The sequence below is a fragment of the Micromonospora sp. NPDC005237 genome (assembly GCF_040607775.1).
In the GTDB taxonomy this organism is placed as follows: Bacteria; Actinomycetota; Actinomycetes; order Mycobacteriales; family Micromonosporaceae; genus Micromonospora.
The window spans coordinates 1-109,576 of record NZ_JBEXHJ010000001.1 but is presented as its reverse complement, the minus strand read 5'-3'; the positions used below and the strand labels follow the sequence as shown (position 1 = coordinate 109,576).

The 109,576-nt window shown below is 72.2% G+C and carries 115 protein-coding genes, 3 tRNA genes and 3 pseudogenes (1 of these 121 cut by a window edge); 55 read left to right on the top strand and 66 right to left on the bottom strand.

The features are described from left to right. On the bottom strand, nt 1-918 hold the 5' portion of the coding sequence (locus tag ABZT87_RS00605; RefSeq protein WP_354860507.1) for a hemolysin family protein. It extends 123 nt beyond the left edge of the window; the window shows 918 of its 1,041 coding nt (coding positions 1-918); the start codon lies at nt 916-918; its stop codon lies off the left edge, out of view. 191 nt (nt 919-1,109) lie between these two features. Between ABZT87_RS00605 and galE the strand changes: the two genes are divergently transcribed. Together galE and galK are read left to right on the top strand one after the other, a co-directional pair. Further along, nucleotides 1,110-2,093: a UDP-glucose 4-epimerase GalE gene (galE, locus tag ABZT87_RS00600; protein WP_355132716.1), complete on the top strand. Its 984-nt coding sequence runs from the start codon at nt 1,110-1,112 to the stop codon at nt 2,091-2,093. Next, complete coding sequence (galK, locus tag ABZT87_RS00595) at nt 2,090-3,259, top strand: galactokinase (protein WP_355132714.1); 1,170 nt, start codon at nt 2,090-2,092, stop codon at nt 3,257-3,259. Before galE ends, galK begins: the two co-directional genes overlap by 4 nt. A gap of 265 nt (nt 3,260-3,524) precedes the next feature. Here the strand turns inward: galK and ABZT87_RS00590 are convergent, their stop codons facing one another. The 8 genes from ABZT87_RS00590 to ABZT87_RS00555 all read right to left on the bottom strand — a co-directional run bounded on the left by ABZT87_RS00590 (nt 3,525) and on the right by ABZT87_RS00555 (nt 11,229). Beyond that, entirely contained in the window at nt 3,525-4,841 is a 1,317-nt protein-coding gene (locus tag ABZT87_RS00590; RefSeq protein ID WP_354860511.1) for a GTP-binding protein, read from the bottom strand. Next, complete coding sequence (gene cysD / locus ABZT87_RS00585) at nt 4,841-5,752, bottom strand: sulfate adenylyltransferase subunit CysD (protein WP_354860512.1); 912 nt, start codon at nt 5,750-5,752, stop codon at nt 4,841-4,843. The genes ABZT87_RS00590 and cysD overlap by 1 nt, the downstream gene beginning before the upstream one ends. 65 nt (nt 5,753-5,817) lie before the next feature. Continuing rightward, the gene (locus ABZT87_RS00580) at nt 5,818-6,648 is read right to left on the bottom strand and encodes an inositol monophosphatase family protein (RefSeq protein ID WP_355132712.1); all 831 of its coding nucleotides are present in this window, start codon (nt 6,646-6,648) and stop codon (nt 5,818-5,820) included. 135 nt (nt 6,649-6,783) lie between these two features. After that, nucleotides 6,784-7,374 carry an aminoacyl-tRNA hydrolase gene (gene pth / locus ABZT87_RS00575; protein WP_355132710.1) on the bottom strand — a complete coding sequence of 197 codons (591 nt, stop codon included), beginning with the start codon at nt 7,372-7,374 and terminating at the stop codon, nt 6,784-6,786. A gap of 90 nt (nt 7,375-7,464) precedes the next feature. Further along, nucleotides 7,465-8,163 (bottom strand): 50S ribosomal protein L25/general stress protein Ctc, encoded by a 699-nt coding sequence (locus tag ABZT87_RS00570; protein ID WP_355068440.1) that lies wholly within the window; start codon nt 8,161-8,163, stop codon nt 7,465-7,467. A 313-nt stretch (nt 8,164-8,476) separates the two neighbouring features. Next, entirely contained in the window at nt 8,477-9,457 is a 981-nt protein-coding gene (locus ABZT87_RS00565) for a ribose-phosphate diphosphokinase (protein ID WP_030329105.1), read from the bottom strand. A gap of 57 nt (nt 9,458-9,514) precedes the next feature. Further along, nucleotides 9,515-11,047, bottom strand: a complete 1,533-nt coding sequence (glmU, locus tag ABZT87_RS00560; protein WP_355132708.1) for a bifunctional UDP-N-acetylglucosamine diphosphorylase/glucosamine-1-phosphate N-acetyltransferase GlmU — start codon at nt 11,045-11,047, stop codon at nt 9,515-9,517. Between the two features lie 110 nt (nt 11,048-11,157). Next, a tRNA-Gln gene (locus tag ABZT87_RS00555) sits at nt 11,158-11,229 on the bottom strand. A gap of 330 nt (nt 11,230-11,559) precedes the next feature. Between ABZT87_RS00555 and ABZT87_RS00550 the strand changes: the two genes are divergently transcribed. Both ABZT87_RS00550 and ABZT87_RS00545 read left to right on the top strand, forming a co-directional pair. Further along, on the top strand, nt 11,560-12,525 hold the full coding sequence (locus ABZT87_RS00550) for an acyl-CoA desaturase (RefSeq protein ID WP_355068444.1): 966 nt from the start codon (nt 11,560-11,562) through the stop codon (nt 12,523-12,525). A 222-nt stretch (nt 12,526-12,747) separates the two neighbouring features. Further along, nucleotides 12,748-13,434, top strand: a complete 687-nt coding sequence (locus ABZT87_RS00545; RefSeq protein ID WP_355132706.1) for a TetR/AcrR family transcriptional regulator — start codon at nt 12,748-12,750, stop codon at nt 13,432-13,434. Nucleotides 13,435-13,438: 4 nt separating this feature from the next. Here ABZT87_RS00545 and ABZT87_RS00540 read toward each other — a convergent pair whose 3' ends face one another. The 6 genes from ABZT87_RS00540 to ABZT87_RS00515 all read right to left on the bottom strand — a co-directional run bounded on the left by ABZT87_RS00540 (nt 13,439) and on the right by ABZT87_RS00515 (nt 19,442). After that, complete coding sequence (locus ABZT87_RS00540; RefSeq protein ID WP_354860522.1) at nt 13,439-13,915, bottom strand: DUF4383 domain-containing protein; 477 nt, start codon at nt 13,913-13,915, stop codon at nt 13,439-13,441. Nucleotides 13,916-14,115: 200 nt separating this feature from the next. Beyond that, nucleotides 14,116-14,571 (bottom strand): DUF4383 domain-containing protein, encoded by a 456-nt coding sequence (locus tag ABZT87_RS00535; RefSeq protein ID WP_355132704.1) that lies wholly within the window; start codon nt 14,569-14,571, stop codon nt 14,116-14,118. 95 nt (nt 14,572-14,666) lie between these two features. Then, nucleotides 14,667-16,472: an ABC-F family ATP-binding cassette domain-containing protein gene (locus ABZT87_RS00530; protein WP_355066752.1), complete on the bottom strand. Its 1,806-nt coding sequence runs from the start codon at nt 16,470-16,472 to the stop codon at nt 14,667-14,669. A 117-nt stretch (nt 16,473-16,589) separates the two neighbouring features. Then, nucleotides 16,590-17,540, bottom strand: coding sequence for a 4-(cytidine 5'-diphospho)-2-C-methyl-D-erythritol kinase (locus ABZT87_RS00525; RefSeq protein WP_355132702.1), 951 nt, complete (start codon nt 17,538-17,540; stop codon nt 16,590-16,592). An 86-nt stretch (nt 17,541-17,626) separates the two neighbouring features. Beyond that, complete coding sequence (gene rsmA / locus ABZT87_RS00520; protein WP_354861861.1) at nt 17,627-18,496, bottom strand: 16S rRNA (adenine(1518)-N(6)/adenine(1519)-N(6))-dimethyltransferase RsmA; 870 nt, start codon at nt 18,494-18,496, stop codon at nt 17,627-17,629. A 46-nt stretch (nt 18,497-18,542) separates the two neighbouring features. After that, nucleotides 18,543-19,442: a TatD family hydrolase gene (locus tag ABZT87_RS00515; RefSeq protein ID WP_354861859.1), complete on the bottom strand. Its 900-nt coding sequence runs from the start codon at nt 19,440-19,442 to the stop codon at nt 18,543-18,545. A 146-nt stretch (nt 19,443-19,588) separates the two neighbouring features. Here ABZT87_RS00515 and ABZT87_RS00510 point away from each other — a divergent pair, with 146 nt between their 5' ends. Continuing rightward, nucleotides 19,589-20,836: a hypothetical protein gene (locus ABZT87_RS00510; RefSeq protein ID WP_355132700.1), complete on the top strand. Its 1,248-nt coding sequence runs from the start codon at nt 19,589-19,591 to the stop codon at nt 20,834-20,836. A 46-nt stretch (nt 20,837-20,882) separates the two neighbouring features. Here the strand turns inward: ABZT87_RS00510 and metG are convergent, their stop codons facing one another. Next, nucleotides 20,883-22,685 (bottom strand): methionine--tRNA ligase, encoded by a 1,803-nt coding sequence (gene metG, locus ABZT87_RS00505; protein ID WP_354861856.1) that lies wholly within the window; start codon nt 22,683-22,685, stop codon nt 20,883-20,885. A gap of 158 nt (nt 22,686-22,843) precedes the next feature. On the opposite strand from metG, the gene ABZT87_RS00500 reads away from it, so the two are divergent. Beyond that, nucleotides 22,844-23,959: a hypothetical protein gene (locus tag ABZT87_RS00500; protein WP_355132698.1), complete on the top strand. Its 1,116-nt coding sequence runs from the start codon at nt 22,844-22,846 to the stop codon at nt 23,957-23,959. 13 nt (nt 23,960-23,972) lie between these two features. Here the strand turns inward: ABZT87_RS00500 and rsmI are convergent, their stop codons facing one another. Next, nucleotides 23,973-24,821: a 16S rRNA (cytidine(1402)-2'-O)-methyltransferase gene (gene rsmI, locus ABZT87_RS00495; RefSeq protein ID WP_354861853.1), complete on the bottom strand. Its 849-nt coding sequence runs from the start codon at nt 24,819-24,821 to the stop codon at nt 23,973-23,975. A 246-nt stretch (nt 24,822-25,067) separates the two neighbouring features. Between rsmI and ABZT87_RS00490 the strand changes: the two genes are divergently transcribed. From ABZT87_RS00490 to ABZT87_RS00475, 4 genes are all read left to right on the top strand, one after another. Then, nucleotides 25,068-26,615, top strand: coding sequence for a phospholipid carrier-dependent glycosyltransferase (locus ABZT87_RS00490; RefSeq protein WP_355133648.1), 1,548 nt, complete (start codon nt 25,068-25,070; stop codon nt 26,613-26,615). Between the two features lie 346 nt (nt 26,616-26,961). After that, complete coding sequence (locus ABZT87_RS00485; RefSeq protein WP_355132696.1) at nt 26,962-27,363, top strand: MmcQ/YjbR family DNA-binding protein; 402 nt, start codon at nt 26,962-26,964, stop codon at nt 27,361-27,363. 87 nt (nt 27,364-27,450) lie between these two features. Further along, nucleotides 27,451-28,746 carry a VWA domain-containing protein gene (locus ABZT87_RS00480; RefSeq protein WP_355132694.1) on the top strand — a complete coding sequence of 432 codons (1,296 nt, stop codon included), beginning with the start codon at nt 27,451-27,453 and terminating at the stop codon, nt 28,744-28,746. After that, nucleotides 28,746-29,528, top strand: a complete 783-nt coding sequence (locus ABZT87_RS00475) for a peptidase (RefSeq protein ID WP_355132692.1) — start codon at nt 28,746-28,748, stop codon at nt 29,526-29,528. Before ABZT87_RS00480 ends, ABZT87_RS00475 begins: the two co-directional genes overlap by 1 nt. Nucleotides 29,529-29,582: 54 nt before the next feature. Here ABZT87_RS00475 and ABZT87_RS00470 read toward each other — a convergent pair whose 3' ends face one another. Continuing rightward, a complete protein-coding gene (locus ABZT87_RS00470; protein ID WP_354863273.1) occupies nt 29,583-29,852 on the bottom strand; it encodes a hypothetical protein in 270 nt (89 codons plus the stop codon). Nucleotides 29,853-30,037: 185 nt separating this feature from the next. On the opposite strand from ABZT87_RS00470, the gene ABZT87_RS00465 reads away from it, so the two are divergent. Next, nucleotides 30,038-30,694: a 4'-phosphopantetheinyl transferase superfamily protein gene (locus ABZT87_RS00465; protein WP_355132690.1), complete on the top strand. Its 657-nt coding sequence runs from the start codon at nt 30,038-30,040 to the stop codon at nt 30,692-30,694. Between the two features lie 141 nt (nt 30,695-30,835). Next, the gene (locus ABZT87_RS00460; protein WP_355132688.1) at nt 30,836-31,741 is read left to right on the top strand and encodes a hypothetical protein; all 906 of its coding nucleotides are present in this window, start codon (nt 30,836-30,838) and stop codon (nt 31,739-31,741) included. A gap of 56 nt (nt 31,742-31,797) precedes the next feature. On the opposite strand, the gene ABZT87_RS00455 is transcribed toward ABZT87_RS00460, so the two are convergent. Next, nucleotides 31,798-32,808: a hypothetical protein gene (locus tag ABZT87_RS00455; RefSeq protein ID WP_355132686.1), complete on the bottom strand. Its 1,011-nt coding sequence runs from the start codon at nt 32,806-32,808 to the stop codon at nt 31,798-31,800. Between the two features lie 183 nt (nt 32,809-32,991). On the opposite strand from ABZT87_RS00455, the gene ABZT87_RS00450 reads away from it, so the two are divergent. Next, nucleotides 32,992-33,690 (top strand): hypothetical protein, encoded by a 699-nt coding sequence (locus ABZT87_RS00450; protein WP_355132684.1) that lies wholly within the window; start codon nt 32,992-32,994, stop codon nt 33,688-33,690. A gap of 83 nt (nt 33,691-33,773) precedes the next feature. Here ABZT87_RS00450 and ABZT87_RS00445 read toward each other — a convergent pair. From ABZT87_RS00445 to ABZT87_RS00420, 6 genes are all read right to left on the bottom strand, one after another. Beyond that, a tRNA-Ala gene (locus ABZT87_RS00445) sits at nt 33,774-33,847 on the bottom strand. A gap of 361 nt (nt 33,848-34,208) precedes the next feature. Beyond that, nucleotides 34,209-34,988 (bottom strand): hypothetical protein, encoded by a 780-nt coding sequence (locus ABZT87_RS00440; RefSeq protein WP_355132682.1) that lies wholly within the window; start codon nt 34,986-34,988, stop codon nt 34,209-34,211. 177 nt (nt 34,989-35,165) lie between these two features. Then, entirely contained in the window at nt 35,166-35,816 is a 651-nt protein-coding gene (locus ABZT87_RS00435; RefSeq protein WP_234584369.1) for a GNAT family protein, read from the bottom strand. Nucleotides 35,817-35,895: 79 nt separating this feature from the next. After that, nucleotides 35,896-37,209: a gephyrin-like molybdotransferase Glp gene (gene glp, locus ABZT87_RS00430; RefSeq protein WP_139582488.1), complete on the bottom strand. Its 1,314-nt coding sequence runs from the start codon at nt 37,207-37,209 to the stop codon at nt 35,896-35,898. Beyond that, entirely contained in the window at nt 37,206-38,168 is a 963-nt protein-coding gene (locus tag ABZT87_RS00425; protein ID WP_354855901.1) for a UTP--glucose-1-phosphate uridylyltransferase, read from the bottom strand. The genes glp and ABZT87_RS00425 overlap by 4 nt, the downstream gene beginning before the upstream one ends. Nucleotides 38,169-38,177: 9 nt before the next feature. Beyond that, nucleotides 38,178-40,544, bottom strand: a complete 2,367-nt coding sequence (locus ABZT87_RS00420) for a diguanylate cyclase (RefSeq protein ID WP_355132680.1) — start codon at nt 40,542-40,544, stop codon at nt 38,178-38,180. 85 nt (nt 40,545-40,629) lie between these two features. Between ABZT87_RS00420 and ABZT87_RS00415 the strand changes: the two genes are divergently transcribed. Both ABZT87_RS00415 and ABZT87_RS00410 read left to right on the top strand, forming a co-directional pair. Further along, nucleotides 40,630-41,307, top strand: coding sequence for a 5-formyltetrahydrofolate cyclo-ligase (locus tag ABZT87_RS00415; protein WP_355132678.1), 678 nt, complete (start codon nt 40,630-40,632; stop codon nt 41,305-41,307). 27 nt (nt 41,308-41,334) lie between these two features. Next, nucleotides 41,335-41,511 (top strand): annotated as a pseudogene (locus tag ABZT87_RS00410) (FmdB family zinc ribbon protein); the annotation flags it as partial. 14 nt (nt 41,512-41,525) lie between these two features. Here ABZT87_RS00410 and ABZT87_RS00405 read toward each other — a convergent pair. Further along, nucleotides 41,526-41,753, bottom strand: a complete 228-nt coding sequence (locus tag ABZT87_RS00405; RefSeq protein ID WP_355133706.1) for a hypothetical protein — start codon at nt 41,751-41,753, stop codon at nt 41,526-41,528. Nucleotides 41,754-42,397: 644 nt separating this feature from the next. After that, a complete protein-coding gene (locus tag ABZT87_RS00400) occupies nt 42,398-42,580 on the bottom strand; it encodes a hypothetical protein (RefSeq protein ID WP_354855904.1) in 183 nt (60 codons plus the stop codon). A gap of 95 nt (nt 42,581-42,675) precedes the next feature. Here ABZT87_RS00400 and ABZT87_RS00395 point away from each other — a divergent pair, with 95 nt between their 5' ends. Then, the gene (locus ABZT87_RS00395) at nt 42,676-43,005 is read left to right on the top strand and encodes a hypothetical protein (RefSeq protein ID WP_355066739.1); all 330 of its coding nucleotides are present in this window, start codon (nt 42,676-42,678) and stop codon (nt 43,003-43,005) included. A 33-nt stretch (nt 43,006-43,038) separates the two neighbouring features. Here ABZT87_RS00395 and ABZT87_RS00390 read toward each other — a convergent pair whose 3' ends face one another. Continuing rightward, nucleotides 43,039-43,521, bottom strand: a complete 483-nt coding sequence (locus tag ABZT87_RS00390; RefSeq protein ID WP_355133646.1) for a DUF2231 domain-containing protein — start codon at nt 43,519-43,521, stop codon at nt 43,039-43,041. Between the two features lie 203 nt (nt 43,522-43,724). Between ABZT87_RS00390 and ABZT87_RS00385 the strand changes: the two genes are divergently transcribed. After that, on the top strand, nt 43,725-44,153 hold the full coding sequence (locus ABZT87_RS00385; protein ID WP_354855906.1) for a Fur family transcriptional regulator: 429 nt from the start codon (nt 43,725-43,727) through the stop codon (nt 44,151-44,153). Between the two features lie 51 nt (nt 44,154-44,204). Further along, nucleotides 44,205-45,068 carry an oxygenase MpaB family protein gene (locus tag ABZT87_RS00380; protein WP_355132676.1) on the top strand — a complete coding sequence of 288 codons (864 nt, stop codon included), beginning with the start codon at nt 44,205-44,207 and terminating at the stop codon, nt 45,066-45,068. Between the two features lie 70 nt (nt 45,069-45,138). Here the strand turns inward: ABZT87_RS00380 and ABZT87_RS00375 are convergent, their stop codons facing one another. From ABZT87_RS00375 to ABZT87_RS00325, 11 genes are all read right to left on the bottom strand, one after another. Further along, nucleotides 45,139-45,966 carry a PD-(D/E)XK nuclease family protein gene (locus tag ABZT87_RS00375; protein WP_354855971.1) on the bottom strand — a complete coding sequence of 276 codons (828 nt, stop codon included), beginning with the start codon at nt 45,964-45,966 and terminating at the stop codon, nt 45,139-45,141. Nucleotides 45,967-46,103: 137 nt separating this feature from the next. Then, nucleotides 46,104-46,718 carry a MarC family protein gene (locus ABZT87_RS00370; protein WP_354855908.1) on the bottom strand — a complete coding sequence of 205 codons (615 nt, stop codon included), beginning with the start codon at nt 46,716-46,718 and terminating at the stop codon, nt 46,104-46,106. A 41-nt stretch (nt 46,719-46,759) separates the two neighbouring features. Further along, a complete protein-coding gene (locus ABZT87_RS00365) occupies nt 46,760-47,632 on the bottom strand; it encodes a PHP domain-containing protein (RefSeq protein ID WP_355132674.1) in 873 nt (290 codons plus the stop codon). A gap of 242 nt (nt 47,633-47,874) precedes the next feature. Continuing rightward, nucleotides 47,875-49,077 (bottom strand): hypothetical protein, encoded by a 1,203-nt coding sequence (locus tag ABZT87_RS00360; protein ID WP_355132672.1) that lies wholly within the window; start codon nt 49,075-49,077, stop codon nt 47,875-47,877. A gap of 56 nt (nt 49,078-49,133) precedes the next feature. Beyond that, complete coding sequence (locus ABZT87_RS00355) at nt 49,134-50,015, bottom strand: SigE family RNA polymerase sigma factor (protein ID WP_355132670.1); 882 nt, start codon at nt 50,013-50,015, stop codon at nt 49,134-49,136. A 103-nt stretch (nt 50,016-50,118) separates the two neighbouring features. Continuing rightward, a complete protein-coding gene (locus ABZT87_RS00350; RefSeq protein ID WP_354855912.1) occupies nt 50,119-50,994 on the bottom strand; it encodes a PH domain-containing protein in 876 nt (291 codons plus the stop codon). Between the two features lie 6 nt (nt 50,995-51,000). Continuing rightward, the gene (locus ABZT87_RS00345; protein WP_007455302.1) at nt 51,001-51,159 is read right to left on the bottom strand and encodes a hypothetical protein; all 159 of its coding nucleotides are present in this window, start codon (nt 51,157-51,159) and stop codon (nt 51,001-51,003) included. Nucleotides 51,160-51,275: 116 nt separating this feature from the next. After that, nucleotides 51,276-51,986: a DUF6758 family protein gene (locus ABZT87_RS00340; protein ID WP_354855913.1), complete on the bottom strand. Its 711-nt coding sequence runs from the start codon at nt 51,984-51,986 to the stop codon at nt 51,276-51,278. A gap of 49 nt (nt 51,987-52,035) precedes the next feature. After that, nucleotides 52,036-52,659, bottom strand: a complete 624-nt coding sequence (locus tag ABZT87_RS00335; protein ID WP_355132668.1) for an RNA methyltransferase — start codon at nt 52,657-52,659, stop codon at nt 52,036-52,038. Between the two features lie 53 nt (nt 52,660-52,712). Beyond that, nucleotides 52,713-53,237 carry a hypothetical protein gene (locus ABZT87_RS00330; RefSeq protein ID WP_355132666.1) on the bottom strand — a complete coding sequence of 175 codons (525 nt, stop codon included), beginning with the start codon at nt 53,235-53,237 and terminating at the stop codon, nt 52,713-52,715. A gap of 104 nt (nt 53,238-53,341) precedes the next feature. Beyond that, entirely contained in the window at nt 53,342-53,857 is a 516-nt protein-coding gene (locus ABZT87_RS00325; protein WP_354855915.1) for a MaoC family dehydratase, read from the bottom strand. Nucleotides 53,858-54,405: 548 nt separating this feature from the next. Between ABZT87_RS00325 and trxA the strand changes: the two genes are divergently transcribed. The 3 genes from trxA (at nt 54,406) to ABZT87_RS00310 (ending at nt 56,330) form a co-directional block, all read left to right on the top strand. Continuing rightward, nucleotides 54,406-54,768 (top strand): thioredoxin, encoded by a 363-nt coding sequence (gene trxA, locus ABZT87_RS00320; protein ID WP_030329190.1) that lies wholly within the window; start codon nt 54,406-54,408, stop codon nt 54,766-54,768. A 153-nt stretch (nt 54,769-54,921) separates the two neighbouring features. Continuing rightward, nucleotides 54,922-55,362, top strand: a complete 441-nt coding sequence (locus ABZT87_RS00315; RefSeq protein ID WP_354855916.1) for a hypothetical protein — start codon at nt 54,922-54,924, stop codon at nt 55,360-55,362. Then, the gene (locus tag ABZT87_RS00310) at nt 55,359-56,330 is read left to right on the top strand and encodes an MFS transporter permease (RefSeq protein ID WP_355132664.1); all 972 of its coding nucleotides are present in this window, start codon (nt 55,359-55,361) and stop codon (nt 56,328-56,330) included. Before ABZT87_RS00315 ends, ABZT87_RS00310 begins: the two co-directional genes overlap by 4 nt. Here ABZT87_RS00310 and ABZT87_RS00305 read toward each other — a convergent pair. Beyond that, nucleotides 56,294-56,713 carry a DUF393 domain-containing protein gene (locus ABZT87_RS00305; RefSeq protein ID WP_355132662.1) on the bottom strand — a complete coding sequence of 140 codons (420 nt, stop codon included), beginning with the start codon at nt 56,711-56,713 and terminating at the stop codon, nt 56,294-56,296. The two genes, ABZT87_RS00310 and ABZT87_RS00305, sit on opposite strands and share 37 nt — an antisense overlap. 92 nt (nt 56,714-56,805) lie before the next feature. Between ABZT87_RS00305 and ABZT87_RS00300 the strand changes: the two genes are divergently transcribed. After that, on the top strand, nt 56,806-58,872 hold the full coding sequence (locus tag ABZT87_RS00300; protein WP_355132660.1) for an intein-containing Rv2578c family radical SAM protein: 2,067 nt from the start codon (nt 56,806-56,808) through the stop codon (nt 58,870-58,872). A gap of 26 nt (nt 58,873-58,898) precedes the next feature. Continuing rightward, complete coding sequence (locus tag ABZT87_RS00295) at nt 58,899-59,306, top strand: CoA-binding protein (protein WP_355066732.1); 408 nt, start codon at nt 58,899-58,901, stop codon at nt 59,304-59,306. 107 nt (nt 59,307-59,413) lie between these two features. Here the strand turns inward: ABZT87_RS00295 and ABZT87_RS00290 are convergent, their stop codons facing one another. After that, complete coding sequence (locus ABZT87_RS00290; protein WP_355132658.1) at nt 59,414-59,704, bottom strand: hypothetical protein; 291 nt, start codon at nt 59,702-59,704, stop codon at nt 59,414-59,416. Between ABZT87_RS00290 and ABZT87_RS00285 the strand changes: the two genes are divergently transcribed. Then, on the top strand, nt 59,703-60,443 hold the full coding sequence (locus ABZT87_RS00285) for a hypothetical protein (protein WP_355132656.1): 741 nt from the start codon (nt 59,703-59,705) through the stop codon (nt 60,441-60,443). The genes ABZT87_RS00290 and ABZT87_RS00285 overlap by 2 nt on opposite strands. Here the strand turns inward: ABZT87_RS00285 and ABZT87_RS00280 are convergent. Next, nucleotides 60,424-61,620 (bottom strand): acyl-CoA dehydrogenase family protein, encoded by a 1,197-nt coding sequence (locus ABZT87_RS00280; protein WP_354855922.1) that lies wholly within the window; start codon nt 61,618-61,620, stop codon nt 60,424-60,426. The two genes, ABZT87_RS00285 and ABZT87_RS00280, sit on opposite strands and share 20 nt — an antisense overlap. Before the next feature lie 176 nt (nt 61,621-61,796). On the opposite strand from ABZT87_RS00280, the gene ABZT87_RS00275 reads away from it, so the two are divergent. After that, nucleotides 61,797-62,333: a DUF4190 domain-containing protein gene (locus tag ABZT87_RS00275; protein WP_355066730.1), complete on the top strand. Its 537-nt coding sequence runs from the start codon at nt 61,797-61,799 to the stop codon at nt 62,331-62,333. A gap of 12 nt (nt 62,334-62,345) precedes the next feature. Here the strand turns inward: ABZT87_RS00275 and ABZT87_RS00270 are convergent, their stop codons facing one another. After that, a complete protein-coding gene (locus tag ABZT87_RS00270; protein WP_354855924.1) occupies nt 62,346-63,251 on the bottom strand; it encodes an SDR family NAD(P)-dependent oxidoreductase in 906 nt (301 codons plus the stop codon). A gap of 117 nt (nt 63,252-63,368) precedes the next feature. Here ABZT87_RS00270 and ABZT87_RS00265 point away from each other — a divergent pair, with 117 nt between their 5' ends. Further along, nucleotides 63,369-63,866, top strand: a complete 498-nt coding sequence (locus ABZT87_RS00265) for a DUF4190 domain-containing protein (protein ID WP_354855925.1) — start codon at nt 63,369-63,371, stop codon at nt 63,864-63,866. A gap of 76 nt (nt 63,867-63,942) precedes the next feature. Here ABZT87_RS00265 and ABZT87_RS00260 read toward each other — a convergent pair whose 3' ends face one another. Beyond that, on the bottom strand, nt 63,943-64,899 hold the full coding sequence (locus ABZT87_RS00260; RefSeq protein WP_354855926.1) for a CoA ester lyase: 957 nt from the start codon (nt 64,897-64,899) through the stop codon (nt 63,943-63,945). Nucleotides 64,900-65,026: 127 nt separating this feature from the next. Here ABZT87_RS00260 and ABZT87_RS00255 point away from each other — a divergent pair, with 127 nt between their 5' ends. Further along, the gene (locus ABZT87_RS00255; protein ID WP_355132654.1) at nt 65,027-65,851 is read left to right on the top strand and encodes an SDR family NAD(P)-dependent oxidoreductase; all 825 of its coding nucleotides are present in this window, start codon (nt 65,027-65,029) and stop codon (nt 65,849-65,851) included. 9 nt (nt 65,852-65,860) lie between these two features. Continuing rightward, entirely contained in the window at nt 65,861-66,136 is a 276-nt protein-coding gene (locus ABZT87_RS00250) for a hypothetical protein (protein ID WP_354855927.1), read from the top strand. Here the strand turns inward: ABZT87_RS00250 and ABZT87_RS00245 are convergent. The 3 genes from ABZT87_RS00245 to ABZT87_RS00235 form a co-directional block, all read right to left on the bottom strand. Then, nucleotides 66,114-67,505: a hypothetical protein gene (locus ABZT87_RS00245; RefSeq protein WP_355132652.1), complete on the bottom strand. Its 1,392-nt coding sequence runs from the start codon at nt 67,503-67,505 to the stop codon at nt 66,114-66,116. The two genes, ABZT87_RS00250 and ABZT87_RS00245, sit on opposite strands and share 23 nt — an antisense overlap. After that, a complete protein-coding gene (locus ABZT87_RS00240) occupies nt 67,502-68,026 on the bottom strand; it encodes a SigE family RNA polymerase sigma factor (protein WP_355132650.1) in 525 nt (174 codons plus the stop codon). The genes ABZT87_RS00245 and ABZT87_RS00240 overlap by 4 nt, the downstream gene beginning before the upstream one ends. A gap of 97 nt (nt 68,027-68,123) precedes the next feature. Continuing rightward, nucleotides 68,124-69,068: a DMT family transporter gene (locus ABZT87_RS00235; RefSeq protein ID WP_355132648.1), complete on the bottom strand. Its 945-nt coding sequence runs from the start codon at nt 69,066-69,068 to the stop codon at nt 68,124-68,126. Between the two features lie 106 nt (nt 69,069-69,174). Here ABZT87_RS00235 and ABZT87_RS00230 point away from each other — a divergent pair, with 106 nt between their 5' ends. Continuing rightward, the gene (locus ABZT87_RS00230; RefSeq protein WP_355132646.1) at nt 69,175-69,900 is read left to right on the top strand and encodes an HAD-IA family hydrolase; all 726 of its coding nucleotides are present in this window, start codon (nt 69,175-69,177) and stop codon (nt 69,898-69,900) included. 15 nt (nt 69,901-69,915) lie between these two features. On the opposite strand, the gene ABZT87_RS00225 is transcribed toward ABZT87_RS00230, so the two are convergent. Beyond that, nucleotides 69,916-70,446: a hypothetical protein gene (locus tag ABZT87_RS00225; RefSeq protein WP_355132644.1), complete on the bottom strand. Its 531-nt coding sequence runs from the start codon at nt 70,444-70,446 to the stop codon at nt 69,916-69,918. A 12-nt stretch (nt 70,447-70,458) separates the two neighbouring features. Continuing rightward, the gene (locus ABZT87_RS00220; RefSeq protein ID WP_355132642.1) at nt 70,459-71,334 is read right to left on the bottom strand and encodes a PhzF family phenazine biosynthesis protein; all 876 of its coding nucleotides are present in this window, start codon (nt 71,332-71,334) and stop codon (nt 70,459-70,461) included. Between the two features lie 33 nt (nt 71,335-71,367). Here ABZT87_RS00220 and ABZT87_RS00215 point away from each other — a divergent pair, with 33 nt between their 5' ends. From ABZT87_RS00215 to ABZT87_RS00205, 3 genes are all read left to right on the top strand, one after another. Next, entirely contained in the window at nt 71,368-72,654 is a 1,287-nt protein-coding gene (locus tag ABZT87_RS00215) for a CBS domain-containing protein (RefSeq protein ID WP_355132641.1), read from the top strand. Next, entirely contained in the window at nt 72,647-73,273 is a 627-nt protein-coding gene (locus ABZT87_RS00210) for a DUF1003 domain-containing protein (RefSeq protein WP_234584336.1), read from the top strand. The genes ABZT87_RS00215 and ABZT87_RS00210 overlap by 8 nt, the downstream gene beginning before the upstream one ends. Before the next feature lie 87 nt (nt 73,274-73,360). Further along, nucleotides 73,361-74,509, top strand: coding sequence for an Mrp/NBP35 family ATP-binding protein (locus ABZT87_RS00205; protein ID WP_355132640.1), 1,149 nt, complete (start codon nt 73,361-73,363; stop codon nt 74,507-74,509). Nucleotides 74,510-74,579: 70 nt separating this feature from the next. Here the strand turns inward: ABZT87_RS00205 and ABZT87_RS00200 are convergent, their stop codons facing one another. Both ABZT87_RS00200 and ABZT87_RS00195 read right to left on the bottom strand, forming a co-directional pair. Further along, a complete protein-coding gene (locus ABZT87_RS00200; RefSeq protein ID WP_354855954.1) occupies nt 74,580-75,002 on the bottom strand; it encodes a preprotein translocase subunit TatB in 423 nt (140 codons plus the stop codon). A 76-nt stretch (nt 75,003-75,078) separates the two neighbouring features. After that, nucleotides 75,079-76,425 carry a trypsin-like peptidase domain-containing protein gene (locus tag ABZT87_RS00195; RefSeq protein WP_355133644.1) on the bottom strand — a complete coding sequence of 449 codons (1,347 nt, stop codon included), beginning with the start codon at nt 76,423-76,425 and terminating at the stop codon, nt 75,079-75,081. Nucleotides 76,426-76,706: 281 nt separating this feature from the next. On the opposite strand from ABZT87_RS00195, the gene ABZT87_RS00190 reads away from it, so the two are divergent. Next, nucleotides 76,707-77,294, top strand: coding sequence for an O-methyltransferase (locus ABZT87_RS00190; protein WP_354855955.1), 588 nt, complete (start codon nt 76,707-76,709; stop codon nt 77,292-77,294). A 3-nt stretch (nt 77,295-77,297) separates the two neighbouring features. On the opposite strand, the gene ABZT87_RS00185 is transcribed toward ABZT87_RS00190, so the two are convergent. Both ABZT87_RS00185 and ABZT87_RS00180 read right to left on the bottom strand, forming a co-directional pair. Beyond that, entirely contained in the window at nt 77,298-78,785 is a 1,488-nt protein-coding gene (locus ABZT87_RS00185; protein ID WP_355132638.1) for a leucyl aminopeptidase family protein, read from the bottom strand. Nucleotides 78,786-78,933: 148 nt separating this feature from the next. Beyond that, nucleotides 78,934-79,101: a DUF3117 domain-containing protein gene (locus tag ABZT87_RS00180; protein WP_007455245.1), complete on the bottom strand. Its 168-nt coding sequence runs from the start codon at nt 79,099-79,101 to the stop codon at nt 78,934-78,936. Nucleotides 79,102-79,291: 190 nt separating this feature from the next. On the opposite strand from ABZT87_RS00180, the gene ABZT87_RS00175 reads away from it, so the two are divergent. From ABZT87_RS00175 to ABZT87_RS00160, 4 genes are read left to right on the top strand one after another with little or no spacing between them, the layout of a single operon-like run. Further along, complete coding sequence (locus ABZT87_RS00175; protein WP_007455243.1) at nt 79,292-80,110, top strand: PaaX family transcriptional regulator C-terminal domain-containing protein; 819 nt, start codon at nt 79,292-79,294, stop codon at nt 80,108-80,110. Nucleotides 80,111-80,114: 4 nt separating this feature from the next. After that, nucleotides 80,115-80,906, top strand: a complete 792-nt coding sequence (locus tag ABZT87_RS00170; RefSeq protein ID WP_354855957.1) for an enoyl-CoA hydratase-related protein — start codon at nt 80,115-80,117, stop codon at nt 80,904-80,906. A gap of 59 nt (nt 80,907-80,965) precedes the next feature. Then, nucleotides 80,966-82,264, top strand: coding sequence for a DUF1800 domain-containing protein (locus tag ABZT87_RS00165; protein WP_355132636.1), 1,299 nt, complete (start codon nt 80,966-80,968; stop codon nt 82,262-82,264). Between the two features lie 16 nt (nt 82,265-82,280). After that, nucleotides 82,281-83,522 carry a DUF1501 domain-containing protein gene (locus tag ABZT87_RS00160; protein ID WP_355132633.1) on the top strand — a complete coding sequence of 414 codons (1,242 nt, stop codon included), beginning with the start codon at nt 82,281-82,283 and terminating at the stop codon, nt 83,520-83,522. On the opposite strand, the gene ABZT87_RS00155 is transcribed toward ABZT87_RS00160, so the two are convergent. Both ABZT87_RS00155 and ABZT87_RS00150 read right to left on the bottom strand, forming a co-directional pair. Beyond that, complete coding sequence (locus ABZT87_RS00155) at nt 83,519-84,142, bottom strand: hypothetical protein (RefSeq protein WP_355132631.1); 624 nt, start codon at nt 84,140-84,142, stop codon at nt 83,519-83,521. The genes ABZT87_RS00160 and ABZT87_RS00155 overlap by 4 nt on opposite strands. 25 nt (nt 84,143-84,167) lie before the next feature. Further along, nucleotides 84,168-84,737: a DNA-3-methyladenine glycosylase I gene (locus ABZT87_RS00150; RefSeq protein WP_355132629.1), complete on the bottom strand. Its 570-nt coding sequence runs from the start codon at nt 84,735-84,737 to the stop codon at nt 84,168-84,170. 138 nt (nt 84,738-84,875) lie between these two features. Here ABZT87_RS00150 and ABZT87_RS00145 point away from each other — a divergent pair, with 138 nt between their 5' ends. Next, nucleotides 84,876-85,769: a sterol desaturase family protein gene (locus tag ABZT87_RS00145; RefSeq protein ID WP_355132627.1), complete on the top strand. Its 894-nt coding sequence runs from the start codon at nt 84,876-84,878 to the stop codon at nt 85,767-85,769. Here ABZT87_RS00145 and ABZT87_RS00140 read toward each other — a convergent pair. After that, a complete protein-coding gene (locus ABZT87_RS00140) occupies nt 85,714-86,211 on the bottom strand; it encodes an SRPBCC family protein (RefSeq protein WP_354855963.1) in 498 nt (165 codons plus the stop codon). The two genes, ABZT87_RS00145 and ABZT87_RS00140, sit on opposite strands and share 56 nt — an antisense overlap. Continuing rightward, the gene (locus ABZT87_RS00135; protein WP_355132625.1) at nt 86,208-86,918 is read right to left on the bottom strand and encodes a DivIVA domain-containing protein; all 711 of its coding nucleotides are present in this window, start codon (nt 86,916-86,918) and stop codon (nt 86,208-86,210) included. Before ABZT87_RS00135 ends, ABZT87_RS00140 begins: the two co-directional genes overlap by 4 nt. A gap of 151 nt (nt 86,919-87,069) precedes the next feature. On the opposite strand from ABZT87_RS00135, the gene folP reads away from it, so the two are divergent. Further along, a complete protein-coding gene (gene folP / locus ABZT87_RS00130; protein ID WP_355132623.1) occupies nt 87,070-87,939 on the top strand; it encodes a dihydropteroate synthase in 870 nt (289 codons plus the stop codon). 70 nt (nt 87,940-88,009) lie between these two features. Here folP and ndhC read toward each other — a convergent pair whose 3' ends face one another. After that, nucleotides 88,010-88,387: an NADH-quinone oxidoreductase subunit A gene (gene ndhC, locus ABZT87_RS00125; RefSeq protein WP_354855966.1), complete on the bottom strand. Its 378-nt coding sequence runs from the start codon at nt 88,385-88,387 to the stop codon at nt 88,010-88,012. 127 nt (nt 88,388-88,514) lie between these two features. On the opposite strand from ndhC, the gene ABZT87_RS00120 reads away from it, so the two are divergent. The 3 genes from ABZT87_RS00120 (at nt 88,515) to ABZT87_RS00110 (ending at nt 93,157) form a co-directional block, all read left to right on the top strand. After that, on the top strand, nt 88,515-89,969 hold the full coding sequence (locus tag ABZT87_RS00120; RefSeq protein WP_355132621.1) for a hypothetical protein: 1,455 nt from the start codon (nt 88,515-88,517) through the stop codon (nt 89,967-89,969). A gap of 313 nt (nt 89,970-90,282) precedes the next feature. Then, nucleotides 90,283-92,130 carry a 2-oxoacid:acceptor oxidoreductase subunit alpha gene (locus tag ABZT87_RS00115; RefSeq protein ID WP_355066715.1) on the top strand — a complete coding sequence of 616 codons (1,848 nt, stop codon included), beginning with the start codon at nt 90,283-90,285 and terminating at the stop codon, nt 92,128-92,130. Beyond that, nucleotides 92,123-93,157, top strand: coding sequence for a 2-oxoacid:ferredoxin oxidoreductase subunit beta (locus ABZT87_RS00110; RefSeq protein WP_354855969.1), 1,035 nt, complete (start codon nt 92,123-92,125; stop codon nt 93,155-93,157). Before ABZT87_RS00115 ends, ABZT87_RS00110 begins: the two co-directional genes overlap by 8 nt. A 71-nt stretch (nt 93,158-93,228) precedes the next feature. On the opposite strand, the gene ABZT87_RS00105 is transcribed toward ABZT87_RS00110, so the two are convergent. After that, on the bottom strand, nt 93,229-93,873 hold the full coding sequence (locus tag ABZT87_RS00105) for an NAD(P)H-dependent oxidoreductase (protein WP_354859580.1): 645 nt from the start codon (nt 93,871-93,873) through the stop codon (nt 93,229-93,231). Between the two features lie 82 nt (nt 93,874-93,955). On the opposite strand from ABZT87_RS00105, the gene ABZT87_RS00100 reads away from it, so the two are divergent. Then, a complete protein-coding gene (locus ABZT87_RS00100; protein WP_355132619.1) occupies nt 93,956-94,435 on the top strand; it encodes a MarR family winged helix-turn-helix transcriptional regulator in 480 nt (159 codons plus the stop codon). A 10-nt stretch (nt 94,436-94,445) separates the two neighbouring features. On the opposite strand, the gene ABZT87_RS00095 is transcribed toward ABZT87_RS00100, so the two are convergent. After that, nucleotides 94,446-95,459 carry a potassium channel family protein gene (locus tag ABZT87_RS00095; RefSeq protein ID WP_354859575.1) on the bottom strand — a complete coding sequence of 338 codons (1,014 nt, stop codon included), beginning with the start codon at nt 95,457-95,459 and terminating at the stop codon, nt 94,446-94,448. A 261-nt stretch (nt 95,460-95,720) separates the two neighbouring features. On the opposite strand from ABZT87_RS00095, the gene ABZT87_RS00090 reads away from it, so the two are divergent. The 5 genes from ABZT87_RS00090 to ABZT87_RS00070 all read left to right on the top strand — a co-directional run bounded on the left by ABZT87_RS00090 (nt 95,721) and on the right by ABZT87_RS00070 (nt 98,840). Then, a complete protein-coding gene (locus ABZT87_RS00090) occupies nt 95,721-96,224 on the top strand; it encodes a sigma-70 family RNA polymerase sigma factor (protein ID WP_354859572.1) in 504 nt (167 codons plus the stop codon). Continuing rightward, entirely contained in the window at nt 96,203-96,790 is a 588-nt protein-coding gene (locus ABZT87_RS00085) for a helix-turn-helix transcriptional regulator (protein ID WP_354859569.1), read from the top strand. Before ABZT87_RS00090 ends, ABZT87_RS00085 begins: the two co-directional genes overlap by 22 nt. 136 nt (nt 96,791-96,926) lie before the next feature. After that, complete coding sequence (locus ABZT87_RS00080; protein WP_354859568.1) at nt 96,927-97,526, top strand: ATP-dependent Clp protease proteolytic subunit; 600 nt, start codon at nt 96,927-96,929, stop codon at nt 97,524-97,526. A gap of 55 nt (nt 97,527-97,581) precedes the next feature. Then, complete coding sequence (locus ABZT87_RS00075; protein ID WP_355066712.1) at nt 97,582-98,352, top strand: hypothetical protein; 771 nt, start codon at nt 97,582-97,584, stop codon at nt 98,350-98,352. 137 nt (nt 98,353-98,489) lie between these two features. Further along, complete coding sequence (locus ABZT87_RS00070) at nt 98,490-98,840, top strand: DoxX family protein (RefSeq protein ID WP_355132617.1); 351 nt, start codon at nt 98,490-98,492, stop codon at nt 98,838-98,840. 47 nt (nt 98,841-98,887) lie between these two features. On the opposite strand, the gene ABZT87_RS00065 is transcribed toward ABZT87_RS00070, so the two are convergent. Next, on the bottom strand, nt 98,888-99,286 hold the full coding sequence (locus tag ABZT87_RS00065) for a helix-turn-helix domain-containing protein (RefSeq protein WP_355066711.1): 399 nt from the start codon (nt 99,284-99,286) through the stop codon (nt 98,888-98,890). A 105-nt stretch (nt 99,287-99,391) separates the two neighbouring features. Between ABZT87_RS00065 and ABZT87_RS00060 the strand changes: the two genes are divergently transcribed. The 4 genes from ABZT87_RS00060 (at nt 99,392) to ABZT87_RS00045 (ending at nt 103,406) form a co-directional block, all read left to right on the top strand. Further along, nucleotides 99,392-100,294: an NADP-dependent oxidoreductase gene (locus tag ABZT87_RS00060; RefSeq protein ID WP_355132615.1), complete on the top strand. Its 903-nt coding sequence runs from the start codon at nt 99,392-99,394 to the stop codon at nt 100,292-100,294. Between the two features lie 563 nt (nt 100,295-100,857). After that, nucleotides 100,858-101,823 carry an aminoglycoside phosphotransferase family protein gene (locus ABZT87_RS00055; protein WP_355132613.1) on the top strand — a complete coding sequence of 322 codons (966 nt, stop codon included), beginning with the start codon at nt 100,858-100,860 and terminating at the stop codon, nt 101,821-101,823. 276 nt (nt 101,824-102,099) lie between these two features. After that, nucleotides 102,100-102,360: a hypothetical protein gene (locus ABZT87_RS00050; RefSeq protein ID WP_355132611.1), complete on the top strand. Its 261-nt coding sequence runs from the start codon at nt 102,100-102,102 to the stop codon at nt 102,358-102,360. Between the two features lie 476 nt (nt 102,361-102,836). Further along, the gene (locus tag ABZT87_RS00045) at nt 102,837-103,406 is read left to right on the top strand and encodes an Ltp family lipoprotein (protein WP_354859552.1); all 570 of its coding nucleotides are present in this window, start codon (nt 102,837-102,839) and stop codon (nt 103,404-103,406) included. Between the two features lie 237 nt (nt 103,407-103,643). Here the strand turns inward: ABZT87_RS00045 and ABZT87_RS00040 are convergent. The 3 genes and pseudogenes from ABZT87_RS00040 to ABZT87_RS00030 form a co-directional block, all read right to left on the bottom strand. Continuing rightward, nucleotides 103,644-103,716, bottom strand: a tRNA-Arg gene (locus ABZT87_RS00040). Nucleotides 103,717-103,847: 131 nt separating this feature from the next. Further along, nucleotides 103,848-104,069, bottom strand: a pseudogene (locus ABZT87_RS00035) (transposase); the annotation flags it as partial. Nucleotides 104,070-104,922: 853 nt separating this feature from the next. Then, nucleotides 104,923-105,531 (bottom strand): helix-turn-helix domain-containing protein, encoded by a 609-nt coding sequence (locus ABZT87_RS00030; RefSeq protein ID WP_355132609.1) that lies wholly within the window; start codon nt 105,529-105,531, stop codon nt 104,923-104,925. Between the two features lie 175 nt (nt 105,532-105,706). Between ABZT87_RS00030 and ABZT87_RS00025 the strand changes: the two genes are divergently transcribed. Next, nucleotides 105,707-106,402 carry an SDR family oxidoreductase gene (locus tag ABZT87_RS00025; protein WP_355132607.1) on the top strand — a complete coding sequence of 232 codons (696 nt, stop codon included), beginning with the start codon at nt 105,707-105,709 and terminating at the stop codon, nt 106,400-106,402. A 599-nt stretch (nt 106,403-107,001) separates the two neighbouring features. Further along, on the top strand, nt 107,002-108,258 hold the full coding sequence (locus tag ABZT87_RS00020; RefSeq protein WP_355132605.1) for a PP2C family protein-serine/threonine phosphatase: 1,257 nt from the start codon (nt 107,002-107,004) through the stop codon (nt 108,256-108,258). On the opposite strand, the gene ABZT87_RS00015 is transcribed toward ABZT87_RS00020, so the two are convergent. Then, on the bottom strand, nt 108,259-108,639 hold the full coding sequence (locus tag ABZT87_RS00015) for an STAS domain-containing protein (RefSeq protein ID WP_355068614.1): 381 nt from the start codon (nt 108,637-108,639) through the stop codon (nt 108,259-108,261). It abuts the gene before it with no gap. 189 nt (nt 108,640-108,828) lie between these two features. On the opposite strand from ABZT87_RS00015, the gene ABZT87_RS00010 reads away from it, so the two are divergent. Beyond that, nucleotides 108,829-109,251, top strand: a complete 423-nt coding sequence (locus ABZT87_RS00010) for an ATP-binding protein (protein ID WP_355132603.1) — start codon at nt 108,829-108,831, stop codon at nt 109,249-109,251. Nucleotides 109,252-109,417: 166 nt separating this feature from the next. Here ABZT87_RS00010 and ABZT87_RS00005 read toward each other — a convergent pair. Beyond that, nucleotides 109,418-109,576: pseudogene (locus tag ABZT87_RS00005) on the bottom strand (MerR family DNA-binding transcriptional regulator); the annotation flags it as partial.

Below are 109,576 nucleotides of genomic sequence, written 5' to 3'. Positions count from 1 at the left end.
TCCGTCCAGGGCCAGCACCCGCAGCAGCCAACCGTCCGCCGGGTCCACCGGATCGGGACCGCCGTCGTCGGGCGGCTCGGCGGGTACGGGCACCTCGTCCCCGGGCAGTGGCAGCCGGCCCAGCACGGCCATCACGTACCCGCCGACCGTCTCGTACGGCCCGGCGGGCAGCGCCACGCCGGTCCGCTCGGCGAAGTCGGCGAGGTTGAGCCGGCCGTCGACCACCGCCGGCAGGCCGGCGTGCGGCGGGTCGGGGGTCGTGTCGTACTCGTCGTGGATCTCCCCGACGAGTTCCTCGATCAGATCCTCCAGGGTGACGATCCCGGCGGTTCCGCCGTACTCGTCGATCACCACCGCCAGGTGGTGACCCTCCCGGCGCATCTCGGTCAGCGCGGCCAGGACCGGCTTGCTGCCGGGCACCTGCTTGACCTCACGGGTCAGCTCACCGACGGTGACGCACGGGTCGGCGTCCGGACGCAGCAGCACGTCCCGCAGGTGCACGAACCCGACCACGTCGTCCTGGGTGCCATCGGTCACCGGGTAACGGGTGTGCGTCTCGGCCCGCACCAGCCGGGCGGCCTCGGCGATGGTCAGCCGGGCCGGCAGGAAGACCACCTCGGTGCGGGGCATCATCACCTCGCGGACGAGACGCGCGCCGGCCACCAGCACCTCGTCGATGATCCGCCGCTCGTCCGGGTCGAGCACCGTGTTCACCGCGAGCAGGTCCCGTAGCTCGGCCTCGGAGATGCGTTCCCGCCCGGCCGCCGGGCCGGCCCCGAGCAGGTCGGTGACGAGGCGGGTGGCGCCGTCGGCGGCACGAACCAGGATCCGGGCGACGGCTCGGGCGAGCGGGCCGGGGTCGCGGCGGGGCTTCCCCCGCACGCGTCGCCGGAGCCCGGAACGGGCCGCTTCCCGCATGACAGAGATGGTAGACACCGGGTGCCCGCCGTACCGGCGATCGCGCGGAGTCATCGGCGATGTGCGGCTCTGTTTAAACGTGAGAGATTATGATGGAATGGGTTGGCGGCGTGGTCGACTCCGGTCTCATCCGCCGCCGTAGGGTGATCACCAAAGGCCACGTCCCGGCGGGCCAGGCAGGAGGCAACGACGTGAAACTGCTCGTCACCGGGGGCGCCGGGTTCATCGGCAGCGTGGTGACCCGGATGCTGCTCGACGCGGGCCACCAGGTCGTCGTCCTGGACGACCTGCGCACCGGTCACCGCGAGGCGCTCGCTCCGGACGCGACCCACGTCGAGGCGTCCATTCACGACGCCGCCCAGATCCTCACCCCCGACGCCGGCTTCGACGGGGTGCTGCACTTCGCCGCCCTCATCGCCGCCGGCGAGTCGATGGTGAAGCCGGAGCTGTACTGGCAGACCAACACCGTCGGCTCGCTCGCCCTGATCAACGCCGTCCGCGCCGCAGGGGTGCCACGGATGGTCTTCTCCTCCACCGCCGCCGTCTACGGCAACCCCACCGAGCTGCCGATCACGGAGACCGCGGTCAAGGCGCCCACCAACACGTACGGCGCCACCAAGCTCGCCGTCGACATGGCGCTCACCTCCGAGGCCATCGCGCACGGGTTGGCCGCCGTCTCGCTGCGCTACTTCAACGTCGCCGGCGCGCACCTCACCGGCGACGTCGCGCTCGGCGAGCGGCACGACCCGGAGACGCACCTCATCCCGATCGCCCTGGAGGTCGCCGCCGGCCGGCGGGAGAAGCTCCAGCTCTTCGGCGACGACTACCCCACGGCGGACGGCACCTGCGTCCGCGACTACATCCACGTCGCCGACCTGGCCCGCGCCCACCTGTTGGCGCTGGACGCCGCCACCGGGGGCCAGCACCGCATCTACAACCTCGGCAACGGCAACGGCTTCACCAACCGGCAGGTGGCCGACGTGGTCCGCGAGGTCACCGGGCACCCGCTGCCGGTCGAGTTGGCGCCGCGCCGCGAGGGCGACCCCGCCGAGCTGGTCGCCTCGTCCGCGCTGGCCCGTGACGAGCTGGGTTGGGTGCCGCAGAAGCCCACCCTGCACGACATGGTCGGCGACGCCTGGGCCTTCTACCGGACGCACGTCCTGGAGAAGTCATGACCAGCCCCACCGGTGACGTCGTCGAGCGGGCCGCCGCCGGCTTCACCGACCAGTACGGCGGCCAGGCCACCGGCCTCTGGGCCGCGCCCGGCCGGGTCAACCTGATCGGCGAGCACACCGACTACAACGACGGGTTCGTGCTGCCCTTCGCGCTGCCACTGCGTACCGTTGTCGCCGCCGACCGGCAGGATGACGAGCGCTGGACGGTCTGGTCCGAGCTCTCCGACGAGACGATCACCTTCGGCGCGGACGACGTGGCCGAGCCCGGCCGGGTGACCGGCTGGGGCGCGTACGTGGCCGGGGTGGTCTGGGCGCTGCGCGACGCCGGCCACGCGGTGCCCGGCGCCCGGCTGGCGATCGCCTCCGACGTGCCGCTGGGTTCCGGGCTCTCCTCGTCGGCCGCGCTGGAGTCGTCCGTGCTCGCCGCCCTGCTCGACCTCGGTGAGCTGGACCTGTCCCCCGAGCGGCGGCCGCGGCTGGCGCAGCGGGCGGAGAACGTCTACGTGGGCGCGCCGACCGGCATCATGGACCAGTCCGCGGTGATCCGCTGCCGCGCCGGGCACGCGCTCTTCCTCGACTGCCGCGACGAGTCCGTCGAGCACATCCCGTTCGACCTGGACGCCGCCGGGTTGGCCGTGCTGGTCATCGACAGCCGCGCACCGCACCGGCACGCCGACGGGGAGTACGCCGCCCGCCGCCGCTCCTGCGAGGCGGCCGCCAAGGCGCTCGGCGTCGCCGCGCTGCGCGACGTGGCCGTCGACCAGCTCGACAGCGCACTGGCCCGCCTCGACGACGAGGAGACCCGGCGGCGCGTCCGGCACGTGGTCACCGAGGACCAGCGTGTGCTGGACACGGTGGCGCTGCTGCGCGCCGGCCGGGTCCGGGACATCGGCCCGCTGCTCACCGCCTCGCACGTCTCCATGCGCGACGACTTCGAGATCACCGTGCCGGAGATCGACACGGCCGTCGAGGCGGCGCTGTCGGCCGGCGCGCTGGGTGCCCGGATGACCGGCGGCGGGTTCGGCGGCTGCGTCCTCGCCCTGGTGGAGACCGATCGCGCCGAGGCGGTGGCGGCAGCCGTCACGGCCGCGTACGCCGAACGCGGTTTCACCGCCCCCACCACGCTCCCGGTCCTCCCCGCCCCCGGCGCAACCCGCCTGAACTGACCCCCACCCCCGGCCCCCCACCCCCGGCCCCCACTCGCTGGTTGATCAAGAGGTTTGCGTCAGTCCGAGCCCGGATTTTGACGCAAATCTCTTGATCACGAGTCGCGGCGGCGGGCGCGGGGGCGGGGGCAGGGGCAGGGGCAGGGGCAGGGGGGAGATCGTGCTCGTTCATAGAAGTAGTGGCCTCGCCCGGTGGGCGAGGCTACTTCATGGATCGAGTGCGATCATGCCGGCGCCGAGCCGGCGAGGGCCGGGGGCGCTGGGTTTAGCTCGCTTCGACGATCATGGCGGCGCCTACCGTGCGGTTGGTGGCCTCGTCGATGATGACGAAGCCGCCGGTGGTGCGGTTGCGGCGGTACTCGTCAGCGAGGAGCGGCACCGTCGTGCGCAGCCGCACCCGGCCGATCTCGTTGAGCCGCAGCTCGTCGGCCGACTCGTCGCGGTGCAGTGAGTTGATGTCCAACCGATAGTGCAGCCCCCGCACGATTGCCCGTGCCGACCGGGTGGTGTGCTTGATCGCGTACCGGCCGCCGACCCGCAGCGGGCTGGTCTCGTCCATCCAGCAGACCATCGCCTCGATGTCCTGGGCGACCGCCGGCGCGTTGTTCGGCCGGCAGATCATGTCGCCCCGGGAGATGTCGATCTCGTCGGCCAGCCGTACCGTCACCGACATCGGCGGGAACGCCTCCGCGACCGGCCCGTCGGCGGTCTCCACGGCGGCGATCCGGCTGGTGAAGCCGGACGGCAGCACCATCACCTCGTCGCCCGGCTTCAGCACGCCGGAGGCGACCTGACCGGCGTAACCCCGGTAGTCGGTGACCGTCGTGGACTGGGGGCGGATCACGTACTGCACGGGGAACCGGACGTCGACCAGGTTGCGGTCGCTCGCGATGTGCACCCGCTCCAGGTGGTGCAGCAGCGACGGACCCTCGTACCACGGCATGTTCTCCGACCGGGTCACGATGTTGTCGCCGCGCAGCGCCGAGATCGGCACCACGGTCAGATCCGGTACGTCGAGCTTCGCGGCGAACGCGGTGAACTCGTCGGCGATCCGCTCGTAGACCTCCTGCGACCAGTCGACCAGGTCCATCTTGTTGACGCACAGAACCAGGTGCGGCACCCGCAGCAGCGAGCAGAGGAACGCGTGCCGGCGGGACTGCTCGACCAGGCCCTTGCGCGCGTCCACCAGGATCAGCGCCAGGTCGGCCGTCGAGGCGCCGGTGACCATGTTGCGGGTGTACTGGATGTGCCCGGGGGTGTCCGCGATGATGAACTTGCGTCGGGGCGTGGCGAAGTACCGGTACGCCACGTCGATGGTGATGCCCTGCTCCCGCTCGGCGCGCAGGCCGTCGGTGAGCAGCGCCAGGTTGGTGTACTCGTCGCCACGGGCCGCGCTGACCGCCTCCACCGCCGCCAACTGGTCGGTGAAGAGCGACTTGGTGTCGTAGAGCAGCCGGCCGATCAGGGTCGACTTGCCGTCGTCCACGCTGCCGGCGGTGGCGAACCGCAGCAGGTCCATCGGCCGCGCCTCCGGGGTGGCCTCGGTGCCGGCAACGGCCGGGGCCACGATCTCGGTGGTCATCAGAAGTACCCCTCCCGCTTGCGGTCCTCCATGGCGGCCTCGCTGACCCGGTCGTCACCACGGGTCGCGCCCCGCTCGGTGATCCGCGTGGCCGCCACCTCCTCGATGACCTTCTCCACGGTGTCCGCGTCCGAGCGGACCGCCGCGGTGCAGGAGGCGTCGCCGACGGTGCGGTAGCGCACCTGCGCCTTGAACCGTTCCTCACCCGCGCGGGGACGGAAGAACTCGTTGACCGCGTAGAACATTCCGTCCCGCTCGATCACCTCGCGCTCGTGCGCGTAGTAGATCGACGGTAGCGGGATGCGCTCTCGGGCGATGTAGTGCCACACGTCCAGCTCGGTCCAGTTGGACAGCGGGAAGACCCGGATCGACTCGCCCGGGTGGTGCCGGCCGTTGTAGAGCGACCACAGCTCCGGGCGCTGGTTCTTCGGATCCCACTGGCCGAACTCGTCGCGGAAGCTGAACACCCGCTCCTTGGCCCGCGCCTTCTCCTCGTCGCGGCGGGCGCCACCGAACAGCGCGTCGAAGCGGTGCTTCTCGACCGCGTCCAGCAGCACCGGCGTCTGGATCCGGTTGCGCATCCCGTCACCGGACTCGCGGACCAACCCGCTGGCCAGGGCCTCCGGCACGCTCGCCACCACGAGGTGCAACCCCAGCTCGGCGACCCGCTGGTCGCGGTATTCGAGCACCTCGGGGAAGTTGTGCCCGGTGTCGACGTGCATGACGGGAAAGGGAATGTTGGCCGGAGCGAACGCCTTCTGCGCCAACCGCAGCATGACGATCGAGTCCTTGCCGCCGGAGAAGAGCAGCACCGGGCGTTCCATCTCGGCGACAACCTCGCGCATCACGAAGATGCTCTCCGCCTCAAGGGCGTCCAGGTGGGAGACCCGGTAGGCCGCGGGGGACGTCATGACACTCGCTCGCTCATCCGATTTCCAGACCTTTCCGGTCGGACATGTCAAGAAGTGCGCTCAGGCTACCCGGAATGCCTCTGCAGCGCTGCAAGCAACCGGTTGGCGAGATCCTTGCGACAGACCAGCAGGTCCGGCAGGCGCGGATCCGCCTCGTTGTATCGAAGCGCAGAACCGTCGATCCGGGAAGCGTGTAGTCCGGTGGCCGTCGCCACAGCCACCGGGGCCGCCGAATCCCACTCGTACTGCCCACCCGCGTGGATGTACGCGTCCACCTCGCCGGTCACCACCGCGGCGATCTTCGCACCGGCCGAACCCATCGGCACCAGGTGCGCGCCGACGTCCTCGGCCAGGTCGGTGAGGAACACCGGCGGTCGGCTCCGGCTCGCCGCCAGGCGGATCTTCCGCTCACCGGCCGTCGCCGCCTCCACCGTCATCGGCGGGTACGCGGGCGGGTAGTCGGTGCCCAGCACCCGGTGCTGCGCCGGCAATCCCACCGCTCCGGCGACCAGCCCGTGCGGGCTCGGCGCGCTCCGCGCCCAGAGGGCGACGTGCACGGCCCAGTCCGAGCGACCCTCCTCGGCGAACTCCCGGGTGCCGTCCAACGGATCGATGATCCACACGCGGTCCGCGGTCAGCCGGGACGCCGCGCCGGTGTTCACCTCGGCCGCCCAGGCCAACCGCGAGCCCTCGTCCTCCTCGGAGAGCACCGCGTCGCCCGGCCGCCACCGCGCCAACTCCGTGCGGATCAGGTCGTGCGACACCTTGTCCCCGGCCGACTTCAGCGCGCCCGTGTCCGCGAAGCCCAACTCCGCACGCAGGTCGAGCAGCGCCTGACCGGCCCGGGAGGCCAACCACCGGGCGAACGCCCCGTCGATCATCGGAGGACTGCCCATCTGCCCGCTCCCGTCGCCTCGCCGCGGCCCGTGCCCGCACGCACCGATCGGCCGCGACCCGCGTCGCCGGTCACGGCACGCCGAAAGGCGCAGACTACCGGCCAACCGTTTCCGATCCGGTACGCCCCGCCCGGCTCAACCGCCGTGATACAGGTTCTGGGTCGGCTCCACGCCCTTGACGATCACCGACTCCACCACATCGGCGGCCCGGTCCACCAGGAAATCGAGTTCCTTACGCTCCGCCGCGCCGAAATCCGACAGCACGTAATCCGCCGGATCCTGCCGCCCCGGCGGCCGACCCACGCCGAACCGCACCCGGAGGTAGTCCTTGGTGCCCAACGACTTGGACATCGAACGCAGGCCGTTGTGCCCGCCCTCGCCGCCGCCACACTTGATCCGCACCTGGCCGAAGCCGATGTCCAGCTCGTCGTGCACCGCGATCACCCGCGCCGGGGGCACCTTGTAGAACTGCGACAGCGCCGCTACCGGCCCGCCGGACAGGTTCATGTACGTCAGTGGCTTCACCAGCACCAGCTTCGGACCGCCGAACCCCAGCCGCCCTTCCGCGACCTCAGCCACCGCCCGCTTGTGCCGGCCGAACCGCGCGCCCAACCGCCCCGCCAGCAGCTCCACCACCATGAACCCGACGTTGTGCCGGTTCCCGGCGTACTCCCGGCCCGGATTGCCCAGGCCGACCACCAGCCACGGCCCCGCCTCGTCCGTCACGACCCGCCCCTCCCGCCGTCTTCACCGACTCCCGATACGCCGGCAGGCGCCCCCGAAACTCGGGGACGCCTGCCGCACGATACGAACCGATCAGGCCTCGGTACGCGCCTCGGTGTTCTCCGCGCCCTCGGCGGCCGGGGCGGCGTCGGCACCCTCGGAGCCCTCGGTGACCTCGCCGGTCTCGGCCTCGGCCTCCTCGGTGGCCTCCTCGACCTCGGGCAGCGTCGCCTCGAGCTGCTCGGCGGTCGGCGCGGCGGTCACCGCGGCGATCGGCAGCGTCGGGTCGACGGCCAGCTCGACACCGCTGGGCAGCTCGACGTCGCCGGCGGTCACCGAGGAGCCCGCCTCCAGGCCCTCGATCGACGCCTCGAGGTGGTCCGGCACCTTGGTGGCGTCGGCGGTCACCGAGAGGGTGTCGTGGTCGTGCACGATCAGGGTGTCGCGGGCGGCCTCGCCGGTCAGCTGGACCGGAACGTCGACGGTGACCTGCTCGCCCCGGCGCACCAGGATGAGGTCGACGTGCTCGAAGGTGTCGCGGATCGGGTCCCGCTGGATCGCCTTCGGCAGCGCCAGCACCTGGGTGCCGTCGGTGATGTCGATCGCGAAGAGCTGGTTGGCACCGCCCTTGCGGATCGCGGCGGCGAACTCCCGCGACGGCAGCGCGATGTGCTTGGGCTTCTCGCCGTGGCCGTACAGCACGGCGGGCACCTTGCCGGCCCGGCGGGTACGGCGGGCACCACCCTTGCCGAACTCGGTACGGGGCTCGGCGCTGATCTTTACCTCGGACACGGGGAAACTCCTGATGCTTTTCGCTGCGGCGGCTTGTCGTCTAACGGTGCTGGGGCGAGGGGCTCGCTGGGGCTCATGCGTCATGAACGACTGCCCGGAGCACCGCGTCGATGACGGCGCCTCCGTGCGGCGCTCTTCAGCGGCCCGCCGGGCACCCTCGCCGTGGCAACCGCACCAGTCTACCCGAGCTGTTTCCCGGGTTTCCGGCAGTCCCCGGTCACGGCTCCAGGCTGGCCCGCCGACGGTGTTCCCCGCCAGCGTGCCAGCCCGTTTCGACCAGTTTGTCAGCTCCGGCCGGCCGACTCGGCCATCTTCAGCTCAGGCCACCGAAGAGAGTGGTCACCGAACCGTCGTCGAAGACCTCCCGGATCGCCCGCGCCAGCAGCGGCGCGATCGACAGCACGGTCAGCTTGTCCAGCTGCTTCTCCGGCGGCAACGGCAGCGTGTTGGTCACCACGATCTCGCTGATCGAGCTGTTCTTCAGCCGCTCGGTCGCCGGGTCCGACAGGAGCGCGTGGGTGGACGCGACCACGATCTCCGCCGCGCCCGACTCCTTGAGGATGTCCGCGGCCTTGGCGATGGTGCCACCGGTGTCGATCATGTCGTCGACGATCAGGCAGACCCGACCCTCGACCTCGCCGACCACCCGGTTCGCCACGACCTGGTTCGGCTTCATCGGGTCACGGGTCTTGTGGATGAAAGCCAGCGGGCAGCCACCCAACCGGTCGGTCCACCGCTCGGCCACCCGCACCCGGCCGGAGTCCGGTGCCACCACGGTCATCGGCCGCCCGGCGTACTTGTGCTCCACGTACTCGGCGAGGATGTCCATCGCGAAGAGGTGGTCCACCGGGCCGTCGAAGAAGCCCTGGATCTGCGCGGTGTGCAGGTCGACCGTGAGGATGCGGTTCGCGCCGGCGGTCTTCAGCAGGTCCGCCACCAGGCGGGCCGAGATCGGCTCCCGACCCCGGTGCTTCTTGTCCTGGCGCGCGTACGGGTAGAACGGCAGCACGACGGTGATCCGCTTCGCCGACCCCCGCTTCAACGCGTCCACCATGATCAGGGTCTCCATGACCCAGGTGTTCACCCCGTGCGTCACGGACTGCACCACGAAGGCGTCCGAACCACGCACCGAGTCCTTGAACCGTACGAAAATCTCGCCGTTGGCGAACTCGTACGCGTCGGCCGGCGTCGGTGCCACACCGAGCACCTCGCCGATCTCCTTGGCCAGTTCCGGGAAACCCCGTCCGGAGAAGAGCATCAGGCTCTTGCGGTTTTCGGCGACGATGCTGCCCATGGGCCCGTCTGCTCCCGTTTGTCGGCGGTACCCGGCCCGGTGGTGGTGGGTCGGGGACTATTCGGTTGCAGTATCTCCCGCGCCGGACGCACCGCCCACCGTCTCGGCCCGCCCGTGCATTGCCTCACTGTCGCTTGCGGTGCCGGCCACCTCCGACGCACCCTCCGCGTCACCGGCGCGCTGCGCGGCCTCGGCCGCCGCCGTACCGGCCCGCCGCTTCACCACCCAGCCCTCGATGTTGCGCTGGCGCGCGCGGGCGACACCCATCGCGCCCGGCGGCACGTCGTCCACGATCACCGAGCCGGCCGCCGTGTACGCGCCGTCCCCCACCTCGACCGGCGCGACGAACATGTTGTCCGCCCCGGTCCGGGCGTGGCTGCCGATCACCGTGCGGTGCTTGTTGACCCCGTCGTAGTTGACGAAGACCGACGCGGCGCCGATGTTGGTCTGCTCGCCGATCGTCGCGTCACCCACGTACGTCAGGTGCGGCACCTTCGAGCCGGGCCCGATCTCGGACTTCTTCACCTCGACGAACGTGCCGACCTTCGCCTTCTCGCCCAGCCGGGCCTCCGGCCGCAGGTACGCGTACGGCCCCACGCTGGCGCCCGCGCCCACCTCGGCGCCCACCGCGTGGCTGCGCACCACCGACGCCGCCGGGCCGACGATCGTGTCGATCAGCGTCACGTCCGGCCCGACCAGCGCGCCCGCGCCGACCACCGTGGCCCCGCGCAGCTGGGTGTTCTGGTCGATGACCGCGTCGCGGTCCAGCGCCACCGTCACGTCGATCCAGGTGGTCGCCGGGTCGAGCAGGCTCACCCCGGTGCGCATCCACGCCTCGTTGACCCGGTCGCGCAGCAGTCGCCGCAGCGACGCCAACTCCACCCGGTCGTTGCAGCCCAGCGTCTCGACGTGGTCGACGGCCACGTGCACCGCGACCGGCTCGCCGACGGACCGGAGCAGGCCGAACACGTCGGTCAGATACTCCTCGCCCTGGTCGTTGTCGGTGGAGAGCTTGCCCAGCGCGTCGCGCAGCCGCACCGCGTCGAACGCGTAGATGCCGGCATTGATCTCCCGGATCGCGCGCTGGGTCGCGTCGGCGTCGCGCTCCTCGACGATCTGCTCCAGCCGGCCGTCGGCGTCCCGGACGATCCGCCCGAGCCCGGTCGGATCGGGCACCTCGGCGGCCAGCACGGTGGCCGCCGCGGCGGCCTCCTCGTGCGCGGTCACCAACGCGCCCACCGTCTCCGGGCGCAGCAGCGGCACGTCGCCGTTGATCACCACGACCGTGCCGGCGCCCTCCGGTACGGCGTCCAACGCGATCCGCACGGCATGCCCGGTGCCGAGCTGCTCGGCCTGGAGCACGGGCGTGGCGTCGGGGGCGATCTCGGTCAGGTGGGCCCGGACCTGGTCGGCGCCGTGGCCCACCACGACGACGGTGCGGTCGGCGGCCAGCGGCCCGGCCGCGCTCAGCACGTGGCCGAGCAGCGTACGGCCGAGCAGGGGGTGCAACACCTTGGGCAGTGCCGACTTCATCCGCTTGCCCTCACCGGCGGCGAGCACGACGACGGTACGAAGGTGGGGCTGGGGCACGACGTGGCTCCCGTCGGGACGGCGGACACTCTCGCGGCCATGCTAACCACGCGGCCCGGCAGCGCGTCCTCTTACCCCCAGCAGAACCCAAAACGGACTTGTCGGGACAGCTCGGCCGCCAGGGTTCGAACCTGAAATACGGGTACCAAAGACCCGGGTGTTGCCAATTACACCACGGCCGATTGCAACGTCAAGAACACCGTCGCCTCAGAACGAGCATCCTGCCGGTACACCCTAACGCCCGACGGCCGCGACGCCAGCACTCCTGCCCTTCATGATCCCCTCGGCCTTGCCGACCATCGCACGTGGCTCGTGACCGAGGCGGCGGTGACACCCCGAGCGGGAAACCGCTCGGGCGGCACCCCACAGCGAATGGAGGGTGGGCCCTGAGCAGGGCTTTAGGACCTACGTACGACAGCTTTTTCAAACTTCCCCGTGCGATCTACCGAGCCGTAAGTTACGGTGACGTAGGCGTAGGTTCGTGATCGTTTCCGTCCCCTCTGCGAGGTGCCATGTCCACTACCATGCTCGAACCCAACACCGCCGGCCCCGGCCCGAAACCGCTCACCGACGGCAGTCAGTCCAACGGGATCCTGGCCGCCCTGTGGGCCTTCGTCGTGATCCCCTTCGTGGCCCTGCTGGTCGCCGTGCCGATCGCCTGGGGCGGCTGGCTGGGCTGGAGCGACGTGATCATCGGCCTGGTCTGGTACGTGGTTTCCGGGCTCGGCATCACGGTGGGCTTCCACCGCTACTTCACGCACGGCTCGTTCAAGGCCAAGCGTTGGCTGCGGGTGACCCTGGCGGTCGCGGGTTCGCTGGCGGTACAGGGCGAGATCATCCAGTGGGTGGCCGACCACCGGCGGCACCACGCCTTCTCCGACCTGGAGGGTGACCCGCACTCGCCGTGGCGTTTCGGCACCAGTTTCTGGGCGCTGACGCGGGGTCTGTTCCACGCACACGTGGGCTGGCTGTTCCGCCGCGAGCTGTCCAACCGGGAGCGGTTCGCACCGGATCTGATCGCCGACCGCGACATCAGCCGGGTGGACCGACTGTTCCCCGCGCTGGTGGCCGTCTCACTGCTCGGCCCGGCGCTGATCGGGGGCCTGGTGACCTGGTCGTGGCAGGGCGCGCTCACCGCGTTCTTCTGGGCCGGGCTGGTCCGGATCGGCCTCCTGCACCACGTCACCTGGGCGATCAACTCGGTCTGCCACGTGTACGGCGAGCGCCCCTTCGCGATGCGCCAGGGCGACCGCGCGTCGAACTTTTGGCCGCTGGCGATCCTGTCGTTCGGTGAGAGCTGGCACAACCTGCACCACGCGGACCCGACCAGCGCGCGGCACGGTGTGCTGCGTGGTCAGGTGGACATCTCGGCCCGGGTGATCTGGCTGTTCGAGAAGGTCGGCGCGGCGTCGCAGGTGCGCTGGCCGAAGCCCGAACGTCTCGCGGCCAAGCTCGTGAAACCGGTCGCACCCCGGTAAACCGGGCGGTGCCGCGGGGTGCCACCTGGCAGGATGGCCGGGTGGCCGAGCGGAGCGGGGGACCGGACGGCTCGGCGGACGGGGGGCCGAGCCCGATCCGGGTACGGTCGGACGGCACGGCAGGCCGGACGGGCCGCCCGCCAGTGAGGCGACGACGTGAGCGGGCACAGCGGAGGCACCATTCCACGGCAGGGCGTCACCGAGCGCCAGCGAGGCGGCGACATGCCCGAGGTCAGTGACGAAGCCGGCGGTGGGCGTGCAGTGCCGGCCGCGGCGGCGAAACCCAAGCCCCCCTCACGCGTACGCATGTCGGCCGCGCAGCGGCGGGAGCAGTTGATCGCGATCGGCCGGCAGCTGTTCGCCGAGCGAGGTTTCGACGCCACCTCCATCGAGGAGGTGGCGGCCCGCGCCAAGGTCTCCAAGCCCGTGGTGTACGAGCACTTCGGTGGCAAGGAGGGGCTGTACGCGGTCGTGGTCGACCGGGAGGTCCGGGCCCTGCTGGACCGGATCACCACGGCGCTGACGGCGGGGCATCCGCGTGAGTTGCTGGAGCAGGCGGCGATGGCCCTGCTGGGCTACATCGAGGAGGAGACCAGCGGGTTCCGGGTGCTGGTCCGCGAGTCGCCGCTGTTGTCCGGCACGGCCACCTTCAGCAGCGTGATGAACGACGTGGCCCACCAGGTCGAGCACATCCTGGGCGCCGAGTTCAAGAGCCGCGGGTACGACCCGAAGCTGGCCGAGCTCTACTCGCAGGCCCTGGTGGGCATGGTCGCGTTGACCGGCCGCTGGTGGCTGGAGGTGCGCAAGCCGCGCAAGGAGACGGTGGCGGCGCACCTGGTCAACATGGCCTGGAACGGGTTGTCGCACCTGGAGGCGAAGCCCACGTTGATCACCGCCCGCCGCCGCTGACCGTTCAGCGGCGGTGCACGTCGGCCACCGGATGTTTGCGGCGTTCCAGCTCCGCCTCGGCGTGCTCCGACGGGCCGGTTTTGTCGTACAGGCCGGTGCCCAGCAGGATCAGGCCGAACAGCATCGACACGATCACGGTCGACATCGAGAAGTTGAGGAAGTTCGCGTCGGTCTGCAGCACGGACATCATGAGGATGCTGGTCACCAGGAACACCGCCCCGGCGGTGAGGTTCATGTAGTGGCCGAGGTTGCTGCGCCGGGACGCCCCGATGATCAGGACGACTCCGAAGACCACCGAGGCGAGCGAGAAGGCCAGGTTGGTGCGGAGCCCGAGGGCCCAGTGGTTGCCCCGGTCAAAGAGCGGGTCGCCGATCGTCTCGGCGACACCCCAGACGCCGAAGACCAGGATGTAGACGCCGATCAGGCCGGAGAGGACCCGGTAGAGCGGCCGTGCCGGATGGTTCACCGGAAAGTGCGGCATACCCAGACCCCCCTGAATCGACCGTTTCAGGAGGATTGTCACCCAGGGCAGAGCCGACTGTCCGAAGAACCACAAAGCCCGAAACGGCCCGCCGCAGGCCGGACCAGGTCAGGTTTCGCCGGAGCCCGAGCTGCGCAGGGATCAAGCCTGACCGCCCGGAGCAGCTCGGGCTCCGGCGAAAACCACACACCGGAAGAGACTCAGAGAACGAGACGAGCCTTCTGGAACGCCTCCGCCTCATCCTCCGTGCCGACCTTGCCGTACATGCCGGCCATGAGCAGCACCAGGGCGGCCGTCATCACGGCGATCACGGTGAAGATGCTGAAGTTGAAGAAGTTGGCGTCCGTCCGGATGAAGGCCAGACCGGCCAGGCTGATCACCATCAGGGCGTACGCCATCCACTGGTTGATCGCCACGTCGATGTTGCGGCCGAGCGCGGTGCCGACCAGCACGACGAGCCCGAGCAGCACGCAGAGCAGCGAGAAGCCGAGGTTGGCGCCCTGGCCGAGGACGCGGGTGTCGTCCTGGGCGAGGATCTCGTTGCCGGCGCTCGTGATGATGCCGAGCACGCCGAAGACCACCAGGTACAGACCGGTCAGCCCGCCGATCGCCCGGTAGATCGGCCGCGCGGGGTGGTTGATGGGGGTGTGGGCCATGTCTGGGTCTCCAAGGGTGAGGTGTCGCCGACGATTGTTCCGCATGTGTCGGTGTGACGCCGCACACGGCCCCCGCGCCGGCGTGCCCGGCCCGCTCAGCCCTCGGGCAGGTCCTCGGCGAGGGTCATCCAGGTCTCCTCGATCCGTTCCCGTTCGGCGCGCAGATCCTTGAGCTGGGTGTCCAGCTCGGCGACGCGGGCGTAGTCGGTGGCGTCGGCGGCGAGTTGATCGAGCAGGGTCACCTCGCGCTGGTCGAGCTTGCCGAGCTGCCGTTCCAGCCGGGTCAGCTCCTTGCGGGCCTGGCGCACCTCGGCGGCGGACATGCCACCCGCGGTGGGCCCGGCCGGCGCGACCGGGCCGGTGCCGCCCGCCCGGGTGGCGCCGGCTCGCTCGGCGGTCCGGGCGAGGTACTCGTCGACGCCACCGGGCAGGTGCACGAGCCGGCCGTCGCCGAACATCCCGTACGCCGTGTCGGTGACGCGTTCGATCAGGTAGCGGTCGTGGCTGGCCACGATGATCGTGCCGGGCCACGAGTCGAGCAGGTCCTCCAGCGCGGCCAGCGTGTCGGTGTCCAGGTCGTTGGTGGGCTCGTCGAAGAGCAGCACGTTGGGCTCGCCGGCGAGCAGCCGCAGCATCTGCAACCGGCGACGCTCACCGCCGGACAGGTCGCTGACGGGCGTCCAGAGCCGGCGGTCGTCGAACCCGAAGACCTCGGCGAGCTGGGCGGCGGAGACCTCCCGGTCGCCGAGCTGGACCCGGCGGGCGACCTCCTCGACGGCCTCCAGCACCCGCAGGTGCCCGGGCAGCTCGACGAGTTCCTGGGAGAGGAACGCCGGTCGCACCGTCGAGCCGGTGCCGAGGCGGCCGCCGTCGGGGCGGGTGATGCCGGCGAGCATCCGCAGCAGGGTGGTCTTGCCGGCGCCGTTGGCGCCGAGGATGGCGATCCGGTCACCGGGGCCGACAAGCCACGTGACGTCGCGCAGGATCTCCTTCGGCCCGGCGTGCAGCTCGACGTTCTCCAGCTCGTACACCTGCTTGCCGAGCCGGGAGACGGCCATGCGCTGCAGGGACATGGTGTCGCGGGCGGGCGGCACGTCGGCGATCAGCGCGTTCGCGGCGTCGATGCGGAACTGCGGCTTGGAGGTGCGGGCGGGCGGCCCGCGCCGCAGCCAGGCGATCTCCTTGCGGAGCAGGTTCTGCCGGCGGGCCTCGGTGGCGGCGGCGACGCGTTCACGCTCGGCGCGGGCGAGGGTCCAGGCGGCGAAGCCACCCTCGTACGCCCGGACGGTCTGGTCGCCGACCTCCCAGGTGGTGGTGCAGACCGCGTCCAGGAACCACCGGTCGTGGGTGACCACGACGAGGGCGCCCTTGCGGCCGACCAGGTGCCGGGCCAGCCAGTCGACACCGCCGACGTCGAGGTGGTTGGTGGGCTCGTCGAGGATCAGCAGGTCCGAGTCGCGGACGAGCAGCGCGGCGAGCGCCACCCGCCGCCGTTCGCCACCGGACATCGGGCCGACCGGCTGGTCGAGGCCGAGGTGCGGCATGCCGAGGCCGTCGAGGATGTTGCGGACGCCGGCGTCGCCGGCCCACTCGTGCTCGGCGCCCATGCCCTCACCGAGCCAGGCGGTGCCGAGCACGACGTCCCGGACGGTGGCGTCCGGGGCGAGGGTGAGCTGCTGCGGTAGCCAGAGCACGCGCAGGTCACGGCGGTGGGTGACCCGGCCGTCGTCGGGCTCCTCCTGCTTGGTGAGCAGGCGCAGCAGGGTGGACTTGCCGGCGCCGTTGAGGCCGACCACACCGATCCGGTCGGCGTCGTCCAGGCCGAGCGAGACGTCCGTGAGCAGCCGCCCGGCGGCGCCGTACCCCTTGGACACCCGGTCCAGATTGACGATGTTGGCCACGTTCCACCCTTCAAGATCAAGGCGTCCGGGTGCCGGCGGGCACCTCGGGACGCCTGAACCCAAGGGTACGCGGACGTCCCGGCCACCCCCGCCGCGCGGGCCGTCCGGGACGCGACGTCAGCCGACGCGCGCGCCCGCCACGGGCCCGTGCGCGACCCGTGCCTCCCGACACACCCCGGCGCTGGTCAGCTCGGCGGCGATCCGCTCGGCGTCGGCGGCGTCGGCGGCGAGGAAGACGCAGGTCGGGCCGGAGCCGGAGACGATGCCGGTGAGCGCGCCGGCCGCCTCGCCGGCCTTGAGGGTGTCGGCCAGCGCGGGCCGCATGGCCAGCGCGGCGTCCTGCAGGTCGTTGCCGAGCGTACGGGCGAGGACTCGGGGGTCGCGTTGACGCAGCGCACCCAGCAGAGCGTCGGTGCTGCCCAGCGGGGCGCCGGCGGCGCCGGAGTCGCGCAGCCGGTCCAGCTCGCGGTACGCGGCCGGGGTGGACAGGCCGCTGTCGGCGATCGCCACGACCCAGTGCCAGGAGGTGGCTCGGGCCAGCACCGGGCTGACCGCCTCACCCCGGCCGGTGCCCAGCGCGGTGCCGCCGTAGATCAGGAACGGCACGTCGGAGCCCAGGTCGGCGGCGATCCCGGCCAGTTCATCGCGGGACAGCCCGGTGCCCCACAGCGCGTCACAGGCCACCAGCGCGGCGGCCGCGTCGGCGCTGCCGCCGGCCAGCCCGCCGGCGAGCGGGATCTGCTTGCGCAGGTGCAGGCGGGCGTGCGGCAGCACCCCCGCGTACCCGGCCAGGGCGTGCGCGGCGCGGATCACCAGGTTGGAGTCGTCCAGCGCCAGCTCGCCGGTGCCCTCGCCCTCCATGGTCAACGCCAGCGTGTCGCCCCGGCGGGCGGTCAGCTCGTCGTAGATGGAGATCGCGTGATAGACGGTGTTCAACTCGTGGTAGCCGTCGCGGCGCAGCGGGCCCACCCCGAGGTGCAGGTTGACCTTGGCGGGCACCCGGACCTTCACCGGACCGATGGCCCCGCGTCGCTCGTCCTCGTCGTCCGGTCGCCAGGCCTCGGTCACGGGGTGAGGTCCCGCGTGCGCAGGCGAATGTCGAACGGCTTGCTCAAAATCAGCTCCTCAGCGGAGTCGGCGGACACGGCGTCAGCCTACTTCGCGGCCACCGTACCGGCCGGGGCCGACGCGGCGATGGCGGCGAACTGCTCGACGGTCAATGACTCCCCCCGGGCCCCGGGGTCGACGCCGGCGGCGGTCAGCGCGGCGGCGGCCCGGTCCGGGCCACCGGCCCAGCCGGCCAGCGCGGCGCGCAGGGTCTTTCGGCGCTGCGCGAACGCCGCGTCCACGACGGCGAAGACCCGCTCCCGCGGCACGTCGGCGCGGGGCGGTTCGTGGCAGGTGAAGGCGACCAGACCGGAGTCGACGTTGGGCACCGGCCAGAACACGTTCGGCGGCACCTTACCGGCGCTTCGGGCGTGGGCGTACCAGGCGAGCTTGACCGACGGGATGCCGTACACCTTCGAGCCGGGACCGGCGACGAGCCGGTCGGCGACCTCTTTCTGCACCATCACCAGGCCGTGCCGGAGGGTGGGCAGCTCGGCGAGGAGGTACAGCACCACCGGTACGGCGACGTTGTAGGGCAGGTTCGCGACCAGCGCGGTCGGCGGCGGGTCAGCCAGCTCGGCGGCGCTGACACGGAGCGCGTCGGCGCGGTGCACGGTGAGCCGGGCGGCGTCCGCCCCGGCGTGCCTGGCGACGGTCTCCGGCAGCGCACCGGCGAGCGTCGGGTCGATCTCCACGGCGTGCAGGTGCCCAGCGACCGGCAGCAGCCCCAGGGTGAGTGAGCCGAGCCCCGGGCCCACCTCCAGGGCCACGTCGTCGGGGGTCAGGCCGGCGGCCGTGACGATCCGCCGCACCGTGTTCGGGTCGTGCACGAAGTTCTGGCCGAGTTTCTTGGTGGGCGCGACGCCCAGCCGGGCGGCCAGCTCCCGGATCTCCGCCGGGCCGAGGAGACCGGTCATGGCTGGCAGCGTAGCGGCGTCGTCGGGACCGGCCGCCGGGCCGGGCTCACCACGGGCCGAAGGCCCGGTCGCCGGTGGCGGAGATGGCCGCGCACAGCTCGTCCAGGTCGCTGCCGGTGGTCGCGGCGAGGGACCGGACGGTGAGCGGGATGAGGTACGAGGCGTTCGGCCGGCCACGGTGCGGGGTCGGGGTGAGGTAGGGGGCGTCGGTCTCCACCAGGATCTGGTCCAGCGGGGTGAGCGCGGCGGCCTCGCGTAGGGCGGTGGCGCTGCCGAAGGTGACGGTGCCGGCGAAGCTGAGCAGGTAGCCCCGGCGCACGCACTCGCGGGCGAACTCGGCGTCACCGGAGAAGCAGTGCAGCACCACCGTGTCCGGTGCGCCCTCGTCGTCGAGGATCCGCAGCACGTCGGCGTGCGCGTCCCGGTCGTGGATGACAAGCGTCCGGCCGTACCGCTTGGCGATGGCGATGTGCGCCCGGAAGCTCGTCTCCTGCGCGGCGCGCCCCTCGTCGCCGGTACGGAAGAAGTCCATGCCGGTCTCGCCGATCCCCCGGACCCGGTCGCGGGCGGCCAGCGACTCGATCTCCCGCAGCGCCTCGTCGAGGTCGGCCAGCCGGGGCGCCTCGTTGGGGTGCAGCGCCACGGTGGCCAGCACGGCGGGATACGCCTCGGCGATGTCCGCGCCCCACCGCGAGGAGGCCACGTCCACGCCCACCTGGACCAGCCGGTCCACGCCGACCTTGGTGGCCACCGTGATCGCCGTGGCGACCGGGTCGTCGGACGGCCCGCCACCGGGCACGCCAGCCTCGCTGACGGTGATGTCCAGGTGGGTGTGGCTGTCCAGCACCGGCCGGGGCAGCGGCTCGGGGGCGGGCGGGAACTCTCCGGCCCGCCGGGCGGCACGCTCGCGGCGGGTTTCAGTCGGCTCGCTCATCAGCGACAGCATCACACACCGGGGCCGTCCATCCGCCCGCCACCCGGCGTTCACCTCGACTACGCCGCGCGACTCTACCGTCGCCGGGTGAGCGAGCGAACCATGAGGCACAGCAGCGTGGCGTCTCACGCCGCTGCCGAGCGGAGCGAGGCGGCGGGGTGAGCGTCACACCCCACGCGAGCGACGCCGCCGGCGAACGGACCGGCCTGCGCGTGGCCTTCGGCGGCGGCGTCTACCCGGCTGAGGAGATCGCCCGGGGCGCCGCGTACGAGCTGTTCAGCGCCGAGGAGGTGGCCGGCTTCGAGCGGGCGCCGCGTCCGGGCAGCGCCCTGCCGTGGCGTCGGTTCGTGCACGTCACGGAGGTGAGCGCGGTGCACGGTGCCGTCGTGCCGGCCGAGGAGCCGGAGACACCGCTGATGGTGCCGGCGCACCGGGAACACGGCTGGTCGCACGTACACCAGCTCAGCCAGCAGCCGTCCGCGGCGGGTGACCCGGTGTTGGCCGCGATGCGTGCCTCGGCGATCATCCGGCGCGGCACCCGGATGGTGAAGGTGCTCTCCGGTCGGCAGCTCGCCGGGTACGTGCGGGGCTGGCTGCCGCACGGCTTCTGCTATCGCGAGCACGACGTGGCGCACCTGCGTACGCCGTCGACGACCACGGTGCTGCGCACCGACGGCGACGTCGGGCGGGACGGCTCGGACGTGGCGTACGCGCTGCGCTGGCGGGCCGCCGACCCGGGCGACTACGACGTGCCGGTGGGCGAGGCGCACCGGGGGCTGACGGCGCTGGCGTCCCGGGACCGGCTGGGCCCGCCGGTGCTGGGCACCGGTTTCGTGCCGAGCAACGGCCAGCTCATCCCCGAGTTCATCACCCGGGACTTCGCCGACCTGCCGATGCCGGCGAACGCGACGCTCGTCGCCTATCCCGCCGAGGGCGTCGAGGTGGTGCTCTACAGCTACCAGGCCGAGCAGCGCGCGTGGCTGCGGATGGTGGGCCCGCAGTGGCGGCACCTGCTGGCCGCGGTGCCGGGCCTCTCTCCCGACCAGGAGTACGTGCCGACCGGCGACGCCCCGCGCTCCACCCAGCTGGTCGGCCTCTACGGCGACACGGAGTACGAGGCGGTGGCCGACCTGCCCGGGGGGTTCCGGGTGCTGGCGATGACCCGGGCGGCCCGCTATCCGGTGGACGCGGTGGCCCGCCGGGTCCGGTTCGCGCAGTGGCGGGGCGTGTCGTGCCTGGTGCTGCGCGAGGAGGCCGGCTGGCTGCGGCTACGGCTGCGTTTCCCGGACCCGGACGCGTTGATCGCCACCGGCGCGCAGTGCCACGACCGGGGTGTCTACGAGACCTGGGCGCCGGGCGCCGAGGTGAGCGACGACCAGGTCATGGACACCCGGTACGTGCTGTGACGGCGCGCGGCGGTCCGAGAGCCCACCGCCGCGCGCCGTTCGCTGATCAGCCGGCCAGTCGGGCCAGCTCCTCGTCGACGATCGACGGGTCGAGCTTGCGGAACACCGGCTTCGGCGCGGCCAGCGGCCGACCGGCCTCCAGTGGCACCGACTCCCAGCGCGCGCCCACCGTGTAGTCCCCGGTCAGCACCGGGTACGCCGGCCCGCCGTCCAGGTCGTCGACCTGCTCGATGACCGGCATCGGCGCGTGCACGCCGGTGCCGCCCAGCAGCTCGTGCACCTGCTGCGCGGAGTGCGGCAGGAACGGGGTGAGCAGCGTGTTGGCGTCGCTGACCACCTGGAGGGCGACGTGCAGGATGGTGCCCTGGCGGGGCTTGTCGGCCTCGGCCTTGAGCTTCCACGGCGCCTGCTCGGAGAGGTACTTGTTGGCCTCGGCGACCACCTTCATCGCCTCGCCGATGGCCTGCTTCTGCCGGTGCCGGCCGATCAGGTCGCCGACCGTGTCGAACCCGGCGCGGGCGACGGCGAGCAGCGCCTCGTCGGCCTCGGTGAGGCCGGCCGGGTCGATCGACGGGATCGCCCCGAAGTTCTTGGCGGCCATCGAGACGCACCGGTTGACCAGGTTGCCCCAGCCGGCGACCAGCTCGTCGTTGTTGCGGCGCAGGAACTCCGCCCAGGTGAAGTCGGTGTCGTTGCTCTCCGGGCCGGCGGCGGCGATGAAGTAGCGCAGCGCGTCGGCGTCGTAGCGCTCCAGGAAGTCGCGGACGTAGATGACCACCTTGCGCGACGAGGAGAACTTGCGCCCCTCCATGGTCAGGTATTCGCTGGAAACCACCTCGGTGGGCAGGTTGAGCTCGCCCAGCGCCCCCGGCTCGCCGTCGCGGGAGCCCTCGCCGGAATACCCGGAGAGCAGCGCCGGCCAGATCACCGAGTGGAAGACGATGTTGTCCTTGCCCATGAAGTAGTACGACCGGGCGTCCTTGCCCTCCCCGTCGGCGGACCACCACCTGCGCCACGCCTCCGGGTCGCCGGAGCGGCGGGCCCACTCGATCGAGGCGGACAGGTAACCGATCACCGCGTCGAACCAGACGTAGATCCGCTTGTCGGAGCGGTCCCGCCAACCGTCCAGCGGGATCGGCACGCCCCACTCCAGGTCCCGGGTGATCGCCCGCGGCTGGAGGTCGTCGAGCAGGTTGCGGGAGAACCGCAACACGTTGGGCCGCCACCCCTCCCGGGTGTCCAGCCACTGGCGCAGCACGTCGGCCAGGGCGGGCAGGTCCAGGAAGAAGTGCTCGGTCTCGACGAACTTCGGGGTCTCCCCGTTGATCCGCGACTTCGGGTCGATCAGGTCGATCGGGTCGAGCTGGTTGCCGCAGTTGTCGCACTGGTCGCCGCGCGCGCTGTCGTACCCGCAGATCGGGCAGGTGCCCTCGATGTACCGGTCGGGCAGGGTGCGCCCGGTGGACGGCGAGATCGCGCCCATGGTGGTCTTCGGCACGATGTAGCCGTTGCGGTACATCCCCTCGAACAGCTCCTGCACCACCGCGTAGTGGTTGCGGGTGGTGGTGCGGGTGAACAGGTCGTAGGAGAGCCCGAGGCCGTGCAGGTCCTCGACGATCACCCTGTTGTACCGGTCGGCCAGCTCGCGCGGGGTCACCCCGTCGGCGTCGGCCTGCACCTGGATGGGGGTGCCGTGCTCGTCGGTGCCGGAGACCATGAGCACGTCGTGGCCGGCCATCCGCATGTACCGGGCGAAGACGTCGGAGGGAACGCCGAAACCGGAGACGTGGCCGATGTGGCGGGGGCCGTTAGCGTACGGCCAGGCCACTGCCGCGAGAACGTGACTCATGAGCAGCAAGCCTAGTGACCCGCCCGGGGCGTCCGCGAACCAATGGGGGGTGCCGGGCCGCCGGACCGGATCGACCGCCCCGCCCATTGGTCCGATTTGTCGTCGACACGCGGTCCAGCTGCCCGATCTGCCTCCGCTACCGGTGTGCAATGAACGTCGTGACTGGCAGAGGAGCGGCCCGGGACCACGACGAGCGTCCCACCGGGCCGACCGGCGGCGACGAGCCCGGCCCCCGGGCCGCCGGGGTCGCGCCGCAGCCCCGGCTGGTCACCGCCCCCGAACCCGATCGGCCCGGCTACCAGCGGCCCACGCCGTCCGGGCGGGCGGCCGCGCCACGGCGGGACACCTCGACGGAGCTCGCCGCCACCCCGGCCCGGCCCACGCCGGCCGCGCCGGCCCCCACCCCGGCGCGGCCCAGCCCGACGGCGCCCGTGCCCAGCCCGGCCCGCCCGAAGCCGCCGAACCCGCCGGGCGCGTCGGCCGACGTCGCGCCGGCGGGGCGCGAACCGGCCCGAACGGCGGTCGAGGCGCAGCCGGCAACCCGGGCCCCGGTCGAGGTGGAGCCGACCACCGGGGCGCCGGTGGACGCGGTGCCGCGTCGGGTGCCGGTACGCCAGCAGAGCCGTCGCCGAATTGCTCACCGGGTCGACGGGGACCGGCCACCGGACGACGAGGGCACGTTCTGGGCGCCGATCGAGCAGGTGCACTGGGACGGCACCCCCGTCCGCGAGGTCGCCGCCCCCCAGCGCCGGGCTCGCCGTCCCTCGTCGCGGACGACCGCGTTGCCGGACCCGCTGCCCGGACTGACCGCGCTGGTGCTGCTGAGCCTGGTCGCGGCCTTCTTCGCCTGGGTCAGCGCCGGCCCGTTCTGGCTCGCGGTCGGGCACGCGCGCGACGGCACGGTGGTGATCGACCACTGCACCGGAGGCGGTCTCACCCAGCGGTGCCGGGGCATCTTCACGGCCGACGACGGGCGGTTCCTGGCCCACGGGGTACGAGTCAGCGGCGTACCCGCCGGAGGTGGCGCGCCCGGGGCGGCGCTGCGGGCACGGATGACCGGCCCGGACAGCGACACCGCGTACGCCGACACCGGCGCGGGCCGACACCTGCGCTGGCTGCCCGGGCTGCTGGCGGTGCTCGGCTGCGCCGCCGGCATCGTCCGGTGGACGGGGTCGGCCCGGCTGCCCGGCCGGCGACACCGCCGCTGGGCGGTGGCCACGGCTCTCGCCGGCCCGGCGCTGATCACCCTCGGCTTCCTCGCCGTCGCGTGGTGAATGCGCCGGTGGGTCAGCTGTGCACGATCGTGTAGACCTCACGGCGGCGCAGCGAGTATTCGGTGGCGACGTCGGTGATGGCGTCCCGGCGGGACCGGCCGGCGGCCTCCCGCTCGGCGACGGCCGCGCGCAGGGTGTCGTCGTCGGGGCGTTCCGGCGCGGTCACCGGCGAGCCGGCCACCACCAGGGTGATCTCCCCGCGCGGATCACCCTCGGCGGCCCACCGGGCCAACTCGCCGAGGGGGCGGCGGAGCACCTCCTCGTAGGTCTTGGTGAGTTCCCGGCAGAGCGCGGCCGGCCGGTCCGCGCCGAACGTCTCGGCCAGGTCGGCGAGCGCCGCGCCGATCCGGTGCGGCGCCTCGAAGAAGACGAGGGTGCGCTCCTCGGCGGCGAGCGCGCGCAGCCGGGACCGGCGGGCACCCCCGCTGCGGGGCAGGAACCCCTCGAAGCAGAACCGGTCGCAGGGCAGCCCGGAAACGGCGAGGGCGGTGGTCACCGCGCTGGGCCCGGGTGCCACGGTGACCGGCGCCCCGACGTCCAACGCGGCCCGGACCAGCCGGTAACCCGGGTCGGAGACGCTCGGCATGCCGCCGTCGGTCACCAGCGCCACCACGTACCCGCCGAGGATGACCTCGACCAGTTCGGGCGTACGCCGTTCCTCGTTGCCCTCGAAATAGGAGACGATCCGGCCGCCGACGGTGATGTCGAGGTCGCGGGCCAGCCGGGTCAGGCGGCGGGTGTCCTCGGCGGCCACCACGTCGGCGCTGGCCAGGACTTCCCGAAACCGCACCGAGGCGTCGGCGGGGTTGCCGAGCGGGGCACCGAGCAGGATCAGGCGCCCAGCTTCGGACATTTCACCCACGACATCGTCTCCTTCATCGACAGCGAATACCGGTATCAGGGACGACGGGCGCCACAGGACACCCTGGCAGCCTACGATCGCCGGGTGACGAGTGCGTCGACAGCGCAGAGCCCGAGCGCCGACCCGGCAGACACGGTCGAGGTGTCCGGCGAGCCCAGCCCCCACCAGGAACCGACGGCACCACGTGCCGACGGCGGGGGCATATCCGCCGTGGTCCGCCGCCGGTTCGCCACCGTCGACAGCCGGATGGACCCGTATTCGTGGCTCGCCACCGCCGTGGTGGTGGCGATCGCGGGGATCCTGCGCTTCGTGGGCCTGTCCAGCCCCAAGGGCAAGATCTTCGACGAGACGTACTACGCCAAGGACGCGTACGGGCTGATCAGCCGGGGCGTCGAGTGGAACTACAAGGACAACGGCCCGTCGTACGTGGTGCACCCGCCGCTGGGCAAGTGGCTGATCGGCGTCGGCGAGTGGGCCTTCGGCTATCAGGACGCGGAGTCGAAGGTCTCCGTCGGTGGGCACCTGCTCACCACCGCGCCGGAGTTCGGCTGGCGGTTCTCGGCGGCCGTGATCGGCACGCTGTCGGTGCTGCTGCTGGTCCGGATCGGTCGGCGGCTGTTCCGCTCGACGGTGCTCGGCTGCGCGGCCGGCCTGCTGCTCGCGCTGGACGGCTTCCACCTGGTGCTGTCGCGCGCGGCGCTGCTCGACATCTTCCTGCTGTTCTTCGTGCTGGCCGCCTTCGGCGCGCTGGTGCTCGACCGGGACGCCCGCCGCCGGCGCTGGGCGCGCGCCCTGGACGACGGGCTCGACCCGAGTCTGCCGGGGCGCGCGGGCCGGCCGGCGACCGGCTGGCGCACGTGGCCGTGGTGGCGGCTCGCCGCCGGGGTGCTCATCGGCTGCGCCTGCGCGGTCAAGTGGAGCGCGCTCTACTTCGTGCCGGTGTTCGCCCTGTTCGTGGTCCTCTGGGAGGTCGGGGTCCGCCGCTCGGCGGGCGTCCGCAGGCCCTGGCGGGACACCCTGCTCGACGAGGTGCCCTGGCTGGTGCTGGCCGGTGTGCTGATGGTCGGCACCTACCTCGCCACCTGGTCGGGGTGGCTGCTCAGCGACGACGGCTACTACCGGCTCGCGTCGGCCTACCCGAGCGCCCCGCTCAGCGACACCCCGGTGATCGGCCCGCTGGTCAACCTCTTCGAGTACCACCGCGCCGCGTACGGCTTCCACGCCCAGCTCGACGATCCGCACAAGTACCAGTCGTGGCCGTGGCAGTGGCTGCTGCTCGGGCGGCCGGTGGCGTTCCACTGGTCCGGCGACGGCGCCTGCGGGGCACCGACCTGCGCCTCGGAGATCCTGCTGCTCGGCACCCCGCTGCTGTGGTGGTCGTTCCTGCCCGCCCTGGTGGCGCTGGTCTGGCTGGGCATCGCCCGACGGGACTGGCGGGCCGGCGCGATCCTGCTCACCGTGGCCGCCGGACTGCTGCCCTGGTTCTGGTTCGCCCTCGACGGCCGGACGATGTTCTCGTTCTACGTCGCGCCGGCGCTGCCGTTCCTGGTGCTGGCCGTGGTGTACGTGCTGGGCGCGCTGATCGCTCCGCCCGGCGGTGACGTGGGTGAGACGGCAGCCCTGGTGCCCGGCGACGCGGGCTACGAACGCCGGCTGGTGGGCAGCATCGCGGCCGGGGCGTACGTGCTGCTGGTGGCGTTGTGCTTCGCGTACTTCTATCCGATTTTCGTGGGACGGCTGATCCCGTACTCGGACTGGCTGTCCCGAATGTGGCTCGACGGCCGCTGGATATAAGCACCGGCAGGCGACGCGCCGCACAGCGCGACGGAAATCGGGCCCGCACGCGTCACGCGTGCGGGCCCGACCTCATACACGAAGACGCGCGCCCCGATCGCCTGCCACGGGGGAAGCGGGCGATTGGGGCGCGCATGAAGAGCTTAACCACCGCGCACCACCGGCACAACGGGTCAACTTGGGTCAGATTTCCGACGGATTCCACCCGGGCCGACGTCTCCCCTCCGACCGTTGACCGAGGGTGACCTGGCGTGGACCCAGCGCCCCCGAACCGGCTGTCTCGACGCCGACGGAGGCCGCTTCGAGGGCTGCCGGCGACCCGGCCCGACGCACTAGGCTCGCCGTGGTGGGCGTCGCGATCGTGACGGGAGGGCGGGGTGCCGTGGAGCTGTTGGAACGGGTCCGGGCGATCTGCCTCGCGCTGCCCGAGGTGACCGAGCGGCCCAGCCACGGGTCACCGACCTGGTTCGTCCGGGACAAGAGCGTGTTCGTCACCCTGCACGCCGACGGGCACCACCAGAACGACTTTCCCCACCTCTGGTGCGCCGCGCCGACGGGCGCCCAGGCGGAGCTGACCGCCGCCGACCCGGCCCGCTTCTTCCGCCCGCCCTACGTCGGCGGTCGGGGTTGGGTCGGCGTACGGCTGGACGGCACGGTCGACTGGGCCGAGATCGACGAATTGTGCCGGGACGCGTACCGGGAGATCGCGCCGAAGCGCCTGGTCGCACTGCTCGACCCGCCCGCCTGACCCGGCCGGGTCCACGCGTCCCCGACCATCCGGGACAACCAGCCACCCCAATGATCATCCAAAGTGGATTTCACTACACTGCCCGCCGTGATCAACTTCAGACGATCGGCGGCCGTCCTCCTCGGACTGCTGGCGACCACCGCGCTGACCGGGCCGGTCCCGGCGGCGGCCGACGAGGAGCAGGCGACCGAGCCGCCCCGGGTCGAGCTGGTGCTCGACGTCAGCGGCTCGATGCGGGCCGCGGACATCGACGGGCGCAGCCGGATCTCGGTGGCCCAGCAGGCGTTCAACGACGTGGTGGACGCGCTGCCGGAGGAGACCCAGCTCGGCATCCGGGTGCTCGGCGCGACCTACAAGGGCAAGGACAAGAAGGTCGGCTGCCAGGACACCCAACAGATCGTTCCGGTCGGGCCGGTCGACCGGACCCGGGCCAAGGCGGCGGTAGCGACGCTCCGACCGACCGGGTTCACCCCGGTCGGGCTCGCGCTGCGCTCCGCCGCACAGGACCTGGGCACCGGCGCCACCACCCGGCGGATCGTGCTGATCACCGACGGGGAGGACACCTGCGCACCACCGGACCCGTGCCAGGTGGCCCGGGAACTGGCCGCGCAGGGCACCAGCCTGGTCGTCGACACGCTCGGTCTCGCGCCCGACGAGAAGGTACGCCGTCAGCTGCTCTGCATCGCCGGGGCGACCGGAGGCACCTACACCGCGGCGCAGAGCGCCGACGAGCTGACCGGCCGGATCAAACAGCTCGTCGAGCGGGCCGGTGACACCCACACCCGGGCCCCGACCGTGGTCGGCGGCGCGAACGCCTGTGACTCCGCGCCGCTGCTCGCCCCGGGCGTGTACGCCGACCGGGAGTCGTTCTCCGAGCACCGCTACTACCGGGTGCCCGTACGCCCCGGTCAGGAGCTGCGCGCGTCGGTGAGCATGGCGCTGGACCGGCCGGTGAACCGGGACTACGGGGTGCTGCTGCGGGCCACCGCGGCGGATGGCCGGGAACTGGTCCGTGGCGCGGACGCGGGCAGCGGCCGGGCCGACGTGCTCTCCGCCGGTCTGCGCTGGTCGGCCACAGCCGACGACGAGAACGCCGCCGACGACGAGAACGTGACCGCCGACACCTCGACGCCCGTCGTCGAGCCCACCACCGTCTGCCTGGTGGTGAGCAACTCGTTCGCCGCACGCCCGGGCACCGCGGCGACGCCCGGCATGCCGGTGGAGCTGACCATCGACGTGGTCGCCGCCGCGGGAGCCCCGGACGGGCCCGACCTCGGCCGGGGCTGGGTGCTGCTCGCCCTGCTCACCGTGGCCGGCCTGCTCACCGGCCTGATCGCCGGCCTGCTCACCCGCTGGTGGGTCGCCACCTGGAGGGAGAACTGATGCGTACCGCACTGTTCCGGTCGCTGGCGGCGCTGCTCGCCGCCGGTGGGGCCGCGCTGCTGCCCGGGGCGGCCCTGGCCGCCCCCACCCCGTCTCCGGGCGCCACGCCGGTGACCCGGGCCGGCACCTCGTTCCTCACCGCCACCCCGATCACGGCCGGCCAACCGGTGCGGGTGGACGCCTCGGTCGGCGACCACCTCTACTGGTCGTTCCCGGCGACCGCCGGGCAGGTGCACGAGATCAGCGCCACCGTCACCTTTCCGAAGGCACGCAGCGGCGCCTCCACCTGGACCGTCGACGTGTTCGACGGGTTGCGCCGACGGCAGGCGTGCACCGCTGGGGCGCAGACCCCGACGGTGGACGGCAAGGCGTCGAGCGTGGCGCTGGGCTGCACGCTGCGCGAGGTGCGGCCCTGGGCCGAGCCGTGGTCGGCCGACCCGCTGCCCGGCACGTACGTCGTCCGGCTCTCCGTCATCGACCTGCCCGAGCCCGACCTGGGCGCACCCGTCGACGTGGACCTGCTGGTCGGCGTCCTCGCGGACCGGGGCGCCTCGGCCGACGACGGTGAGCCGGCCGCGCCGCTGGTGGCGAACACCAGGGCGGGGACGGTGCTCAACGCCGTACCGACGCCCGACCCGGAGGCCGACGACGAGGGCGACTCGCCGGCGGACTGGCTGCCGGATCTCGGCTCGCGGTGGATCTGGACCGGCATCGGCGGCGTGCTCGCCGCGGTGGCCGGGGTGTTCGGCTTCGCGCTGACCCGCCGGCCTCGCCGGGCCTGAACCCGCCCGGCCAACCGGTGGCCCCGCCCACGCCGGGCGGGGCCACCGGCGGGCTCAGCGGCGTCGCGCGCCGCGGGGCAGCCAGCCGATGAACCGGTCCTGCAGCGACATCACCGGGGCCGCGCGCAGATCCTCGGCGGCGGCGGCGAGACACGAGCCCAGGTAGACGCTGAGCATCGCCCGATCATCCCCGTACTCCGCGAGCAGCCGGCTGCGCTTCGTCGCGCACGGCCACTCGTCGCCGCAGGAGCCGCAGCTCCAGCCCGGGGTCGTCGGTGCGTGGTCGTCGGCCCGATCCCCCGGCGGTTCGGTGCCATCGCTCATCGCAGGTCCTCTCAAGATGTTCGCGGGACTGGCCAGGTGTTGATGGTGGTCCCCCCGGAGCCATCCTGGAGGGCGCGACGCGTCCCTCCGGTGTTACATCTTTGCGGTACCTTCTCCCGTCGTGGGAGTCGGAAATCTGACGGTCGAGCGTATGCCCCTTCGCTACCGGACGGTAGGTGGCGGCCGTGCGTGACCTCCTGCCGCCGACGGTCGCCGTGGCGGTCGCCGCACCCGACGACTGGACCGGGGAACTCCTCACCGCCGAACAGGCGTGCCTCGGCGAACGGGCGGTGCAGACCCGTCGACGGGACTTCACCGCCGGCCGGGTGTGCGCCCGCCGCGCGATGGCCGACCTCGGCCTGCCGGTGGCGGCCGTGCCGGCCGCCGCCGACCGCGCGCCGATCTGGCCCGCCGGGGTGGTCGGCACCATCACCCACACCACCGGCTACTGCGCCGCCGCCGCGGCGCGCGCCACCGACCTGCGATCGGTCGGCATGGACGCCGAACGGCACCGCGAGATCAATGCGGGGGTACGACGACTCGTGCTGCTGCCCGAGGAGGAGGAGAGCCTTGCGCGGCTACCCTCCGACATCTCCTGGCCCGTCGTACTGTTCAGCGCCAAGGAGACCGTCTACAAGGTCTGGCACCCCGTCGTCGGAAGCTGGCTGGACTTCCACGACGCCCACCTCACGCTGGACCCGGACTCCGGTACGTTCACCGCCCGGATCGCACCGGCGCGGGTGGACGCGGCGCAGGTCGCCGATCCTCCGGGCACGATCACCGGCCGGTTCGTGGTCGCCGACGGCCTGGTCCGCACCGCCGCCGTCCTCACGCTGCGCTGACCCCTGCACCGTCCATTCTGGCCGGTGCGTCGACGACTCGCGGACGGTGGGACACGAGCCGGCGCGGCGACCGGCGGGTCGGCGACGCACGGTAGCGTCGGCGGGTTCCCGAACCGCACGTACGAGGCGTCAAGGAGTACGGTGACCCACCCCCAGCCCCCCGCCGGGCCGCAGGACCCTCAGCAGCCGAACCCGGAGCCGCCGACGCCACCGTTCGCGGCGACACCGCAGCCGCAGCGGTCCGCCGCCGACCCGACGGTCCCGCAGGCGCCGGTGCCGCCCAGCCCGTGGTCGGCAGCGGCGAACCCGCCGCAGCCGCCGTTCTCGGGCGGCGCGTACCCGCAGGCCGGCGGCGCTTACCCGCAGCCCGGCGCGGGCGCCTACCCGCCGCCCGGTGGGCCGGGCTACCCGCTCATGCCGCCGCCGCCCGTGCAGACGACGAACTCCAAGAAGACAGTGGTGGCCATCGCGGTGACCGCGGCCGTGCTCACCCTGCTGTGCTGCGCGGGCGGCATCGTGGCGGTGGTCATCGGCGCGAACCGCGCCGCGAACGAGGTGACCGACGCGCTGCCCACCCCGGCAGTCACCCGTGGTGTCGGGCAGCCGCCGGCCAGCACCGCGCCGTCGCCCCGGGCGTCCGCCGACAGCGACACCCGGAACATGTCCGCCGGGGACACCCTGGTCATCGACGACAACGGCGGCACCGTCGAGATCACCGTGACGAAGTTCAGCACCGCCACCAAGCCCTGCACGTCGTACGGCCTCAAGCCCGACGAGGGCATGTACGTGATCGCCGACGTGACCGTGGCGGTCACCAAGGGCACCGGCTCGGCGAACCCGCTGTACTTCCAGTGGGTCGCCGCCGACGGGACGGAGACCAACGCGATCGCCGGCGCCTTCTCCGGCTGCGGCAAACCGATGCCGGCCGCCAACGACCTGACCGCGGGCACCAAGCGCACCGGCAGCGTGGTGTTTGACGTGCAGGACACCTCAGGAGTGCTGGAGTACCAGCACAAGTTCGCGACCGCCGGCTCCTGGAAGCCGTGACGTGCCGTGGGGCCGGCCCGATGATCGGACCGGCCCCACGCGCGCGAGATCGAGTGTCAGCAGCCGGTCCAGCGCACCGGCGTCACCCGGTCGGCGTTGCGGAAGCCGACGATGGTGCCGGTGTCGGAGATGGCCCGAGCGCCGATGTTGATCCGCTCGCCGCTGCCCGGCAGGACCCGCGAGGTGGACCCGCGCGCGACCCGGTCGCCACCCACCACGACGCCCTTGGCGTTGACGTCGTCCAGCCCCATCTCCTGGTCGAGGAACGTGTACGAGCCGTCGCGCACGTCCCACCGCACCTTGGCCGGGCTGGTGCCACCCAGCCAGGCCTGGCCGACGGCCCAGTGGCCCGCGGCGGCGTTGAGCCAGGTCGACCCACCACCCGTGACCGCGAGCGGCTTGATCTTGCCGTTCGGCCGGCGGACCCAGCTGGTCCAGTCACCGAACGGGCCCGCGTAACCGACGATCGTCCCGTTCGGCGAGATCCCCACCGGCTGGGCGTTGACCGGGGCGTCGAGCACCTCGACCGTGCCCGGGCGGGCTGCCGGCCAGCGCAGGGCGACGAACTCGCCGGGCACGATGTCCGAGCCGTAGCCGACGATGTCGCCGGCCTTGTTGATGGCCGAGACGAAGATGCCGGTGGACGGCAGCACCGGCAACTGCTCGAGCTTGCCGTCGCGGTACGTCCACGGCCGGCCGATGCCGTTCTCCGCCCAGCCGTTGCCGATCACGATGCCGCTCTCGTTGACGTCGACCGGGTCGATCCCGTTGCCCGGCGCCTCGGTCTCGGTGAGCTGCTGCCCGTCCCAGGTCAGCAGCAGGTACTGGTTGCCGTCCTCCCGGATCCGCAGGGCGGTGCCGGCGACGAAGCGGCCCGACGGGTCGATGACGCTCGCGTCGGCGCGGTAGGTGTCCGTCGGATAGGGCAAGGTGCTGATCGTGCAGGCGCTGGTGGCCCCGGTCCTGGGCGCGGCGGTCGCCGTCGAGGACAGGGCGACGCCGAGAGAGGCGGCCAGCAGGCCGGCGGCGGTGCCGGCGAGCATCCGGTGTCGAGCGCTGTGCGTCATCTCTTCTCCCCGTGTGGGCGGCCCGGATACTCCCGGGCGTCAACTGATGCCAGAAGCACCCCTGAACATGCCTCTCGGTTGCGGCCGGTCGGATGGACGACATGATCGACGTCTGCGGGCTCACCGTCTGGTATGGACGGATCACTGTTGCCCGGTGTGCGGCGTGGCCGGAGGATGGGGCCGGTGAGCACCGATCGGCCGCACGCCGGGCCTTCGCTGGATTACCACCTGGTCCGGTCCGCGCAGGGCGATCATGAGGTGGAGGGCATCCTCGTCGAGGAGTTCACCCGGCACGACGACTTCACCACGACGGGTCTGCACAGCGCGGGCTGGACGCCGAGCGCCGGTTGGTGGAGTTCCGCCTCGCTGAGTCGCGGCCTGCGCACCGATCCGGCCGTGCTCGCCCGGGTTGTTCCCATCGCACACGCCGACGCCGTAGCCGCCTACCGCCGCCTCGGAGGTCGGCACCTGCCCTCCGAAGCGGTCCTGCGCACGTACTTCCGTGACCATCAAGCCTTCGCGACCGCCCCGCCACTGCGGCTCGGCCCGACACAGCCACCGGAGGGCTTCCACGAGCGACGCGTGTACCGCGTCCTCTTCGCCAAGGACCTCCGGGCGGATCAGGTGGCGACCCTGAGGACCGTCTGGCGGACGACGGACGGCTGCACCGTCGGATCCGTCGCCGGTGGCCACCACGAGAGAGACGGCCACCAGTTCACCTGGGAGTTACGCAGGATCGGCCACAATCTCGCCTGGTGCCTCGACCTCACCGCTCTGCTGGGAGCCGGCAGCGCCGAGGCGCTGGGTTCGATCCTCTACGAGCTGACGGAGGTCCTGCGGCAGCACGGCCTCGTGCTCGTGACCACCGAGCGCTTCAGTTGACCGTGCACGTCCGCGCCGCCGCGCTTGCCTTCATGATCGAAAAAGGCCGTCTCCGACTCGCGGAAACGGCCTTTGACCTGGGGTGGAGCTGAGGGGATTTGAACCCCTGACCCCCTCGATGCGAACGAGGTGCGCTACCAGTCTGCGCCACAGCCCCCCACCGGCGAACCGGCTTCGGTCCCACCCGGCTTACACCGGGCGGGCCGGCAGCAAGGCTAACAGGTCGCCGGCCTCCACCGCGAATCCGCCCCCGGTGCGGCGCTGTCACCAGCACGGAGATCGACTCGACTTCCAGGAAACCGGGGCATCCCGGACGCCTCGACACCCCGCCTTCCAGGAAGTCGAGTCGATCAAGCCCCCGCACGCCCTTGATCGACTCGACGTCGCCGATGTGGCGGCATCATCTCGCGGCGATACCCCCACCTCGGCGAACGGGAGTCGATCAAGCGCCGCGACACCGGGCAGCGCGACGCCGGGCGTCGCGAGACCGGGCGCCGCGAGGCCGAGGCAGCGCGGGGTCAGGCGCCGCGGCCGGCCTCGTAGGGGCGGCCGCGCAGTCCTCCGGAGCGACGGTACGAGACCGAGCCGCCGTTGACGGCCGCCGGCAGGTCGCCGGGCCGGTCGAGGCCCATGGCTGCTCGGCGTACCCCCTCGCGCTGGGCCGCCAGGCGGCGTTGCGCCTCCCGGCGGGCCGCCGCGCGGCGGGCCTGTTCGCGGCGGACCTCGGCCTGGCGGGCGGCCAGCCACGCCGCCTCCCGGGCGTGGGCGCGGCGTCGACGCCGGCCGGCGAGGGCACGCCCGCGCAGGTGTACGACGTACAGGGCCAGCAGCAGGAAGGTGACCGAGAAGCCGATCCAGAAGCCGGGGCTGACGAACAGCACGCCGATCAGCTCGACGACGTTGAGCAGTAGCAGCGCGGCGAGCACCCGGCGTCGGCGGTACACGGCGGGGGTGTGCTGCCGGCGTGGCGGACGACGGCGGGAGCGCTTCGGTGCCGGCGGTACGGCGCGCAGTCGGCCGGAGCGGCGTGCCGCCGGGGGCGCGGAGACCGGCGCACCCAGCCTTCCCGTAGTCGCGTCTTCACTGAGGGTGACAACGAGGGAGCGGGGCGGGTGCACGGGCTGCCGTCCTGGCACAGTGCGGCGCCGTCGACGGCGTTGGAGCACCCGCGCCGTCGACTGCGCCCGCTCCGCCACCAGCCGCTCGGTGGCGTCGTACCGACGAACCAGCGCCGGGGCCAGGGCGAGCAGGCCGGCGGCGGCGAGGACGGCGAGGAGCACCGAGGTCGGCACCCTCACCCCTCCCGTCACCGAATTCGGAGCAAACGCTGCCCGACCGCAGGATCTTCCACCGATCACGCCTGGGTGCGTAGATCGTCCGGGCGGTGAGCGCTTGCCGCAGCTTGCAGTTACTTGAGGTTACGGCGCACCGACCGTGATGCCGCCGCGCCGCGCCGATCCCGTGCGTGGGACGGCTCACCGCGCGGTGGCGCGTACCCGGTGCCAGCGGGCCAGCAGACCGCCCTCGGCGGCGACCTCTTCGCTCGTCATCGCGTATCCGATGTGGTCCCGCCAGGCGCCGTCGATGTGCATGTAGCGCACGTGGTACGACTCCTCGCGGAAGCCCAGCTTCTCCACCACCCGCCGCGACGGTCGGTTCTCCGGCCGGATGTTGACCTCCACCCGGTGCAGCCCACCCGGGCCGAACGCGTGGTCCACGGCGAGCGCGAGCGCCGTCGGGATCACGCCCTGTCCGGCGACCCGGGCGTCGACCCAGTAGCCGACGTAGCCGGAGCAGAAGGCGCGGCGCACGATGCTGCCGACGTTGAGGTGCCCGACCAACCGGTCCCGGTCGGCCTCCCGCAGGCAGACCGCGAACGGCATCCCCTCGCCCTCGCGGGCGGAACGCCGCTGGTCACGGTGCACCCAGCGGAACGCGGCCGGCGAGTTCAGCTCGTCCCAGCTGCCCGGCAGCGACGACTCCCACGGTGCCAGCCAGGCCCGGTTGGCCCGGCGCACCTCCGACCACGCCGCCGCGTCGGAGCGCCGGTAGGGCCGTAGCAGCACCGGGCCGTCGACCAGCACCGCCGGCCAGCCGGGGGCTCGCGCGGGTCCGAAGAGGCTCACCCGCACAGTCTCCCGCGCGGGACCGGATCGTGCGCAAGTGGACCCACCACGCGCACCGTCGAAGAACAGCCGAGCGCACTCACCGGCGCCGGTCGAGCAGCAGGACGTCCACGGTGGAGCCGGCGGCGGCGGTGGTGACCCGCTCGCCGAGCACCAGCAGCCCGTTCGCCTCGGCCAGGCCGGAGAGGGTGAACGGGCCGCCGCGCAGCGGCTGCACGGTGTAACCGCCGCCGCGCCGCTCCGCGACGTGCGCGGGCCGGAACTCCCGCAGCCCACCGGGGGACGACACGGTCTCCAGCAGGTGCGCCCGGACGCTGGGCCGGAACACCGGCTCGGCGCCGGCGAGCAGTTGGATGGCGGGGCGGGCCAGCACCTCGAAACCGATCAGCGCGGCCCCCGGGTCACCGGGCAGGCAGACCACCGGCACCTCCTCGGCGCCGACGGTGCCGAACCCGAGCGCGGTGCCGGGATAGAGCGCGACGTCGGTGAAGGTCACCGGCCCGGCGCGGCCACCCTCGCGGCGGGACAGGATCCGCCGCACCATGTCCCCGGGGCCGGTGCCGGTCCCCCCGGTGGTGATGATCAGGTCGGCGCGCAGGGTCTGGTCCTCCAGCAGCCCGCGCAGCCCTTCCGGGTCGTCGTCGCAGATACCGACCCGGTACGCCAGCGCGCCCACCTCGGCGGCGGCGGCGGTCAGCGCGTGCGAGTTCGCGTCCACCACCTGACCGGGCTGGCTGCCCCGGCCCACGTCGACCAACTCGTCGCCGGTGGCCACGATGACCACCCGAGGGCTGGGCCGGACCACCACGTGCCCGATGCCGGTGGCGGCGAAGACCGCGACGAGCGCCGGCGAGACGTACGTGCCGGCGCGGGCGAGCAGGGTGCCGGCCGGCAGTTCCTCACCGGCGCGGCGTACCCCGTACCCCCGTTTGGGGGTGCGGAAGATCTCCACGGCGGCCATGCCCTGGTCGGTCCACTCCACCGGGACCACGACGTCCGCGGCGACCGGCAGGGGCGCCCCGGCGGCCACCGAGAAGCACGAGCCCGGGGTGAGCCGCACCGGCCGCCAGCTCGCCGCGCCGAGGTCGCCGACCACGTTGAGCCGGATGGTCCGGCCGCCGGGCGTGCCGGAGGGGGCCGGGACGTAGCTCGGGCCCCGGCCCCCTCCGGAAATGTCCTCCCACCGGGCCGCGTACCCGTCCACGGCCGCCTGGTCGAAGGCCGGGAAGGCGTGCGGCGCGACGACATCCTCGGCGAGGACGTTGCCGTGCGCCTGGGTGAGGTCGAGGTCGAGTGGCGGCAGCGCTCGTAACCTGCGCAGCACGCTGCCCAGGTAGTCGGCGAGCGGCGTCAACTCGTTCGCGGCCGCCTCGGCGTCGGCCGTCGCGGTCATGTACCAGATCCGCCTGCCGCGTCGGCCTTGACGAACTCGGCCAGCCAGGAGCGGAACTCGCTGCCGAGGTCCTCGCGCTCGGCGGCGATCTGCACGACGGTCTGGAGGTACCCCAGCGGCATGCCGGTGTCGTAGCGGGTGCCCCGGTAGACGATCGCGTGCACCGGTGTGCCCTCGGTGCGCAGCAGCTCCATGGCGTCGGTCAGCTGGATCTCGCCGCCGCTGCCCGGCTTGGTCCGGCGGATCGCGTCGAAGATCTTGCCGGGCAGCACGTACCGACCCAGCACCGCGAGGTTGCTCGGCGCGTCCTCCGGCTGCGGCTTCTCCACCATGCCGGTGACCTTGACGACCTCACCGATGTCGGTCAGCTCCGCCTCGGCCGGCTCGACCGAGGCGATGCCGTACCGCTTGGTGTCGGCCGGGTCGACCTCGAAGAAGGCCAGCACCACGCCGCCGGTGCGGGCCTGCAGCTCCAGCATCGCCGGCAGCAGCGGCTCGGACGGCTTGACGAACTCGTCGCCGAGCAGCACCGCGAAGGGCTGGTCGCCGACGTGGGACTCGGCGTACCCGACGGCGTGGCCCAGCCCGAGCTGCTCCGGCTGCCGGACGGTGTAGATCTCGGCCAGCTCACTGGGCCGGCGCACGGCGGCCAGCCGCTCGGCGTCGCCCTTCTCCTCCAGCCTGGTCTCCAGGTCGGGGCGTCGATCGAAGTGGTCCACCATCGACGTCTTACCCCGGCCGGTGATCAGCAACACGTCGCCGATCCCGGCCTGGGTGGCCTCCTCGACGATGTACTGCAGCACCGGCCGGTCCACCACCGGCAACAGTTCCTTCGGCACCGCCTTGGTGGCCGGCAGGAAGCGGGTGGCCAGTCCGGCGGCCGGGATAACGGCCTTGACCGCCACGGGACGGCCGGTTGCGGCGACCGTCGATGAGGGGTTCGCTGAGTGCTCCGACATGCCGCGAGACTATCGGCCACGGCTCTGCCGCGGCGGGTGTGGCCCAGAAGACGCGCCGCCGCCCGACCCCGGCCGGGTGACGTCGGGGCCGGCCCGCGCGGCGTCCGCGGCGGTGGCCGCCGGCTCGTCCGCCGGATCCGGGCCGGCGTGCGCGGGCCCCGACCGGTTCGATTCCGGTACGCCAGCAGTCGACTCCGACCGGGCGTGCCCGCCCGGCTCCCGGGGCGCCTGCACGGGCCGGCCGGCACGTGGCAGCCCGTCGGGTGGGCTGACGGCGCAAGCGGGCACCGGTATCTCCCGCGTCGGCACGTCGGGGCGGGCCTCGGCCACGCGATAGGTGTCCCGGCCGGCCGCCTTGGCCGCGTAGAGGGCGTCGTCGGCGGCTTCCAGCACCTCCCGTCCGGTGCTGCCGTGGTCCGGGTAGACGGCGATGCCCACCGACACGGTGACCACGATCGGCCCCGCGTACGCCTCGACCGCGATCGGTGTCTCGCGCACCGCCGCGCCCAGCCGCTCCGCGACGATCGCCGCACCCCGGGCGTCGGTCTCCGGCAGGAGCAGCACGAACTCCTCGCCGCCCTGCCGGAAGGCCAGGTCGACCTCGCGGATCTCACCGCGTACCCGCCGGGCGAACTCGGCCAGCACGGTGTCCCCCGCCGCGTGCCCGTACGTGTCGTTGACGTCCTTGAAGCGGTCCAGGTCGAGGGCGAGGACGCTGAGCATCCGGCCGAACCGGCTGGCCCGCTCCACCTCCCGCCGGATCGACTCGCGCAGGTAGCGGTAGTTCCACAGCCCGGTGAGCGGGTCGGTGAGCGAGAGCCGCTGCGCCTCCTCGTGCACCCGGACGTTCTCCACCGCCACGGCCGCGTGGCCGGCGAAGGTGCGCAGGTTGACCAGGTCGTCGTCGTCGAACTCGTCCGCGCCCACCCGGTCGTAGAGCGCCAGCACACCGAGCGCGGCCGCAGCGGCGCCGGCCTCGTCGGGACTCCTCTCGCCGCCCGCGACGGTCGTTGTCGCGCCGCCCGGTGTGCTCGCGCCGCCCGCTGTGCTCGCGCCGCCCGGGGTGGCGAAGGGGACTGCGACGTAGGTGCGGCAGCGGGGCTCGCCGGTCGGGGCCTCGGTCGGTTCCACCCGGCCCCGCTGCGGCTCGCCGGTCGCGGCCACCGCGCCGACCACGCCCACGCCCACGGGCACCCGCAGTCCCTGCGACCCGTCCGGGTCCCCCGCCGGCCAGCGCCCGTCCAACCCCTCGCTGCACTGCGCGACGAGCACCCCGCCGGGCTCCACCAGCAGCACCGCGCCGGCCCGCGCCCCGGTGGCCGCGATGGCGCTGTGCAGGATCACCCGCAGGATGCGTTGCAGGTCATGGGTGCTGGCCAGGGTGTCGCCGAGCACCGCGAGGTGCCCGCGTAGCTGGTCGCGGCTGCTGGTCAGCGCCGCGACGTACGACCCGGTCTCACGGGTCATCCGGTTGAACGCGGCCGCCAGCCGTCCCAGCTCGTCGCGGCTGCGCACCGGCACCCGGGCGGTCAGGTCGCCGTGCGCCACCCGGTCGACCGCTCCGGCCAGCTCCACCAGTGGCCGGGTGGTCACCCGGGCCAGACGCCAGGCGGTGAACACGGCGAGCAGCCCGGCCAGCACGACCACGCCGGCCAGCGTGACGTGCAGCCCGGGCGGCCGCTCGCTCGGCACCGACAACACCAGCGGCAGCGGCTGGCCCGCGGACGGCCCGATCCGGCGCACGTACCGACCCTTGGTGCTCTCGGTGACCCGCTCACCGCTGGTGGCCCCGGCGGCGGCCAGCACCGCGTCGCGTACCTCCCGGGACTCGGTGGTGTGGGTGACCCGGGCGGCGCTCGCGCCGCCGTCGAGCAGGGTGACCGCGACCCCGGTCACCGCCGCCAGCCGGGCCACGAAGGCCGGGTCGATCAGGTGCGCGGCGGCCACCGTGCCCAGCAGCGCGCCGGCCGGGTCGCGGCGGTCCACCCGGGCGGCCAGCGCGCGGACCGGGCCGGACGACGCGGTGGCCGGCTCGGAGCAGTCCCGCCAGGGGGTCGACGGAGCGCCGGGCGAGGCGTACGTGACGCGTCCGTTCACGTCGGTGACCAGCACCGCTGCGGCCAGCCCACGGCCGACGAGCTGGCCGGCGGCGACGGCCGGGTCACCGGTGAGGGCGACCGCGTCGGCGGCGGCGCGCAGCTGCTGGCAGAGCGCGTCGACCGAGGTACGCACCGTGGAGGCCGCCACCGCGAGGCGCTCGGTGGACCGGCTGCGGTCGACGGCCGTGACGGTGGAGGCCACGAAGAACGCCCCGAGCAGGACCGGGCCGAGCACCACCACGAGGAAGGCTGCCGTCAACCGCCCGCGTAGCGTCACTCGGTCCCCCCGGAAGTTCCGCCTCCGTTGCTTGCGATGCTGACACAGAGCAACCGTGGGAGTGGCGTTGCGTCAGGAGTGTTGCGTGCCGGAATTTTCTGATGAAGCGGAAGTGACCCGAGTGGCGAAGCGGGACACCCGCGTCGACCTGCTCGCCCGCCGTCGGGCCCTGACCGCTCCGGCGCGGGCCGAGGCCGCCGGGCGCGTCCAGGCCGAGCTGGTCGCCCTGGTACGCCGGCTGCGCCCGCGCCGGATGACGGCGTACGTCCCGGTCGGCTCCGAGCCGGGCGGGGCCGACCTGCCGGAGGTGTTGCGGTCGGCGCTGCCGCCCGACGCCGAGTTGCTGCTGCCGGTGCTCCTCCCCGACCTGGACCTGGACTGGGCCGCGTACTCCGGACCCGATGCTCTAAGCGCGGCCGGTCGGGGTATGCGGGAGCCGACCGGCCCCCGCCTCGGCGTGGCCGCGGTCACCGGAGCGGAGCTGGTGGTCGTGCCGGCGCTCGCCGTCGACCGACGCGGCCGACGGCTGGGCCGGGGCGGCGGCTCGTACGACCGGGCGTTGGCACGGGTGCCCACGGCGACCCTGACCGTGGTCCCGCTGCACGACGGGGAGCTGGTCGAGGCGCTGCCGGCGGAGCCGCACGACCGTCCGGTCCGCGCGGTCGTCACCCCCACCGACGGGATGCGTACGCTTGACGACGGCCCGGGTGCGGCGCAGGGTGTCGCGCCCCACACGTCCGCTGGACGAACCCGGGGCGAATGACGCACCATTGGCACTCGAATACGTCGAGTGCCAACTGGCCGAGCTCAGATACCGGAGGAGAACGTGCCCACGTACCAGTACGCCTGCACCGCGTGCGGTCACCAGCTCGAGGCGGTGCAGTCCTTCTCGGACGAGCCGCTGACCGAGTGCCCGGCGTGTCAGGGGCGGCTGCGCAAGGTCTTCAACTCGGTCGGCATCGTCTTCAAGGGCTCGGGCTTCTACCGCACCGACTCCCGCGCGTCCGTCTCCGAGACCTCCGCTGGCGGCACGCCGAGCAAGCCGGCCAAGTCCGAGTCGTCCTCGTCGTCCTCGTCGTCCTCGTCCTCGGGCGGGGATTCCGGATCGTCGTCTTCGTCCTCGTCGTCCGGGTCGTCGTCTGGGTCTTCGTCCGGTGGATCCTCGACCGGTGGGTCGGGCGGCGGCAAGGCTCCGGCGGCCAGCTCCACGTCCTGACCTCAGTCTTCCCCAAGCTCGCCGACAGCGCCGCCCGCGATCGCCCGGGCGGCGCTGTCCATCCTTGATCCACTCGGGTTCCCGAAAGTCGGCCGGGCCGGGTCGATCGCCCGGATTCCCTTTCCGTGCCATAGCGGGTCCCGCCGGGTGCGATAGCAGATCCAGCCGGTAGATGGGCGTTATCCACAGGCCGGTCAGTTGTCCACAGGCGGGGACGAGGGGTCCGCAGTGCCGGCCGTTACCGGCCTAACGTGCCGCTCTACGGGTGTCACCACGACGGCACCCGGGACGGAGGCGGCAGATGATCACCCGCAAGTTGGACTCCGCGCGGGCGTTGCGCCCGCTGCGCCGGCCGGCCCTGCCCGGCGGTCGCACCCTGTTGCGGGCCGGGCTGGTCGCCGCGCTGCTCGGCCTCGCCGCCGCGATCCTGCACACCCCAACCGGCATGGACTCCCCGACCGGCCAGCGCACCGCGACCGGCTGCCCGGCGACCAACGGCGCGGCCGGGGCGCCGGTCCGGCTTGCCCGACCCGCCGTGCTGACGGTTGTCCGCCCTAGAGTCGCGGTCGGGGTGTGGGCCTGGCTTGCCCGACCCGCCGCGCTGCCGGTGGCCCGCCCCGCAGGCGCGGCGTCGGGGTCAGTCCCAGTGTGGGGGGCGTTGGGCGAGGAGCCAGTCGTCGTTGCCGCTGCTCCGCTCGCCCCAGCCGTGGTCGGTGTCGTCCGTGGTCTGCTCGGGCAGCACCACGAAGTCGTCGCTCAGGTCGACGGTGCGGTCATCATCGCCGCGCGCGCCCTGCGTTCCGGGGTCCTCGGTGCTCACGAGCGGCAAGACTAGCGCAGGCGACCGCTCGCCGACGGTTGGCACATCGACCAGAAGCGACCGGGCCGCCGGCTCCGTTGGTAGCGTCGGACGCCGTGACGACCCCCAGCGGTGGCAGCACCCCGGACGACGACTACTGGCGCCGGCCCGGGACCGGCGACGGCGGGATGGCGGACCAACCCCCACCCGCCACCACACCCACGAGCGGGTACGCGGGGCCACCCCCGAGCGTGCCGCCCCCGGCCGGCTGGCGTCCCCCGGTGCACCTGGAACCGGCCCCGCCCCGACAGCTTCCGCCACAGGACATGGCCGTCCTGGATGCGGCCGAGCAGCGTTCCCAGCGGGTCACCTACGGCTTCGGCGCCGCAGCCGCCGTGGTGCTGGTGGCTCTTGTCTGCCTGCTCTGCTCGCGCCTCATCTTCTGAGCGGCGTCGGTGGCGCCCACCCCGACCGGCCGCTCAGAGGGTGGTGCCCCAGACGGCCTCGGCGCCGGAGTGACCGGTCAGGTAGACGTAGATCAGGGCGGCGATGGCCAGCGCGACGGTCGCCACCGCGAGCACCGGCGTCACCAGTGCCGGCAGCCGCGGCACCCGCGGGTGCCCACTGGTCGCCACGAGCAGCGCGATGGCCACGATCCCCAGGGGCACCACGATCCGGAACAGGATGTCGCCGTAGCGGGAGTGCTCGAAGATCTGGTCGAGGATCTGGCCCTGGTAGCCGCGGGCGACCAGGGCGTCGGTGAAGGCTTCACCGGATTCGACGGCCACGAACGCGGTCACCGGCGCGACCACGGCGAGGATGGCCAGCGCCCAGTCCAGTCGGTGCCGCCAGCGCGGCAGCCCCACGTATCCGATGGCCAGCACCGCCAGCAGTGGGACCATGACGACCACCGCGTGGACCACGAGGACGTGTACCGGTAGACCCAGGATCTCCTCGAACATCGACACCTCCAGGTGGATCACGGTGAGGGATCGCCAGCGTACGGGCCGCCGGTCGTCCCCGAGCTCTCGCCCGGAGACACGCGCGCGTCGGCGATCAGGTTCAGCACGGCGCGACCCCGCAGGTCGGTCCTGCGGGCTGTGTCCGTGGCCACCCCCAGCGGGCGACGGTTGTCGCTGCTGGTCGTACGTGCTGTCATTGGCGCATGTCCGGTGGCGAGGAGCTGTTGCGGTCGAGGGGCCTGCGCGTCACCCGACCGCGCCTCGCGGTGCTCGACGTTCTCGCCGACGGCGGTCACCTGGAGGTCGACGAGATCACCCGCCGGGTCCGCGAACGCCTCGACTCGGTCTCCACGCAGGCGATCTACGACGTGCTGGGGGCGTTGAGCCGGGCCGGCTTGTCCCGCCGGATCGAGCCGGCCGGCAGTCCCGCCCGGTACGAGGCGCGCGCCGGCGACAACCACCACCACGTGGTCTGCCGGGGCTGCGGCGAGATCGCCGACGTCGACTGCACCGTCGGCAGTGCCCCGTGCCTGGAACCGGGCACCGCGCACGGCTTCGAGGTGGACGAGGCAGAAGTGACCTTCTGGGGCCTCTGCCCGAGCTGCCAGTCGCGCCGCGCCGCCGACAGCTGACCCGGCCCGCACCACTCGGCACCGACCGGTGGGCCGTGGCACGCTTGGTCGGTGGACTCCGATGACCTCGGCCTCTTCGGTCCGGGTTCGGTCACGTGGAAGGTGCACGAGGAGCCGATCCTGATCGTCGCGGGCCTGCGCTCGCTCTACCTCCAGGCGTTGCACCCCCGGGCCATGGCCGGGGTCGCGCAGAACAGCAACTACCGCACCGACGCGTGGGGACGGCTGGTGCGCACCGCCACCTACGTGGCGACCACCGTCTACGGCACCACGGTTGAAGCCGAGCAGGCCGGGGCGCGACTGCGTCGCCTGCACGCCCGGCTGCGGGCCACCGACCCCGACACCGGCGAGGACTTCCGGATCGACGACCCGGACCTGCTGCGCTGGGTGCACGTCACCGAGGTCGAATCGTTCCTCAGCACGGCCCGGCGGGCGGGTCTGCCGCTCACCGACGACGAGGTGGACGGCTACTACACCGAGCAGCGTCGGTCGGCCGGCCTCGTCGGGCTGGACCCGGCCACGGTGCCGGGCACCGCCGCCGAGGTGGCGGCGTACTACCGCGCGGTGCGGCCGGAGCTGCGGATGACCCGGGAGGCCGCCGAGACGGCGATCTTCCTCACCGCCCCACCGCTGCCGTGGAAGCTCAGCCTGCCGGCTCGGCTGGGCCTCACCCTCGGCCCGCCGCGCTGGGCGTACCTGGGCATCGCTGGCACCGCGCTCGCGCTGCTGCCTCCGTGGGCCCGACGGATGTACGGCGGGTTGGGGCTGCCCACCACCGAGCTGTCGGCGGACCTCACCGTGCGCGCCCTGCGCCTGGCGCTCGCCGCGGTACCGCGCCGCTATCGGGAGGGGCCGTTGATGCAGGCCGCCAAGGAGCGGGCCGAACGTCACACCGCGACCCCGCTGGCCGGCTGACCAGCCGGACCCCCTCGGGGCGAGGTGCGGACACGCCGCACAGTGTCAGCTGCGGGCAGGCCGCACGGGGTCAGGCGTCGGCGGACCGGTCCACGGCCGCCCACGGCTCCTTGCCCGGCGTCTGCGCCCCGGTCGGGCAGTGCCGCCGGAAGTCGCACCAACCGCACCGCGGGCCGGGCGCCACCGGGAACGCCTCGTCGGCATCGCCGCCGTCGGCGACGGCCCGCTCGGCGGCCATGATGTCGCGGGCCGTGTCCTCGGCCCGGGTCAACTGGCGGTTCAGCGACTCGACGGTGTGGTCGTGGCCGGCGACCGTGCCCGTCGGCAGGTGGTGCAGCTCCACCCGGCGACACGGCCGACGGAACACCCGCTCGGCCGCGTACGCGTAGAGCGCCAGCGCCTGCGAGCCCCGAGCGTCGTCGGTGTCCAGCCCGGTGCGACCCGTCTTGTAGTCGACGATGACCAGCTCCGGGCCCTCCGGCCCGGGGCGCGAGTCGATGCGGTCGGCCCGGCCGTTGAAGGCCAGCACCGCGGTCTTGACCGCCACCACCCGCTCGACACCGAGCGGGTCGGACTCCGGATCCAGCGTCTCGACGTACGCCTCCAGCCAGCTCAACGCTCGCCGGTAGGCGGCCCGCTCCTGCTCGTCGTCGCGGTAGCCCTCACGGACCCAGGTGCCCTTGAGCAGGGTGGCCAGCGCCTCGGGGCGGCGTCGGTCGGCGGGCAGCGCGTACCAGTTCTTGAGGGCGGTGTGCACGCTGGCGCCGAGCGAGTTGTGTGCCCACGGCGGGCCCTTCGGCGGTGCGGGCCGGTCGACGTAGGAGTAGCGGTAGCGGCGGGGGCAGTCCGCGTACGCGCCGAGCTTGCTCGGGGTGCAGACGAACAGCCGTTCCGGCATCCCCTCGAAGCCGAGCTGCTCGGCGCCACCGGGGCGCTGCTGAGGGGCCCGACCGCCTGCGGCGGGTCGTCCGGCTGAAGAGGCTCGTCGCACGCCTGCGATCCTGCCATCCACCGCCGACATTCCGGGTGTGCCGGTCAGGCCATGTTCACGTACTGGGTCACGAAGGCCGCCACCGCGTCGGCGATGAGCTGTACGGCGATCGCGGCCAGGAGCAGGCCGGCGATCCGGGTCAACACCTCGATGCCGCCGGGGCGCAGGATCTTCACGATGCCGCCGGAGAAGCGCAGCACGATCCAGACCGCGACCATGACGGCGAGGATGGCCGCGGCGATGGCGGTGAAGTCACCCAGCCCGTCGGCCTGCTGGACGAAGAGCATGGTCGCCACGATGGCGCCCGGACCGGCCAGCAACGGGGTGCCCAGCGGCACCAGCGCGATGTTCGAGGTGACCTGCTGGCTGGGATCGTCGGCCTTGCCGGTCAGCAGCTCCAGGGCGACCAGGACGAGCAGCAGCCCACCGGCGGCCTGCAACGCGGGCAGGTCCACGTGCAGGTAGTCGAGCAGGGTCTGCCCGGCCACCGCGAAGATCACGATTACGCCGAGAGCCAGCGCGACGGCCTGCCAGGCCGCCCGGTTGCGGTCCCGGGCGGGCAACGGCCCGGTCAGCGCCAGGAAGATCGGCATCATGCCCGGCGGGTCGGTGATCACCAGCAGGGTCACGAAAACCTCGCCGAACAGCTTAAGATCCACGTGATCAAGATAGCCGCGCCCTGGTGGGCGAAATACCCGGATCAGCCCGAAGCGACCTCGGTCACCCCGGCGGCGACGATCCGCTCGTACGCCTCGACGCCGGTGGTGAACGCGCCGAGCTGGACGCTCTTGTGGGTGCCGTGGAAGTCGGAGGAGCCGGTGACCAGCAGGCCCAACTCGGCGGCGAGCGCGCGTACGTGGGCCTGCTCGGCCGGGCTGTGGTCCTCGTGGTCGGCCTCCAGGCCGGCCAGCCCGGCGGCGGCCAGCTCGGCGATCAGCTCGTCGGGCACCACCCGGCCGCGTCGGGTGGCGCGGGGATGGGCGAAGACCGGTACGCCCCCGGCGGCCCGGACCAGCCGGACCGCACGGAAGACGTCGATGTCGTCCTTCGGCAGCCGGTACCGCTCGCCCAGCCAGTCCGGGCCGAACGCCTCCCGGGTGCTGGCGACCAGACCGGCGCGGATCAGCGCCTGCGCGATGTGTGGGCGACCCACCGTGCCGCCGCCCGCCCCGGAGAGGATGTCCGGCCAGCTCACGTCGATGTCGTCGGCGCGCAGCAGCGCCACGATCCGTTCGCCGCGTGCCTCGCGGGCGGCCCGCACCCGGGTCAGCTCGGCGACCAGCTCCGGGTGGTCCGGGTCGAACAGGTACGCCAGCAGGTGCAGCGGCACCGGCGGCTGCGCGCCCGACCAGTGGCAGGACAGCTCGGCGCCTCGGATCAGGCGCAGACCGGGCGGCAGCGCCCGTACGGCCGGCGCCCAACCGGCGGTGGTGTCGTGGTCGGTGATGGCCAGCACGTCCAGACCCGCCTCGGCGCCGGCGCGGACCAGGTCGGCCGGGCTCAGCGTGCCGTCGCTGGCGGTCGAGTGGGCGTGCAGGTCGATCCGCGGCGCGGGGCCGGTAGGCGAGGTCACCTCCCGACGCTACCCAGCAGACCCGAATCCGGCTCGCGTAGGTGCCGGCCAGCCGTAGAGCGCGGCCCTCAGCGCGCGCCCGCCCGTGCGCCCGGCCGTGGGCCCGCCCGTGCGCCAGGCCGTGGGCCCGCCCGTGGGCCAGGCCCCCGCGGCGCAGGGACGGGAACGCCGGCCAGCGAGCCGAGGCGGTCGATCGCAGCGCGGGACGCCGCGACCACTCCGGGGAGCGACCCGGGTGCGGATCAGGAGCCGGTGACCAGGACCGGCCGGTCACCGGGCTGGAGGCCGGCCACGGGCACCGGCTCGGCCGGTTGCCCGGCACGCACCCGTTCGACGTCGACCTGAACCAGCTTGCCGGCGCTGTCGACGTAGGAGACGTCCGTCCGGGTCGTCCAGGCGACAGCGCCACTCAGCGCCGGGCCGGCCGGCATGGCGTTCAGCGTCGTCCCGAGCCGCTGCAGATCGACCAGGAGGGCCCGGTCGCTCGCGCCGACCTTCCCGTTCACCAGAAGCCACCGCCCGTCGCCGGACACGCCGCCCGCGCCGTCCAGGCTCAACTGTGCGCCGCAGGCGGTGCGTACCGGTTTCAGAGCCCGCTTCGGGTCGAGCGCCGCCAGGCAGGTCCCACCCGGCCCGCTCGCGGACACCTGACCGATCAGCCGCCCGTCGGGCAGCGCACCGTAGACGTTCAGGGTGCCCCGCTCGGACACCGCGGTCAGCTCCCCCGTGCCGGGCCGCCACAGGGCGTGGACCGGCCCGTCCCGGTCGAGCCGGACGAGCACGCTGTTTCCGACGAACCGGACGGGTTCCGCGCCGTCCGGGACCGGAATGCGTACCGTGCCGATGAGCTGGCTCCCGACCACTCCCGCCACGAGCAGGTCCTTGCCGTCGCGCCAGGCGACCTGGCTGGCGTCCGGCGCGAGAACGATCTGGCCCGCGCCGGCCAGCAGCACCTGCACCAGGCCGTCGTCCTGCGCGACCCAGAGGGAACGGCCGGCGGTGGTCGGGGCACCGACCACCAGCAGACCGGCGCCGCTGGGCAGGCTGTGGGCGCGTTCGGCGGGGCCGACGCTGGGCAGCGCCAGCCGCTTGCCGTCGGCGTTGATCAGGGTGCCGTCGAGGAGCAGACCGGCGGGCGTTCCGGGCGACGGCGCGGGTGGGGCGACGGCGGCCGAGGGGAGCGGCCGGACCGACAGATCCGGATCGCCGATCACGACGATGGGCGGGCCCTGCCGGCCGGTCTCGTCGGCGAGCTGCGTCATGCCGGCGCCGATCAGCACGGTGGTGACCATTCCGAGCGCGACACCGACACCGGCACGCCGCCGTCGGATCCGCTTGGCCCGGCGGATGGCCTGACCGGCCGGGTCGGCGGTCAGTGGACGGGTGACGGCGACCTGGTGCGAGAGGGTCTCCCGCACCGCACCTTCCAGCTGGTCACGTCGCACCTGGTTAGGACGCTGCGGACCGCCCGTCAGGTTGTCGGGCCGCCGGGGGAATGCGCTCACTGCTGGTCTCCGGCGCCGGTGCCGACGGGCACGGCCGCCGGAGCGGTGGGCAGCTCGACCGCCGGTGCGATCGGGCGGGGCACGGACGGCCGGGGTGCGACCGCGCCCGGCCCGGCCCGGCCGGCCGCCGGACGCGGCGTCACCGCGGCACGGCCCCCCGCATCCCTCCCGTCCGGACCAGGTCGGGCAGCGTCGGCACCTCGGGCGGCGTCGCCCCGGCCGGAGAGGGCAGCGCCACGGTCCCGACCGGAGAGGGCAGCGCCACGGTCCCGACCCGAGAGGGCGGCGTCGCGGCTCCCGGCGGGGAGGCCGGCGTCGCGGCCCCGGCCGGAGGAAGCGGGGTTGGCGCTCCGGTCCGTACCGGGGGCGTCGGCCAGTTCCGGGGTGGCGGTGCCCATCCGTCGGCGAAGCGTGGCCAGTGCCCGGGATGCCTGGCTCTTCACCGTGCCCGGCGAGATGTCCAGCAGCGCGGCCGTCTGTGCTTCCGACATGTCCTCGTAGTAGCGCAGGACGAGCACCGCCCGTTGCCGGTTGGGCAGCTCCCTGAGGTGCCGCCAGAGCAGGTCGCGGTCGAGCTGCTGCTCGATCTCGTCGACACCGGGCCGTTCGGGCAGCACCTCGGTGGGGCGCTCACCGTGCCAGCGTCGCCGCCACCAGCTCGTCGAGGTGTTGACCATGACACGACGGGCGTACGGCTCGACCGCCTCGATCCCGCCGAGCCGCTTCCAGGCGAGGTAGGTCTTGGTCAGTGCCGTCTGGAGCAGATCCTCGGCTGTCGCCCAGTCGCCGGCGAGCAGATAGGCGGTACGGAGCAGGGCGGCGGAGCGAGCCGCGACGAACTCGCGAAACTCCTCCTCCAACGGGTCCCTGCTCGCCACCGCACACCTCCGCACCCACACCGTCCTGGCAGAGTGCCACGTCAGAGGCGTGCCGGTCCATGACGAAAGGTGCGCACTTGCTCCGATGTTCGGACGAAAACTTTCACGCCCCGTCGTCGGCCTTGGCCTCGTCGGCCTCCTTGCCCAACCGCGCCTCGACCGCCTGCGGCTCGTACATTTCTTCCACGACTCGCAGGTACAGCTCGTTCGGGTTGGGCAGGTTCTTGATCTCGCGCAGCGCCTGCTCCTGGCCGGCGGACTCCAGCACGAAGGTGCCGTAGTTGAGTGCGCGGCCGGTCGGCGTCTGCTCGTACTTCATGTCGGTGACCCGGACCAGCGGCATCATGGCCACCTTGCGGGTGACGATGCCGTTGACCACCATGACCCGCTTGTTGGTCAGGATGAACCGGTCATACCACCAGTCGGCGACTCTCCAGGCCACCCAGCCCATGACGGCGAACCAGAGCAGCACCGCGATGGTCGTCAGCGCGCCCACGTTGTTGCCGGCGAGGAAACCGGACAGGTAGCCGAGCACGAACGTCGCCGCGATGCCGATCAGGATCGGGTTGGTGAGGTGGATCCAGTGCCGCTTCCACTCGCCCCGGTAGCGCTCGGTGGGGAAGAGGTAGCGGGCGACCAGCGAGCTGGGCTCGTCTTCCAACGGAAGCACCCGCCGGGGAGTCGCCCCCGTCGCGTCGGCACGCAGCCCCGCGAGCTCGTCCTCGGAGATCTGCGGTGGCTGGTAGGCGGCCTCGGGATCACGGATCCAGCCCCGGCCGGACCGCCCTTCGCCGGCATAGCCGGGCCCTTCGCCGTAGCCGACGTCGTCCGAAAGGGACGGCCCGTCGGACAGGCCGGGACCGGCTCCGTAGCCCGGGCCGTCATCCGGCCCGATCCGCGGTATCGGCTCGGTGTCGCGCTCGCGACGTTCCCGGTCGGGGTCGTCCGGGTCGAAGGGTGGACCGGAGGGGCTGCCCATCGACGGTTAGGCGACGAGGCTGGTGAAGAAGTCGCCGAACCCCTGGGCGATGTCCATGATCCCGCCGCCCAGCGACTTGAACACATCAGCCGCAGAGTTTGGCCGATAGGCGACGAAGAAGATCAAGAATGCGATTCCGGCCCAGGTGAGGACCTTCTTGACCATGGCGGGCCATCCTCTCGCGCGGCGCCGGGTCCCATTACCGCAGCGGCACCCAGAGTATCAGTGTGGTGTCGTACAGTGAAGATCTGCGTCCGTTCTCCGTCAAACCCGGAAGGTTGTCAAGCCCTCCCGGACAGGTACGGGGATGGTGCGCCGTACACGAGCTCGGGCGGAGTCCACTCGGTGAGGTCGTGCAACACGACGTCTTCCGCGAGGAGGTGACCCGCACTCGCCGGCCAGGCTATCGCATGCAGCCACATTCCCCGAGCCTCGCCGGCGTACGCGCTTCGATCCGTCGGAGAATTCACCAGCCACAGTGGAGTCGGGTGCCCGCCGACGCGGATCCTGGCCTGCCCCACGTGCTCGGGATGCCCCGGTCCGGGGTCGGTCAGCGCGTCGACGAGTTCCGGTCCGGGATCCGGGCCGGCCAGGCCGGCGAGCCGGGTGCCCAGGCCGACGCCCGGCTCCTCGGCCACGAAGACCAGATCCGCCGGACCGTCGTCGAGCGGCGCGGGCCCCGCGCAGGCCACCGCCGTCGCCCGCACCCCGGTGCGGTCGTCACCGGCGTACGCCACGCCGGTGAGGGTCCAACCTGGTGGCAGCGGCCACGGGCACCACAGCGGCGTCCCCGGTGGACCCGCGGTCGCGGCGATCCGCTCCACCACGCTCGCGACGATCTCCGCTCCGATGTGTTCGGGCACGTGCAGCGGCGGCACGGGACCGCAGCGCAGGCACCTCGACTCGGTGTGCATCAGATCCGGCGCCCGTACCGGGCCCCCGCATCTCGGACAACTCACCGCGACACTCACAACCCCACCGTCACCCGGCATCGCTGGCACGTCAAGCCGGAAACGCCCGATTGCGCCGACGGGGCGAGGGTCAGTCCGGTGGCGGGCCGGCGTGCGTACGGATCCACGCGTGCATGGCGATGCCGCTGGCCACACCCGCGTTGATGGACCGGGTGGAGCCGTACTGGGCGATGGAGTACAGCGCAGCGCAGGCGGCGCGCGCGGGCTCGGACAGGCCGGGCCCCTCCTGGCCGAAGAGCAGCACGCAGTCCCGCGGCAGGACGCCGGTCTCCAGCGGGCGGGAGCCGGGCAGGTTGTCGATGCCGAGCACGGGCAGCCGCCGCCCCGCCGCCCAGTCGACGAACTCCTCGATCGTCGCGTGGTGCCGGACGTGCTGGTAGCGGTCGGTGACCATCGCGCCGCGCCGGTTCCACCGTCGCCGTCCGACGATGTGCACCTCGGCGGCGTTGAAGGCGTTGGCGTTGCGCACCACCGTGCCGATGTTGAAATCGTGCTGCCAGTTCTCGATGGCGACGTGGAAGCCGTGCCGGCGCCGGTCCAGGTCGGCGACGATCGCCTCGTGCCGCCAGTAGCGGTAGCGGTCGACCACGTTGCGCCGGTCCCCCTCGGCCAGCAACTCCGGGTCGTAGCGCGGGTCCTCGGGCGGGTCCCCCGGCCAGGGGCCCACGCCCACCTCAAGCTGGTCGTCGGTCACGGTCATCAGAGGGTACGGGCCACCTCGGCGTCCGCCGCGACGGCCCGCCGACCTCAGCCGAGGCCGAGCGCGTCACCCAGCCGGTCCAGGAACCGTTGGTCGGCGGGGCTGGCCGGACGTCCGCCGGGGCCGGGCACCGCCCGGCAGACGCGGGCCGCGACCGACTGCACCCACTGGCGGTACGCGGCCGAGTCGGCGGGATCAGCGCGCCGGCGCAGGACCCGAACCGCCGCCCGGCACGCGACCAGCAGGTCCACCAGGTCGGTGAGTCGCTCGACGGGCGCCGGGGCGCCGTCGTGGCGGGCGTAGATCGCGGCGACCACGGCACGGACCAGATCACTGTCGAACCCGCGGCCGGCAGCCACCGCGTCCAGACCCGCGAGGCCCGCCATCACCCCCCGCTCCGGGCGGCCGGCGCCTGGCGCTGCGGCGGCCACGAGCACCCGAGCGGGCAGGCTGGTGAGCAGGTCCCACTCGGCGGCGGAGTAGACGGCGGCGGTCAAGGGTGCGGCGCGGCGGCCGGCAGAGGGCGGCTCTCCGGCGACGGAGTGGCTCATCGGAACCTCCGGCGCCAGCATAAGCCCCGAAACGGGCGACGGGCCCCCTCCCCGGCAGAACCTGCTGTGCGGGATGGAGGCCCGTGCCTCGGCGGCGGCGACTCCTGCTCAGCGCCGCCGGGGGTTCAGCGCGGGTTCGGGAAACTGGGCCGCTCCGGATCCACTCCCTCGGCGACGGCGTCGGCCGCGTACTCCCGCTTGGGGACCATGACCTTGCGGCGGAACACGCAGACCATGGTGCCGTCCTGGTTGTAGCCCCGGGTCTCCACGGACACGACGCCCCGGTCTGGCTTGGAGCCGGACTCGCGCTTGTCCAGCACCGTCGTCTCGCCGTAGATGGTGTCGCCGTGGAAGGTGGGCGCCACGTGCCGCAGCGACTCGACCTCCAGGTTGGCGATGGCCTTGCCGCTGACGTCCGGCACCGACATGCCGAGCAGCAGCGAGTAGATGTAGTTGCCGACCACCACGTTGCGCTTGAACTGGCTGGCCGTCGCGGCGTAGTGCGCGTCCATGTGCAGCGGGTGGTGGTTCATGGTGAGCAGGCAGAAGAGGTGGTCGTCGTACTCGGTGACGGTCTTACCCGGCCAGTGCCGGTAGACCGCGCCGACCTCGAACTCCTCGTAGTAGCGGCCGAACTGCATCCTGGTCCCCTTCGACGGGCGGCGATGGAGTTCGGCACAGCATGCCTTACCGATGGTTAAGGCGACGGTCGGGGCCGGACCCCGGCGGAAATGTCACACCGGTCACTCACCCGAGGGGAGACGCAATGAGCGGCGGGGCCCTCCCCGGCACCCGCCGCCCACGCTCTGATGTGAGGAATTCTGCCCTACGACGGCGTAGGTTCGACAGAGATCGAGGTCACATTTATCTTTTTGTAACACTACTCTGTGTGACGGAGAGCGGGGTGATCAGCGATCTCCGCAGGCCGGATACCTCCTCGTCAGGGCTCAAGTTACCGATTCGTAGCGCTCGATCGGGTGGATCTCCTTGGAACCGCTCCCATCACCGCAGGTCACGCAAGTGCGTCATGCACTTGCGTTCCGCAGGACGGGATGAACTGACGCAGTTCGATGGCCGCCGAGGGCCCCGGGCAGCCCTGCGCACGTTTCGTGCTGGACGGCCCGGGAATTCGATACGGTCAGCCCTGGTTCTACGGGACGCAGACAAACCGCGGTGATCGGAGAGTGCAATGGCAACCGTTGAGCTGACCTCGGCGAACTTCGACGAGGTGACCGGCAACGACGGCATCGTCCTGGTCGACTTCTGGGCCGACTGGTGTGGTCCGTGCAAGCGGTTCGCCCCGGTCTACGAGCGCTCCTCGGAGAAGCACCAGAACATCGTCTTCGGCAAGGTCGACACCGAGGCCCAGCAGGAGCTGGGTGCGAAGTTCGACATCCGGTCGATCCCGACGATCATGGCGATCCGCGACGGCGTCATCGTCTTCGCCCAGCCGGGCGCGCTTCCCGAGTCCGCGCTGGAGAACCTGATCGAGCAGGTCGAGGCGCTGGACATGGACGACGTCCGCAAGCAGCTGGCCGAGCACAACCACTGAGCCGTCCCCGTGACGGCGCGCGAGGGCCGGGCCCGGTCGGGTCCGGCCCTTCGTCGTACCCGGGCACCGGCGCGTGATCATCGACCTGGGCAGGCGGAACTGGCCATCGGTGGGACCCCGCACGGCCGGTACATCCCGTATCGTCACGACCCGATGGAGACCCTGACCACCCGCGGGCGCGCGACCCGGCTGGGCGCGACCGCCCTCGGTCTCGTCCTGCTGCTGCTCGGCACCTTCTGGGGCAGCGACGACGACTTTCCGTTCGGCCCGTTCCGGATGTACGCCACCTCCAACCCGCCGAACGCCCCCGCCCCGGACACCCGCGTGGAGGGGGTGAACAGCGCCGGCGCGGTGGTCGACCTCGACCAGGGCGCCACCGGCATCCGCCGCGCCGAGATCGAGGGCCAGCAGGACCGGTACGCAGCCGACCCGACGCTGCTCGCCGAGGTGGCCGACGCGTACGCCGAACGCCACCCGGACGCCCCGGCGCTGGTCGAGGTCCGCATCGTCATCCGCTGGCACGGCATCCGCGCCGGCCGACCCACCGGGCAGCACACCGACGAGACCGTGGTCCGCTGGCAGGTCTCCCGATGAGCGGCTGGCTGACCGAGGCGGTGCCGCGCGGGCGGATCGCCGCCTTCCGCACCCTGATCTACCTCTTCGTCGCCGCCGACCTGGTGGTCTTCACCCCATGGGTACGCACCAGGGCCAGCGTGCCCGGCGAGCTGTACCAGCCCCTGCTGATCGGCCGGCTGCTCCCGCTGCCGACGCCGACGCCGACGGTGGTGGCGGTGATCTTCTGGGCGCTGCTGCTGCTCACCCTGCTCGCCGCGACCGGCCGGGCGCCCCGGCTGCTCGGCTGGTCGGTCTGCGCGCTCTACCTCGAGTGGATGATCATCGCGATGAGCTACGGAAAGGTCGACCACGACCGGTTCGGGCTCCTCGTCGCACTGGCCGTGCTGCCCACCGCCGGCCGGGCCCGCCACGGCGACACCACCCGCACCGAGGCCGGCGGCTGGGCGCTGCGGGTCACCCAGATCGCGGTGATCTGCACGTACTTCCTGGCGGCCTGGGCCAAGCTGCGCTTCGGCGGCCTGGACTGGCTGACCGGCTCGGTGCTGGCGCGGGCCATCATCCGACGTGGCACCGACCTGGCGGACCTCATCGCCCAGGTGCCGTACCTGCTGATCGTCGCCCAGTTCGGCATCGTGGCCTTCGAACTGTTCAGCCCCGTGGTGTTCCTGCTGCCGGCCCGCTGGCGACTGGCCATGGTCGGCTTCTTCTACTCGTTCCACGTGGTGACCATCGCGACCATCACTATCTCGTTCGCACCCCACCTCGCCGCGATGACGAGCTTCCTGCCGCTGGAGCGGGTCCGCCCGCTGGTCTGGGCCCGCCGGTTGGCCGGCCGCGAGACCCCCGGCGCACCGACGGACGCGCCGGAGCCGGCCCCACCGAACGCCGACCCCGAACCACGCGATCGAACCCCGGCGGACGCCGGCACGGAGCCGGCGCGGCTCGGGGATCAGGCCCCGGCGCTCGGGCGGCCGGCCGGCCCGTAGAGCCGCTCCCGGGCCTCCTGCGGCAGCGAGCACGCCGCCGTGCCGCCCGGGAGCCGGTGCCGGTTGCGCGCCACCCAGCGGTACGCGCGCCAGGCCACGGCGCGTGCCGGCGGAAACCGCAGCCCCGCTCCGGCGACCCGCCAGAGCGGACCACTCGCGGCGAGCAGCTTCGCGATGGCGTCCGGCCCGGCGGCGCGTGAGCCATCCGCGCCGACCCACTGCACGGCCTCCTCGCACTGGGCGGCCGTGAGGCCGAGCGCGTCCAGATCGGCGAACTGCCAGGGCACCACCCGGGCGGCGGTGGGGATGCGGCGTTCGATGAACTCCGCGCAACTCGTGCAGAACGCGCAGTCCCCGTCGTAGACGAAGGTCGACCTCTCCATGGCGTCCATCCTCCCCCGCGCGACCGCCCGGTGGGCTCCGGTGTCCGGCGAGTCACTTGCGCGGGCCTCGTACACGTGTTCGAATAGTGGCCATGCGCTGGGACAACCTCACCGCTCCCCCGGTTGAGGGAGAGCCCGAGCGGGCAGCGCCAGCGACGCCACCCCTGCCGCTGGCGCTGCCCGGCGCCATCGTGCGCACCTTCGACACCCCTGAGTTCGCCGGGATGACCTTTCACGAGGTGCAGGCCAAGTCCATCCTCAACCGGGTGCCCGGCCAGTCCCGCGTGCCCTTCGAGTGGACGATCAACCCGTACCGAGGATGCAGTCATGCTTGTGTTTACTGCGTATCGGGCGACACCCCCATTCTGATGGCGGACGGACGCACGAAACCGATCAGCGAGCTGGAGTCGGGCGACCGCATCTACGGGACCGAGCGACGCGGCGCCTACCGCCGATACGTCGTCACCACCGTCCTCGACAAGTGGTCCACCGTGAAACCGGCTTATCGCGTCACCCTGGAGGACGGCACGACGCTCGTCGCCAGCGGGGACCACCGCTTCCTGACGGAGCGAGGCTGGAAACACATCACCGGCGGCATGTTCGGCGCCGATCAACGGCCCTACCTCACCACCAACAATCGCCTGATCGGCACTGGGGCGTTCGAGACAACTCCGAAGGCCTCCCACGACTACCGTCGCGGCTATCTCTGCGGCATGGTGCGCGGCGACGGAACCATAGGCACCTACGCCACAGGCAGGAGCTGGAGTCACCAGTTCCGCTTGGCGCTCGCGGACAGCGAGGCCCTCGATCGTACCGAGCGGTATCTGAAGGAAGAGGGCGTCGACACAAGCCGCACCTCCTTTGGCCAGGCCAGGCCCGACCGGCGGCCGATGGAGGCGATCCGCGCCTCGGGAAAGCAGAAGGTCGATGCAATCAGGGAGATCGTCCAATGGCCGCAGCATTCGACTCCTGACTGGCAACGAGGGTTCCTTGCTGGCATCTTCGATGCCGAAGGCAGTTGCAGCCAGGGCATCCTGAGAATCGCCAACTGCGACGATCAGGTCCTCAGCCACACGACGGAAGCACTGCGCGCCTTTGGATTCGCCACCGTCCTCGAGGACCGGAGGCGGACGAACCGCCTGCGCTATGTACGGCTGACCGGCGGTCTCCCGGCGCGGTTGCGCTTCTTCCACCTGACCGACCCGGCCATCACTCGCAAGCGTTCGATCGCGGGTGCCGCTCTGAAATGCAGGGCCGCACTCAGGGTTGTCGACATTCAAGCGCTCGGGCTGGAGTTGCCGCTGTGGGACATCACCACCGGCACCGGCGACTTCATCGCCAACGGAGTGGTCAGCCACAACTGCTTTGCGAGAAATACTCACACCTACCTCGATCTCGATGCTGGTGCGGACTTCGACCGGCAGGTGATCGTCAAGGTCAACGCCGGTGAGCTGGTACGGCGGGAGCTGGCCGCGCCGAAGTGGCGGGGCGCGCACGTGGCCATGGGCACCAACGTGGACTGCTACCAGCGGGCCGAGGGCCGTTACCGGCTGATGCCGCAGATCATCGCGGCGCTGCGCGACTTCGCCAACCCGTTCTCGATCCTGACCAAGGGCACGCTGATCCTGCGAGACCTGCCGCTGCTGCGCCAGGCCGCCGAGGTGACCAGGGTCGGCATCTCCTACTCGGTGGGCTTCGTCGACGAGCAGCTCTGGCGTGGCGTCGAGCCGGGCACGCCGCACCCGAGCCGCCGGCTCGACGCGGTCCGCCGGCTCACCGACGCCGGCTTCGAGGTCGGGGTGCTGATGGCGCCGATCCTGCCCGGGCTGAGCGACGGCGACGAGTCGATCGACGCCACCGTGTCGGCAATCGCGGCCGCCGGGGCGACCAGCGTGACGCCACTGGCGCTGCACCTGCGCCCGGGCGCCCGGGAGTGGTACGCGCAGTGGCTCGCTCGGGAGCACCCGCACCTCGCGCCCCGCTACCGCGAGCTCTACCGGGCCGGCGCGTACGCCCCGCAGGCGTACCAGCGGGAGCTGACCGCCCGGGTGCGGATCGCGGCCCGCCGCCACGGGCTGCACCGGGGCGAAGTGGGTGACAACCGTCGGCTGCCCGAGCCGCCCCCACCGCCGGCCGCCGAGCAGCTGACCCTGCTCTAGCCAGCAGGCGGCGCTACAGTCGGCGGGTGCGCACCGCTCAGCAGATCCTCGCCGACTCCGCCGTCATCGCCGTCGTCGGCGCGTCGCGCGACCCGCGCAAGGCCGCGCACGGCGTGCCGTTGCAGATGCAGCAGTACGGCTGGCGGATCATCCCGGTCAACCCGACAGTCGACGAACTCTTCGGCGAGCGGGCGTACCCGACGCTGGCCGACATCCCGCACCCGGTGGATCTGGTGGACGTGTTCCGGCCGGCGGCCGACGCCGTGCAGGTCGTGCGGGACGCGGCGGCGATCGGCGCTCCGGCCGTCTGGCTGCAACTGGGCATCGTCTCGGCCGAGGCGCGACGGATCGCCGAGGCGGCCGGGATGGACTACGTCGAGGACCGCTGCCTCATCGTCGAGCGCGCCGCCGCCGGCCTGACCCGGCTCGGCTGATCCCGCGTCGGTCCGACGGGCTCGGCCGTTCGTGCTGGCTGCCGGCCGGACGGACCGGACCAGCCGAGGGTGGCTCGTCGGCCACCACGAGGAAGGCGCAACGAACGTCAGGCTGGCCGCATGAAGTCCGGCGACCGCACTCCTGCGAAGGCGTTCCAGTCCCGGCAGTACTGCTGCGATCGTGGGCCCAGCTCGTGCCACACCCGACGAAGGTCGAAGCCCCGATCTGCCGCGGCCAGTAAGGATTCGAGGAAGCCGGTCGCCACGACGTCCTTCTCGTACTGGTCGCCATCGGCCAGTACCGCGTCGAGTCCGTCGTTCAGGAGCCGTTGACCGACTCTAGGCCGCGCGCGTCCATCCTCGATACGGGTTTCCCGGTGGTCGTACGCTGCGGGCATGGTCATCCCGCGGCGCGGCCGCGTACCGGCGCTGGGCAACGGGCTCTGGCCGCGCCGGATCCTGGCTCTGACGGCCGGGTTGGTGGTGACGGCCGGGGTCGCCGGTGGGCTGCTTGCGCTCCCTCGGATCAACCCGTCCACCGCCAGCCTGGCGGTCTGGTCGGCGTTCGGCATGCGGTGGCTGACCGGGCGGTGGTGGCCGCGGCGGACCGGGCATCTGCGCTGGCGGGAGCGTGTCTCCGGCCTGGACGCCGTCGAACCGGGCCTGGTGGCACGCCGGTCGCTCGCCGGGTGGGTCGACCTGGCGGCCGGTGCGACCACGCTGATCGCGATCGGAGGGTGGCTGATCGCCAGCCTGCCCCCGCACGGCCGGTGGGTCGACCTGACGCGGCCGGTGCTCGCCGTCGGGGTAGCGGCCTGGCTCGGTCGTGGGGTCTACGAGGAGACGCGCTTCACCGGAAGGCTGGCGCTGACCGCCAGCGCGATCCGGCACGGCCGCCAGATCGTGGACTGGACGAACATCGACCGGGTCAGCCCGCACCGGCGCGACGGCCGGTTGAACGGGGTGCGGCTGCGGCCGGCGGTCTGGCAGTCGCTGCGGCCGGCGCCGGTGGTCGGCGGCCGGGGCACGGCGGTGCCGGAGGACCGGCTGATCGCCGCGCTCGAGGACTACCGGTTCCGGCCGAGGGAGTTGGCCATCGAGCCGGACCAGGGGCAGCTCAAAGCTTGTACTCCTTGAGCAGGCCACGGGAGATGATGGTCTTCTGGATCTCCGAGGTGCCCTCGCCGATGAGCAGAAACGGGGCCTCGCGCATCAGCCGCTCGATCTCGTACTCCTTGGAGTAGCCGTAGCCGCCGTGGATGCGGAACGCCTCCTGCACGACCTCCGCGCAGTACTCCGAAGCGAGCAGCTTGGCCATCCCGGCCTCGACGTCGTTGCGCTGGCCGGCGTCCTTGAGGCGGGCGGCGTTGACCATGAGGGCGTGCGCGGCCTCGATCTTCGTGCCCATCTCGGCGAGCTTGAACGCGATCGCCTGGTGCCTGGCGAGCGGCTGGCCGAAGGTCTTGCGCTGCTGGGCGTACGCGACGGCCAACTCGAAGGCGCGGATGGAGATGCCGCAGGCGCGGGCGGCCACGTTGACGCGGCCCACCTCGATGCCGTCCATCATCTGGTAGAAGCCGCGGCCCACCTTGTCGGCGCCGCCGAGGATGGCCGAGTCGGGCACGGTCACCCCGTCGAGCACCATCTCGGTGGTCTCGACGCCCTTGTAACCCATTTTTTCGATCTTGCCGGGGATGGTGAGGCCGGGCGCGGTCTCGCCGAAGCCCGGCTCCTTCTCCAGCAGGAAGGTGCTCATGTTGCCGTACACCGACTCAGCGCCGGTGTCGGTCTTGACCAGGGTGGCCACCACCGAGGAGTACGCCCCGTTGGTCAGCCACATCTTCTGCCCGTTGAGCACGTAGCTGTCGCCGTCGCGGACGGCCCGGGACTTGATCGCCGAGACGTCGGAGCCGGTCTCCGGCTCGGACATCGAGAACGCGCCGCGCACCTCGCCGGTGGCCATCTTCGGCAGCAGGCGGGCCTTCTGCTCGGCCGAGCCGTGCTGGGAGATCAGGTACGCCACGATGAAGTGGGTGTTGACGATGCCGGAGATCGACATCCAGCCCCGGGACAGCTGCTCCACCACGAGGGCGTACGTGAGCAGCGACTCGCCGAGCCCGCCGTACTCCTCGTCGATGGTGAGGCCGAACAGCCCCATCTCGCGCATCCCGTCGAGGATGTCGGTGGGGTACTCGTCGGCGTGCTCCAGCCGCTGGGCGTGCGGGATGATCTCCTTGTCGGCGAACTCCCGGACGGTCTCCAGGATCGATCGCTGCACATCGGTCAGGCCGGGCGTCTGGGCGAGTCGGGCCATCTCAGCCTCCGGGGATCAGCGCACTACTCATGGGTAACTGAACGCTCGGTCAGTATCGGCCTCCGGGTCGGCAAGGCCAAGGTGACCAGTCCACACAACCGCTGTGAAAAGGTTCACCGCTGCGGGTACCGTCCGGCAAGAAGGACTTTTCCGGCACCGGCAGGAGGAGGACAGCCGTGAGCTACCCGCCACCGTCGGGCCCCCCGGGGGACGAGCCGCCGCCGTCACCCTACGAGCCACCCCGGGACCAGTCGCCGTACGCGCCACCGCCGGCCGGCCAGTCGCCGTACCCGCCGCCGCCGGACCAGTCGTCGTTCGGGTCGCCGGAACGCTCGCCGTACGGGCCCCCCGCCGACGAGCCGTCGCCGTACGAGCAGCAGAAGCCGCACCAGCCGGCGCACTGGGGGCAGCAGCCGCCGTACCCGCCGCAGGGCCCCTACGGCCAGTACGGCCCGCCGCCGTCCGGCCCGGGTCGGGGCACCAACGTGCTGGCGATCCTGTCGCTGGTGTTCGCCTTCGTGTTCCCCCCGGCGGGCGCCGTGCTCGGCCACGTGGCCAAGCGACAGATCCGCACCAGCGGCGAGGACGGCGACCAGCTCGCCACCTGGGGGCTGATCCTCGGCTACGCCTTCACCGCGCTGACCCTGCTGGCCTGCTGCGGCTGGCTGGCGCTGGTCATTTTCAGCAACACGGGCGACAGCGGCGGCTACTGACCCGCCCGGCCGTCAGCGGAAGCGCGCCTCCCGGACGCTGTTGCCGCCGTCCACCACAAGCATCTGGCCGGTGATGTACGAGGCCGCCGGCGAGCAGAGGAAGCTGATGGCCGCGGCTACCTCGTCCGGGGTGCCCGGTCGACCGACCGGTGTGCCCAGGCCCTGCTTGATCTCGGCCATCGTGGACGCCGCCGTGTAGATGGTGCCGGGCGCCACCGCGTTCACGGTCACCCCGTCGGCGATCATCTCCATGGCCAGCGCACGGGTCAGCCCGACGACGCCGGCCTTCGCGGCGGCGTACGCGGCCTCGGTGGGCAGGGCGTTGACCGGCCCGGCGGTGGCCGCCAGGTTGACGATCCGCCCCCAGCCCCGCTCGGCCATCCCGCCGATGAACGCGCGACTGCACAGGAACGCGGTGGACAGGTTGCGGTCGATCTCGCCGCGCCACTCGTCGTAGGTCAGCTGCGCGACGGGACGCAGCACCCCCTGGCTGGCCCGGCTGGCCAGACCGGCGTTGTTGACCAGCACCTCGACGTCACCCAACTGCTCGGCGACCGCGTCCGCCAGCGCGCCGACCTCGGACTCGTCGGTCAGGTCCGCGACGAACCCGGTCGCCCCCAGCTCACCGGCCCGCTCGTGGATGCGCCGGGTGGTGCTGACGATGGCCACCCGCGCCCCCAGGTCGGCCAGCCGCCGGGCGGTGGCGTAGCCGATGCCGTCCGGGCTGCCGGCCCCGGTCACCAGGGCGACCCGACCGTCGAGCCGCATGGTCACCGGGTCCGTGAGTGCGACCGGTTCGTCGGGGCCGGGTGCGCCGGCCGGCGTGGCCGCCCGACCGCGGCGGCCCGCACCCGGACGGCTCACGTCCCGTCGCGGTCGGCTGCCGGAACGGTCCGCGGCGCGCGCGTCTATTGCCATGCCAGGGATCCTGCCCGTTACGACCGGCCCGAGCAACGCGGCACCCGGGAGCGGGGCCATCGGGTTTAGGCACCCCTGGCTACTCTGACGGCGCACCCGAGCCGACGGAGAGTTCGCATGACCAATCCCCCACCCCCCGGCGGTTGGACCGACCCCACCTGGTCGGCTCAACCGTCGAGCGCGCCGCCGGACCCGACCCTGGTGGCCGGCCAGCCGATACCGACCCAACCCGGCCCCGCAAACCCGTACGCGCCGGTCGACCCGTACGCGGGTGGGCAGCTGCCGCCGGGCGCGTACGCGCCGCCCGGCTACCCGCCGCACCCCGGTTACGGGTACCCGCCACCGCCGAAGACCAACGGGCTGGCCATCGCGGCGCTCGTGCTGGCCCTGGCCGGCCTGACCACCTGCGGCATCACCGCGCCGATCGGGGCGATCCTCGGCCATGTGGCGCAGAAGCAGATCCGGGTCAGCGGCGAGGGCGGCGAGGGAATGGCGAAGGCCGGCATCATCGTCGGCTGGATCGTCACCGCGCTGATGGTGCTGGCGATCGCGTTCTACGTCGTCGCGATCGTCTTCGCGGTCACGACGGGCGCCGGCAGCGACAGCAGCTACTGACTCGGTCGTCGGGTCCGCGTACCGCCGGCTGGTAGGCCGGATCGGCAGCCGGCGGCGACCGACCCGGCCCGAGGCGTCACTGCGCCGGTGGGGTGAACGACGAGGTACGGCTCATCCCGGCGGCGCGGCCCTTGGCGGCGATGACCAGCGCCATCTTGCGGGACGCTTCGTCGATCATTTCGTCGCCGAGCATGACCGCACCGAGCTTGCCGCCGGCCTCCGAGGTGTAGTGCTCGTACGCGTCGAGGATCAGCTCGGCGTGGTCGTAGTCGGCCTGGGCCGGCTGGTAGATCTCGTTGGCGGCGTCGATCTGGCCCGGGTGCAGCACCCACTTGCCGTCGAAGCCCAGCGCCGCCGAGCGCTTGGCCACCTCGCGGAACGCGTCGACGTCGCGGATCTGCAGGAAGGGGCCGTCGATGGCCTGCTTGTCGTGCATCCGCGCGGCCATCAGAATCCGCATGAGGATGTAGTGATACGGGTCGCCCGGGTAGTCCGGGATCAGGCCGCCGACCACCAGCGACCTCATGTTGATCGACGCCATGAAGTCGGCCGGGCCGAAGATGATGGTCTCCACGCGCGGCGAGGCGGCCGCGATGGCGTCCACGTTGACCAAACCCGCCGCGTTCTCGATCTGCGCCTCGATGCCGATCCGGCCTACCTCAAGGCCGATCGTCTTCTCGATCTGGGTGAGCGTCAGGTCCAGCCACTGCACCTGGGCGGCGTTCTGCACCTTTGGCAGCATGATGCAGTCCAGGTTCGCGCCGGCGCCCTCTACCACCTCGATGACGTCCCGGTAGGTCCACGGGGTCGTCAGGTCGTTGACCCGGACCACCCGGGTCTTGCCGGCCCAGTCACCGTCGTTGAGGGCGGCCACGATGTTCTTGCGCGCATCCGGCTTGGCCAGCGGCGCCACGGCGTCCTCCAGATCGAGGAAGACCTGGTCGGCGGGGAGACCCTGCGCCTTGCCGAGCATCTTGACGCTGGAACCCGGCACGGCGAGGCAGGACCGGCGGGGACGACCGACTGCGGCCATGAATGCGCTCCTCTTCCAGCGATCGGCGAGCACGCCGACGCCACCTGACTCCGAAGAAAACTTAACGATCCCAAAGGGCGTGGTGACGTCACGGTAACCTCGCGCCATGACCGGGGTGAATGGACCTGTGGAAGATCTCACTGGGCGTCGGCTGGTGGTGGTGACCGGGGCAAGCTCCGGCATCGGGTTGGCCGCCGCGGTGAGCTTCGCGTGCCGCGGAGACCAGGTGGTGCTGGTCGGACGGGATCCGGCCCGCCTGCAGGCCGCGGCGGAACGGGTACGGGAGACCTCGGGCGAGCGTCCCGAGCTGTTCCGGGCCGACTTCGCGGTGCTCGACGACGTACGCGGGCTCGCCGAGCGGCTGCGCGACGCGTACGACCGGATCGACGTGCTGGCCAACAACGCCGGGGCCATCGCGCTCCAACCGCTCACCACCGTCGACGGCTTCGAGCTGTCGATCCAGGCCAACCACCTGGCCCCCTTCCTGCTGACCAACCTGCTCGCCGACCGGGTGGGCCGGATAGTGGTGACCGCCTCGGGCGCGCACCGCTACGGCGGGCTCGACCCCGCCGACCTCAACAAGCCGCTGCGCCGTTACCGGTCGATGGCCGCGTACGGCACCAGCAAGCAGGCCAACATTCTGTTCGCCGCCGAGGCGGCCCGCCGCTGGCCGCACATCCCCACGCACAGCTTCCACCCCGGCGTGGTGCGTACGCGGTTCGCCAACGACAGCCGGATGGTCGCGTTCGGTATGCGGTTCCTGCCGTTCCGCAGCCCCGAGAAGGGCGCCGAAACGCTGGTCTGGCTGGCCAACCAGGATCCGGCCCGGCTCATCAACGGGGCGTACTACTACAACCGCCGGCCACGCCGGCCGTACCGCAAGGCAGCCGACCCGCAGCTCGCGGCCCGGCTCTGGGAAGCCAGCGCCACGGCCGTCGGCATCGACCGATAGCGTGGCGTCATGCTGACCCTTGTCGCAGTCGTCGAGTATCCGGCCGGGGCCGAGGCCGCCGGGCAGCGCTACGAGGACACCGTGCTGGCGCTGCTCGACCGGCACGGTGGCCGGCTGGAACGACGGCTGCGCGGCACGGACGGGCGGGCCGAGGTGCACGTGATCACCTTCGACGGGCGGGCCGGCTACGAGTCGTTCCTGGTCGACCCGGAGCGGGCGGCCCTGCGCACCGCCCTCGGCGAGGCCGCCCCGACCACCCGCGTCATCGAGGTGCACGAGGGCTAGGCCGGCGACGGCGGCCGCGCCACCGCCGCAGCCACCCCAGCACGGGCAGCGCCACCAGGACCACCAGCACGAACCCCGCCGCGAGCGCCCAGAACGGCAGCGGCCCGTAGTCGGGGCGACCGGATTCGCGTACCGCCCCGTCGATCGCCAGGTCGGCGGCGACCGACAGCTCAGTGATGCCCTCCGGGGTGCGGAAGAGCACCTCCGGCGCGAGCGCGCCCCGGCGCAGCGCCACGAGTTCCACCGCCTCCGTTCCGGGCTCGTGATACGGCTCCCAGGCCACGTCGTGGTCGTCCGGGCGGTCCACCGCCGCCGGCCCCGGCACCCCGACCAACGCGACCGCCTCCTCGGCCGAGCGCCAGCCGAGCAGTTGCACGAACGTGCGGGAAGGCAGCGGGGGGAACGCGGCACCGGCCACGGGCGAACCGTCGACGGTGGATCGCAACGCCAGCGTCCAGGTGCGCCGGAAGGACGGCACCGGGCAGTCGTCGCAGGTGGACCGATCCAGGACCGCCACCGATCCGCCGTCCGGCGACCAGGACCCGGCCCCGGCGAGCCGGCCGCCGGCGAGCGGCAGCTTCCGGTACGGCTCGGCGACCCGATCGGCGCCCGCGTCGGCCACCCGAGTGAGCCAGACCTCGTCGCGGACCTGGAGGGCCAACTCCCCGCCGTCGGGCGAGAGCGCGGCCGTGCGTCCGGGCGGAATCCAGGCCGTCCCGACCCGCACCCGCAGCACATCCGCGCCGAGTTTGCGGTCGTAGACACCGACGTACGGGGTGCCGTAGCTGTTGGGCGGGGTGAACGTCGTGTCGTCCTCGGCGTAGACGAGACGCTCCCCGTTCGGCGCGAACGCGAGCGGGTAGCCGCCCGTGCGATCCGGGGTGAGCTTCCCGGTCCGCAGGTCGAGCAGTGTCGCACCGATCGAGGCGTACCGGCCGTCCGGGGACAGCATCGCCTCGAAGCCCGCGACGGCCGAACCGGCGTCCAGCACCCGGTAGCGGTCGGCGTCCGCGGCGAGCACACCCATCCGGGTCTCGAACCAATCGGTGCGCACGGCTGGACCGCCGAAGAGCATCGCCGCCGAGCCAGGTGCCGAGGCCCGCACCGAGGCGGTTCGCAGCGGCGGGTCGACGAGTCTGGTGGGCAGGCCAGGGGCGTCGTGCCTCGGGCCGGCGGGGATCGGCAGGGCGACCGGGTGCAGCGCGTACCCGGTGCCCAGGAGCAGGACCAGGACGGCGAGCGCTCCCGCGACGGCGGCCCGGCGACGGCGGTGCCGGGTCCGCGCCGCGTCGAAGAACCCCGCCGGTACGCGCGCGGGCGGCACGTCGTCGGCGAGGCGCCGCAGCGCTTCGGAGAGCCGGGCGGTCACCGTGCCACCTCCTGCGGGTCACGGCCGACAAGTTCGGCCAGTTCGGGGGCGAGTACGCGGAGTCGGCCGAGGGCGTGGCGGGTCTGGCTCCTCACGGTGCCGACCCGGCAGCCGAGCAGTTCAGCCGTCTCCGACTCGGTGCGGTCCTCGTAGTAGCGCAACACGAGGACCGCGCGCTGCCGCACGGTCAGCCGAGCCAACGCCGCCGACAGCACCAGCCGTAGATCGGCGTCGTCACCCGGACCGGATCGTTCCGGCAACGCCCCGCCCAGCCGCTCCGCCGGACGGGCCCGCCGCCAGCGCCACCAACTGGCGGCCTGGGTGCAGAGCACCCGGCGCAGATAGGCGGGAGGATCCTCGATCCGCTCCCAGCGCACCGCGACGCGAGCCAGCGCCACCTGGACCAGGTCCTCCGCATGGTGCCGGTCACCGGTCAGCAGGTATGCGAACCGGGTCAGCCCGGCGGTCTCGGCCCGGACGAAGTCGGCGAAGCCGTCCCGGGCGCGGTCTTCAGTCGTCAACGGATCGCCCTCCTCACCCGGACAGACGCCGGGCGACCCCGCCGCGGAGGGAACCCGTGTCCATGTTCCTCACGTCGTCGCGGCACGGTGTCGGGGATCAGTTGGCCAGCGGTGTCGGGTCGGCCGGCAGCGCGGTGGGTTCGCTGCGCCGGCCGCCGAGCACCACCACCGCGACCCCGACCAGCAGCAGCGCCATCCCGAGCAGCGCGTACGGGCGGGGCAGTTGACCCAGCCAGGCCCATCCGAGCAGGGCCGCGCCGGGCGCCTCCAGCAGGATCAGCACGCTCACCGTGGTCGCCGGGATCTTCTGCAGGGCGTAGTTGAACATCGAGTGCCCGAGCAGTTGGGCGCCGGCCACCAGGGCCAGGATGGCCAACCACGTACGCCCGTCGAACCCGGTCAGCCGGACGCCGCCGACCAGGCAGATGGCCAGCAGGATCAGCGCGCAGATCCCGTAGCAGATGGTGGTGTAGGTGGTGGTGCTGATGCTGGTCCGCGCGCGCTCGCCGAAGGCGGTGTAGACGGCGGCGAACAGGGCGCCGACCAACGCCAACACGTCGCCGAGGACGGCCCGGCCGGAGACGCCCACGTCCACCCCGGTGGCGACCGCCGCGCCGCCGACCGCCACCGCGATGCCGATCCAGACCACCCGGGGCAGCGGACGCCCCTGGGCGCGGGCGATCAGCCCCTGCCAGACCGGCTGGGTGGCGACCAGGGCGGTGGACGTGGCGACCGAGGTGAGCCGGGCGCTCGGCACCCAGGTCGCGAAGTGCCCGGCCAACGCGACCCCGGACAGTACGCAGAACAGCCCCTCCCGCCGGCCCGCGCCCACGGTCAGCCTGCGGAACTCGGCGCGCCGCCGGGCCAGCGAGAAGGGGCTCAGCACGGCCACCGCGAGCAGGTTGCGCCAGAACGCGATGGCCAACGCGGGAGCGGCGGCGTACGCGATCAGCGGCGCGGACGACGACACGGCGACCACGGCCAGCCCGACCGCGCCGGTGGTCAGCGGATCCAGGGTCGGCCGATGTGAAGGTGGGGGCACGGGACGTAATCCTCACACGTATGACGGTCAGCACCGGGGGTCATCACTCCGTTACGATCACGCGGTTCCGCGCCGGCGAACCTCGACCGCCCGGAGGCGTTCCCCCATGTCCAGCTACCAGGCGGTGCTGTTCGACTTCTTCGGCACGCTGACCCGTTCGGTACAGCGCGGTGCCGCACACCTCGGCACCGCGGAGCTGCTCGGCTGCCCCACCGAGACACTGACCGAGGTGCTGAATCGCACCTACTACGAGCGGGCCAGCGGCCGGCTCGGCAACGCGGAGGCGACCCTGCGGTGGGTGTGCGCCCAGGCCGGCGTACACCCGAGTGACCGTGCGCTGCGGGCGGCGGTGGCGTCCCGGCACCGGGCGATCCGCGCGGACACCCGGCTGCGGGCCGACGCGGTGCCCGTGCTGGCGGCGCTGCGCCAGCGCGGCCTGCGCACCGGCGTGGTCAGCGACTGTACGCACGAACTGCCGGCCTTCCTGCCGCAGCTCGCGATCGCGCCCCTGCTCGACGTGCGGGTCTTCTCCGTGCAGGTCGGACGCTGCAAGCCGGACGCGGCGCTCTACCTGACCGCGTGCCGTCGGCTCGGGCTCGCGCCGGACGAGTGCCTGTACGTCGGCGACGGCGGCAGCCAGGAGCTGACCGGCGCCGAACGGGCCGGGATGACCGCCGTCCGGCTGGCCGCGCCCGACCTGGCCGAGCACATGGTGTTCAACGCGGACCGGGACTGGCGCGGCCGCACGCTCGGCGCCCTGCGCGAGGTGCTCGACCTCGCGGGCACCGCAGTGGGGGTCGCTGCCGTCGGGGTGGGTGGTCCGACGGGCTGACCGGCCGGGCGGCGGTCAGCGGCGGCGGACCCGGTGCAGGCGGAACGGCTTGCGGGTGGCGCGGACCGCCGGAGTCTCCCGAGGCTGCTCGGCCTGCGCGTCGGACGGCAGGCCCGCGCCGGTCAGCGGCTCGCCGGCCGGGACGAGTCGGTTCACCGCGCAACCCTCGGCGGCCCAGCGGGCCACCAGATCGGCGGTCGGGCCGGGCGCGTTCAGGCGCTTGGCCGCCACCAGCGGCGCGGTGGTGTCCCACGCGTCGGTGCCCGGTGCCAGCCGGGTCACCCGGGCCGGCCAGGTGACGATCCGTCCTCCGTGGTCGCCGCGCAGGGTGACCTGCGCCTCGGTCGCGTCGGCCAGCCCCGGCGCGGCCTGCTCGCCCGGCCCGCTCACCACGAAGAGCGCGCCCTCCAGCGGCGCGCACCAGAGCGCGAGCGCCGGGCCACCGGACACGCTGACCCAGGCCACCGCGGCCTTCTTCATCGCCTCGTCGACCAGCGGCGTGCCACCGGAGGCATCCTCGTCCGTCACACCCGCATTCTCCCGCATCGGCACCGTCACTCAGCCCACGAACGGCGGCACGGCGATCTCGCCCCGGGCCACCGCCATCACCTGACCGGCGACGGTCGCGCCGACGGCCACACCGTTCGCCGCGGTCACCGTGCAGGCCAGCGCGGATGGGCGGTTCATCTCGATGCCCTGGCGCACCGCGTAGTGCGCCAGACCCTCGCCCGGTAGCAGGCCGGTCGCCACCAGCCAGACTCCGAGCCCGAGCGCCGCCGAGCCGGTCGCCGGGTCCTCCGGAACGCCGAGCCCCGGCACGAAGACCCGGGCGTGCGCGGTTTGCGTACCGGCATCCCAGGAGAAGACGCTGACGTGCGCCACCCCGTACCGTTCCGCTGCCGCCGGGTTCACCCGCGCCCTGGCCACCGCGTCCGGACGGACCGGCAGGTAGGGAAACTCCAGCCCGCAACCGGCCACCCGAGGGGCGGGCCCGGCATGGTCATGGTCGTCCGCGACCAGCCCGGCGATCTCCAGCAACGGCTCCGGGTCCAGCTCGGGGCCGAGGGTGGGGCTGCCTCCGGTGAGCGTCGCCCCGGTCGCGGTCACCTCGATCGGCAGCACACCCGCGCCGCACTCCTGGGTGACCTGCCCCACACCGAACATTCCGCGCCGACTCGCGGTGACCGCCGCGCCGACACTCGGGTGCCCGGCGAACGGCAACTCTTCGGCCGGCGTGAAGATGCGGGCCCGGTAGGTGGCCCCCACCTGGGTCGGTGGCAGCACGAACACCGTCTCGGAGAGGTTGAACTCCAGCGCGAGCGCCTGCATCTGCTCGGTGGCCAACGCCTCCGCGCCGAACACCACGGCCAGCGGGTTGCCGGCGAACGGGCGGTCGGTGAAGACGTCCACGATCTCGTAGGCCAAGGTCGACATGTTGATAAACACTAGGCGCTTAGGCTGGTGCCCGTGAGCACGCCGACCCGGGTCTACATCGCCCGCCTCGCCGGAGTCGCCGTCTTCGATCCGAACGGCGACCAGGTGGGGCGGGTCCGTGACGCCGTGGCACGGCTGCGGGCGACCAAGCGGCCCCCCGAGGTGGTGGGTCTGGTCGCCGAGATGCCGATGCGCCGACGGATCTTCCTGTCCATCAACCGCATCACCTCGATCGACGCGGACGCGGTGGTCCTCGGCTCCGGCACCCTCAACCTGCGGCGCTTCGAGAAGCGCCCGAACGAGCTGCTGGTGCTCCAGGAGTTGCTGGACCGGCGCGTACAGCTCGAACCGGGCGGCCAGCCCGGCTCGGTGGTGGACGTCGCGATGGAGTGCACGCGCGGCGGCGAATGGTCGCTCAGCCGGGTCGCGGTCCGCGAGCAGACCGGCCGGCTCACCCGCCGCGGCCACCTGCACCAGGTCGAGTGGGACCGGGTGCGCGGGCTCAGCGGCATCGCCGACAACCGGGGTACGGCGAACCTGCTCGCCGTCCTGGAGGACATGCGCCCGGCCGACCTGGCCAACGCGCTACAGGACCTGCCCGACGCGCGGCGCAACGAGGTCGCGGCGGCGTTGAACGACGAGCGGTTGGCCGACGTGCTCAGCGAGCTGCCGGAGCACGACCAGGTGGAGATCCTCGCCGCGCTGGACCGGGAACGGGCCGCGGACGTGCTGGAGGAGATGGACCCGGACGACGCGGCGGACCTGCTCAACGAGCTGCCCCCACCGGAGCAGGACGTGCTGCTGGACCTGATGGAGCCGGACGAGGCCGACCCGGTACGGCAGCTGCTCAAGTACACCCCGGGCACGGCGGGCAGCGTGATGACCTCGGAGCCGGTCATCCTGCCGCCGGACGCCACAGTCGCCGAGGCGCTGGCGCGGATCCGGGAGCCGCAGCTCTCCCCCGCCGTCGCCGCCCAGGTCTTCGTGACCCGGGCCCCGCAGAACACCCCGACCGGCCGCTACCTGGGCATGGTGCACTTCCAGGCGTTGCTGCGTGAACCGCCGGCCGACCTGCTGGGCAAGGTGGTGGTCAACGACATCGATCCGCTGCGTCCCACCACCCCACTGCCGGAGATCACCCGCCGGATGGCCACCTACGACCTGGTCGCCATGCCGGTGATCGACCGCAGCAACCGGCTGGTCGGCGCCGTGACGGTCGACGACGTACTGGACCACTCGCTGCCCCGGGACTGGCGCGACCGGGACGCCCTGGCCGCCCCGGGCACCTCCGACGCGGTGCTGGACGGCGACGGTGGCTGAGCAGCGGCGCACGGAGCGGCTCGACCAGCCCCGCGAGCCCCGGGGCATCAAACTCCCCCGGTTCGACGCGGAGGCGTTCGGTCGCTGGTCGGAGGGCATCGCCCGGGGCATGGGCACCGCGAACTTCATCGTCGTCATGACGGTGGTGATCGCGATCTGGTTCGGCTGGAACACCCTCGCCCCGGCCGAGCTGCGCTTCGACCCGTACACCTTCACGTTTCTCACGCTGGTGTTGTCGTTGCAGGCCAGCTACGCCGCGCCGCTGATCCTGCTGGCGCAGAACCGGCAGGCCGACCGGGACCGGTTGGCGCTGGAGGAGGACCGGCGGCGGGCCACCGCCCAGAAGGCGGACACCGAGTACCTGGCACGGGAGATCGCCGCGCTGCGGATCGCCCTCGGCGAGGTGGCCACCCGCGACTTCCTCCGTTCCGAGCTGACCCGGCTGGCCGAGGAGCTGGACGAGGCGGGGCAGCGCCGGCAACGCCTGGAGCGCCGGCAGCAGGAGAAGGACAGCCAGCAGGAGCGGCGCGCGCAGCGGGCGACCGACGGCCTGGGTCTGGACGAGCCGCGCGACGACCTGGACGGGGACTTCGCCCGCGACGCCCGGCCCGACCGCTGATCAGCGGTTCGGGTTCGCTCATCGTTTGGCTCACACCACTGTCGGCCAGCGGTCGGATCGGATGCCCCGCGACGTAGCATTGCGGGCATGTCAGCACCCGTGAGCACGGTCGAGGACGCGATCCAGGCCGCCCTGGCCACCGTCAACGACCCGGAGATCCGCCGGCCCATCACCGAGCTGGGCATGGTCCGCTCCGCCACGATCGGCGCCGACGGCGTCGTACGCGTCGAGCTGCTGCTCACCGTCGCCGGCTGCCCGCTCAAGGACAAGCTGCGCACGGACATCACCGCTGCCGTCGCGGCGGTGCCCAGCGTGACCGGCGTGGAGATCGACTTCGGTGTGATGAGCCCCGAGCAGCGGCAGTCGCTGCAGTCGCAGCTGCGCGGCGGTGGCGCCAGCGAGGAGCCGGTGATCCCGTTCGCCCAGCCCGGCTCGCGCACCCGGGTGTACGCGGTGGCCAGCGGCAAGGGTGGTGTCGGCAAGTCCAGCGTGACGGTCAACCTGGCGGCGGCGCTCGCCGCCCGTGGGCTCTCCGTGGGCGTGGTCGACGCGGACATCTACGGCCACTCGGTGCCCCGGATGCTCGGCGCGGACGGCCGACCGACCCGCGTCGAAGACATGATCATGCCGCCGCAGTCGCACGGCGTGAAGGTCATCTCGATCGGCATGTTCACCTCCGGCAACGCGGCCGTGGTGTGGCGCGGCCCGATGCTGCACCGGGCGTTGCAGCAGTTCCTGGCCGACGTCTACTGGGGCGACCTGGACGTGCTCCTGCTCGACCTGCCCCCGGGCACCGGCGACGTGGCCATCTCGCTGGCCCAGTTGCTGCCCAACTCGGAGATCCTGATCGTGACCACCCCGCAGACCGCCGCCGCCGAGGTGGCGGAACGAGCGGGTGCGATCGCCCTGCAGACCCACCAGCGGGTGGTCGGCGTCATCGAGAACATGTCCTGGCTGGAGCTGCCGGACGGCTCCCGGATGGAGATCTTCGGCACCGGCGGTGGCACGGCTGTCGCCGAGTCGCTGAGCCGGACCATCGGCGCCCAGGTGCCGCTGCTCGGTCAGATCCCGCTGGACACCCGGGTCCGCGAGGCCGGCGACGCTGGCACCCCGATCGTGCTGGCCGAGCCGGAGTCCCCGGCCGCGCAGGCGCTCGGCACGATCGCCGACCGGCTCGCGCTGCGCCGCGAGTCGCTGCTCGGCAAGCCGCTCGGCCTCAAGCCGGCCGGACGCTGACCCCCCGATCGACGACGCCCCGCCGGCCCACTCGGGCCTGCGGGGCGCTTTCGTCTCGGTGCCGTACCGGTCAGGTGGCGTCGTCGTAGCTGGCCCGCGGAGCCGGTGCCGGCGAGGCGCCGGTGGCCGTGCCGGACCGGGAACCGTTCGACCGCGGGTCCGCGGCGTTGGCCACGTCCTTCAGCTCGTCGTGCACGCCGCTGACGTCCGCGCGCAGGTTGTCGTAGACGCCCTGCATGGGCTTGCGGATCGCCGCCTCGTCCTCCTCGCTGAGGAGGTGCTTGCGGATGAAGGCCTTCGGGTGCAGATCCTCGAGCTGGATGTCGGTGCCCAGCTCGCGACTGAGGTCGCCGGTGGCGTTGCGGGCCATGTTGCGCAGATTGCGCACCATCCGCAGGCCGTCGTTGATCACGGCAGGCAGCCGGTCACCAAAGATCAACAGCGCCAGGAGCAGCAGCGCCCCGACTTCCCACATGTTCAGGTTCTCGAACATCCCGCGGGCCTCCTCTCGGCGTCAGCAGCAAGACTACGCACGTCGGACGGTTTTCCGGCAGGGGGTGACCCGCTGTTCACTTGGCATCCGCGGCGAGGGTCACCGACGTGTTCTGCCGAGCGGCCCCCCGCCGGAACTCGACGGTCACCACCGAACCCGGAGCGAACTTGCGGACCAGGGCGATCAGGTCGGTCGGCTCGGTCATCGGCCGGCCGTTGAGCTTCAGGATCACGTCGCCGACCTTCAGCCCCGCCCCGGCCGCCGGCCCGGAGGGCTCCACGGCGGCCAGCCGTACGCCGCCGTTGGCACCCGCGCCCGGGCCGCCGACCTGGGCGCCGATGACCGTACGCCGGGCCTTGCCGGTGCCGATGATGTCCTGGGTGACCCGCTTGGCCTGGTTGATCGGGATGGCGAAGGCGAGCCCGATGTTGCCGGCCTCCTGCCCCTCGGCCACCAGCGACTTGATGGTGGAGTTGACCCCGACCACCCGCCCGGCGCCGTCGACCAGTGGGCCGCCGGAGTTGCCGTGGTTGACCGCGGCGTCGGTCTGGATGGCCGCGTAGTAGCGCACCGGGCCACCCGGCTCGCCGGCCTGCATCGTCCGGTCCAGGGCGCTCACGATGCCGGCGGTGACCGTGTTGGCCAGCGACAGGGGTGAGCCGATAGCGAGCACCGGGTCGCCGACGGCCAGCGCGTCGGAGTCGCCGAACTCCACCGGTCGCAGCCCTGTCCGGTTCACCTTGATCACCGCGATGTCGGACTCCGGGTCCTGACCGACGACGGTCGCCGGAGCGGAGGTGCCGTCGTTGAAGATCACCGACGCCTTGCCGTTGCTGCCGGCCACCACGTGGTCATTGGTGATCACGTGACCGTCGGCGCTGGCGATGAAGCCGGAGCCCTCGCTGGTCCCGCCCAGGCTGCTCACCCGGACGGTGACCACGCTGGGCAGGACACGTTCGGCGACTCCGGCCAGTGACTCCGGCTTGCGCTGGGCCAGCACCGGCGGCTCCGCGGCCTGCGCGCCGAGCACCGTGCCGGCGGCGCCACCACGCACCGCGAACGCGTAGCCCAGCGCGCCACCGAGGGTGCCCGCCAGCAGCGCGGTGATCACCGGAATGAGCAGCAGGTGACGCAGCGTCGGTCGGCCCGGCGCGTCCGGGTCGGTGACCGGCTCGGGCTCGGTGCCGGCCGCCACCACCCCGGGCACCACCACCTCGGCGGGCGCCGCCGGGTCACGCCACGGGTCGCCGAGCGCGTCGGACCACCAGGGCGACGCACCGGCCGCAGCCGCGGGCGCGGTGTCGCTCCCCGGCGTGGTCGGCGGCCCCGTCGGTGGGGCCCCTGCCCCGGGCGGGCTCGCCGGAGCCGGAGTCTCACCGCCCCGGCGCCAATCCCAGCCGTCGGTCACGTCGGTGCCTCCCAGTCCGTCCCCGGATCCCGCGCGGCGTCGCCCGGCCACGGTTCGGCGCGGTCGAGGCTGACGGAATACCGCTTCCAGGATTGCACGGATGCGCGCGGTGGAGTCAGCGGTTGCCTCCGGCGATCGCGAGGGGACGGAGGCGCGGCTGCGCCTCCCGCCGGTCGCCTCTACGCTCACAGTGCCAACCCGCCCCCGCACCACGCACCGCCCGGAGGTGCCCCATCGCCACGGTCGCCGGTTCCGGCAGTTCGACGACCCAGGCTCAGCAGTTCGCCGAGTCGTACGTGACCGAGGATCTCGTCCTACGGACCGCCCGCAGCCTGGCCCACGAGGTGGGCCTCGACGCGGTCACCCCCGGAGCGGGTGCGGCGCTGCGGCTGCTGGCCGCGGCCGGTAACGCCCGCGCGGTGGTGGAGATCGGCACCGGCACGGGCGTGAGCGGTGTCTGGCTGCTGCGAGGCATGCGCGCCGACGGCGTGCTCACCACCATCGACGTGGAGGTGGAGCACCAGCGGATCGCCCGGCGGATCTTCACCGAGGCGGGCTTCGCCGCCGGCCGTACCCGGATCATCACCGGTCGTGCCCTGGACGTGCTGCCGCGGCTCGCCGACGGGGCGTACGACCTGGTCTTCGTCGACGCCGAGGCGACCGGGTTCCACGCCTGCGTGGAAGCGGCGCTGCGGTTGCTGCGCCCGGGCGGCGTGCTCGCGCTCAACGGCATGCTGGCGCACGGTCGGATCGCTGACCCATCCGCCCGGGACGCGGAAACGGTGACGGTCCGCGAAACGATCAAGGCGGTCCGGGAGTCGGAGCATTGGATTCCCGCGCTGCTCCCGGTCGGGCACGGGGTGCTCGCCGCCGTGAAGTGCTGATGGTCAGTCGACGCCGGCCAGCCAGCGCAGCAGGGAGCGGACACCCCAGCCGGTCGCACCGCGGGTGAGCTCGGCCTGGTCGCCATCCGCCCAGGACGGGGCGGACATGTCCAGGTGCAGCCAGCGATCCCGGAGGTCGCCGGTGAACTCGCGCAGGTAGAGCGCGGCCGTCACCGATCCGGCGCCCTGCGCGGGCGCGCTGTAGAGGTCGGCGATCTCGCTGCCCAGGTACTCGACGTAGTCGGTGTGCAGCGGCATCCGCCAGGCCGCCTCGCCGGCCGCCCCGATCGCGTTCAGCAGGTCGGCGGCCAGGTCGTCGTTCTCGCTGTAGAGGGCCGCGGTGCGCTTGCCCAGCGCCACGGCGTTGGCACCGGTGAGGGTGGCCAGGTCGATCAGCAGATCGGGCTTGAGCTGCCGCACCGCGTACGCCAGGGCGTCGGCGAGGACCAGCCGGCCCTCGGCGTCGGAATTGGTCGTCTCGCTGGTCGTCCCGCCGTAGTGCCGGATGACATCGCCGGGGCGGAACGCCGAGCCGCTGACCATGTTCTCGGCGAGCGGGGCCAGGGTGGTGACGCGGACCGGCAGGCGCAGCGCCGCCGCGCCGAGGGTGGCGGCGACGACCGCCGCCGCGCCGGCCATGTCCTTGCGCATCAGCTTCATCGCCGGCACCGGTTTGATCGAGATGCCGCCGGTGTCGAAGGTGATGCCCTTGCCGATCAGCACCACGTGGGTGCGCGCGTTCGCGGGATGCCAGTCCACCTCGACCAACCGGGGGCCACTGGCCGATCCGCCGCCCACGGCGAGGATCCCACCGAAGCCCTCCGCGGCCAGCTCGGCCGGGCCACGCACCGTCAGGCGCAGGTCCGGCAGGTCGGCGGCGGCGGAGGCCACCTGGTCGGCGAACCACTGCGGGGTCTTCACCGAGGAGGGGGTGTTGGTCAGATCGCGGGCGAGGCGGGTCATCGCGGCGGTGGTCCGCGCCGTGGCCACGGTGCTCTCGTACGCCGTCGGGTCGGCGAGCAGCAGATCGACGCCGGCGAGCGCGGGCGGGTCGTCGGCGTCGGTCAGCCGGAACCGGTACGAGGCGAGCAGCAGCCCCTCGGTCAACCCACGGACCGCGTCGGGGGTCACCTCGGCCGGCAGCGCGATAGTGATCTGCGTCTCATCTGCCGCCGAGCGGGCCAGAGCAGCGCCGGCAGCCCGCCAGGACGACTCCCCGCCGTCGCCGATACCGAGCAGCACCAGCCGACCAGGGCTGCGCCCGGGACGCAGGTGGGTACGGATCTCGCCGGCCCGGCCGCTCAGTCGGGCGACCGGCACCAGCGCGGCAGCCTCCTCGGCGGTGCCGTCCGGCGGCGTCACGGCGGTGGGCGCCAGCTCCGCCGGGGCGTCACCTCCCGCCGCACCTCCCGCCGCCGGATCGGTGGGGCGGACGGGCAGGACGAGGACGTCGAGCCTGTCGGGCTCGGCGAGCGGACGGATGGCGAGCACGCGGAACCGTACCTCCAGGAAATGTCGCAGAGTGGGACCGAGCCATCGCCCGCCCACGCCGATGAAGACCCTGAGCCACCGGCGAATCCGGTGGCTCAGGGTCCAAGAAACGCTCCGAGCGGCGTACGCCGTCCGGGTCGCTCCTCACTCAGCCGGCGGCTGCCTTCAACGCGTCACCGAGCGCGTTGGCCTCGTCGGGAGTCATCTCGACGACGAGCCGGCCACCGCCCTCCAGCGGGACCCGCATGACGATGCCCCGACCCTCCTTGGTGACTTCCAGCGGACCGTCGCCCGTCCGCGGCTTCATCGCCGCCATGTTGTCTCCCCTCAGACCTACACCAGGGTCGGTGGGTTGCCCCACAGCCACTTCGTCACGACCTCCCGCAACTCTCGCGGGGGTGTCGACAGACGATTTTCCCTGATGAACACCGCCGGACCCAAACCGGAGCAGCATTGATGTAACAGCATCTAGCTTATCTTGAGAAGGCCTGTCACAATGTGCGGTCATGCAGGCACGGTCGGCTCTCTTCGACCTGTACGGCGACCACCTCCGACCGAGGGGTGGCCGGGCACCGGTCGCCGCCCTGGTCAAGCTACTGGCGCCGTTGGGAATCGCGCCGCCCGCCGTTCGCACCGCCGTGTCCCGGATGGTGCGTCAAGGCTGGCTCGACCCGCTCCGGCTGGCCTCCGGACCGGGATATTCGATCACACCAAAAGCCGCCCGACGACTCGACGAGGCGGCGGCCCGGATCTACCGAACCGGCCGGGTCACCTGGGACGGCCGGTTCGATCTGCTCGTGCTCGACGCCCCGGGTTCCCGGCGGGACCGGCAGCGACTCGCCGCCACCCTCAGCTTCCTCGGCTACGGCACGCTCGACGAGCAGACCTGGGTGGCGACCCGGCCCGCCGAGGACGTCGACCTGTTGCTGGCCGAGGCCGGCATCCGGTTCGAGCGGTTCACGGCCTCGCACTTCTCCGGCACCCCCGGCGCGATGGGCGTCGTCCGCCGCGCCTGGGACCTGGCCGAGATCGGCCGCGCGTACGAGCGGTTCGTCGCCGACCAGCGCCCCCTCCTCGGCGCGGTCACCGTGCGCAGCAGCGACGAGGAGGCGTACGCGGCCCGCTTCCGGCTGGTGCACGCGTGGCGTACCTTCCTGTTCCGGGACCCGCAGCTGCCCCCGGCGCTGCTGCCCGAGCGCTGGCCCGGCACCGCCGCCGCCAGCTTCTTCGACCGGCACGCGGCCCGCCTGCGTCCGGCCGCCGACCGGTACGTCGAGCAGTGCCTCGACGCCGGCAACCGCATCGTTCGACAGAAGGGTCGTTAGACACGTGACCGAGCCGTTGCTCGTCGACCGGACCGACGCCGTCGTCACCCTCACCCTGAACCGGCCGCAGGCGATGAACGCGCTCGACCTGGCGCTGAAGGAGGCGCTGCGGGACACGCTGGCCGAGCTGGAGACCGACCGGTCCTGCCGGGCGGTCGTGCTGGCCGGGGCCGGTGGAGCGTTCAGCGCCGGGCAGGACCTGCGCGAGCACGTGGCCACCCTGGGCAACTCCTCCGCGCCGCCGCTGGACACCGTGCGGGCGCACTACAACCCGATCGCCGCCCGGCTGGCCAACCTGCCCAAGCCGGTGGTGGCCGCGGTTCGCGGGATGGCCGCCGGCGCCGGCGCGTCGCTGTCCTTCCTCGCCGACATCCGGATCGGCGGCCCGAGCACCAGCTTCCTGATGGCCTTCGCCAAGGTCGGCCTCGCCGCCGACACCGGCGCCTCCTGGACGCTGCCCCGACTGGTCGGCCACGCCAAGGCCGTGGAGCTGCTGATGCTGGCCGAGCCGGTCCGCGCCGAGGAGGCCTGCCGGCTGGGGCTGATCACCCGCCTGACGGACGACGACGAGCAGGTGCTGCCTGTCGCGCAGGACCTGGCGGCCCGGCTCGCCGCCGGCCCCACCGTCGCGTACGGGGCCATCAAGCGGCAGCTCTCGATCGCCGACGCCGGCACGCTCGCCGACGCTCTCTCGGCCGAGGCGCAGGCTCAGGCGATCTGCGGCGCCACCGCCGACCACCGGGCGGCCACCCTCGCGTTCGTCGCCAAGCAGAAACCGGTCTTCGAGGGACACTGAACGCGATTCGCACCCCGCCCTTACCGTCCTCGTACGCGGGCCGCCTAGCGTCGGACCGCATGAGCGATCGTGAAGCGGTGGCGCACCTGCTGCGTCGGGCCACCTTCGGGCCGACCGCCGACGAGGTGGACGCGGCCGAGCGGGCCGGGCCGGCGGCGACCCTGGACAACCTGCTCGCCCCCGGGCGAGCCGACCGGGGCGCCGCGGCCACCCCGCAGCCGACGCTGCCGGCGGACCCGTACGCCGCGCTGACCAAGGAATCCACTCGCGAGCAGCGGCAGAAGGCCAACGCCCAGCGCCGGGAGCAGCTCCAGCAGCTGACCCTCTGGTGGCTGGACCGGATGGTCGCCGCCGAGGACGGGCTGACCGAGAAGCTGCTCTTCTTCTGGCACGGGCACTGGGCGACCAGCGCGCAGAAGGTCAAGTCGGCGCGGGTGATGCTGGGCCAGTTGGAGACACTGCGCCGCCACGGGCGCGGGCCGCTGGCCCCGCTGGTCGCCGCGATGGTGCGCGACCCGGCCCTGATCATCTGGCTGGACGGGCAGAAGAACACCCGCAAGGCGCCGAACGAGAACCTGGCGCGCGAGCTGATGGAGCTGTTCACCCTCGGCATCGGCGCCTACACCGAGGCCGACGTGAAGGCGGGCGCGCGGGCGTTGACCGGCTGGGTGGTGGACCGGCGCACCGGCGTCGCCCGTCTCGAGGCCAAACGGCACGACCCCGGGGAGAAGACGATCCTGGGACAGACCGGCCGCTTCGACGCCGAGGCGTACGCCGGGCTGCTGGCCGCCCAGCCGGCGGCGGCGACGTTCGTGGCCGGGCGGCTCTGGTTCCGCTACGCCGGCACCGACGTCCCGGCCCCGGACGGCCTGGCCGGCGCGGACACCGTCGCCACCCTGCGCACGCTGTTCTCGTCGCCGGCCTTCGCCCAGACCCGGGGCACCCTCGTGAAGCAGCCGGTGGAGTGGATGGTCGGCGCGCTGCGACAGCTCGGCGTCCGGCCCTCCGCCCTGCCGGAGCAGCAGCGCAAACAACTGCTCTCCGGCCTGAACGCGCTGGACCAGGTGCCGCTGCGGCCGCCCAGCGTGGGCGGCTGGCCGGCCGGCGCCGCGTGGCTGACCACCTCGTCGTTGCAGGCCCGGCTGCGGATGGCCGGGATGCTGGCCACCGCGGCCACCCCGGCGGTGCTGGCCCGGCTGACCGCCGCGCCCGTCGCCGGCCGGCCGGACGCTCTGGCCCGGCTGCTGGTCGTCGACGGCTGGGGCGCCCGGACCCGGGCCGCCCTCACACCGTTGGCCGGCGAGCCGCGCAAGCTGCTGGCCGCCGGCCTGGTCAGCCCCGAATACACCGTCAGCTGAGCGGAGGAGTCGAGAAGTGGACACCCTGACCCGACGCAAGTTCCTGCTCACCAGCGGGGTGGTCGGCGCGGGCGCGCTGGCCGCCGGCGCCGGCGCGTACGGCCTGCGGGACCTGCTGGACACCGCCGGAGACCGTGATCCGCAGTCGCGCACGCTGGTGCTGGTCACCCTCTACGGCGGCAACGACGGCCTGAACACCGTCATCCCGTACGGCGACCCGGCCTACCGGGCGGCCCGCCCGGAGCTGGCGTACCCCGACGGCGAAGTGCGGCGGCTGGACGACGATTTCGCCCTCAACCCGGCGCTGGCCGGGCTGCACCAGCGCTGGTCGGGCGGCGGGCTCGCGATCGTGCGCGGGGTCGGCTACCCGAAGCCGGACCGCAGCCACTTCCGGTCGATGGACATCTGGCACACGGCGCAGCCGGACCGGCCGGGCAACACCGGTTGGCTCGGCCGCTGGCTGGACGGGGCGGGCGGCGACCCCCGGCTGGCCGTCTCGTTCGAGCCGGCGCTGCCGCCGCTGCTGGCCGGGGCGCACAGCGCGGGCGCCGCCGTGCCGGTGACCGACCGCAAGGCCGCCAAGGGGCTGTCGGCGGAGACGCTGAAGGCGTTCTCCGCCGCCGAGGCGGGCGAGTCGGCGGCCCGGGGCCGTGCCGCCGCCTGCTTCGCCGACCTGCGGTCGGTGGACGAGATGATCCGCCAGGTACGCGACTCCGCCGCCGCGGAGGCGGACGACCCGGACGGCGAGCAGGCGCCCGCCACGGCCACCGGCGGGGCACGAACCCCGCTGGACGCGCAACTGGACCTGGTCGCGCAGTGTGTGGAGGCGAACGTGTCCACCCGGGTCTTCTCGGTGTCGCTGGGCGGCTTCGACACGCACGCCGACGAGAAGCAGTTGCAGGCCGTCCTGCTGGGGCAGCTGGACCGGGCGTTGACCGCGTTCGCCGACCGGATGAGTCGCAGCGAGGCGGGCCGGAAGGTGGTGGTGGCGGTCTACTCCGAGTTCGGCCGTCGGGTCCGGGCCAACGCCTCGGACGGCACCGACCACGGCACCGCCTCCGACATGCTGCTGCTCGGCGCGGGGGTGCGCGGCGGCTGGCACGGGGACGCGCCCAGCCTCACCGACCTCGACGACGGCGACCTGAAATACACCACCGACTTCCGGGACGTCTACGCCACGCTGCTGGAGCGGGTGTTGGACACCGACCCGGGCCCGGTGCTGGCCGACTGGCGGGGGCGACTCGACAAGCTGTTCTAGTCGTCTTCTTCCGGGTCCTGGTTGGCCTCCGCGCCCAGCACGAACGCCTGCATGGCCAGTTCGTCGCCGGCCGGTGACACGAAGGCCGGCAGCTCGCGCGGCCCCAACTCCTGCACGTACGACCAGAACAGGCGCACCGCCTCGGCCGGCGTGCCGGCCTCGATCGGCAGGTCGAGGCTGACCAGCCAGGTGCGCCGTGCCGGGGGCGGGCCGAGCTGGTCGGCCAACGCCCGGAAGGCGGCCGGCTCCAGTGCGGTGACCGGCCCGTCGAGGGTGAGCAGGTCGGTCGGCACCGGCTCGTCGAAGGCCCGCCGGGTGTACGTCACGACGAGCGTCCCCGGCTCGACGTCGGACTGCGGATCGTCCGGATCCTCGGAGTGCCGCTGCGTCGGCGCCGTGACCCGGCCGAGGGCCACCAGTCGCGGCGGCGCATCGGCCAGCACCGCCACCCGGTCGCCGGGGCCGGGACGCCCGACGTCGGTCAGCCCGGTCAGCTCCAGCGAGTCGTGGTGCACGAGCCGCTCGGCCTCGTAACGCTCCGGGGGCAGCAGCACGGCCCAGGTGCCCGGCCCGTCGGCGTTGCCGGCCGCACCGGCCCGGTACGCGGTCTCGGTCGTCATGCCTGCCATCCCATCACGCCGCCGTTCAGCGGGTGACGTGACAGCCGACGATGTGATCGTCGACCATCCCGGTGGCCTGCATGAGGGCGTACGCGGTGGTCGGGCCGACGAACCGGAAGCCGCGCTTCTTGAGTGCCTTGGCCATCGCCGTCGACTCCCCAGTGATCGGCGCCAGCTCGGCGAACGAGGCGGGGCGGGCCGGCCGGCGCTCCGGCGCGAATGACCAGAGCAGCGTGGAGAGCCCCTCGGGCAGCTCCAGCGCGGCGCGGGCGTTGGCGATCGCCGCCTCGATCTTGGCCCGGTTGCGGACGATGCCGGCGTCGGCGAGCAGCCGGGTCACGTCGGCCTCGCCGTAGTCGGCCACGGTGGCGATGTGGAACTCGTCGAAGGCCAACCGGAACGCCGGGCGTTTGCGCAGGATGGTCAGCCAGGACAGGCCTGACTGGAACGCCTCCAGGGTCATCCGCTCGTAGAGCGCGTCGTCGCCGCGCAGCGGCCGCCCCCACTCGGTGTCGTGGTAGACGACGTAGTCCGGGGTGCTCGCCCCCCAGGCGCAGCGGGCCAGCCCGTCGGCGCCGATCACCAGGTCACTCACGTCGCACACGCTAGGCCATCGCACCGACAGCCCATTGCCACCGGCCACTTCGCTGCCTATCGTGCTTGTTACCGACCGGTAGGTCAGGGTCACCCAGCGGGGCGTCCCCGGCCGACGACGGCGAGTGGAGGCGGCGCGATGAAGGAATTTCCGGACGTCATCGCCTGGTCGATCCCGGCCTTCCTGCTGCTCATCGTGTTGGAACGGGTCTCCTACCTGCTGCACCGCGACGACGACGAGGTCGGCTACGGCGGCGCGGACACCGCGACGAGCCTGGCGATGGGGCTCGGCAGCGTCTTCACTGACCTGCTCTGGAAGGTGCCGATCGCCGCCGCGTACGCGCTGCTCTACGCGCTCACCCCGCTGCGGATCGCCGCCCTCTGGTGGAGTTGGCCGCTGATCCTGCTGGCGCAGGACTTCTGCTACTACTGGTCACACCGGGGCCACCACGTCATCCGGATCCTCTGGGCCTCGCACGTGGTGCACCACTCGTCGCAGCGGTTCAACCTCTCCACCGCGCTCCGGCAGCCGTGGACCGGGCTGACCAGCTGGGTTTTCTACATCCCGCTGATCCTGGCCGGCGTACACCCGGCGGTCGTCGCGTTCTGCGGCTCGGTCAACCTGCTCTACCAGTTCTGGATCCACACCGAGCGCATCGAGAAGATGCCGCGCTGGTACGAGTTCGTCTTCAACACCCCGTCGCACCATCGGGTCCACCACGCTTCCCAGGGCGGCTACCTGGACCGCAACTTCGGGGGCATTCTGATCGTCTGGGACCGGCTGTTCGGCTCGTTCGCGGCCGAACGGGAGCGCTGCGTCTACGGTCTGACCAAGAACGTGGGCAGCTACAACCCGGTGCGGGTGGCCTTCCACGAGTACCTCTCGATCGCCCGGGACCTGCGCGCCGCCGTGACGTGGCGGCACCGCGTGGGGCATCTCCTCCGAGCGCCGGGCTGGCAGCCGGCACCGGGCGTGGTCAGGGCAGTCGGCCCTGCTCGACCAGACGGCCGAACCTCTTCAGCGCCTGGGTGAGGCCCAGCTTGGAGCCGGGCCAGAGCACCGGCCACGCCAGCCGGCCGGCCCGGCCGCCCGGCAGATGGAACCACTCGTGCCAGACGACCTGGGTGCGGGCCTGGCCGAGTGCGGTGCAGCGCAGGACACCCGGGCCGCGCAGCACCTGGCCGTGGTGCACCACGCCGATCTCGTACGGCTCGTCGACCCGGACCACCCGCATCTCGTCGCGCAGCGTCGCCCGGCCGAGCGCGGTCACCGCCTCGATCCGGCTGCCCTCGCGCCCGTCGCCCTCGACGACCCGCACCTGGGTGAACGGGATCCAGTCCGACTGCCGTTCCCAGGCGAGCAACGCGGCGAAGACCCGGGCCGCCGGGGCGTTGACGATGACCGTGGCGGTCACCTCACCGGCGCCGGGTTGCGCCGCCTCCTGAAGATCGTCGGCGCCCTCCGGACCGGTCACGCCGACTCCGACCGGACCACCGCGCCGTGCTGCCCGACCCCACCGGCCAGCTCGTCCTCGGCCGGCTCGTCAGCCGTCCGATCGCCGTCGGTCGGCGTGCGGTCGGTCGAATCGCCGGCTGCCAGCTTGTGAGCGGTCGGCTCGCTGTCGGTCGGCTTGTGCGCGGTCGGCTCGCTGTCGGTCGGCTTGTGCGCGGTCGGCGCGCTATCGGTCGGCCTGTGAGCGGTCGGCTCGCCGTCGGCCGGTGCCACGCCGTCGGAGTCGGCCGCCGAGGAGGTGGGAGCGGGCAGGGCGTCGGCCGGCGACACCTCCGCATCCGACTCCGCCGTGGTCGCGCCCGGCACCGCCCCGGCGGCTTGCTCGCGGGCCTGGCGCAGCACGTCCGCGTCGTCGGTGCGGCCCTCGCGCAACGCGATGACCTCCGCCTCCAGGACGCCGATCAGCTCGGACTTGTAGCCGATGTCGTAGGCCGCACGGCGCATCGCCTGGTCGACCTGGGCCATCCGGTACCCGCGCAACCCGGTGTCGAACCGGACCGCGCCCACGTCGGATTCCCGCAGTGGCCGGGTGCCCGGCAGCGGGATGGCCTGCGAATCCGGTTCGGTCGGCGCGAGGCCGGGATCCCGGCCACTGACCAACACCGTCACGCCGAAAACCACCGCCGCGACGGTCAACGCCACGACCAGGAGGAGCAGAAGCTGACCCATGCACTGATCGTGGCACGACAGCCGGCTGGGAGCGACCCCACCACCCCGATCGCGATCCACGCCCACGCCCGCCCCGCGCACCGGCCGACCGACCGGCTAGCGTCGGTAGCGGCCGGAGCGGCGGCGACGGTGCGGACAGTCGGGAGGCGTCATGGCCGGGGCACTTCGGCTTGGTGGGCGGGCGTTCGCCCCGGGTGAGCTGGTGGTGATGGCCATCGTCAACCGCACACCGGACTCGTTCTTCGACCGGGGCGCCACCTTCGCCGCCGACAGCGCGCTGCGCGCCGTCGAGCGGGCGGTCGACGAGGGCGCGGCGATCATCGACATCGGCGGGGTCAAGGCGGGGCCGGGCACCGAGGTGGACGTGGCCGAGGAGATCCGGCGCACGGTGGACACCATCGCCGCCGTACGGGCCGCGTTCCCGGAGGTGGTGATCTCCATCGACACCTGGCGTGCCGAGGTGGCGACGGAGGCCGTGGCGGCGGGTGCGGACCTGCTCAACGACACCTGGTCGGGCGCCGACCCGGCGCTCGCCCGGGTCGCGGCGAGCACCGGCGCCGGCCTGGTCTGCTCGCACGCCGGCGGGCTGGTCCCCCGGACCCGGCCGCACCGGGCAGCCTTCGACGACGTGGTCGCCGACGTGGTCGAGACGGTGACCGGGCTCGCCGAGCGCGCGGTGGCGACCGGGGTACGCCCCGACGGCATTCTCATCGACCCGGCGCACGACTTCGGCAAGAACACCCGGCACTCCCTGGAGATCACCCGCCGGCTGGACGAGCTGACCGCGACCGGCTGGCCGGTGCTGGTGGCGCTCTCCAACAAGGACTTCGTCGGCGAGACGCTGGACCTGCCGGTGGCCGAGCGGCTGGAGGGCACGCTCGCCGCGACGGCGGTCTCCGCCTGGTTGGGCGCTCGGGTGTTCCGGGCCCACCAGGTCGGGCCCACGCGTCGGGTGCTGGACATGGTCGCCTCGATCCGCGGCGACCGTCCGCCCGCGGCGACCCGGCGGGGTCTGGCCTGAGTCGTCCGGTCGGTGCGGCAACCGACGTGAACGGTCGGCGGAGCGGCACGATCGCCGGAGGTCGGGGCGCTCAGGTCCAGCGCAGGATGTTCCTACGCCAGGCGTAGAGGATGCCGAGGGCGAGCACCGCCACGAACACCGCCATCTCCACCACCGTGACCAGGCCGAAGCCCGGTCGGTCGAAGACCACCGCCCACGGGAAGAGAAACACCGCCTCGACCGCGAACAGTACGTACAGATAGGCGTACACGTAGTAGCGGATCTGCATCTGCGCCCAGTCGGCGCCGACCGGGTCGAGCCCGCACTCGTAGCTGGTCCGCTTGCCGAACGGCTCAGCCGGACGGGCGGGACGTAACACCCGGTTGGCCGAGAACGCCGTCACAAAGAACAGGACACTGGCGAGCAGCAAGAGCCCGAGCGTCGCGTACGAGCCCAGGTAACCGGTCACATCGGGAGCCTACCGCCCACCCGGACAGGCCGTCCCAAACACGTTACGGATTTGTTTCCAGGTGGGACTAGTGCACTGTGGCAACTGTTACCAACATTGGACTTCCACCCATGGCACCGGAGGACAGATGGCCCGCGTGAAGGTATCGCCCGAACGCCGGGTTGTGGGGCGGCCTCCCACGCCCCTGCTGGCGGCCTCGCTCGCGCTCGGGCTGCTCGCGGCGCTCGCGGCCGCTCCGGCCCTCGCCAGCGCGGCGGTGCCGCGCATCCACCCGATCGCCGCCGTGACGGAGTCGGCGCCCGAACCCGATCCGGACCCGGAGACCACTCCGGCCCAGGAGCCCACCCCGACCCAGGATCCGGGCGGCGATCCCGTGCCGACCAACCCGGCCCCGGAGACCACCGCGCCACCGCCGGCGACGACGCCGCCGGCGCCTCCGCAGACCACCGCGCCGAACGTGCCGCCGCCGCCGACCACCACCGCTCCCGCGCCGGGGGGCAGCACCCGGCCGCCGACGCCCGGGCCGCCGGCTCCCCCGGTGCCCCCGGTTCGCCCGCCCGCGCCGGGTGGCACCCCGCCGGCGGCGCCGAGCCCGCTCGGCGTGCAGGTGACCACCGAGGACGTCACCCTGCCCGAGGCGTACTGGAACGCCGCCAGCACCACCACCACGCTGCGGGTCACCGTGGCGAACACCGGCACCGCCGCGCAGCGGGTCCGGCTCTCGTACACCCTGCCGGCCGGGCTGACCGACGCCGGGACGAAGGGGTGCGTCGCCGCGGGCGGTGGCGCGTACCACTGCGGGGCCTGGACGGCCGAGGCGGGCGTCCGGTTCAGCAGCCTGATCCGGCTGCGGGTCGCCGGCAACGCCTGGGAGCGGATGCCGCTCAGCGGCTCCGTGCAGGTCGTCGCGGACGCGCCGGGGGTGTCCGGCGAGGTGGCCGACGACCAGGGCTTCGCGGTGCTGTTCCCGCCCGGCCCGCCGGTGCCCGGGATCTCGCTGGCCGCCGACGAGGTCGCGTTCGACATCAGCGGCGCGGCGAGCACCCTCGCGGTGCGGCTGGTCAACACCGGCACGGTCGACGCCGCCGGCCTGGTGGAGGTGATCCTGCCGGCCGGGGTGAGCGTGCCGACCCCACCGGCGGGTTGCCTGCCGGTCGAGGCGTCCCGCACCCGGTGCGACGGGGGTCTGCTGTCGGCCGGCGAGACCCGCGAGCTGCGGCTGCCGGTGGAGGCGACCCCGCAGGCCCAGCGGGAGGCGCCGCTGTCCGGAGCGGTGATCGGTCAACTCGACCCGCGCAACGGCGCGACCCGGCGGGTGCAGATGAGCTTCCGCATCACCGCTGCGGCCGCGCTGGCCACGCCGGTCGTCTCGCCGCCCGCGCCGACCGGCTCCCAGGGCGTACTCCCGGCGGGCGCCACCACCGACGACGACGGCGGCATGACCTCGGTGCAGCGCACCGCGGTCATCCTGATCGCGGTCTCCGCGCTGCTGGTGGTGCTGGCCCTCACGCTGGCGACCACCTCGCTGCGCCGCCGCCTCGGCGAGCCGACGGCCGAGCCCACGGCTCCGCCCACCGACTGACCGATCGACGACCCTGGCCGTCCCCGACCGGGGTCGCGGCCGGCCGGGGACGGTGATCTGAATTACGGCGGGCGGGGCGAAACCCCGCAATCACGGGCGAATATCACGTTGATCGGGTCTCAGTCGGCGGACCTCCGGGGAGGGTCGGGGGTCCGTTCGACGTAGGCTCTCGGTGAGGAACGACAGCGGACCGGACCAGCCTGGGGCGGTGCGGTGCAGCGTTGCGTCAAGGAGGTCCCGTGGCCGGGCAAGGCGAGGTCACCATGATGTTCAGCCGGCCGCGCGACCGCGCGCAGCGAACGAAGGTGGCACAGTGACCAAGCAGATCCGTCAACTCGACCGGGTGGTCATCCGGTTCGCCGGTGACTCCGGCGACGGCATGCAGTTGACCGGCGACCGGTTCACCTCGGAGACGGCGCAGCTCGGCAACGACATCTCCACGCTGCCGAACTTCCCCGCCGAGATCCGGGCCCCCGCCGGCACCCTGCCCGGTGTGTCGAGCTTCCAGGTGCACTTCGCCGACTACGACATCCTCACGCCGGGCGACGCGCCCAACGTGCTGGTGGCGATGAACCCGGCCGCGCTCAAGGCCAACCTGGCCGACCTGCCGCGCGGCGCGGACATCATCGTCAACACCGACGAGTTCACCCGGCGCAACCTGGCCAAGGTCGGCTACCAGACCAGCCCGCTGGACGACGACTCGTTGGCCGGCTACGTGGTGCACCCGGTGGCGCTGACGTCGATGACGGTCGGGGCGCTCGCCGCGCACGAGGTGTCCAAGAAGGACGCCGAGCGTTCGAAGAACATGTTCGCCCTCGGTCTGCTCTCCTGGATGTACTCCCGGCCGTACGAGTCGACCCTGCGCTTCCTGGAGCGCAAGTTCGCGGCCCGCCCCGAGCTGGTGGCCGCGAACGTGGCCGCCTTCAAGGCCGGCTGGAACTTCGGCGAGACCACCGAGGATTTCGCGGTCCGCTACGAGGTCAAGCCGGCGAAGATGCAGCCGGGCACGTATCGCAACATCACCGGCAACGCCGCGCTCTCGCTGGGCCTGGTCGCCGCCGGGGTCCGCTCCGGGCTGCCGGTCTTCCTCGGGGCGTACCCGATCACTCCGGCGTCGGACATCCTGCACGAGCTGAGCAAGCACAAGCGCTTCGGCGTGCTGACCATGCAGGCGGAGGACGAGATCGCGGCGGTCGGCGCGGCGCTGGGCGCGTCGTACGGCGGGTCGCTGGGCGTCACCACCACCAGCGGTCCGGGTGTGGCGCTCAAGAGCGAGACGATCTCCCTGGCGGTGGCGCTGGAGCTGCCGCTGGTGATCGTGGACGTGCAGCGCGCCGGGCCGTCGACGGGCATGCCGACCAAGACCGAACAGGCCGACCTCAACATGGCGTTGTTCGGTCGGCACGGCGAGGCGCCGGTCGCGGTGATCGCGCCGAAGTCGCCGTCGGACTGTTTCTTCGCGGCGTTGGAGGCGGCGCGGATCGCGTTGACCTACCGCACGCCGGTGATCCTGTTGTCGGACAACTACGTGGCCAACGGCTCCGAGCCGTGGCTGCTGCCCGACGTCGAGTCGCTGCCCGACCTGCGGGTCGAGTTCGCCACCAAGCCCAACGGCGAGGACGGCACCACCTTCCTGCCGTACCTGCGCGATCCGGAGACCCTGGCCCGGCCGTGGGCGATTCCCGGCACTGCGGGGCTGGAGCACCGCATCGGTGGGCTGGAGAAGGCCGACAAGACCGGTGACATCTCGTACGACCCGGCGAACCACGATTTCATGGTGCGCACCCGGGCGGCCCGCATCGAGACGATCCCGGTGCCGGACATCGAGGTGGAGGACCCGGACGGCGACGCCCGGGTGCTGGTCCTGGGCTGGGGCTCGACGTACGGCCCGATCGGTGCCGCCTGCCGCGGGGTGCGCCAGCGCGGGCTGTCCATCGCCCAGGCGCACCTGCGGCACCTCGCCCCGATGCCGGCCAACCTCGGCGAGGTGCTGCGCTCCTACGACAAGGTCGTCATCCCGGAGATGAACCTGGGTCAGCTGGCCCACGTCATCCGGGCCCGCTACCTGGTCGACGCGATCAGCTACAACCAGGTCCGCGGTCTGCCGTTCACGGCCGCCGAGCTGGAGACGACGCTGGAAGAGGTCCTGAAGAATGTCTGAGCCTGTCGCCCTGAAGCTCACCGCGAAGGACTTCAAGTCCGACCAGGAGGTGCGCTGGTGCCCCGGGTGTGGTGACTACGCGATCCTGGCGGCCATCCAGCAGTTCATGCCGGAGTTGAACATCCCTCGCGAGCGGACCGTGTTCGTCTCGGGGATCGGCTGCTCGTCGCGTTTCCCGTACTACATGAACACCTACGGGATGCACTCGATCCATGGTCGGGCCCCGGCGATCGCGACCGGCCTGTCGGTGTCGCGGCCGGACCTGTCGGTGTGGGTGGTCACCGGTGACGGTGACGCGCTGTCCATCGGCGGCAACCACCTGATCCACGCGCTACGGCGCAACGTCAACCTCAAGATCCTGCTGTTCAACAACCGGATCTACGGCCTGACCAAGGGCCAGTACTCGCCCACCTCCGAGGTCGGCAAGGTCACCAAGTCGACGCCGGCCGGCTCGGCCGATGCGCCGTTCAACCCGCTCTCGCTCGCCCTCGGCGCGGAGGCCAGCTTCGTCGGTCGCACCATCGACTCCGACCGCAAGCACCTGCAGTCGGTGCTGCGCGCCGCCGCCGAGCACGAGGGTTCGGCGTTCGTGGAGATCTACCAGAACTGCAACATCTTCAACGACGGGGCGTTCGACCAGCTCAAGGACCCATCCACCCGCGACGACTACCTGATCCGCCTGGAGCACGGGCAGCCGATCACCTTCGGCGCGGACGGGCAGTTCTGCGTGGTGCATCCGCCGGGCGCGTTCGGCCTGGAGGTCCGGGAGACCGGCTCGGTCCGCCCGGAGGAGATCGTCGTGCACGACGCGACGGTGACCGACCCGGCGTACGCCTTCGCGCTGTCCCGGCTGCCCGGCCTGGACCTGCGCAACACCCCGATCGGGGTGTTCCGGTCCGTGGACCGGCCGTCCTACGACAGCGTGGTCCAGGGCCAGCTCGCGGCAGCCAAGGCGACGGTCACCGAGACCCCCGAGAAGCAGCTCGCCGGCCTGTTGGGCAGCGGCGACACCTGGACGATCCTCTGACCCGTCCTAGCTGAACGAGAGCGGCCGTCCCCGATACGGGGACGGCCGCTCTCGTTCGTACCGGTGCCGCCTCAGCGCTGGGCGGAGGCCGGCAGCCAGAGGTTGTCGATCTCCTTCTCGGTCGCCGCGAGGCTCGCCTCGTGCAGCGGGATCAGCTCGGCCATCGCCGGCACCGAGGGTGCCAGGGTCAGCTCGGTGCTGATGAAACGCGGCTCCAGACCGGTCATCGACAGACCGTGCGGGAGCCACTGCTCCGCGTGGTCCCAGCCGTGCCGCGGGGTGCCCTCGCCGTAGCCGCCACCCCGGGTGGCCAGCACCACGAACTCGCGGCCACCGAGCAGGCCCTCCTGCGTCGTCGGGTCGTAGGTGAGGCCGGCAACGATCAGGTGATCGACCCAGGACTTCACGCTGCTGGGCGCGCCGTAGTTGTAGAGCGGCAGCCCGAGCAGCACCACGTCGGCCTGCTTCACCTCGTCGATCAGCCGCTCGCTGAGCTCCCACGACTCGCGCTGGGCCGGAGTGTGCTGGTCCGGCGGCGTCATCCGCGCCAGCCCGCCTGCCGAGTCCAGGTGCGGCAGCGGCTCGGCACCCAGGTCGCGGTAGGTCACCGTGCCGTCGGGGTGTGCCGCGCGCCAGGCCGCGGCGGCACGGGCGGTGAGCCGCCGACTGACCGACCAGTCACCCCGGATGCTCGAATCGATATGTAGCAGGTTCATGATTCCCCCTCCAAGGATCGTCTGTGTAGCGCCAACTATTTATAGCAGGCAGATGTTCCGTCGCCTCGGTAGACTGGGTCACATGTCCGCCCTGCCGCTGGATCCGACGGAGCACCGCTCGGGCCCCCTGCTGGACCACCTGGCGCGGCGGATGCGACTGCGGGCGGAGTCGGTGCTCGCTCCCCTGGGCCTGCGGCCCCGACACCTGGTCGCGCTCACGGTGTTGCGCGCGGGCGGCGGCACCAGTCAGCAGGCGCTCGCCACCACCCTCGAGATGGACAGCACCAACATCGTCGGGCTGCTCAACGACCTCGAAGCGAGAGACCTGGTCGAGCGCCGACGGTCACCGCAGGACCGCCGACGACACGTCGTCGAACTCACCGAAGACGGTGCGAAACGCCTCAACGAGGCGGAATGCGCTCTCGCGAGCGCCGAAGACGAGGTGCTGGGGGCGCTGGAGCCAGCCGAACGGGAGACGCTCTACGAGCTGCTCAGGCGTGCCGCCACCACGACACCGATCAGCTGCGGCGAAGCGCTCATCGGGGAGCCCGACGCCTGCTGACGCACCAGCGTCAGACCGTCGCCGTGGACTGCGGTCGGTCGTCGCGGACGTGCACCAGCATGTCGCCGGTCTCGATCACCGCACCGGCCCGGTCGGCCAGGGTGACCACCTTGCCCCGCCGGACCAGGGCGATCACCAGTGAATCCAGCTCACGCGGCGAGCGGCCCACCTCGTCCCGCTCGGCCGAGCGCATCGCCAGCGCCATGCCCTGCCCCGGCGTGAGCAGGTCCTCCACCACGTCGATCAGTGGCGGCGCCGAGGTGGACAGGCCGAGCAGACGGCCAGCGGTCGCCGAGGAGACGATCACATGGTGCGCGCCGCTCTGCTTGAGCAGCGGGGCGTTCTCCGCCTCCCGCGCCGCCGCGATGATCCGGACCTGCCCGGCGGTGAGCTGCCGTACGGTCAGCGCCACAAGCACCGAGGCATCGTCACTGTCGGTCGCGATGATCACTGCCTTCGCGTTGCGCACGTGCGCCTCGTTCAGCACGGACGACCGGGTCGCCGACCCCTCGATCGCCACCAGCCCGGCCGACGTGGCCTGCCGCAGGGCGGCGCTGCTGCGCTCCACCACCACGATCCTCGACCGGTCCAGGCCGTTCTCCATCAGGGCGTTGACCGCACTGCGGCCCTTGGTGCCGTAGCCGCAGATGATGACGTGGTCCTTCACGGTTCTCCTCCACCGCGACAGGCGACGGCCGGTCCGGTACTGCTCGGTCAGAACTTCCAGGGTGGTGCCGACCAGGATGATCAGGAAGACAATCCGGGCTGGGGTGACGAACAGGACGTTGACCAGCCGGGCCGACGGCGCGGCCGGGGTGATGTCCCCGTAGCCGGTCGTGGAGAGCGAGACGACCGCGTAGTAGAAGCAGTCGAGCAGGGTGAGGCCGTCCTCGTTGACGTCGCGATAGCCGTCCCGGTCCAGGTAGACCGCCGCCACCACGGCGAAGACCAGGCCCAGGGCGGCCGCGAGCCGGAGGCTCAGCGCGCTCAGCGGGCCCCGGCGCTGCGCGGGAAAATGGATCACCGTCGAACCTGCTCCGCCGCCGTCGCCTGCACGACCACAACATAGCGGGTACGCCGCACGTCGCACGCCCGGGTCGCGCAGCGGACAACCGCACCGGCCCCCGCACACGACTATCGGGCGACAACAACGAACCGGTGCAGGCCGGCAGACGGAGGGGGCGCAACCCTCGTGACGAGCGGCAGACGGCGAACCGAGGCCGACGACGAATACACCGAGTATGTCCAGTCCAGGATGGTCCAGTGGCGAAGGACCGCCTACCTGATGTGCGGGGACTGGGACCGGGGCGACGACATCCTGCAGCGCGTGCTCACCGAGTTGTACCGCTCCTGGGCGCGAGCGCGGCAGGCCGACCACCTGGATGCGCTCGTCCGCACCATGCTGCTGCGGCGGCTGATCGACGAGCGGCGGTCGCGCTGGGCGCGGGTCCGGCTCGGCGCCGCCCTGCCCGAGGTGTCGACGACCACGGTCGACCCGACCGACCGGATCACCCTGGTCGGTGCGTTGCGGCAGGTACCGCCGCGCCAACGCGCGGTGCTGGTCATGCGGTACTTCCAGGATCTGAGCGTCGAGGAGACCGCCCAGGCCATGAGTTGCTCGACGGGGACCGTCAAGAGCCAGACGGTCAGTGACGAGCCGGGCCCGCGCTGGACGGCGGCGCGGGCCCGCTCGGGACCGCCGACGGGTCCGACAACCGGCATGATGGGGGGTGTTCCTCCGACGACGACCGCGAGAGTGAGGTCCGCATGTCGTTGCTGCGACGAGTGATCGGCGGGGTGCTGCGCCGGCTGCGCCAGAGCCAGGGCCGCACGCTGCGCGAGGTGGCCGCGTCCGCCGGGGTCTCCGTGCCCTACCTGTCCGAGGTCGAGCGGGGCCGCAAGGAAGCCTCGTCGGAGGTGCTCGCGGCGATCTGCCGGGCACTCGGCATCCGCCTTTCCGACCTGCTCGAACAGGCCCGCGACGACCTGCGCCGGGTCGAGCGTCGCATTCCCGCCGCGCCCCGGGCCGCCCTGGCCCGGCTGGAGCAGGCGCCCTCGGCACGCAACGAGACCGGCCCCGCGTTGCGGATCGGCTTCCAGCCGGGTGGGGCGACGCCACCCGTGGCCGCCGCCCCGGCCCCCGTAGGGCAGCCGGCCGGGCCGGTGCTGCGGCTGGGCGGGCCGATCCTGCACGTCGGCGGTCCAGCCTCGCCCGTCGGGTCGACCGTCCAAGGAGCGGGGCTGCGGGTTCGGCTGATCGCCTCCACGTCGGCCGGGCGCCCCGGTCCGCGTACCTCCAAGATGCTGGCCTGCCGCCGGGCCCGGGCGGGCCGGCGGCGACTGACCCTCGTGTAGGCCGGCCGGGGTTCTGCCCTGGGCGGATCTGCCGCCGGCAGAATCCCTGGGCCGCGACCGCCGCCGCGCGCACGCTGGAGGAGCCGGCTCCCCGGGCGGTCCCGCCGCCCGCCGGCACGGCGGAAGGCGGCGACACATGATCGGGTACGGCGTGCAGATGCGGGACAGCGGGCAACCGACCTTCGGTGACCAGGTGTTCGAGCGGCTGCTGCGGGAGCGGATCGTCTTCCTCGGCACCGAGGTGACCGAGGAGTCGGCCAACCAGATCTGCGGGCAGATCCTGCTGCTCGCCGCCGAGGACGCCGACCGGGACATCTACCTCTACATCAACTCGCCGGGCGGCTCGGTGAGCGCCGGAATGGCGGTCTACGACACGATGCGCTACGTCCGCAACGACGTGGCCACGCTGGCGCTCGGGTTCGCCGGCTCGATGGGGCAGTTCCTGCTCTGCGCCGGCGCGGCCGGCAAGCGGTACGCGCTGCCGCACTCGCGGGTCATGATGCACCAGCCCTCCGGCGGGATGGGCGGCACCGCCTCGGACATCACCATCCAGGCGGAGAACATGCTGCACGTGAAGCGGACCATGCAGGAGCTGATCGCCCAGCACAGTGGACGGACACTCGACGAGATCCAGCGGGACTGGGACCGTGACCGCTGGTTCACCGCCGAGCAGGCCCGGGAGTACGGCCTCGTCGACCGGGTGCTCACCCGGGCCGATCAACTGCCGGCGGACTGACCTGCGAATGGCCATCGTGCACCGGGGGTGGTGCCCATTGGTTAGGGTCGCGTCTATGCGTCGACTGATCCCTACCCTTTCGATTGCCCTCGCCGCCGCCCTCGTGGCCGGCTGCGGCACCACCTCCGGCGACAACACCGGAGGGGCCGGCCCCTCCGCCGCCCCCGCCACGACCAAGGTCGAACCGGTCGCCGCCGTCCGGCAGGCCATGGACCGCAGCCTCGCCGGCACGGTCACCATGGACGCCTCGGTCAAGGCCGGCAACCAGTCGATCACCCTCAGCGGCAAGATGGACCCCGCCGCCAAGGCGATCCACGTCACCGGGAACGCCCCGGAGCCGATCGAGGCCCGGCTGATCGGCGATGCCGCCTACATCAAGTCCGACTCGCTCGAGGGCGAGAAGCCCTGGATGAAGATCGACCTCAACAAGCTCCGGCCGACCAGCTCGTTGCGCCAGTCGTTCGACCTCAAGGCGCAGACCGGCATCATCGGCGGCATCGTGACCGCCCAGGAGGTGAGCCCCGGCCGCTACAGCGGCACCGCCGACCTGAACAAGGCCGCGGAGGCCGCCGGCGCCGACGGTGGAATGCGCGACGGCCTCAAGTCCACCGCCAAGCTGGCGAAGGACCCCACGGCGGTCCCCTTCGAGGCGACCGTCGACGCCGACGGCCGGCTCACCGCGCTGTCCTACACGATCGCCACGAAGAGCGTCGGTGATCTCGTCACCGACATGAAGATGAGCGGCTTCGGCGAGCAAGTCTCGGTGACCGCGCCGCCCGCCGGCGACACCGAGCCGGCCTCCGCCGAGATGTACAAATTCCTCTGACCCTGCGACGACGCGGTGCCCTCCGCGGTGCCCTCCGGGATGCCCCGGAGGGCACCGGGTTCTGCTGAGCGCGCCACGCCCGTAACGTTTCGCGGAGCTGCCCCGTCCCTGAGGTGACAAAACCACAGGGAGGGTCCATGTTCGCCGCTTACGTGACAGTCACCATCCTCGCCTCGGTGTTCACCGGCATCGCCGCGGTCACCTACCTCATCGGCCACGACTATCCCAAGGCCCAGGCGGACATGAAGCGGGTGCCACGGTCCTGGCTACCGGTGCTGGGCCTGCTGTTGGCGGCCGGCTCCGTGGGACTGCTGGCCGGTTTCGCCGTACCGCTGCTGGGGACCCTCGCCGCGGCGGGGCTGGTGCTGTACTTCGTCGGCGCGCTCATCGCGCACCTGCGGGTGGGGTCACGCCAGCTCGTGGGATGGGCCGTCTTCTTCCTCACCGTGCTGGCCGCACTCGCCGTGAACCTGGCCTACCGCTGGTGACTGCCGTTCGGTCGGTGCTGGACCAGAATCGCGCCTCCGGAGCCCCCTCAGGGGAGTGCGTCGAATCGGGCTCGGGCTTCGAACACGCGGTCCATGTGTGACTCCGCCCAGTCCTTGATGGAGATCATGACTGGGAACAGTTCATGGCCCAACGGGGTGAGCTCGTAGTCGACGCGGACCGGCACCGACGCGGTGACCGTACGGGTGACCAGGCCGTCGCGCTCCAGCGTCCGCAGGGTTTGCGTGAGCATCTTCTGACTGATGCCGGCGATGCGGCGGGCGAGTTCGCCGTGCCGCTGCGGACCGTCCGCAAGCGCCGGGATCACCAGCGCCACCCACTTGTCGGTGAGCCTGCTCAGCAGCTCCCGGGTCGGGCAGCGCTCCAGGAACGCGTCGTAATCACGTTTTGCCTGCTCGCGGCGTTGCGCTGCGGTTGTCGTCGTCATCTTTCCCTCCTGCGGTGCCCTACGCACTTCGAGGTACCTACTTTCTCACGGTGCCCGTCGCTTCGTACGGTCGTGGTGATCACGACGGCTACGAGGGAGACGACGATGCGCGGAGTTCGTTACGAAGAGTTCGGAGGGCCGGAGGTCCTGCACGTGGCCGACGTGCCGACGCCCGAAGCCGGACCGGGACAGGTGCGGGTACGGGTCGCCGCGTCCGTCGTCCACCCGGTCGACCTCATGGTCCGCTCCGGCCGGTTCCCGGCACCGCTGCCGACCGGCCTGCCGTACACGCCCGGCTGGGACGTGGTCGGCACCGTCGACGCCGTCGGGCCATCGGTCGAGGAGTACGCGATCGGCGATGAGGTCATCGGCTTCTCGCCATGGCTGCAAACCACTGCCGGGGCCCACGCGGAGTACGTGGTGCTCGACGCCACCTCGCTGACCGCCGCACCCATCGGCGTCCCCGCCACCGAGGCGGCGACCCTGCCGACCAACGGTCTCGCCGCCGCCCAGGCCCTCGACCTGCTCGCGCTCCCGGCGGGCTCGACCGTGCTCGTCACCGGCGCCGCCGGGCAGGTCGGAGGGTTCGTCCTGGCCCTGGCACGGGCGGCCGGCCTGCACGCCACCGGACTCGCCGGGGCCGACGACCGCCAGTTCGTCGAGTCGCTGGGCGCGGCGTTCCTGTCGCGCTCCGACGAACCGACGGGGACGTACGACGCGGTCATCGACCTGGCGGTGATCGGTTCCTCGCTGCTGGACCACATCCGGGACGGCGGCGGCTACGTGGCCGCGTCACCTCCGCTGCGCCCGGAGCCGGTGCGGGGCATCCGGACCTTCGCGCTGGAGGTGGAGTCGGACGGATCCCGCCTGGCAGAACTGGTCAAACTCGTCACCAGCGGCGACATCCCGCTGCGGGTCGCCGGCGTGTACCCCTTCGCCGACGCGGCCGCCGCCCACGAACGGCTTGCCCAGGGCGGCGTACGCGGCGGCGTGGTCATCGTCCCCTGACCGGCGGCCCGGCGATCCGCACTCGGCTGACGCGCCACGCCTTCCCGCGCCCCACCGACCAGGGAAGCGGCGCGACACTGACTGCGTGCCGCGTTCGCGGATCTGCCGCGATCGACGCCTGCACATCGAGCCACACGAGGATTGCCCCGGCCGTTCGGCCGGGGCATCCTCGATCGTCCACTCGAGCGCGGGACTGGCTTCCACGATCAGCTGACGGCCGCGACTCTCGCTTGGCGCCATCGGTCCGGGTCGCCAGCAGGGTTGCCTGAGCAGTAATGCAACGCGAGCAGCGCCCGGTCGAATCGGCACCGATCTGACGTCTCGCTTACAAGCTCTGTGCGCCTCGTCCGCACGCGTCCGGAACCGACTGCACGCTGCAAGCGTCGTCCGTGCCAACGCTCGTCAGGGTGCCATCCGGTGACGTTGCTGTCATCGTTACTGTCGACAGCCGTTTCGCCCGCGAGCCAGACCACCCCGGGGAGGCTGCTCGGGGTTCGCTGCTGACTCCGCCTACAGGTGGCAAATCCCTTGCTGGACGGACTGCGAGCTGCAACGCTCCGTCGATGTTCGACAAGCCTGGCGTTGACGAGCGGTTGCTCGCGGCTGAGGTGGCCGCCGCCTGGGCCGTGGACGTGGCCGATCTCGTGTTCATGCCGGTCGGGCTCGACGGGCAGGCATGGGCGTACCGGGTAGACACGTTTGACGGCGAGCGCTACTTCCTGAAGATGCGCCGCGGTGAGTTCACTCAGGCGGCCGTCCTGCTGCCTCGCTTTCTTCGAGCGCAGGGCGTCAGGCAGGTCGTAGCGCCGATCGACCTTCCAGGGGGCAGAGTCATTCGCGGCTTCGGGGACTACCAGCTGCTGCTCTATCCGTTCCACGCCGGCGGCAGTCTGTGGGGCCGCGGCCTCACCGACCGTCAGTGGGTCGAGTACGGTGAGTTCCTGGGTCGGCTGCACGCGGTTAAGCCGAGCGCCGACCTCGCCGCGGTCTTGCCGGTCGAGACCTACCGATCGAGCGCGGGCGAGCGGCTGCGAATCCTCGGGGAGCAGGCCGCAGCGAGCGAGGCCCTCGGCACTTTCTGGGACCGGTACGGTGCAGCGCTGCATCGGTTGTCGGCAACGGTGGATCACCTCGCCTCCCGAGTGACGCAATCTCAACACGTGATCTGCCACGCCGACATCCACCCCGGCAACCTGCTCGCTGACGGCGACGGTCCACTGCACGTCGTGGACTGGGATGCGCCGATCCTGGCGCCGCGCGAGCGGGACCTGATGTTCGTCTACAGCCAAGACTTCGGCGACCACCCGGTCAACGCGCACCGCGCCAGGCTCTTCCGCCGAGGCTATGGGCCGCTGGAACCGGACCAGACCATGCTGAGCTACTACCGCGCTGAGCGGCACCTCGACGACGTGGCCCTATTTTTACGCAGCGTCCTCAACCCCGAGTCCAGTCCAGAATCTCAAGCCAACGACCTGCACTGGCTGACCCGCATCGCCGAGACCGTCGTCGACCCCACCTACGCGCCCTGATCTCCTCCCGATTGGCCAGCGCGCCGGCACAAGCGGCCCGTACCGATGTCGACGCGGCCTTCGCGCGGCTCACCGCCGCCGGCGTGCCGGTGGTGCAGGCCCCGCACGACTCCGGAACGGCAACCGCAACGCGCTGCTCCGCGACCCGGACGGCAACCTCGTCGAGATCGTCGCCAAGATGAGGTGAGCCGGGTCGGCCGGGCGGTCCGGGAGTGACACACGCGGACCCTCGTGCCGACTCATCCGCTTATCCGCACGGTCGGCTTCGAATCGACAGTGGAGCGACGACCCGACGCGGCGGGCGAGTTGGTGCCGCACGTCGACGACGTGAGCCTGGTGAACACGGTGTCCGGCGTCAAGCACGTCGCCCGCCACGACGTGCCCGGTGCGTACGCCGGGGCCGTGCTCGACCATGTGCGCGTCGGCGATCTGGCCGCCCACCTCACCTGGCAGCTCGCGACGGGCACGGTCGCCCTGCTCGTTTGTGACTGCGAAGAGGTCGCCTACTGGCCGCTGGAAGCCCGGGTGAGCACGTGAACCCGGACGGCCGACTAGCAGCCGACCAAGGGTGTGACCCGGTATCCCCGGCCAGGATTAGAACCCGCGACGAACGGTCGGGGAATGAGTGAATGCAGGTGCCTCCGGCAGGGCGTTCACCTGCTTCTGCACTCACCAGGAGCGGTTTTCGAGTCGGAACCCTTTGCGCGTCCTCTGCACGGTGGACGCTGCCGTCCCCTCCGGAGACGAAGTGACGTACGGCGCTCGCAACCACATGTCCCGCTCCGGCTAACTCATGCAGCAGAACGTGCGAGCGGTCGGCCGACATTCCACCAGCAACGGCTGAGGCGATCATCGGCTGAAGCGGGGATGGTTCTTGATGGTCCGGCTGAGCAGACTCGCCGTGTACGCGGTTACGCACAGTCTCCCGAAGGGTCCTATCAGTGAGCTACAGCGCTCCGCCGCCCCCCGGTCATCCAGCTATGCAGTCGCAGCAGCCTCCGAAGAAGCGCCCCATGAAGCTCATCATCGGAGCGGCCGTCGGCGGTGTCTTGGTGCTCTGCTGCGGCGGAGTGACCATCGCTGCGGCGGTCGGCGGTGCCGACTCGCCTCCCGCAAGGAGCGCCACCGCGGAGACGGCCGCCGCAGCGTCCGTCCCGGCAGAAAGCCCCGCAGCACCGGCGGTGGAGATCACCACCGCAGCACCTACCACCGCAACACCCACCACCGCAGCGCCTACCACAGCAGCAACGAAGCCGAAGACGAAGACCACCACCAAGGCACCGGCCGAGCCGAAGCTGTCCGTAGAGCAGCAGAACGCCATCAGGGCCGCCTCCGATTACCTGCAATATCAAGCGTTCTCCCGCTCCGGCCTGATCAAGCAGTTGGAGTTCGAGGGCTACCCGAGGAAGATCGCAACCAGGGCCGTGGATTCTCTGAAGGTTGACTACAGAAAACAGGCTGCCAAGATGGCGAAGAATTACCTCGACACCCAGGCGTTCTCCCGTTCGGGCCTGATCAAGCAGTTGGAATTCGAGGGGTACACGCACGCACAGGCCGTCTACGGTGTCGATCAGGTGATGTGAGAAGGGCATCCGAGTTCCTGTTGCGGCTTTGTCCATGGCGGGTGGCGGGCCGTAGCACGACTGGCCGCACCACGTACCGCCGGCTGCCGGCCAGTGCGGATGAGTTCAAGGTCATCCCGCGCCTGTTCCGCGACCTGCGACAAACGACGGCTTCCGGTGACCTACAGCCGCACACCTGCTCTAATTGAGCAGCGCATGTGTTGCCAGCTCGGATGGTGTTTCGGCTGCGTAGCGAGGTGCCCCCGGCAGGATTCGAACCTGCGACACACGGTTTAGGAAACCGATGCTCTATCCCCTGAGCTACGAGGGCGCGAGTGGTCAGTGTAACGACCTACGCGTTGACCCGCGTTGGCAGGGACTGACGACGTTGCGGTGCTTGTAGAGCTGCTTGTCGGAGACTGGCGGCCGGCCGCCGCAGCTGCCGAGTCGACGGCTGCCCTGCTGGTCAGCGCGTTCGGGGATGGTGTGCCCGATACCGCGCTGGCGTAGGTCGGTCCGGATGGCCTTGGAGCTGTAGCCCTTGTCGGCGATGACGTGATCCGGGCGAACCCGAGGTCGAACGGGCCCGGACCGCTCGACCCGGATCGCGGCCATGACCTCGGTGAAGCGGCTGCAGTCGTTGACGTTGCCGCCGGAGAGCACGAACGCCAAGGTCCGCCCGTCGCGGGTCGCAGCGCGCAACGCGGCGAGTGCCGGGGCGTCGTACCGGGCGTTCGCGACCACGAGCGCCCGCCGCAGCCCGGTCACGGGCCGGCTGGGTTGAGCCAGGAGCGCTGCCACGATCGGCGCGACATCGACGTCGGCGGTGACCTCCACGTCGACCCCGGCTACGGTCAGCCGCACCCGGCGGCGGCCGGCGACGCGGGCGAGGCAGCCGCGGATCGCCTCCACTACCTTCGTGAGGGCCCCTGCGGTCTGCAGGGCGGTGACGATGAACGCGATCACGCCGAGCGCTCGATCCCGGGCGCCGTCGGGCGCGGTGCCGGTCGCCGCCGCGTCGATCCGAGTCGCGCCCGCGTCGGCCAGCGCGAGCCGCAGCATCCCGGCCAGCTCATCGACGCCGTGTGGCCCGCACCGTCCTCGGCGGACACGACCATCGAGAACTCGGAAACGCGGGAGGGAGTCATGCGGACCTCGCATGGAGACGGTGGGGGCGCGCACTCCGCCCCAGAAGTGTCTAGATCCACCGAACTCGCCAACTAACCTGGACGCCAGGTCAACGGAACTAGCGCTCGTCTCGCCGGCCGCTTGGCCACCGACGTTTGACGCACTGACTGTCACGGCGATACCCCGACCGTCCTGCAGCGTCGTAGCGCTGGATACCAACGCCTTGTCAGAACAGGTCGGCGGGTAGCTGGAAGGTCAGCCATCCGGCGACCGCACCGTGCGACTCCAGTCGCACGGGCGGGTCCAGCGCGGTCACAAGGGATCACAGCAGTACGTCCCTGCGACCCGCGCCCGCGCCTGCGCTGCAGGAGCAGGAAACCCGCAGGTCACCTGCGTTGGCCGCTGCGGGTCAGCCCCGCACCGCAGCCAGGCACTCGTCGTACAGGTCCATGATTTCGCCCTTGCCGTCGTTGGCGACCCACGTCATTGATGCGGCATCCAGGCACGCGAACGCCGTCGCGATCACCGCGCGCGCCTTCGCGCCCTCCTTGTCGGTAGCTGCGTCCATACGGGTCTCGATGAGCGGCAGCAGGTTCTCCTGGAATCGCAGTCGCTTTTCAAGCCAACCGGCACGCAACGAGGCGGTGTTGTGGAGGAGGCGGAACCGCTCCAGGGCCTGTTCTCGGCTGTCGTGCAAGGCCAGTACGGCAGCAACCCCTGCGCGCAGGGCCCTCCAGACACCGGCATCGGCAGGCTGTTCGCCGATCGTGTCCATCAGGACCTGCCCGAACCGGTCCTGACCTCCGCCGAGAAGGTCCTCCTTGGTGCCGAAGTAGCGGAAGAGGGTGCGCTGGGAGACGCCGGCCTCCCGGGCGATCTGGGCGATGGTCGTCTCGTCGTAGCCCTGCTCGGTGAACAGGCGCAGCGCCGTCTTGAGGATCTCCTGGGAAGCCAGCTGCCGTGTCCGGTCCCACAGCGTGGTCGGTGCGCCCGTCGCTGACTTGGCCTCCTGCTTCATGCCACCCAGACTAGCCCGGCACTGCCATCCTGACAGTGACATCACGTTTGGCAGTCACTGCCAGGCTGTCGTACGCTGCCAGAGGCAGTGACGCAGCATGCCCACGGCCCCACGGACAGGGCCGCCCCCGGCCCAGAAGTACGCAAAGGAGCGCATCATGCCTGCACCCACAGCTTTGATCACCGGTGGAACCAGCGGCATCGGCAAGGCGACCGCCGAACTACTCCACTCCCGCGGCTACCGCGTCATGGTCACCGGCCTCGGCAATGTCGCCGACGCCGGGCTTCCCGAAGACGTCACGGCTGTCCGGGCCGACGCACGGTCCCTGCCAGACATCGACCAGGCGATGGACCAGGCGCGCCAGCAACTCGGCTCCCTCGACCTGCTCTTCCTCAACGCGGGCATCTCCCGCCCCGGCCCGATCGAATCAACCGACGAAGACGCCTTCGACGTGCTGTTCGACATCAACGTCAAGGGAAACTTCTTCACCCTGCAAAAGGCGCTGCCGCTCCTCAACGAGGGCGCCTCGGTCGTGTTCACCGTGGGCGCCGCCGAAGGGCTCGGGGCCGCGATGACAGCAGCCAAGGGCGCTCTGCTACCCCTCATGCGGTCCCTCGCGCTCGAACTCGCCCCCCGCCGCATTCGCGTCAACGCGGTCAGCCCGGGAATGATCAACACCCCTGTCTACAGCAGGATGGGTATCTCCCAGGAAGTGATCGACTCCTGGGCCCGGGACGTCCCGCTCGGCCGCGTCGGCGCTCCCGCCGACATCGCCGAAGCCGTGGCCTTCCTCGCCTCGGACGCCGCCGGCTACATCACCGGCGACAACCTCACCGTCTCCGGCGGCATCGGTGTTCACTCCAACGCCTGACGAGCAATTTGGCTCTGATCTGGAAGGTTCACCAGGTCCGATGCTCAGGCTGTAGCCCTGGCGAGCCGACGGCCCGAGCGGGAAGCCGGCCGACCGCCAGGCACCGAACTGCGACACGGATGCAGCCTGTCGTGATCCACTTCTCGTGATCGGCCTGCCTGCCTTGCCCGTTACCCCTGCCTGCCCGATTGCCCTGACCGCCTCTCCCAGCCGAGGACCACCCCGAGCACACGAACGCCGGTTTGCGACCGGCGGTCGGCCGCAGTGACCCGTGTTGGCACCGGTTGGCACCGGTTGGCATCCGCTGGAGAGCACACACCGCACACATCATCGAGGATCAATGGCCTTCGTCCCCATACCCCGTCGCCGGCGTTGCCACCGAAGAACCTGGGAGCGCGGGTCTGTCCCCGGTTCGCTTGGACCCGCCGCGATCCTGGCCACGACGGTCCCCACGTGTCCGCACATGCCAGATTCAGGTGTCCGGGAACGAGGGGAAGCTCACTCCAGGCCCCTGAATGTGAAACCTGGTTTGGGCTGTCGACGCTGTGGTGAGGATCCTCGTGCTCGGCGAGACCAGCCGGGTCTCGTAGGCTCAGGCCGTGGAAAGCAGCCGAGGGTGGATCATGGCGCAGCTGTTGGATGCGGCGGAGAACGCCTCCCCCGTCGACGCGGTCGACGCGGTCACCCGGGAACTCGGTGTGGCGCTGGGGGCGCGGAGCGTCGCGTTCTTGATCGCGGACCTCAGCGGCCGGGCGCTGGTCCGGCTGACCCGCGTGCCGCTCGGCGGAACCGGTGCGGGACGCCGTGGCGGTGACGAGGTCGCCACGGTGATGCCGTTCGATGGCGGCCCCGCCGAGCAGGCGCTACGCACCCAGACGGTGCATGTTGTCCCGCAGCCTGACACGTGGACGGTGCTGGCGCCGGTGACCGACCGCGGTGAGGCCATCGGCCTGCTCGAAATGAGCCTGCCGGACGAGCCGGACCCGCGGGCGCTGGAGGAGATCACCCGTACGGCACACGTATTGGCATTCGTGGTGATCGCCAACCGGCGGCACACCGATCTGTTCGAGTGGGGGCAACGGACGACCCCGTTCACCCTGTCCGGGGAGATCCAGCGGCGCCTGCTGCCCGCCTCGTTCACCTGTGAGGCCAGCGCGTTCACCCTGTCCGGCTGGCTGGAACCCGCCGCCAGCATCGGCGGGGACACCTTCGACTACAGCCTCGCCCGCGACGTGCTGCACTTCAGCGTCACCGATGCGATGGGCCACGGCGTGGCCAGCGCGCTCACGGCCACCCTGGGCGTGGGCAGCCTGCGCAACAGCCGCCGCCGCGGGGTCGGTCTGGTGGAACAGGCCGACGCCGCGAATGCCGACGTGGCCGGCCATGCCACCGTGCCCGGCGGTTACATCACCGCGGTCCTCGGCCGTCTCGACCTGCGCACCGGCGTGTGCGCGCTGCTCAACGCCGGGCACGTCCCGCCGATGCTGGTACGCGACGGGAACACTCGGGTGCTGCCACTACCGCCCAACTTCCCGCTGGGAATGTTCGCCGACGCCGGACACCGCGCTGGCGAGGTCGAGCTGCGGCCGGGCGACCGTCTGGTGGTGGTCACCGATGGCATGCGGGAGCGCAACGCCGCCAACCTGGATTTACCGACCATGTTGCTGTCGATCACCGGTCTGCATCCACGAGAGGCCGCCCGGGCGTTGGCCGACGCCGTCCTGGAGGTCAGCGGACCAAAGCTGGCCGATGACGCCACCCTGTTCATCCTCGACTGGCACGGCGGGCACCGCGAGGACCGGCGTACCAGCGCCGGCGCCGACCAGGATCGTGCCAGCGCCGCTCTGCCCGACTGACTACCGGCCTGGCGCGTGGTCGGTGGACGGCACATCGGCTTCGGCCGCCTGCACGCTGTCATAAACCTGGATCACTCGATCCACCGACGTGACCGTCAGGACGCTGTGCACGGCGGGCTGCGGTGCCGCGAGGCTCATCCGACCGCCCACGTCGCGCAGCGCCTTGAACATCACGACCAGCGCGCCCAGTCCGCTGGAGTCCATGAATCCCACCCCGGCCAGGTCCACCACCACGTGGTGGTCACCGGCGTCGACCAACCGTTGCAGACGCTCGCGCAGCTGCGGGGATGTCGCCATGTCCAGCTCGCCGCGCGCCTCCAGCACGGTGCAACCCCGGCCCGGCCGGACCGACAGCAGCAGTTCCACAGCAACCTCCCCCACGCCCCGATGATCCCCGCCTACCCTATTCTGCCGACGGGTGAACCGCCGTCGGCCCGGGCACGTCGCGCCGGCACCCTGACTGTTTCGCCTCAGCAGAACCGGGGTAGGGCTGATCACCACCGGAGCATCGCGCCTCAGGGTGACGCGCTAGTCCGACGGTTCAGGCACGGGCCGGGGAGGAGCTGTGCAGTGCGGGTGAGCATGAACCTGTCACTTCCACGGCAACCGTCGTCGGTGACCCGCGCCCGCCACGTCCTCACCACCCTGCTGAGCCTCACCGATGCCGCCGAGGACTCCCGTGACCACCTCGCCGTGCTGATCAGCGAGGCGTGCGCCAACGCGGTGCTGCACGCCGATCCCGACAGCGTCGTCGACATCACCATCGTCATCGACGACGACGTCTGCCTCCTCGAGGTCGGCAACCGCGGCAGCATCCCCAACGGCGGTCGCCTCGACGCCGAACTTCCCGCCCCGCTCACCGTCGGCGGTCGTGGACTGCCCCTGATCGCCGCGCTCGCCGACACGGCCGCCTTCGTCGCCGGGCCACCGGGCCATGTGCTGCTCCGCATCACCAAACACCTCACCGACGCACGAACGGCACCGATCCGATAACCGGACGCCCGCGCCATCCGCCGAGTCCGAGCCGATGTCCGGTCTTCGGTGGGGGCGTCTGGCGGCTGGCGGCCGACATGGAAGAGGTGCGACGAGCAGGAGTACGCCGGCAGAGCCGAGGTGGTTCGCGCTGGCGAGCCAGTCAGCTCACCGCCCGCCGATGACCTCAGGCGTCAGTGTGCCGCGTCCCATGCTGCTGGTTCTGGTTTTGCCGGAGGGCTTCCTCCAGCTGGTCTTCGAGGATGATGATCCGGCAGGCAGCCTCCAGGGCGGTACCCTGGTCGACCATCTCCCGGGCCCGAGCGGCCAGGCGAAGCTGGTAGCG

What these genes read in the sequence shown, in the direction of transcription:
- cysD (WP_354860512.1), bottom strand. Translation starts at nt 5,752, where the DNA reads ATGACGTCCCCCGCGGCCTACCGGGTCTCCCACCTGGACGCCCTTGAG.
- ABZT87_RS00310 (WP_355132664.1), top strand. Translation starts at nt 55,359, where the DNA reads ATGAGCGGCTGGCTGACCGAGGCGGTGCCGCGCGGGCGGATCGCCGCC.
- ABZT87_RS00540 (WP_354860522.1), bottom strand. Translation starts at nt 13,915, where the DNA reads ATGCCGCACTTTCCGGTGAACCATCCGGCACGGCCGCTCTACCGGGTC.
- glp (WP_139582488.1), bottom strand. Translation starts at nt 37,209, where the DNA reads ATGACCGCGACGGCCGACGCCGAGGCGGCCGCGAACGAGTTGACGCCG.
- ABZT87_RS00300 (WP_355132660.1), top strand. Translation starts at nt 56,806, where the DNA reads ATGCGCTGGGACAACCTCACCGCTCCCCCGGTTGAGGGAGAGCCCGAG.
- ABZT87_RS00550 (WP_355068444.1), top strand. Translation starts at nt 11,560, where the DNA reads ATGTCCACTACCATGCTCGAACCCAACACCGCCGGCCCCGGCCCGAAA.
- ABZT87_RS00470 (WP_354863273.1), bottom strand. Translation starts at nt 29,852, where the DNA reads ATGAGCGATGGCACCGAACCGCCGGGGGATCGGGCCGACGACCACGCA.
- ABZT87_RS00535 (WP_355132704.1), bottom strand. Translation starts at nt 14,571, where the DNA reads ATGGCCCACACCCCCATCAACCACCCCGCGCGGCCGATCTACCGGGCG.
- ABZT87_RS00090 (WP_354859572.1), top strand. Translation starts at nt 95,721, where the DNA reads ATGTGCGGGGACTGGGACCGGGGCGACGACATCCTGCAGCGCGTGCTC.
- ABZT87_RS00455 (WP_355132686.1), bottom strand. Translation starts at nt 32,808, where the DNA reads ATGACGCACAGCGCTCGACACCGGATGCTCGCCGGCACCGCCGCCGGC.
- galK (WP_355132714.1), top strand. Translation starts at nt 2,090, where the DNA reads ATGACCAGCCCCACCGGTGACGTCGTCGAGCGGGCCGCCGCCGGCTTC.
- ABZT87_RS00045 (WP_354859552.1), top strand. Translation starts at nt 102,837, where the DNA reads ATGAAGCTCATCATCGGAGCGGCCGTCGGCGGTGTCTTGGTGCTCTGC.
- ABZT87_RS00590 (WP_354860511.1), bottom strand. Translation starts at nt 4,841, where the DNA reads ATGACCACCGAGATCGTGGCCCCGGCCGTTGCCGGCACCGAGGCCACC.
- ABZT87_RS00315 (WP_354855916.1), top strand. Translation starts at nt 54,922, where the DNA reads ATGGAGACCCTGACCACCCGCGGGCGCGCGACCCGGCTGGGCGCGACC.
- ABZT87_RS00305 (WP_355132662.1), bottom strand. Translation starts at nt 56,713, where the DNA reads ATGGAGAGGTCGACCTTCGTCTACGACGGGGACTGCGCGTTCTGCACG.
- ABZT87_RS00055 (WP_355132613.1), top strand. Translation starts at nt 100,858, where the DNA reads ATGTTCGACAAGCCTGGCGTTGACGAGCGGTTGCTCGCGGCTGAGGTG.
- ABZT87_RS00270 (WP_354855924.1), bottom strand. Translation starts at nt 63,251, where the DNA reads ATGGCAATAGACGCGCGCGCCGCGGACCGTTCCGGCAGCCGACCGCGA.
- rsmA (WP_354861861.1), bottom strand. Translation starts at nt 18,496, where the DNA reads ATGACCGGTCTCCTCGGCCCGGCGGAGATCCGGGAGCTGGCCGCCCGG.
- ABZT87_RS00080 (WP_354859568.1), top strand. Translation starts at nt 96,927, where the DNA reads ATGATCGGGTACGGCGTGCAGATGCGGGACAGCGGGCAACCGACCTTC.
- ABZT87_RS00260 (WP_354855926.1), bottom strand. Translation starts at nt 64,899, where the DNA reads ATGGCCGCAGTCGGTCGTCCCCGCCGGTCCTGCCTCGCCGTGCCGGGT.
- ABZT87_RS00340 (WP_354855913.1), bottom strand. Translation starts at nt 51,986, where the DNA reads ATGCCGGGTGACGGTGGGGTTGTGAGTGTCGCGGTGAGTTGTCCGAGA.
- ABZT87_RS00135 (WP_355132625.1), bottom strand. Translation starts at nt 86,918, where the DNA reads ATGGGTCAGCTTCTGCTCCTCCTGGTCGTGGCGTTGACCGTCGCGGCG.
- ABZT87_RS00030 (WP_355132609.1), bottom strand. Translation starts at nt 105,531, where the DNA reads ATGAAGCAGGAGGCCAAGTCAGCGACGGGCGCACCGACCACGCTGTGG.
- ABZT87_RS00375 (WP_354855971.1), bottom strand. Translation starts at nt 45,966, where the DNA reads ATGCCGGAACGGCTGTTCGTCTGCACCCCGAGCAAGCTCGGCGCGTAC.
- ABZT87_RS00105 (WP_354859580.1), bottom strand. Translation starts at nt 93,873, where the DNA reads ATGAACCTGCTACATATCGATTCGAGCATCCGGGGTGACTGGTCGGTC.
- ABZT87_RS00220 (WP_355132642.1), bottom strand. Translation starts at nt 71,334, where the DNA reads ATGTCGACCTTGGCCTACGAGATCGTGGACGTCTTCACCGACCGCCCG.
- metG (WP_354861856.1), bottom strand. Translation starts at nt 22,685, where the DNA reads ATGAGTCACGTTCTCGCGGCAGTGGCCTGGCCGTACGCTAACGGCCCC.
- trxA (WP_030329190.1), top strand. Translation starts at nt 54,406, where the DNA reads ATGGCAACCGTTGAGCTGACCTCGGCGAACTTCGACGAGGTGACCGGC.
- ABZT87_RS00060 (WP_355132615.1), top strand. Translation starts at nt 99,392, where the DNA reads ATGCGCGGAGTTCGTTACGAAGAGTTCGGAGGGCCGGAGGTCCTGCAC.
- ABZT87_RS00565 (WP_030329105.1), bottom strand. Translation starts at nt 9,457, where the DNA reads ATGGGCAGCATCGTCGCCGAAAACCGCAAGAGCCTGATGCTCTTCTCC.
- ABZT87_RS00515 (WP_354861859.1), bottom strand. Translation starts at nt 19,442, where the DNA reads ATGCTGTCGCTGATGAGCGAGCCGACTGAAACCCGCCGCGAGCGTGCC.
- ABZT87_RS00425 (WP_354855901.1), bottom strand. Translation starts at nt 38,168, where the DNA reads ATGTCGGAGCACTCAGCGAACCCCTCATCGACGGTCGCCGCAACCGGC.
- ABZT87_RS00330 (WP_355132666.1), bottom strand. Translation starts at nt 53,237, where the DNA reads ATGCTGGCGCCGGAGGTTCCGATGAGCCACTCCGTCGCCGGAGAGCCG.
- ABZT87_RS00165 (WP_355132636.1), top strand. Translation starts at nt 80,966, where the DNA reads ATGAGCGATCGTGAAGCGGTGGCGCACCTGCTGCGTCGGGCCACCTTC.
- ABZT87_RS00145 (WP_355132627.1), top strand. Translation starts at nt 84,876, where the DNA reads ATGAAGGAATTTCCGGACGTCATCGCCTGGTCGATCCCGGCCTTCCTG.
- ABZT87_RS00545 (WP_355132706.1), top strand. Translation starts at nt 12,748, where the DNA reads ATGCCCGAGGTCAGTGACGAAGCCGGCGGTGGGCGTGCAGTGCCGGCC.
- ABZT87_RS00075 (WP_355066712.1), top strand. Translation starts at nt 97,582, where the DNA reads ATGCGTCGACTGATCCCTACCCTTTCGATTGCCCTCGCCGCCGCCCTC.
- ABZT87_RS00490 (WP_355133648.1), top strand. Translation starts at nt 25,068, where the DNA reads ATGGACCCGTATTCGTGGCTCGCCACCGCCGTGGTGGTGGCGATCGCG.
- ABZT87_RS00065 (WP_355066711.1), bottom strand. Translation starts at nt 99,286, where the DNA reads ATGACGACGACAACCGCAGCGCAACGCCGCGAGCAGGCAAAACGTGAT.
- ABZT87_RS00345 (WP_007455302.1), bottom strand. Translation starts at nt 51,159, where the DNA reads ATGGTCAAGAAGGTCCTCACCTGGGCCGGAATCGCATTCTTGATCTTC.
- ABZT87_RS00230 (WP_355132646.1), top strand. Translation starts at nt 69,175, where the DNA reads ATGTCCAGCTACCAGGCGGTGCTGTTCGACTTCTTCGGCACGCTGACC.
- ABZT87_RS00285 (WP_355132656.1), top strand. Translation starts at nt 59,703, where the DNA reads ATGGTCATCCCGCGGCGCGGCCGCGTACCGGCGCTGGGCAACGGGCTC.
- ABZT87_RS00070 (WP_355132617.1), top strand. Translation starts at nt 98,490, where the DNA reads ATGTTCGCCGCTTACGTGACAGTCACCATCCTCGCCTCGGTGTTCACC.
- ABZT87_RS00475 (WP_355132692.1), top strand. Translation starts at nt 28,746, where the DNA reads ATGCGTACCGCACTGTTCCGGTCGCTGGCGGCGCTGCTCGCCGCCGGT.
- ABZT87_RS00200 (WP_354855954.1), bottom strand. Translation starts at nt 75,002, where the DNA reads ATGTTCGAGAACCTGAACATGTGGGAAGTCGGGGCGCTGCTGCTCCTG.
- ABZT87_RS00110 (WP_354855969.1), top strand. Translation starts at nt 92,123, where the DNA reads ATGTCTGAGCCTGTCGCCCTGAAGCTCACCGCGAAGGACTTCAAGTCC.
- ABZT87_RS00280 (WP_354855922.1), bottom strand. Translation starts at nt 61,620, where the DNA reads ATGGCCCGACTCGCCCAGACGCCCGGCCTGACCGATGTGCAGCGATCG.
- ABZT87_RS00225 (WP_355132644.1), bottom strand. Translation starts at nt 70,446, where the DNA reads ATGCGGGAGAATGCGGGTGTGACGGACGAGGATGCCTCCGGTGGCACG.
- ABZT87_RS00290 (WP_355132658.1), bottom strand. Translation starts at nt 59,704, where the DNA reads ATGCCCGCAGCGTACGACCACCGGGAAACCCGTATCGAGGATGGACGC.
- ABZT87_RS00120 (WP_355132621.1), top strand. Translation starts at nt 88,515, where the DNA reads ATGGCCCGCGTGAAGGTATCGCCCGAACGCCGGGTTGTGGGGCGGCCT.
- ABZT87_RS00085 (WP_354859569.1), top strand. Translation starts at nt 96,203, where the DNA reads ATGTCGTTGCTGCGACGAGTGATCGGCGGGGTGCTGCGCCGGCTGCGC.
- ABZT87_RS00350 (WP_354855912.1), bottom strand. Translation starts at nt 50,994, where the DNA reads ATGGGCAGCCCCTCCGGTCCACCCTTCGACCCGGACGACCCCGACCGG.
- ABZT87_RS00580 (WP_355132712.1), bottom strand. Translation starts at nt 6,648, where the DNA reads ATGGGCAGTCCTCCGATGATCGACGGGGCGTTCGCCCGGTGGTTGGCC.
- ABZT87_RS00175 (WP_007455243.1), top strand. Translation starts at nt 79,292, where the DNA reads ATGCAGGCACGGTCGGCTCTCTTCGACCTGTACGGCGACCACCTCCGA.
- ABZT87_RS00325 (WP_354855915.1), bottom strand. Translation starts at nt 53,857, where the DNA reads ATGCAGTTCGGCCGCTACTACGAGGAGTTCGAGGTCGGCGCGGTCTAC.
- ABZT87_RS00100 (WP_355132619.1), top strand. Translation starts at nt 93,956, where the DNA reads ATGTCCGCCCTGCCGCTGGATCCGACGGAGCACCGCTCGGGCCCCCTG.
- folP (WP_355132623.1), top strand. Translation starts at nt 87,070, where the DNA reads ATGGCCGGGGCACTTCGGCTTGGTGGGCGGGCGTTCGCCCCGGGTGAG.
- ABZT87_RS00250 (WP_354855927.1), top strand. Translation starts at nt 65,861, where the DNA reads ATGCTGACCCTTGTCGCAGTCGTCGAGTATCCGGCCGGGGCCGAGGCC.
- ABZT87_RS00265 (WP_354855925.1), top strand. Translation starts at nt 63,369, where the DNA reads ATGACCAATCCCCCACCCCCCGGCGGTTGGACCGACCCCACCTGGTCG.
- ABZT87_RS00390 (WP_355133646.1), bottom strand. Translation starts at nt 43,521, where the DNA reads ATGTTCGAGGAGATCCTGGGTCTACCGGTACACGTCCTCGTGGTCCAC.
- ABZT87_RS00385 (WP_354855906.1), top strand. Translation starts at nt 43,725, where the DNA reads ATGTCCGGTGGCGAGGAGCTGTTGCGGTCGAGGGGCCTGCGCGTCACC.
- ABZT87_RS00205 (WP_355132640.1), top strand. Translation starts at nt 73,361, where the DNA reads ATGTCAGCACCCGTGAGCACGGTCGAGGACGCGATCCAGGCCGCCCTG.
- ABZT87_RS00180 (WP_007455245.1), bottom strand. Translation starts at nt 79,101, where the DNA reads ATGGCGGCGATGAAGCCGCGGACGGGCGACGGTCCGCTGGAAGTCACC.
- ABZT87_RS00155 (WP_355132631.1), bottom strand. Translation starts at nt 84,142, where the DNA reads ATGACGACCGAGACCGCGTACCGGGCCGGTGCGGCCGGCAACGCCGAC.